The following is a 111198-nucleotide window of genomic DNA, read 5'->3' as shown; positions in this document are numbered from 1 at the left end:
TGGCGCTGTGCCTGGCGCTGGCCGGGTGCGGTCTGAGCCTGCAGCAGCTGCCGGTCGGCCGCAGCGCCGACGGCCCGTCGTACCGGGTCACGGCGGTGTTCGCGCGTGCCGACCGCATCCAGCTCGGCACCGAGGTGCGGGTGGGGCAGAAGCTGGTCGGCCGGGTGCACGACCTGGCCACCGACGGGCGCCACGCCCGCGTGGGGCTGAGCCTGTCCGACGCGGTCCCGCTGCCCGACAACGTCACCGCGGACGTGGAACTGCCGTCGGCACTGGGCAATCCGTTCATCCGGATCACGATCCCAGACGAACCGTCCCCGCGGATGCTGCGCGAGGGCGCGCTGATCCCGGAGTCGAACACCTCACTCGGCCCGGAGCTCGAGGCCGGCCTCGCGGCGCTGGGCATGGTCTTGAACGGCAGCGGCATCGACCAGCTGGAGACCATCATGACCGAACTGAACAAGGCGTTCGACGGCCGCGGCGAGCAGGTCCGCACCCTGCTCGACCGGCTGAACCGGACCCTCGGGGTGGCCTCGGCGCACCAGAACGACCTCAATCGCGCCCTCGACTCGGCGAACGCGGTGGCAGCACAGCTCGCCGGGCAGCAGCAGGTGCTCGAGAAGGGGCTGGACGTGGCGGCGCCGACCGTCGACCTGCTGGTCCGCCAGCGCGACAAGATCACCGCCCTCGTCGATTCGACGAGCACGCTGGTCACCCATGCGGGACAGATTCTCTCGGCGACGAAGTCTCAGCTCGGCCCGGAGCTGCAGCAGCTGTCCGAGGTCCTCGCGGCCATCCGTGGCTTCAACGAATCGGTCACGCCGGCGCTGACCGGCATGAACAGTTTCATCGCGTCGTTCGGCCGCGCGATCCGCGGCGACTACCTGACCTTCGACGGCGCGCTCGACGTGCCCGGCTCGATCGCCAAGCTGCTCACCGGTGGGCGGTCGCCGCAGATCGTCGTGCCCGCGGACCTGAGCGGCCTGCTCGCGGGGGCGGCGCGATGAGGCGCGCGGTCGTGATCCAGTTGGTGCTGTTCGTGGTCGTCGGCGCGGCCGCGGTGACGTTCGGCATCCGCTACGTGATCGGACCGCAGAGCCTCGGCGGCGCCATCGAGGTCAGCGCGCGCATGTCCGACGCCTTCGGTCTGAGCCCGGGCACCGCGGTCACCTACCGCGGCGTCGGCGTCGGGAAGGTCACCGCGGTCGACGTCGGCGACGACGGTCGTGGTGTGGTGGTCCGGATCTCGCTCGATCCGGGCACCGAGATCCCGATGGGCTCGACCGCGGCGGTGACCAACGCCAGCGCGCTGGGCATCCAGTCGCTCGACATCACCCCGACCACGGACCGGGGGCCGTTCCTGGCCGACGGCGGCACGCTCACGGTGCCCGCGGACAAACAGCCCGAGCAGCTCGACCAGCTGCTCGGCACCATGTCCCGGCTGGTCGGCAGCATCGATCCCAACACGATCACCGAGCTGTCCGACACCATGGGCACCGCGCTGACGGGGACCGGGCCACAGTTGCGCGAGCTCATCGCGGATGCCGACCGGCTCTCCCAGGTGCTGCAGGAGCACGCGCCGGCGCTGGCGTCGATGGTCGACGCCGGACTGCCGCTGCTCGACACCCTCGCCGCCCACGCCGACGGCTTCCCCGGCTCGGCGGCCGCGGTGCGCAACGTCGCCGACCAGCTGGTCGCGAGCGAACCCTCGCTGATCTACCTGACCGACCACTCCCCGTCGGCGATGGCGAAGACCCAGCAGCTGCTGGACAGCACCCACGGCGACTTCGGGTCGCTGCTGACGAACATGGTCACGGTCGGGCAGATCGTCTCCGACCGCACCCCGGCGCTGGCGGCCGGGCTGGTGTCGATCCCCGACGCGCTCGGCAAGCTCGGTTCTGTCGTGCACGGCGGCCGGGCCGACTTCACGCTGGTCGGCACGCAGGGCCCGCTCTGCTACTACGACACCCCGCGGCGGTCCGTCGGCGACGTCAGCCCCCGCAACCCGAACCTGGCGCTGTACTGCCCGCCGGGCAAGGACCTCGAGCAGCGCGGGTCGCGGGTCGCGCCGCGGCCGAACGACCTCGGGCTGCAGAACGCGACCGAACCGGGGCGGGTGACCGGCCCGCCGATGGTGGACGACCCGATCCTGGTCCCGACCGGGCAGCAGGCCGTCGACTACTGGAAACAGCTCCTGCAAGGAATAGGGCACTAGGAGGGATCCGGCATTGAGCACCACCGCCACGACCGACACGGTCACAACCGGCACAGAGGCAACCGGCAGCGAAAGCGCCGGTGACACAACAGGGCCGAACGCCACTGCGCCCGAGACGACGGCCGACGCGAGCCGTCAGCACGAGGGCCGGCTGCGTCGGATCCTGCGTGCCGCCCGCCGGCCGCGGGTGTTCGTCCCCGCGGTGCTGATCGTGGCGCTCGCCGCGACGACCGGGTGGTTCGGCTACCGGTACGCGCAGGAGCGCCACCTCGACGATCTGCGGGCGAGCGCGCTGACCGGCGCGCAGCAGTACACGGTCGACCTGGCGACCTACGACTACCGACACGTCGACGACAACCCGAAGAAGGTGCTGTCGGAGTCGACCCCGCAGTTCGGCGAAAAGTACAAGGACGTCGCGGCGAAGCTGGCGGATCTGCTGCGCAACGGGCAGGGCACGTCCACCGGCAAGGTGGACTACGCGGGGGTCACGAGCGTCGACGACCACCGTGCGGTCGTGGTGGTGTTCCTGGACCAGCAGATCAAGAACGTGGTCGCCCCGCAGGGCCGGACCGACGCCAGCCGCATGGTCGTCACGCTGGTCCGTGACGGCGGACGGTGGCTGCTCGACGGCGCGGAGCCGAAGTGAGCGTGACGGGCGACGGCGGGGGACCGCTCGAACCCAGCGGACGCATCCGCCGGCTCACCCAGGCGGCGCTCAACGCCGACCAGACGATCGGGCGCATCGACGGCGTCGCCGGTGACCTGTCGCTGTCATTGGAGGAGTTCAACCGGGTGCTGGCCCGCTTCGACGAGACCATCGACCGGTTCGGCGGGCTCCTCGACGGGCTGGCCGCCTCGATCGGGACCATCGACACGGTCGTGGGCGCGCTGGCCCGCACCCAGCGCAACGTCGACGCCCTGTTGTCGGGCGCCGAACGGGTGGTCGGCACCGCCGACTGGCTGCTGTCACCGCTGACGGCGTTGCGCCGGGGGTGGTCTCAGACTCAGTCGTCGATCGGTGGGACTCGAGAAAGCCCGGACGGAGCACCAGAAGGAGACGGTCGAGGATGAACGGCCCCACACAACCCTGTGACGCCGACCCGGGCCGGGTGCTGCGTCGGGGCATGAGCATGTTCGGGCTGTTCGGCGGCGGGGCGAACGTCATCATGCAACTGTCGCGGCCCGGAGTCGGCTACGGCGTGGTCGAGAGTCGGGTCGACAGCGGGAACCTGTATCTGCACCCGGTCAAGCGCACCCGCACCACCTTGACCTATCTCGCGGTGGCGCTGCTGGGCACCGACGGGGAGCGGCAGGCGTTCCGCCGGGCCATGGGGCCGGGGCACGCGCAGGTGCGCTCCACGCCGGACAGTCCGGTGCAGTACAACGCCTTCGACGTCGACCTGCAGACGTGGGTGGCGGCCTGCCTGTACCGCGGATTCGAGGACGTCTACCGGCTGACGCAGGGCCCGCTCGGTGAGCACGAGGACGGGTTCTATCAGGCAGGCGCGGTGCTGGGCACCACCCTGCAGATGCCCCGCGACGCGTGGCCGGCCGACCGGGCGGCGTTCGAGCGATATTGGACGCGGTCGCTCGAGCAGGCGCAGATCGACGACACCGTACGCGACTACCTCGTCGGCATCGCGACGGTGACGTTCCTGCCACGGCCGCTGCAGCTGCTGGCGGGGCCGGTCAACAAGTTCTTCACGACGGGCTTTCTGCCGGAGCACTTCCGGGAGCAGATGCGCCTGCCCTGGGGGCCGCGGCGCCAGGGCCTGTTCGACCTGTTCTGGCGGGTCGCCGGCCCGGTCGACCGGCTCAGTCCAGCGGTGGTGCGGGAGTTGCCGTTCCGGGTGGCGATGTGGGATCTGCGGCGGCGCATTCGCAAGGGCCGTCCGCTCGTCTGAGGGGCGCCCGTCCGGCATCGTTGATCCGACACCCGAAACGGTTGGCGCCCAGCCGGATCGGCTCCGTCGTCATCGCGCGGGAGTGACCCAGGTGGTGATCCGGGCGCGCGCCACCTCGGTGCCGGCGGCGTCGACGATGCCGATCGGCACCACCAGTTCGGTGCCCTCGGTGATCGCGGCGAAGTCGGGGACCGTGTCGAGCACCGCGGTCGCGCGCAGTCCGGTGGTCGCCTTGGCCATGTACTCGACGCTCATGCCCTTGGGGATCCAGCGGTGCGTGGTCGGCACGGTGGCCTCGCAGAGCATCCCCATGGCGACCTCGGCGAGATTGCAGGCAGCGATGGCGTGGAAGGTGCCCAGGTGGTTGTGCACGCCCCACCACTTCGGGGCGGTCACCTCGCAGCGGCCCGGTTCGAGCACCCGCACGTGCGGTATGACGGTGCCGAAGTAGGGCACGCGCACGCACATGCCCAGAGAGAACAGCGCCGAGCCGAGACGGTTGTCCGGCAGCCGCAGCCACCCCCGGTAGGTCGGCGAGGCGGTGGCGGGCATGAATCCTCCTGGGCGGGTCCGGCGGACGGGCGGGTCGGCGGCGGAAACGGCGACGGCCGTCACCTTACTCCAAAGTAAGGTGACGGCCGTCGTGCTGACGAACCAGGTCAGCGACCGTTGATCAGGTTCATGAACGTCCCGTTGATCTGGCCTGAGTTGGGGCTGGCGACGGTACCGCCGATCGCTGCGCCCGGAACGGCGCCGGGCAGGCAGCCCAGGGAGCCGATGAACAGGCAGCCGAGCAGCCCGCCGACGACCGCGCCCACGCCGCCGCCGTGCTCGACGCCCCACATCCACTGCCCGATCAGGGTGTTGAAGGTGTCGGTCCCGGCCGCCTTGACCAGCCCGTTGCCGGCCGGAAGGTGGCCGACCGGTGCGGACGCCGGCGTGGCCTGGACCGTCAGCGAGCGGCCGTCGCGGCTGATCGAGGCGACGATCGGTGCGGCGGTACCGGCGACCGTCAGCGGAATCGACTCGACGGTGGCGCCGCGCGCATCGACGACGTCGATCGAACGGGCGGCCTTGTTCGCGGCGAACGAGCCGTCGGCCAGCGTCGCGGTCACCGAGTGTGCGGCCATGTCGGTGCTCACCGAGACCGGTGCGGCCGTCGGTGCCGGCGCGGCATTCGCGGTCGCGCCACCCACGGCCACGGCCGATGCGGTCAGCGCGGCGAGCGTGACGCTGCGGCCCAGGTGCTTGAACGAGACGGGCATTTCTATCCCCTCGATAGTCGTAAGTCCCCAGGCCGTTGGTGCACCAGGGGAGCGTCACGCCGATCGGAAGCACATGGCGTGCGCCGCCGAACACTATGGCGGTTCGGGGACATTCGCGGCAAACGCCACACGCCGCCGCGACCTGTGGGTCCGTTCACTCCGGCCCGATGTGCGTTCGCGTCGGCGAGGCGAACTGTGGTAGCCAGGTAAGGCCCGACCGATCGCCGTGTGCGCCGGCCGGGCCGGAACGAGCGGCGCCGCCACCACGGATCGAACGCGAGACCCGCGCCCCCAGGCGGCGCCAACCGGTCACCCAGCGGTGACCGGTGGCCGTTCCCCCGGTGACGGTCGCCGAACGACCGCCCGCCGGTCGGGCATCTCCGGATGCCGCTGGGGGAGCACGTCCGGGAGGGCACGATCGTGACCACACCGAACCACAACGGCGCGACTGTGCGGTTGCGCCGTGCGCCGGCCCGCGCGCTGGCCGTCCTGCTCGCGACCGCGGCCTTCCCCCTGGTCGGAGCAGGCGTCGCCGCCGCCGCCGACCTGGGGCAGACCGACGCGATCGCGGGGTCGACCTCGACACAGGTGGGGCCGTCGCTGGTGGTGGGCTGCGCGGGACAGTACGAGTCCCGGCCGTATGCCGTCCGATTGCACTGCGACGACGCATCCAGCACGATCTCCGCGATCGACTGGACGGACTGGACACAGGACAAGGCCAAGGGTGTCGGAACCCTGGACAACGCCCGGGTCGAGATCGTGCTCGATCTCTCCGAGTCGGTGCCGGGGCAGCCCTATCGGGTCTTCAGCCGCGCGTTGCTCTCCGGCGCGCAGGGGGTCCAGTCGGTCCAGTTGTGACCGTGCCGGCGTCGATGATCGGGCGACATCGAGGGCTCGATCGAGGACGCGGAAGTCCGATTTGGCCAGCAAGGACACTTCGGGCATACTGTTGGGGTTGCCTTGACCGGCGACGCGGTACTCGATCGGCGACACTCGGTGTCGACAAGCTGGAGTGCCGCATCGCCATGTGATCGATGTTTTCGCATTCTGGAGAGCATTTTCGCAGGTCGAGCAGACGCACCAGGAACCACCAGTGCTCGTATGAGCGCATCCGGTTCGCGTTCTGCGGCGCGAAATACCCTGATTCAGGGGATATTTCTGCGCCGGAGAATGAGTGGGAGGGCGACACGCCCGACCGCGTGGACCGGTGGACCATGACAGATGAACAGCGGCAGCGGACCGAGCTCGGACTCGAGGCGGGTCGATGCGTTCAACTGTCCGATGGCGGAGGCGAGGGCCACCGCCGGGCCACATGGTCCAGCCCGGCCGCCGAGACGACTCGGTGGCGATGGTTCGCCGAGGACCGGGCAGATGAACGACATGGCGCCGACAAGGCGTCATGACCGCGGCAAGGAAAAGGACAGTAAGCGTGGCGGGACAGAAGATCCGCATCAGGCTCAAGGCCTACGACCACGAGGCGATCGACGCGTCAGCGCGCAAGATCGTCGAGACGGTGACCCGCACGGGTGCCCGCGTCGTCGGCCCGGTGCCGTTGCCGACCGAAAAGAACGTGTACTGCGTCATCCGCTCGCCGCACAAGTACAAGGACTCGCGCGAGCACTTCGAGATGCGGACCCACAAGCGACTCATCGACATCCTCGACCCGACGCCGAAGACCGTCGACGCGCTCATGCGCATCGACCTGCCGGCGAGCGTCGACGTCAACATTCAGTGAGCCCGGCGAGAGCTTGAGAGACGCAGCGGAGATACGTAAATGACTAACACCGAGATCAAGGGAATCCTGGGCAGCAAGCTCGGCATGACCCAGGTCTTCGACGAGAACAACCGGGTCGTCCCGGTCACCGTCGTCAAGGCCGGGCCGTGCGTCGTCACCCAGGTCCGTACCGAGGAGCGCGACGGTTACAACGCCGTCCAGATCGCCTTCGGCGCCATCGACCCGCGCAAGGTCAACAAGCCGGTCGCCGGCCACTTCGCCAAGGCGGGGGTGACCCCGCGCCGTCACATCGTCGAGCTGCGGGTCGCCGACACCAGCGCCTACGAGGTCGGCCAGGAGCTCACCGCCGAGCTGTTCGAGGACGGCGGCTACGTCGACGTCACCGGTACCAGCAAGGGCAAGGGCTTCGCCGGCACCATGAAGCGCCACGGCTTCGCCGGCCAGGGCGCCAGCCACGGCGCGCAGGCCGTCCACCGTCGTCCGGGTTCGATCGGCGGCTGCGCCACCCCGGGCCGCGTGTTCAAGGGCATGCGCATGGCCGGTCGCATGGGTAGCGACCGCGTCACCACGCAGAACCTCAGCATCCACAAGGTGGACGCGGAGAACGGTCTGCTGTTGATCAAGGGTGCGATCCCGGGCCGCAAGGGCGGCGTCGTGATCGTCAAGACCGCAGTGAAGGGTGGTGTCTCCGCATGACCGAGACGACCAAGCTGACCCTCGACGTGCGCACCGCCGACGGCGGTACCAACGGCACCGTCGACCTGCCCGCCGAGATCTTCGACGTCACCGCGAACATCGCGCTGATGCACCAGGTCGTCGTCGCGCAGCTCGCCGCCGCTCGTCAGGGCACGCACGCCACCAAGACCCGCGGCGAGGTCCGCGGCGGTGGCAGGAAGCCGTACCGGCAGAAGGGCACCGGCCGCGCCCGCCAGGGTTCGACCCGCGCTCCGCAGTTCGCCGGTGGTGGCACGGTGCACGGCCCGCAGCCGCGCGACTACAGCCAGCGCACCCCGAAGAAGATGAAGGCCGCCGCACTGCGCGGTGCCCTGTCGGACCGCGCCCGCAGTGAGCGCATCCACGTGATCACCGAACTGGTCGAGGGGCAGACCCCGTCCACCAAGGGCGCCAAGGCGTTCCTCGGTCAGATCAGCGAGCGCAAGAAGCTCCTGCTGGTCGTCGGCCGCGAGGACATCGCCGCGTGGAAGAGCGTGCAGAACCTCGAGGGCGTGCACCCGATCGCCCCGGATCAGCTCAACACCTACGACGTGCTGGACAGCGATGACGTCGTGTTCACCGTCGAGGCGCTGAACACCTTCGTCGCCGGCCCTGCCGCCCGGAAGGAGGCCACGGCATGACCATCGCGGAGATCAAGTCCGATCCGCGCGACATCATCCTCGCGCCGGTCATCTCGGAGAAGTCCTACGGGCTCATCGAGCAGAACGTGTACACCTTCGTGGTGCACCCGGACTCGAACAAGACGCAGATCAAGATCGCTGTGGAGCAGATCTTCGGCGTGACCGTGAGCAGTGTGAACACCGCCAACCGTCAGGGCAAGCGTAAGCGGACCCGTGCCGGTTACGGCCAGCGCAAGAGCACCAAGCGCGCGATCGTGACCCTCACCGCCGACAGCAAGCCCATCGAGATCTTCGGAGGTCCGGTCGGCTGAGCCGCGGCTCACCACCGGAACTCGTAGAAGGTAAGGACGAGAAGACTCATGGCAATCCGTAAGTACAAGCCGACTACCCCGGGCCGTCGTGGCGCGAGCGTCTCGGACTTCGCCGAGATCACCCGCTCGACCCCGGAGAAGTCGCTGATCCGCCCGCTGCACGGTCGTGGTGGACGTAACGCGCACGGTCGCATCACCACCCGCCACAAGGGTGGCGGTCACAAGCGCGCGTACCGTCTGATCGACTTCCGTCGTAACGACAAGGACGGCGTGCCGGCGAAGGTCGCTCACATCGAGTACGACCCCAACCGCACCGCACGTATCGCACTGCTGCACTACCGGGATGGCGAGAAGCGCTACATCATCGCGCCGAAGGGCCTCGTGCAGGGCGCCCTCGTGGAGTCAGGCGCGACCGCCGACATCAAGCCCGGCAACAACCTGCCGCTGCGCAACATCCCGACCGGTACCACCGTTCACGCGGTGGAGCTGCGTCCGGGCGGCGGCGCCAAGATGGCCCGCTCGGCCGGTGCCAGCATCCAGCTGCTGGGCAAGGAGGGCGCATACGCGACCCTGCGTATGCCCTCCGGTGAGATCCGTCGCGTCGACGTGCGCTGCCGCGCCACCGTCGGCGAGGTCGGCAACGCCGAGCAGTCGAACATCAACTGGGGCAAGGCCGGCCGCATGCGTTGGAAGGGCAAGCGCCCGACCGTCCGTGGTGTGGTCATGAACCCGGTCGACCACCCGCATGGTGGTGGTGAGGGCAAGACCTCGGGTGGCCGCCACCCGGTGAGCCCCTGGGGCCAGCCTGAGGGCCGGACCCGCAAGCCCAACAAGGCCAGCGACAAGCTGATCGTCCGCCGCCGTCGTACCGGCAAGAAGCGCTAGGGAGGAGTTAGACAATGCCACGTAGCCTCAAGAAGGGCCCGTTCGTCGACGACCACCTCCTCGCGAAGGTGGACGTTCAGAACGAGAAGGGCACCAAGCAGGTCATCAAGACCTGGTCCCGCCGTTCCACGATCATCCCTGACTTCATCGGCCACACCTTCGCCGTCCACGACGGCCGCAAGCACGTGCCGGTGTTCGTCTCGGACTCGATGGTCGGGCACAAGCTCGGCGAGTTCGCGCCGACCCGCACGTTCAAGGGTCACATCAAGGACGACCGGAAGAGCAAGCGTCGATGAGTACTGAAACCGTGAACCCCACTGCTCGGGCCACCGCGAAGTTCGTTCGCGTGACCCCGATGAAGGCTCGCCGTGTCGTGGACCTGGTCCGCGGCCGCAGTGTCGAGGACGCGCTGAACATCCTGCGGTTCGCCCCGCAGGCTGCCAGCGAGCCGGTCGCCAAGGTGGTGGCCAGCGCCGCCGCCAACGCCGAGAACAACCTCGACCTGGACCCGGGCACGCTGGTCGTCTCGAAGGCGTACGTCGACGAGGGACCGACGCTCAAGCGTTTCCAGCCGCGTGCCCAGGGCCGCGCGTTCCGGATCCGCAAGCGCACCAGCCACATCACGATCGAGGTCGAGTCCGTTCCCACGCAGGGCACCGGACGCGGCCGCCGGAAGGGAAGGGCCTAGCAGTGGGTCAGAAAATCAACCCGCACGGCTTCCGTCTCGGCATCACGACCGACTGGAAGTCCCGCTGGTACGCCGACAAGCAGTACGCGGAGTACGTCAAGGAAGACGTCGCCATCCGTAAGCTCCTCGCCACGGGCATGGAGCGGGCCGGCATCGCGAAGGTCGAGATCGAGCGCACCCGTGATCGGGTCCGTGTCGACATCCACACCGCGCGTCCGGGCATCGTCATCGGCCGCCGCGGCGCCGAGGCCGATCGCATCCGCGCCGCCCTCGAGAAGCTGACCGGCAAGCAGGTCCAGCTGAACATCCTCGAGGTCAAGAACCCCGAGGCCGAGGCCCAGCTGGTCGCGCAGGGCGTGGCCGAGCAGCTCTCGAACCGTGTCGCGTTCCGGCGTGCCATGCGCAAGGCCATCCAGTCGGCCATGCGTCAGCCGCAGGTCAAGGGCATCCGGGTGCAGTGCTCGGGTCGTCTCGGCGGCGCCGAGATGTCCCGCTCGGAGTTCTACCGCGAGGGTCGGGTTCCGCTGCACACGCTGCGTGCGGACATCGACTACGGCCTGTACGAGGCCAAGACCACCTTCGGTCGCATCGGCGTGAAGGTCTGGATCTACAAGGGTGACGTCGTCGGCGGACGCCGCGAGATCGCCGAGTCGGCCGCTCCGGAGCGTCCGCGTCGTGAGCGGTCCGGCCGCCCGCGTCGCTCGGGTGCGTCCGGCACGACCGCCACCAGCACCGAGGCCGGCCGCGCGGCCACCGCGACGGCGGAGGCTCCGGCCGCCGCTCCGACGCAGCAGAACCAGGAGGGCTGACGATGTTGATCCCACGGCGGGTCAAGCACCGCAAGCAGCACCACCCCAGCCGCACGGGTAATGCCAAGGGCGGCACCCAGGTGTCGTTCGGTGAGTACGGCATCCAGGCTCTCGAGCCTGCCTACATCACCAACCGGCAGATCGAGTCCGCTCGTATCGCCATGACCCGGCACATCAAGCGTGGCGGCAAGATCTGGATCAACATCTTCCCGGATCGCCCGCTCACCAAGAAGCCCGCCGAGACCCGCATGGGTTCCGGTAAGGGTTCGCCGGAGTGGTGGATCGCGAACGTCAAGCCCGGCCGGGTGATGTTCGAGATGAGTTACCCGAACGAGGAGATCGCCCGCGAGGCCCTGCGTCGCGCGATGCACAAGCTCCCGTGCAAGTGCCGGATCGTGACGAGGGAGGGGCAGTTCTGATGGCTAACGGAACGCAGGCCTCCGAGCTCCGTGAGCTCACCGAGGAAGAATTGATCACCCGGCTGCGCGAGTCGAAGGAAGAGCTGTTCAACCTTCGCTTCCAGATGGCCACCGGTCAGCTGGACAACAACCGCCGGCTGCGCACGGTCCGTCACGACATCGCACGGATCTACACCGTGATGCGCGAGCGCGAGCTCGGCCTGGCGGTCGGCCCGGATGCGGGTGACGCGGCATGAGTGAGAACCAGAAGGACAACGCAGTGACTGAAGAGCGTGGGACCCGCAAGGTCCGCATCGGCTACGTCGTCTCCGACAAGATGGAGAAGACGATCGTGGTCGAGCTGGAGGACCGGGTCAAGCACCCGCTCTACGGCAAGATCATCCGCCGTACCACCAAGGTGAAGGCACACGACGAGAACGGCATCGCCGGCGTGGGCGACCGCGTGCAGTTGATGGAGACCCGTCCGCTGTCCGCCACCAAGCGCTGGCGGCTGGTCGAGGTGCTCGAGAAGGCCAAGTAAGCGGCCGTAGCACCCGGTTTCTTCAGATGAGGCGGCCCGTCCCCGATGGGGGCGGGCCGCCTTTCTGCGCTTCGCGCCCCGTACGGCTTCAGTCGCGGGCGAACGCGGCCGAGAGTTCGCGTTGCAGATCCCGGTACGGCGTGCCGGTGACATCCACGGTCACCTGCGCGATGGTGCCGCCGCGGAAGGCGAATGGGCCGGGGTACGACGAGGTGACGGGCGCCCGACTGTCGCGGCCGACTCGCACACCCTCGCCGACGCCGTTGAACACCAGCGGCTGGACCCGCATCCCGTCGAGGCGGCCGACGGTGATGTCGTCGACGTACAGTTCGACGTCACCGACCGGCGTGCGTCCGTCTGCTGCCGTGCCGGTGCGTTCGAAGCGCACGCCGAGCAGGTGCCGCCCCGTCGGCACTGCCGAAACGGCCGCGACGGGCTGTTCCTGCTCGCCGAGGAAGTTGTAGACGTAACTCAGCCGGCCCTCGCGCAGGAACAGCGAGTGACCACCGAAACGCCCGCCATGTGCGAAGAGTGCCCCCTCTGCCGCGGGATCGGTCACCTCGACCTCGGCGAGCACGGCGAACGATCGGCCGAGGATCTCCAATGCGGCACCGGGCCCGACCTCCGCGCCGTCGGCGTAGTAGACGCGCCGCGGGCGGCCGCCGCCGAGCACCGGGCGGGTGCGTTCCGGGACGTTCAACAATCCGAGGTCGACCAGTGGGAACCCGTCGTAGGCGTGGGCCTGTTCGAACCACAGCGCGCGCATCTGTTCGAGTCGGTCCGGTTCGGCGGCGGCGAGGTCGTGCACCTGGCTCCGGTCGGCCTCGATGTGGAACAACTCCCAGCGGTCGTGGTCGAAGCCACCCCAGTTCGAGGGGGCGGCCGCGTGCACGGTGTCGGCGAACCAGCCGTCGTGCCAGATCCCGCGGGTGCCGAGCATCGAATAGAACTGGGTGTGCTTGCCGGTGGGTGCACTCGGCTCCGCCAGGGCGGAGAGGAAACTGACGCCTTCGATCGGGTGTTGCGGCACCCCGCGCACGGTGTCGGGCGGGTTGATGCCGAGGCAGTCGAGGACCGTCGGCAGGACGTCGCTGACGTGCACGTACCGGTCGAGCACTGTGCCTCGGGCGGCGATCCCGGCGGGCCACGAGATCACGCACGGATCGGCGATGCCGCCCTCGTGGGAGGCGTAACGCTTGAACAGCTTGTACGGGGTGTTGAACGCCATCGCCCAGCCGACGCTGTAGTGGTTGTACGCGCGGGTGCTGCCCAGGTCGTCGAGGTGGGCCATCGACTCGTCGATCGCGTCCAGGTAGCCGTTGAAGAACTTCATCTCGTTGCCGGTGCCGTTCGGCCCGCCCTCGCCGCTGGCGCCGTTGTCCGAGAGCAACACGATCAGCGTGTTGTCGAGCTGCGCGGTCTGCTCCAGGTGGTCGAGCACCCTGCCGATCTGCGCGTCCGTGTAGGACTGGAATCCGGCGAACACCTCAGCCTGCCGGCAGAACAGCCGTTTCTCGTCGTCCGAGAGCGACTCCCAGGGACGGACCGTGTCCAGCAGCGGCCACGGTGCGCCGTCGGCGCTGGTCTCGCCCAGGTACGGGTTCATCGGCGACAGTTCGGTGTCGGCGGGGACGATCCCGAGTCGTTTCTGGTTGGTCAGCACGACTTCGCGGTAGCGCTCGTAGCCCATGTCGAAGCGGCCGCGGTAGCGTTCGGACCATTCCTCGGCGACGTGGTGCGGCGCGTGCCCGCATCCGGGGCACAGGTAGAGCATCCAGGGCTTGTCCGGCGCGATGACCTGGGCGTCCCGGATGAATTCGACGGATTTGTCCGCGAGGTCCTTCGACAGGTGATAGCCGTCCTCGGGGCCGGCCGGCGGATCGACTGGGTGGTTGTCGTAGACCAGGTTCGGGTACCACTGGTCGGTCTCGCCGCCGAGGAAGCCGTAGAACCTCTCGAATCCACGCCCCAGTGGCCAGTTGGTCTTTCGCGCGGCGAGGTTCTCCTCTTCGAGCGGGGTCAGATGCCATTTGCCCACCGCATATGTGTTCCAGCCGCGTTCGACGAGGATCTCGGAGAGCAGCGCGTTCTCGGCGGGGATCCGGCCGGAGCAGTTGGGGAAGCCGTCGGTGAACTCCTCGATGGTCGCCATCCCGACCGACGTCGGGTTGCAACCGGTGAGCAGCGAGGCGCGCGTCGGCGAACACAGCGCGGTGGTGTGGAACTGGCTCAGCCGGACGCCCCGGTCGGCGATGCGGCGCAGATTCGGCATCTCGACGAGTCCGCCGAACAGGTCCCAGGTGCCGATTCCGGTGTCGTCCCAGACCAGGAACAGGACGTTGGGCGCCCCGGACGGTGCACGCGGTTCGGCATACGGCGCCCAGTCCGGCTCCGAATCCCGGACGTCGAGAGCGATCTTGCCGTGGAACTCCGTCGCCATGGCCCCTCCCGGGGAACGGATCCTGCTGCCCGGCCGCGTCCGGAGACCAGACCGGGGCGGGTGCTCACAATCGACCGACTCGACTTCGCATTCTTCGCCGACTGTGTGGCAAGGTCAACAGTGCGATGCCGACCTCCTCCGGCGCCCGTCGCGCTCGCGAGGATTCGCCTCCTGCCTGCGACGATTTGGCTTCGGCGGACCTTTTCCCTACACTTGGGCGGTTGCCTGTGGTAAGCGTGCGCCCGGACACGGTCGCCGCATGTGCCGGCGCTCTCTGGCAACAGACCGCGCGTATCGGGTCGGTAATCCGCTACGTACGACAATCCAGGTCTAGGAGAGATCAGTGATCCAGCAGGAGTCGCGACTGCGCGTCGCCGACAACACGGGTGCCAAGGAGATTCTCTGCATCCGCGTTCTCGGCGGTTCGTCGCGTCGCTATGCCGGGATCGGCGACATCATCGTTGCGACGGTGAAGGACGCCATCCCGGGTGGAAACGTCAAGCGCGGCGACGTGGTCAAGGCCGTCGTCGTCCGCACCTCGAAGGAGCGCCGTCGTCCGGACGGTTCGTACATCCGCTTCGACGAGAACGCGGCCGTGCTCATCAAGCCGGACAACGATCCGCGTGGCACCCGCATCTTCGGCCCCGTCGGCCGCGAGCTGCGCGACAAGAAGTTCATGAAGATCGTCTCGCTCGCCCCGGAGGTGCTGTGATGAAGGTGCACAAGGGCGACACCGTGCTCGTCATCTCGGGCAAGGACAAGGGCGCCAAGGGCAAGGTCATCCAGGCCTACCCGCAGGCGAACCGGGTCCTCGTCGAGGGCGTGAACCGGATCAAGAAGCACACAGCGGTCTCCGCCAACGAGCGTGGCGCGCAGAGCGGCGGGATCGTGACCCAGGAGGCCCCGATCCACGTCTCGAACGTGATGGTGGTCGACTCCGACGGCAAGCCCGCCCGCGTGGGTTACCGCACGGACGACGAGACGGGCAAGCGCGTTCGCATTTCCCGTAAGAACGGGAAGGACATCTGACATGACCTCCACCGAGAACAAGGTGCAGCCCCGGCTCAAGGCGCGCTACCGCGCCGAGATCAAGGACGCGCTGAACGAAGAGTTCAAGTACGCCAACGTCATGCAGATCCCCGGCGTGGTCAAGGTCGTCGTCAACATGGGTGTCGGCGACGCCGCCCGCGATGCGAAGCTGATCAACGGTGCCGTCCGCGACCTGTCGCTGATCACCGGCCAGAAGCCCGAGATCCGCAAGGCCCGCAAGTCGATCGCGCAGTTCAAGCTGCGTGAGGGCATGCCGATCGGTGCGCGCGTGACGCTGCGCGGCGACCGCATGTGGGAGTTCCTCGACCGGCTCGTGTCGATCGCGCTGCCCCGTATCCGCGACTTCCGCGGCCTGTCGCCGAAGCAGTTCGACGGCAACGGCAACTACACCTTCGGCCTCAACGAGCAGTCGATGTTCCACGAGATCGACGTCGACTCGATCGACCGCCCGCGTGGCATGGACATCACTGTGGTGACCACCGCGACCAACAACGAAGAGGGCCGTGCACTGCTCAAGCACCTCGGCTTCCCGTTCAAGGAGAACTGAGATGGCCAAGAAGGCGCTGGTCAACAAGGCCAACAAGAAGCCCAAGTTCGCAGTGCGCGGCTACACGCGCTGCCAGAAGTGCGGGCGTCCGCACTCGGTGTTCCGCAAGTTCGGACTCTGCCGTGTGTGCCTGCGCGAGATGGCGCACGCCGGCGAGCTGCCGGGCGTGCACAAGAGCTCCTGGTGAGCTGACAAGAACTGCGAAAGGCGCGGATCCCGTTCGGGGTCCGCGCCTTTCGCGTCGTTGCGACTGCTGTCTTCTCTTGAAGGGGAATAGCGGGACTCGTGCGGACCGATGTTGCACACATGCACGCGACGGCGACGCGGGTGTCGGTTCTTGCCGACGAACTCTGGGATGACGTCGAGTCTTTGCGCCGCGAGGCCGAGGCCGTCATGACGATGGATTGGACCGGCGAGGCCTCCGATTCGCATGCGGCGCTGTGGCAGGAGTGGGTGGAATCAGCCCGGGCAGTCATCGGTGCACTCTCCGGCGACGCAACACTCATTCACCGTGCCGCAGACCAGTACGACGCCGCAGAGGTCACGTCCGCGAGTGCCATTTCAAAACTGAACATGGATTAGCTGATGGCGCGGTACGGCGAACACAGACCAGATCCTGGCGCTGGTGGACAAGGCAAGGCTGATCGGGCAGCGTATCGAGGACAGCGTCGCCGAGGTGGAACGAGAGGTAGCCGGGCTGCACGTCCGTTGGGACGGTGAAGGGGCCGAGGCGCATCAGGAGAAGCACGACATCTGGTGCCGCGAGATCAGGGAGATGCAAGCGGCGCTGTCGGGGCTGGAGTTCGCCGTTCGGCTGGCGCGGGAGCGCTACATCGCCACGGTTCAGCACAACATGCGGATGTGGCCGTGACCGCGCCGATCGTGATGGACTCGGATGCGTTGTCTGATGCGGCGAAGCTGTACGAAGCGGCCCGCAGCGGCGCAGAGGGCGTGGTCAACGCACTCGGTGACTCCCTCGATTCGAACTGGGGGTGCGCCGGCACGGACAGCGCCGGTCGGAAGTGGTCGGAGGGCTACGATCCGGCGGCGTTCGAAGCGGTTGCTGCGGGTGCAGGCATCGTCGATGCACTCGGCAAATTGCACGATCTGCTGGCGTTCACGGCCGTCAACCACAGCAATACCGAGAAGGCGAACAAGAACCCGCCCGAAGCCGCCGATGCGAACCCTTCGCAGCTACCCGAGTACAGCGCGCCGGCATTCAAAGGTGCGTTCGGTGGCGACTCCGATCCTCCGTTCGGATGGGGCTTGGTCAGCGGCTGGTTGCAGGGGCACACCTGGCCGAACGGGAACCCTGACAAACTCAGGGCTCTCGGCACCGCTTGGAACACGGCGGCGAACGGCTTGCGCGAGGCGAGTTCCGCGACTGGCGGGGCGTGGAGCACGTTGGGCGATCTGGAGTCCGGCGAGGTGCCTCGGGCGCTTGCCCAGATGTATTCGGTGAGTGTCGCGGCCGAGGAGATCGCCTCGCAATTCTCGCGCCTCGCCTACGCATGCGATTGTTGGGCGCAGGCAATCGAAGATGCACACCGTAAGATCCTCGCGATCTTGGCGGGTGTTCTCGGGGTCGGACTGATCGCAGCGGGCGTGGCGGGCTTCTTTCCCGCGGGGACCGGGGCTGCGTTGGTCGCCGGCAGCGCAGGAAGTTCGGCCGCGGCATCGGTGGGCGGAGTTCTCGTCGTCTTGGATGGAGCCGCTGTGGTCCAGGTCGGTGCCGTGGCGGCAGCTGGTGTCGCGATCGGCGGAGCGGTGACGCAGATCCAACCGCTGCTGGAGGGGAATCCGACGGGCTTCGCGATGGACAACACTGGTGGGGACTCCGTGTCGCCGCCGGACGCGCTATGGCAGAGGGAGTTTGGACAACTGCCAGACGGGAGGAGCCCACGTGTGCGCGAGGCTCCGAGCGAGGAGGAGATGCGAGGTCTGTTTGATCGCTGGACCACAGGTGCCCAGAAGTTGCCTGCGCGCGGCGACAAGGTCCCAGAGGTGAACAGACTGGACGATGGGACTGTCGTTCAGTGGCGAACAAGCTCCAGATCTGGCGGCCAGACCATCGATATTTATCCAGAAGGAGCGAAGCCGTTGAAGGTGCATTTGCCATGAGCCGTTTAGAGACGATCGTCCGAAGCGTCCTTGACGAGGGTGTTGATGACTGGGTTCCAATCGATAGCTTGATCTGGGAAGCGCGGGAGGCCGCTGGCGACTCAGACTTTCGTGTCCTGGTTGCCGATGCGCTCAGGCTGATGTTTGCGGAAGGATTGGTCGTTGCCGGTCACGTCGGCGGGCCTGAGGGTTTCTTGTCGGAAGGCAGTTCGGACGGGACCTTGGCGCAGGTCATTGCTGACTGCGCCTCGATGAATTGGAACCCGCAGGGAGGCGGATATTGGCTTGCCAACACGGACAAGGGTGATCGATACGTTGCGGACGACGTGTAGGGACGGGCCATGAGCTATCTCGACGACTGGAATGCGGAACAGCGTGACATTGCTGCGCAATGGCGACAACGGCACAGGTCCTTGCAGCTGGCGCTCGACGGCATCCGTGTCCGCGGTAGTTCGCCGAACGGCGAACTCGGGGTGGTGGTCGACGCCCGTGGCGCGGTCACGGACATCCGCTTGTCTCCCCAGGCGCTGCGACTGGGTGACGACCGATGGGGCCGGCTCATGCTGCAGACCATTCAACGAGCGCAGGCGGACGCGGCGCGCCAGGCCGAGGTGGCTGCGAAGCCGTTCACCGACGATCCGGCTTTCCGGGAATCGATCGCGGTCCTTCGTGACCTGGTCGAGTGACCACACGCCGAACGGGCCGTGGTGACCGCGAACGCCGCGTGGCATCCCGCACGACCGCCCGTTGGACGACGTGTGCCGGGGTGGCCGGCCCCGATTTGGCTCTAGCTGGGCGTTTGCCTACACTAGAGCGGTTGCCTTGGGTCCACTGTGCCCGGTGACATGCACTCAGACCGGTCGGCGACTGCCGGCCGGGCCGCTCGATTGTTGTAGGCCCACGACCGTTCGCCCCCTGGGGGACCGTCCTGTATGGGAACCGCAGCGAGAAAGGTGTCGAGGTCTACCCATGACCATGACCGACCCCATCGCAGACATGCTCACGCGTCTGCGAAACGCCAATTCGGCGTACCACGACCAGGTCGTGATGCCGCACTCGAAGATCAAGTCGAACATCGCCGAGATCCTCAAGCGCGAGGGCTACATCGCGGACTACCGCGCGGAGGACGCCGCTGTCGGCCAGTCCCTCGTGATCGACCTGAAGTACGGCCCCAGCCGTGAACGCAGCATCGCCGGCGTGCGCCGGGTTTCCAAGCCCGGTCTGCGCGTCTACGCGAAGTCCACCAACCTGCCCAAGGTCCTGGGCGGCCTCGGCGTGGCGATCATCTCCACGTCTTCCGGCCTGCTCACCGATCGTCAGGCGGCCAAGCAGGGAGTGGGCGGGGAAGTCCTCGCCTACGTCTGGTAAGGGGCGTTCGAGATGTCACGTATTGGAAAGATTCCGGTCACCGTCCCCTCGGGCGTTGACGTGAACATCGACGGCCGGCAGGTCACGGTGAAGGGCCCCAAGGGCACCCTCGCGCTGACCGTGTCGGAGCCGATTTCGGTTGCCAAGGGCGAGAGCGGGGCCATCGAGGTCACCCGCCCGAACGACGAGCGTCGCAGCCGTTCGCTGCACGGTCTGTCGCGCACCCTGGTGCAGAACATGATCACCGGTGTCACCGCCGGCTACACGACCAAGATGGAGATCCACGGCGTCGGTTACCGCGTCGCGCTCAAGGGCCAGGATCTCGAGTTTGCGCTCGGCTACAGCCACCCGGTGCCGATCGAGGCCCCGGAGGGCATCACCTTCGCAGTCGAGTCGCCCACCAAGTTCTCGATCACGGGTATCGACAAGCAGAAGGTCGGCCAGATCGCGGCCAACATTCGTCGTCTGCGCAAGTCCGACCCGTACAAGGGCAAGGGCATTCGCTACGAGGGCGAGCAGGTCCGTCGCAAGGTCGGAAAGACGGGTAAGTGAGATGAGCCAGACCGAGAACCAGAAGGCCAAGCGGATCCCGCTCGGCAAGGACGTGTCCACCGCACGGCGCCTCTCTCGCGCCCGCCGGCACTTCCGTCTCCGCAAGAAGCTCTCCGGCACGCCGGAGCGTCCCCGCCTGGTGGTCAACCGCTCCTCGCGGCACATCCACGTGCAGTTGGTGGACGACCTGGCCGGCAAGACGCTGGCCGCGGCCTCGACCATCGAGGCCGATGTGCGTGCGCTCGACGGCGACAAGAAGGCCCGCAGCGCGAAGGTCGGCGAGCTGATCGCGGCCCGCGCGAAGGCTGCCGGTGTCGAGGCCGTCGTGTTCGACCGGGGTGGCAACGACTACCACGGCCGGATCGCCGCGCTCGCGGACGCCGCTCGCGAAGGCGGGTTGAAGTTCTGATGTTGCATGTTACGAATGGAAGGAATGCCTGATGCCGGGACGTCAAAGGCGTGACGGCGGAAGCGGACCCGCCGGAGCCAACGGACCTTCGAACGAGGGTGGCCGCGGCGATCGTCGCGACCGCCGGGACGACCGCCGCGGCGGTCGTGACGCGGAGAAGTCGAACCACATCGAGCGCGTGGTTGCCATCAACCGCGTCTCCAAGGTCGTCAAGGGCGGCCGTCGGTTCAGCTTCACCGCCCTGGTGATCGTCGGCGACGGGAACGGTCTCGTCGGCGTCGGTTACGGCAAGGCCAAGGAAGTTCCCGCGGCCATCCAGAAGGGTGTCGAGGAGGCTCGCAAGGGTTTCTTCCGCGTCCCGCTGATCGGCCACACCATCACCCACCCGGTTCAGGGTGAGGCGGCTGCCGGCGTGGTGCTGCTGCGCCCGGCCAGCCCCGGTACCGGAGTCATCGCCGGTGGTGCGGTGCGTGCCGTGCTCGAGTGCGCGGGTATCCACGACATCCTGTCCAAGTCGCTCGGCAGCGACAACGCGATCAACGTGGTGCACGCCACCGTGGCGGCCCTCAAGGGCCTGCAGCGTCCGGAAGAGGTGGCTGCCCGTCGCGGTCTGCCGATCGAGGACGTCGCTCCGGCCGCCATGCTCCGGGCGCGTGCCGGACAGGGGGCGTGATCATGGCGCAGCTGAAGATCACCCAGGTCAAGAGCACCATCGGTAGTAAGCAGAACCAGCGGGAGAGCATGCGCACCCTCGGGCTGCGGAAGATCCGCCAGTCCGTCGTCCGTGAGGACAACGCGCAGAACCGCGGGCTGATCAACGTGGTGCGCCACCTCGTGACAGTTGAGGAGGTCTAACCATGACCATCAAGTTGCACCACCTGCGTCCGGCCCCGGGTGCCAAGACCGACAAGACCCGTGTGGGTCGCGGTGAGGGCTCCAAGGGCAAGACCGCGGGTCGCGGTACCAAGGGCACCAAGGCCCGCAAGAACGTTCCGGCCGCCTTCGAGGGCGGGCAGATGCCGATCCACATGCGGCTGCCCAAGCTCAAGGGCTTCAAGAACGCCTTCCGGACCGAGTACCAGGTCATCAACGTCGGCGACATCGCCCGGCTGTTCCCCGAGGGTGGACAGGTCGGCGTCGCAGAACTGGTGGCCGCCGGTGCGGTTCGCAAGAACGAACTCGTCAAGGTGCTCGGCGACGGCGAACTGACCGTCAAGGTCGACGTGACCGTGAACAAGTTCTCCGGGTCGGCCAAGGAGAAGATCGCTGCTGCGGGCGGGACCGCCACGGAGCTGTGATCGAGCCTGCCGGCTGAACATTCGGTGGCCGCGGACGGAACCTCAACGGTTCGGTCCGCGGCCATCGGTGTATCAGGGACGGTCGATCACCGCGCCGCCACCTGCGACTTTCTGTGCCGGAGCTGGGCTGCACGCCCGCTGATCGGCTGTGAAATCGCATGGCCGCGACCGCCTCGGCGCCGTCCACTGTTAGAGTTTCAGAGTTGTCCGCTCGAGCGCGGCTTGTCGTCGCGCGCCTCCAGGAGGATCGTTGCTTTCCGCCTTCGGATCGGCCTTCAGGACACCGGACCTGCGGCGAAAGATCCTCTTCACGCTCGGGATCATGGTGCTCTACCGGCTCGGCGCCACGCTGCCGTCGCCGGGCGTCGACTATGCCAACGTCAAGTACTGCGCCGATCAGGCGCTCGGGGGTAGCGCCGGCGGTGTCTACTCGCTGATCAACCTGTTCTCGGGTGGCGCGCTCCTGCAGCTGTCGGTGTTCGCGATCGGCATCATGCCGTACATCACGGCGAGCATCATCGTCCAGCTGCTGACGGTGGTCATCCCGAAGTTCGAGGAGCTGCAAAAAGAGGGTCAGACGGGTCAGAACAAGATGACCCAGTACACCCGGTATCTCACGATCGCGCTGGCGGTCCTGCAGGCGACCGGGTTCGTGGCGCTGGCCGCACGCGGCCAGCTGCTGCAGGGCTGTGACCGGCAGATCCTCGCGGACAAGTCGATCTGGGGACTGGCCGTCATCGTCCTCGTGATGACCGCGGGCGCGACGCTGGTCATGTGGTTCGGCGAGCTGATCACCGAGCGCGGTGTCGGCAACGGCATGTCGCTGCTGATCTTCATGGGCATCGCGGCGCGCATCCCCGCCGAGGGCAAGGGCATCCTGGACTCGCGCGGCGGCCTGGTGTTCACGTTCGTCTGCGTAGCGGCATTGCTGATCGTCATCGGCGTGGTGTTCGTCGAGCAGGGCCAGCGTCGGATTCCCGTGCAGTACGCGAAGCGGATGGTCGGGCGCCGGATGTACGGCGGGTCGTCTACCTACATCCCGTTGAAGGTCAACCAGGCGGGCGTCATCCCGGTCATCTTCGCGACGTCGCTGCTGTATCTGCCGATGCTGATCTCGCAGTTGACGGCGAACAGCGGCAACGGTGACCACTGGTGGACGCGGATCATCAACCAGTACCTGGCCAACCCGGGCAACTGGGTCTACATCCTGATCTACTTCGCCTTGATCATCTTCTTCACGTACTTCTACGTCGCGATCACGTTCAACACCGAGGAACGTGCCGACGAGATGAAGAAGTACGGCGGCTTCATCCCGGGCATCCGTCCCGGCCGGCCCACAGCCGACTACCTCAACTTCGTCCTGAGCAGGATCACGCTGCCCGGCTCGATCTACCTCGGTGTGATCGCCGTGCTGCCGAACCTGTTCCTGGACATCGGCAGCTCCGGCGGCGCGCAGAACCTGCCGTTCGGCGGTACCGCGGTGCTGATTATGGTGGGCGTGGGCCTCGATACGGTCAAGCAGATCGAGAGCCAGTTGCTGCAGCGAAACTACGAAGGGTTCCTCCGGTGAGAGTTGTACTGCTAGGTCCGCCCGGTGCCGGCAAAGGCACGCAGGCGGCCATCCTGTCCGAGAAGCTGGGCGTGCCCCACATTTCGACGGGTGACCTGTTTCGCGCCAACATCGGCCAGGGCACCCCGCTCGGCGTCGAGGCGAAGCGTTACCTGGACGCCGGCGAACTGGTTCCGAGTGAGCTGACCAACCGGATGGTGAAGTCGCGCGTGTCGGAACCGGACGCGGCGAACGGCTTCCTGCTCGACGGGTTCCCCCGCACGGTCGACCAGGCCGAGGCGCTCGAGGGCATCCTCGGCGAGCTCAACGCCGGCCTCGACGCGGTGCTCGAGTTCCAGATCGCCGAGGACGTCGTCGTCGAGCGGATGCTGGCCCGTGGCCGCGAGGACGACAAGGAAGACGTCATCCGCAACCGCCTGCGGGTCTACCGCGAGGAGACCGCTCCGCTGCTGACGCACTACAAGAAGATCCTGGTCACCGTCGACGCGGTCGGCGAGGTCGACGAGATCAACGCCCGCGCGATGGCCGCGCTGGGCAAATAGCGGTACCGGTCGAGACGGCGGGATTGGCATAGTGGGTTTGCGTAAACGCAAGGTGGTGCCCTTCCGTACCGCCGGCGAGCTGGACGCGATGGCCGCGGCCGGCGCGGTGGTCGGTGCCGCGCTGGTCGCGGTGCGTAAGGCCGCCGTGCCGGGCGTGAGCACGCTCGAGTTGGATCGTATCGCCGAGCAGACCATCCGCGACGCCGGTGCCGTGCCGTCCTTCCTGGGCTATCACGGGTTCACCGGGTCGATCTGCGCCTCGGTCAACGATCGGGTGGTGCACGGGATCCCCGCGGCCGGTGAGCTCCTGGCCGCCGGTGACCTGGTGTCGATCGACTGCGGCGCCATTCTCGACGGCTGGCACGGTGATTCGGCGTGGACCTTCGGGGTCGGCGAGATCACCGAGGCCGAGCAGCAGCTCAGTGAGGCGACCGAGCTGTCGATGTGGGCGGGGATCGAGGCGATGGTGGACGGCAACCGCCTCACCGATGTCTCGTATGCGATCGAGCAGGGCACCCGGGCCGCCGAGGCGGAGCACGGTCGCGCCTACGGCATCGTCGACGGCTATGGCGGTCACGGGATCGGCCGTGAGATGCACATGGACCCGTTCCTCGCCAACGAGGGAGCGCCGGGCAAGGGTCCGTACCTGACGATCGGGTCGGTGCTCGCCATCGAGCCGATGCTCACCCTCGGCACCACCGATACCCGCGTGCTCGACGACGACTGGACGGTGGTCACCACCGACGGTTCGAAGGCTGCGCACTGGGAGCACACCGTCGCGGTGACCGCCGACGGTCCGCGGGTGTTGACGCCCCGCCCCGCCGGCGAATTCTGACCCCGACGGGCGGGCGTCGCCGCGGTGTCGTCCGACCGACGGTCAGTTCTCCAGCAGAATCGTGACCGGTCCGTCGTTGACCAGCGTCACCTGCATGTGTGCGCCGAAGCGGCCGGTGGTCACCGTCGCGCCGAGCGCGCGCAGTTGCGCGCAGAAGCGGTCGAACAGCGGCTCGGCGACGGGACCGGGTGCCGCGGCGGACCAGGAAGGTCTGCGCCCCTTGGCGGTATCCGCGTAGAGCGTGAACTGGCTGACGGCCAGGACGGGCGCATCGAGGTCCGCGGCGGACCGTTCGCCGTCGAGGATCCGCAGCGTCCAGACCTTCTTCGCCAGGGCTTCGGCCTGCTCGGGGGTGTCGGTGTAGGTGACCCCGACCAGTAGCAGCAGTCCCTGACGGTCGCCGGGTTCGATCGCCGCGACGATCTCCTCGCCGACCTGCACCGATGCCGAGCTCACGCGTTGCACCACCACTCGCATCCGTTCGATGCTGCCAGCCGGTCCGCCGACAGGCCACCCGGGGCGGGGAATCCTCGGTGGCGGGTTCGGGTTGACCCATCCATGACCAAGATCACGATGAAGTCCGTGGGCGTGTGGCGTCCGTATCCGTTGGTGACGGTGGAGGAGGCGCGGGCGCTCGATCGCCTCGGGGTCGGCACGCTCTGGCTCGGCGGATCTCCGCCCGCGGATCTGGCCGTGGTGGACGGTCTGCTCGCCGCGACCACGCATCTGCAGGTGGCCACCGGCATCGTCAACATCTGGACGGCCCCCGCCGACGAGGTCGCGCGGTCGTTCCACCGGATCGAGGCCGCGTACCCGGGGCGGTTCCTGCTCGGGATCGGCGCCGGGCATCCCGAGGCGCAGGCCGAGTACCGCAGCCCGTACCGCGCACTCGAGGAGTACCTCGACCGGTTGGACGAGGCCGGGGTGCCGGCCGGCCGCCGAGTCCTCGCCGCGCTCGGACCGCGTGTGCTGCGGCTGTCGGCGCGCCGCAGCGCCGGCGCGCATCCCTACCTCACCACTCCCGAGCACACGGGGCTCGCCCGCGAGATCCTGGGTGCGGAACCCCTGCTGGCGCCGGAGCAGAAGGTGGTGCTCGACACCGACGCGCAGCGGGCGCGTGACATCGGCCGTGCAGCGGTCGCGAACCCCTATCTGCAACTGCGCAACTACGTGGAGAATCTCAAGCGGCTCGGCTTCGCGGAGGAGGACCTCGCCGACGGCGGGACCGATGCGGTCGTCGACGCGCTGGTCGCACACGGTGACGCCGCCGCGGTGGTCGGGCGGATCGAAGCGCACCTTGCGGCCGGCGCGGATCAGGTGGCGGTGCAGCTGCTGCCGGCCGACGCCGATCCGGTGCCGACGATGACGGCCCTGGCGGCCGCGGTCGAGAACGCGTGAACGGATCCGCGCGAGCGGACCGCCGGAGCTGATCGAGACCGGCGACAGGGGTGTGTGGGCGCAGTGTATGCTGGTCAATCGGTGCGTGCTGCGTGCCGGTAGACGTGCGTCCACCGGTGCGGAGTTTTGCGCCAGTATTCGGTACACGAGCGTAGGCGTCGACTCTTGTGGGTCAACCGATCCAGGATCGGCGCCGGGATCGCGGAGGATATGGCCAAGAAAGACGGAGCCATCGAGGTCGAGGGGCGGGTTGTCGAGCCCTTGCCCAATGCGATGTTTCGCATTGAGCTGGAGAACGGCCACAAGGTTCTCGCCCACATCAGTGGGAAGATGCGGCAGCACTACATCCGCATCCTGCCAGAGGACCGAGTGGTCGTGGAGCTCTCGCCCTACGACCTCTCGCGTGGTCGGATCGTCTACCGCTACAAGTGAAGATTTCCCTGGCTGGTCAGCCAGGGAGCAGCATGCCCGCTCGTCCGAGCGGGCAGAACTCAGGAGATCAGACGCAGTGAAGGTTCAGCCGAGCGTCAAGAAGATCTGCGAGAAGTGCAAGGTGATCCGCCGCAACGGTCGGGTCATGGTGATCTGCGAGAACCTGCGTCACAAGCAGCGTCAGGGCTAGATCGCCGCCACGGCCGGCTTCCGCCGCGCCGAGCACCCTCGTGATCGGCTTGCCCGACGCGACACGCAAGAAGTGGACCTCCCAGCACCAGCCGCCCGACTCGCGGGCGGTGCACCCCCGGACCGGAGGCCGGGGCCCGTCGGCCACTCGATGAGAGTGGGGGCGGGGCGGACTGGGAGCAGACCTCCGAACTCGAAAAGGAATGCCACATGGCACGTCTCATGGGTGTTGATCTCCCGCGCGAGAAGCGCATGGAGATCGCACTGACCTACATCTACGGCATCGGCCGTACCCGCTCCAAGGAGATCCTCGACGCGACCGGGGTCAGCCCGGACCTGCGCAGCAAGGATCTCGGGGACGACGATCTCACCAAGCTCCGCGACTACATCGAGGCCTCCGAGCTGAAGGTGGAGGGCGATCTGCGCCGCGAGGTGCAGGCCGACATCCGTCGCAAGATCGAAATCGGCTGCTACCAGGGTCTGCGGCACCGCCGTGGCCTGCCCGTGCGTGGCCAGCGCACCAAGACCAACGCGCGCACCCGCAAGGGCCCCAAGCGCACCATCGCCGGCAAGAAGAAGGCCAGGTAAGCAATGCCCCCCAAGTCACGCGGAACCGGCCCGAAGAAGGGCACCCGTCGCAGGGACAAGAAGAACATCCCGCACGGCGCCGCACACATCAAGAGCACCTTCAACAACACGATCGTGTCGATCACCGATCCCCAGGGCAACGTCATCTCCTGGGCGTCCTCGGGCCACGTCGGGTTCAAGGGCTCGCGCAAGTCGACCCCGTTCGCCGCTCAGCTGGCCGCCGAGAACGCTGCCCGCAAGGCGCAGGAGCACGGCGTCAAGAAGGTCGACGTGTTCGTCAAGGGCCCGGGCTCCGGTCGTGAGACCGCGATCCGCTCCCTGCAGGCGGCCGGGCTCGAAGTCGGCACGATCAACGATGTCACCCCGCAGCCGCACAATGGTTGCCGTCCGCCCAAGCGGCGTCGCGTCTAACGGGAAAGGAAGGTAAAGAAACATGGCTCGCTATACCGGTCCCATCACCCGTAAGTCGCGTCGTCTGCGCGTCGACCTCGTCGGAGGCGACCAGGCCTTCGAGCGTCGCCCCTACCCGCCGGGCCAGCACGGCCGCGCGCGGATCAAGGAGAGCGAATACCTCCTGCAGCTGCAGGAGAAGCAGAAGGCCCGCTACACGTACGGCATCCTCGAGAAGCAGTTCCGCCGTTACTACCAGGAGGCCGCCGGCCGCCCCGGTAAGACCGGTGAGGTCCTGCTGACGATCCTCGAGTCGCGTCTGGACAACGTCGTCTACCGTGCCGGCCTCGCGCGCACCCGCCGTCAGGCCCGCCAGCTGGTCAGCCACGGGCACTTCCTGGTCAACAACCAGAAGGTGAACATCCCCAGCTTCCGCGTCTCCCAGTACGACATCATCGATGTCAAGGAGAAGTCGCTGCCGACGCTGCCGTTCCAGGTCGCCCGTGAGACCCAGGGCGACCGCCCGATCCCGGGCTGGCTGCAGGTCGTGGGCCAGCGGATGCGGGTGCTCGTGCACCAGCTTCCCGAGCGCGCCCAGATCGAGGTCCCGCTGCAGGAACAGCTCATCGTCGAGTTCTACTCGAAGTAATGCCTGCGGCTCGGGTGTCTCCGTCGACCACGGAGGCACCCGGGCGTTCAGGCGCCACCAGGGGCGTCAAATAGCGGACGCCCGTACAGGAGGACAAGCACATGCTGATTTCTCAGCGTCCGACCCTGACCGAAGAGGTCATCGCGGACAACCGCTCGAAGTTCGTCATCGAGCCGCTCGAGCCTGGCTTCGGGTACACCCTCGGCAACTCGCTTCGCCGCACACTGCTGTCGTCGATTCCCGGCGCGGCGGTGACCAGCATCCGCATCGACGGCGTGCTGCACGAGTTCACCACCGTCCCCGGGGTGAAGGAAGACGTCACCGACATCATCCTGAACCTCAAGGGCCTCGTGGTCAGCTCGGAAGAGGACGAGCCGGTCACCATGTACGTGCGCAAGCAGGGCCCGGGGGCCGTCACCGGTGGTGACATCGTGCCGCCGGCCGGTGTGAGCGTGCACAACCCGGATCTGCACATCGCGACCCTGAACGACAAGGGCAAGCTGGAGATCGAGCTCGTCGTAGAGCGCGGTCGCGGCTATGTCCCCGCCGTGCAGAACAAGGCCACCGGTGCCGAGATCGGCCGTATCCCGGTCGACTCGATCTACTCGCCGGTGCTCAAGGTGACGTACAAGGTGGAGGCCACCCGCGTCGAGCAGCGCACGGACTTCGACCGTCTGATCCTCGACGTGGAGACCAAGAACTCCATCAGCGCACGGGACGCGCTCGCCTCGGCGGGCAAGACCCTGGTTGAGCTCTTCGGCCTGGCCCAGGAGCTGAACGTCGAAGCAGAAGGCATCGAGATCGGACCCTCGCCCGCCGAGGCCGACCACATCGCCGCCTTCGGACTGCCGATCGAGGACCTGGACCTGACGGTCCGGTCGTACAACTGCCTCAAGCGCGAGGGAGTGCACACGGTCGGGGAGCTCGTCGCCCGCACCGAGTCCGATCTGCTCGACATCCGCAACTTCGGCCAGAAGTCCATCGACGAGGTCAAGGTCAAGCTGAACACGCTCGGCCTGGCGCTCAAGGACAGCCCGCCCGGGTTCGACCCCTCCACCGTCGCCGGTTATGACGCCGCGACGGGCACGTGGAGCGACGAGTCCGACTCCTCGGACGGCGGCGACGCCGACCAGGACTACGCGGAAACCGAACAGCTGTAATCCGCACGGGGCCCGACCCCGTGGACCCAGAACCTGGAGAAGACAATGCCCAAGCCCACCAAGGGTGCTCGCCTCGGCGGGTCGGCCTCGCACCAGAAGGCGATTCTGGCCAACCTGGCCACCTCGCTCTTCGAGCACGGCCGGATCACGACGACGGAGGCCAAGGCCAAGCGCCTGCGTCCGTACGCCGAGAAGCTGGTGACGCACGCCAAGGCCGGAACCCTCGCGCACCGTCGTGAGGTCATGAAGGTCATCCGCGACAAGGATGTCGTGCACACCCTGTTCGCCGAGATCGGTCCGCACTTCGCGGAGCGCAACGGCGGCTACACCCGCATCATCAAGACCGTCCCCCGCAAGGGTGACAACGCTCCGATGGCGATCATCGAGCTGGTGCGGGAGCAGACCGTGACCTCCGAGGCCGACCGCGCCCGTCGCGTCGCCGCCTCGCAGTCGGCGGAGAACCCGGTCGCGGCCGTCGAGGCCGAGGCCACCGAGGCCGAGGTCGAGAACGCGGACGACGTCGTCGACGCAGTCGAGGACACGAACGCCACCGCGGCCGACGCCGAGGAAGCCAAGAAGGACTAGTCCTCCTTGGCAGCCGAGCAGTTCCAGTCGAGCGAGCCCGTCGTCCGTGAGGACGGCGGGCTCGCTCGCTTGCGTCTGGACATCGCCTACGACGGCACCGACTTCTCCGGCTGGGCCAAACAGCCCGGCCGCCGCACGGTCTGCGGGGTGCTCGAGGAGGCCCTGAGCACGATCCTGCGTGTTCCCGCCCATCTGACCGTTGCCGGCCGGACCGATGCCGGCGTGCACGCCTCCGGTCAGGTCGCCCACCTGGACCTTCCCGTGGAGGCTGTGCCCACCGAGCCCGGCCGGCTGGTGCGCAGGCTGTCCCGCTTCCTGCCCACCGATGTGCGGATCAAGCACGTCACCACGGCGCATCCCGATTTCGACGCCCGTTTCTCCGCGATCCGGCGGCACTACGCCTACCGGATCGCGACCGCGCCGTACGGCGCCGACCCGGTCCGCGCCCGCGACACCGTCGCCTGGCCGCAGCGGCTCGACGTCGATGCCATGCGCGCCGCGTCGGCGAGCCTGCTGGGCCTGCACGACTTCGCCGCCTTCTGTCGCCGTCGTGACGGTGCGACGACCGTCCGCGAACTGCAACGCTTCGATTGGGAGCGGACCGAGACCGACACGCTGACCGCACATGTGAGTGCGGATGCCTTTTGCTGGTCGATGGTGCGCAGCCTGGTCGGCGCCATGCTGGCGGTCGGCGAGGGACGGCGCACGCCCGAGTGGGCGAGCCGACTGCTGGACGAGCGGGTCCGCTCCAGCGCGGTCACCGTCGCACCCGCGCACGGGCTGAGCCTGGCCGGCGTCGACTATCCGGCCGACGAGGATCTGGCCGCGCGGAACCGGCGGACGATGGACGTGCGGGCGGCGATCGAGCCGGGAAGCGACGGCTGTTGCTAGGGGAGCCGCACGGGGGCACCGGCGGCGAGGACAGTGGCGAGGGGGACGGCATGACGACAGTCGTCGTCGACCTGACGGTCGCCGCGATCGGCGCGCGGTGCGACGCGCGCACCTACCGGGGCCCGGCCGCCGTCTACGTCGACACCTGGGATCCGGTTCCCGGCGGCATCCGATACGGCGACGACGCGGTCGCGGCGGCGGGGCGTCGGCCGCGTCGTGTCGAGCCCTACCCCCTGGCCTGGATCGACGACGCCGCGCTGGTGCTCGCGGGCCGACTGGTCGCCGTGGACGACCTGGTGACCGGGCTGCTCCGCGACGGAGTGGGCCGCGTGTGCCCGAGTGGCGCCGACCTGTTGGTGCTCACGGTGCCGTCGCACTGGGGGTCGCGCCGTCGGGCGCGGCTGCGTTCGTGCGCCGAGGGCGTGGCGCCACGCCTCGTGCTGGTGGAGACGGCGGTCGCGGTGTGGGCGGGGTCCGGCCCGGGTGGCGACCGTGCCGTCGTCCTGGAATCCGGACCGCTGGGATCTGCGACCACCCTGGTCGCGGGCGGGCGCGTACGCGGTTGCGCGCTCGACGCGGAGTTGCTGCCGCAGGACCTGGACCGGCCCGACGGTGCGGCGCGGGCGGCGGATCTGGTCGGCGCGGTCGTCGAGGGTGACTGGGCGGTCTCGGAGGTCCTGGTCGCCGGTACTGCGCCAGAGAGCCTGCAGTTCGAATGGGCGCTTCGCGAGCGCGGACTCACCGGGGTGGTGGATGTCGCCGCGCCGGACGCCGCGCTGCGCGGAGCCGAGCGGGTCGGACCCGACGTGGCGCAGGTCGAGGCGGGCGCGGAGGCGGCGGCGAATCGAGCCGGTGTCGTCGACCCGGCGGTGGAGCGGGCCCGGGTGGACGTCCGTCCCGGCCCACCGCCCGCGGAGGCCGACGCGGACGGCCCGCCGGCCCCTCGGCGGGCGTCGGGTCGCAAACTGGCGGCGCTCGCGGCCGCGCTCCTGGTGATCGCAGTGGCCGGGGCCTGGCTGATATGGCCTCGGTCGAACGACGCCGTCACGGCGGAACCTGCTGTCACGGAGGTGCCGACCGCGACCGCGCAGACGCCGATCCGCGGCTCCAGTGCGGTTCCGCTGCCGAGCACAGTCCAGGGATCGTCCGCCGCGCGTCCGTCGCCGTCGCCGTCGACGTCGACGCCGCAGGCGCGGACCGTGACGGACCATCGGGTGAGTCTGCAGGTCCCGAAGTCCTGGTGGGAGACCGATCGGGAGGCGGTCGGGCGGGGATCTCGCGTGCGGGTGGAGGGCCCCGACGGTTCCCGGCTGATGCTCGTCCAGAACCCGGTGGCCTACGGGGCGGGCCAGGACGAGGTCGCCGCCCAGTTGCGCCGCACCATCGCCGATCGCGGGCCGACGAGCTTCGACGGCTTCGATCCCTACGCGGAATACGCGGGGCGGGACGTCATCGCGTACCGCGAGCACACCGCGTCCGGTTCGACGGTGCACTGGCGTGTGCTCGTCCTCGACGGGCTGCAGATCAGTGTGGGTTGTGAGCCCTCCGAGATGCACCCGGACCGCGTCGCCGATGTCTGTGACCAGGCGATTCGCACGCTGCACGTCAATCCCGCCTGACCCGGCGCGGGCCGGGTGCCGGCCGCCCGGAAAAAATCTGGAACTCGTGGGAACCGAACCGGTGTGGACCCGCGTCCAAGTAGTTGTCGGGAAGGAACGGGGAACCTTCCCGCGGGGGACGGAGAGGCGCGGGCCCCGCGATGTGGGCAGTGCAGCGTCGGGGACCGCATTGCCCGGTGAGGGGACACCGTGGGCCGCGCCTTTCCGCAGGGGCCGCGCGGGCATCGGAGGGGAGGGCTCCGGTGCCCGCGCATTCTCTGTTTCCGAGGCGGGCACTGTTTCGGAGTGATCCGATCCCGGGGCGCCGGGCCGGCCGGGGCCAGGGTGGTCGGCGATCGGTGGACGGACCGCCCGACGGGCATCCGCCCAGGTGGTGCCGCCCTCGGCGAGACGCGTCGTTTTGACTGGCGGCCACGCCACCCGGTACCGTTGAGCGCTGGTGTGCGGAACACCGGTCGGTCTGCGCCGGTCGATGTGAGCAGGGTCCCGGGTCTCCACTGGCCGCCGGGGATGGCCCTTCCGTCGCGCCGGGCCGGCAGTTGGACGAACAGACGAGGAAGAACTGTGCCTACGTACAGCCCCAAGGCGGGTGACGTCACCCACAGCTGGTACGTCATCGACGCCACCGATGTGGTGCTCGGCCGCCTCGCCGTGCAGGCAGCGAACCTGCTGCGCGGCAAGCACAAGCCCACCTATGCCCCCAACGTGGACGGCGGCGACTTCGTCGTCATCGTCAACGCCGAGAAGGTTGCGATCAGCGGCAACAAGCGCGATGGCAAGCTCCTGTACTCGCACTCCGGACACCCGGGCGGCCTCAAGTCCCGCACCGTCGGTGAGGAGCTGGAGAAGAACCCCGCGCGTCTGGTCGAGAAGGCCGTGACCGGGATGATCCCGCACAACAAGCTCGGGCGCGCCATCAGCGGCAAGCTGAAGGTCTACGCCGGCCCCAACCACCCCCACGCCGCGCAGCAGCCGGTTCCGTTCGAGATCAAGCAGGTGGCCCAGTGACGGAGCAGAACGTGACCAACGCCGACGACAACGTCGAGGTCGTCGAGGAGACCTTCGAGGTCGTCGAGGAGTACACCCCCGCCGCGGCCCCCTCCGCCCCGATCGTGGTCGACCGTCCGATCCAGACCGTCGGTCGCCGCAAGGAGGCCGTCGTGCGCGTGCGCCTGACCTCCGGCACCGGCCAGTTCACGCTGAACGGGCGCACCCTCGAGGACTACTTCCCGAACAAGGTGCACCAGCAGCTGATCAAGGCTCCGCTGGTGACCGTCGAGCGCACCGAGTCCTTCGACATCCATGCGCGTCTCGTCGGCGGCGGCCCCTCGGGCCAGGCCGGCGCGCTGCGTCTGGGCATCGCGCGGGCGCTGATCGAGGTCAGCCCCGAGGACCGTCCGGCCCTCAAGCGTGCGGGCTTCCTGACCCGCGATGCGCGCGCGGTCGAGCGCAAGAAGTACGGTCTGAAGAAGGCCCGCAAGGCATCTCAGTACTCCAAGCGCTGATGTGCCGCCGCCGGTCCCGCCCTGGGCGCGGACCGCGGCACCGTGTTCACCCGTGAGCGGGCGTCCAGCACCACCGGACGCCCGCTCCGGCGTTTTCCGGATCCGACCCCTGGCGACCGATGTTCGCCACGACCGACGAAAGGCCACGCTTCATGGCACGACTGTTCGGCACCGATGGTGTTCGCGGCGAAGCGAATTCGGTGCTCACCGCGGAACTGGCACTGGTGATCGCGGAGGCGGCGGCGACCGTCCTCGCCGGACCGGTCGCCGCGAGGGAGTCGAAGCCGGTCGCGGTCGTCGGCCGTGACCCCCGGGCCAGCGGCGAGATGCTCGAGGCCGCGGTGACCGCCGGGCTGACCGCCTGCGGGGTCGACGTGCTGCGGTTGGGTGTGCTGCCGACGCCCGCCGTCGCCCATCTCACCGGCGTCTACGATGCGGCGCTGGGCGTGATGATCTCGGCCTCGCACAATGCCATGCCGGACAACGGGATCAAGATCTTCGGCCCCGGCGGACACAAGCTCGACGACGGCGTCGAGGACCAGATCGAGGCCTTGCTGGGTCGCGAGGTCGCCGAGGCGCGCCGCGCCGAGCGTCCGGTCGGGGCTGGCATCGGCCGGGTCCGGGACGCCGACGACGCACTGGAGCGGTACCTGGCACACCTGTCCGGCGTCACGGATCAGCGGCTGGACGGGTTGACCGTCGTCGTCGACTGCGCCCACGGTGCTGCGCACCTGGCGGCCCCGCGGGCCTACCGCGCGGCCGGTGCGACGGTGATCGCGATCCACGACCGGCCCGACGGACTGAACATCAACCTCGAATGCGGGTCGACTCACCTGGAGAGCCTGCGCGCGGCGGTCGTCGAGCACGGTGCGGACCTGGGACTCGCGCACGACGGCGACGCCGACCGCTGCCTGGCCATCGACGCGGACGGCCGGGTCGTCGACGGTGACGCGATCATGACGGTGCTGGCGCTGGGCATGCGGGACTCGGGCGAACTGGCGGAGAACACGCTGGTCGCCACGGTCATGAGCAACCTGGGGCTGCACATCGCGATGCGCGAGGCGGGGATCGCGGTGCGCACCACCGCGGTCGGCGACCGCTACGTCCTCGAGGAACTGCGCTCCGGGGCCTTCAGCCTGGGCGGTGAGCAGTCCGGACACGTCGTGCTGCCCAGCTACGGCACCACCGGCGACGGCACGCTGACCGGGCTGCGGCTGATGGCGCGGATGGCCCAGACCGGGCAGTCGCTCGCGGACCTCGCCGGGGCGATGCGCACCCTGCCGCAGGTGCTCGTCAACGTGCCGGTCCGCGACAAGGCGGAGGTCGCGCGGTCGCAGCGTGTGCTCGACGCGGTCGCCGCGGCCGAGTCCGAACTGGGCGAGAGCGGACGGGTCCTGTTGCGGCCGTCCGGAACCGAGCAGCTCATCCGGGTGATGGTCGAGGCGGCCGAGCCCGAACTGGCACAGCGGCTGGCGAGTGAACTGGCCGGGTTGGTCGAGTCCGTCTAGCGTCCGGTGCGTTAGGCTGCGCGGGCCGGGTCCAGGGGGAGTTTCCGGCGACGATCTCCGGCGCACGACGTGGCCGGCGCAGTTCAGGGGGATGCCGCATGCGGATCGATCCACAGCTCATGGCCGAGGTGCGCGGCCGACTGTCCGCGTCCGCCGATGCCCTCGTGCACGGCGGCGCGGCGCTGTCCGCGCCGAGTTTCGGCGGTCCGCAGGCGGGCCGTGACCACCGGGCACAGGGCGAGGCGGTCCGGGCCGGACTCTGCCGCCTGGCGGACAGCCTCGACTCCTGGGCAGAGGCCACCCGGGCAGCTGCCGATGCCCTGGCCCGCACCTGCGCCGCGTTCGAGGCGGCCGAGGACACCAACCGTGTGAACCTGGCGGGCCGGTGATGTCCGCACCGCAGTGGTGGGATCCACGCACTCTGCTCGACGACCCGGACGTTGCCTCCCCGGTCAGGTCACAGCTGGCCACGGCGGCGGTGCTCGGGGCTGACCCGGGCGAGCGTGACGACTGGCGCGAGGCGGCCGAGCGGGCCGGGGTGCCGATCGGTTCGACGGGCCTGGGAGGGGTCGACCCGGCCCAGGAGTACCACGAAGCGCTGGCCGCGGCACGATCCGCCGCCGAGTCGGCGCAGGCCCGCGCCGCCTTGGCGCACGCGTCCGGGATGACGGTCGACGCGATGCTCGACGCCGGAGCCGTCGGACTGCGCTTCTTCGAGCAGTTCCTGCCGCTCGCGGCGGCCCTGGCGCCGATCGGTGTCGGTTATCCGGACGTGCGCCGACGATTCGACGAACAACGCGGATTGGACGTCGCCGCACTCGGATCGGATGCCGAGCGGGTCCGGGCTCAGGCGCGGGCTGCCGCGGAGCAACTGGATGTGCAACGGGCACAGTCGGCCCGACTGCTCGAGGAGCAATGGGGTGTGGCGGTCGATGCGGCCGGGGCCCTGCTGCGCGACCACCTCGACCGGGCCGCATGCGACCTGGCCCACCTGCGGCGATGCGCGGATGCCCTGGACGCCGCCGCCCACACGCTGTGGAGTGTGGTCCGGGACAAGGCGGAGATGACGGCAGGCCTCGGCAGCGGCGAGATCGGCGGCCGCACCGTCGCCCAGATCACGCTCATGGTCGAGTCGGTCTGCGGCGTAGGCGCACCCGATCACGCCGCGGCCGCTGCGGTGACGGGCTGGCAACCGGCGGTCCCGGGGGTGTCCGCCGCGGCACCGGTGGCCGCGGTGCGCGCGGCCTGCGAACGGTGGCTGCGCGAGGTGTTCGTGCCGTCGGTGCAGTCGCGCTGCCGCGCCTTCACGGCCTTGTGCGACCAGGCCGACGCCGCGGTCAGCGAGACCTTCCGCGTGCTGACCGCCCTGCTCGACGAGACCGACATCGGCCCCTATCCGCGGCCGGGCAGTGACGAGGGCACCCACGGAGGGGACGTTGCGGGACCGCCCACGATGAGGGCACCTTCTCCGCTGGAGACGGCGACGGTGGCCGGTGCGGGCGCGTCCGGATATCCGGTCCGTGAACCCGGCCCACCGGCGGCGCCCGCAGCCGAAGCACCTGCCGCGGCACGCGCCGTCGCGGAGCCCACACAGGGCGCGCTCGGCCAGTTCGGACAGTCGCAGCAGGTCCTCGCCGACTGGCGGGCGGCGGCGCCGAACGCGCTCCCCGGATCGGTTTCGGCCGGAGTGGCGGGTGTCCCGGGCCTGTCGGCGCTGGTCGGGGACTTCGGTGGCCAGGTCGTGCGGGTCGTCACCGAGGTCGGGGAGGCGCTGCACGAGGTGGGGGACGCGCTGCACGGGGCGTTCCCCGAACCGGCACCGCCGGCGCCGCCGGCGGTGCCGGTGGTGATGGGGGATTTCACGGTGGCACTCGAGTTGTCGCCTGCGGCGATGTCGTTGGAGGTGACCGGTCCGGACGGGCAACCGCACGGCTACGCGGTGACGATCGGGCCCGACGGGGTCCCGCAGCTGACCGAGATGGAGCCCGGCGAACCCGACCGACCTTCGGGCGGCTCCCACGATCCGGCGCCTACGACGTCGGATCCGGTCGCCGGTGCCGAGACGGCCGGCGGCACCGAGGCGGCGGGCGGTACGGAGACGACCGCTGACACAGAGGTGACCGGCGATACCGTGACGCCTCCGCCGGACGAGTCGGCAGTGATCACCCCGGACACGGCCGCGCCGCAGACGGATCCGAGCGCGTCACCGACGGCGTCCTCCGACGCACCGCCAGACGGGGGAGCGCCGCACGAGGGCCCGCTCGACATGGTGGACCGGCCGGCAGCCGACCCGGCCGACGAGCCCCTGCCAGTCGGACAGCCCACGCCTGTGAATCTCGAACCGGAAGAGCCCGCGGCGCCGACGCCGGTCACGGCCCCGTCGGTACCCGACGACACCGGCGCCCGGCTCGCCGAGTCCTGGGAGTGAACGTGATGGACCCCGACGCCGTGCACGCCGACTTCGACCGCATCCGCCGCGACCACCGCGCGGCCGTCGACCGACTGCTGGGGCAGCTCGCCGAGGAGGACCGGGCGCGTGAGATGGCCGGCGACCCCGACCCCGGCGTGCCGGACGTGGATCGTTTCGTGCCGGAGCCCTGCTCGGACGACGAACCGCTCCGGGGGCGTCGTTGGTTGCGCAACAGCTGGTGAGGAGGGCCGGGCCGTGCGTCAGCGGCCGAGCAACTCTGCGAGCTGATCTCCTGGCTCGATCGTGGCGGTGTCCAGATCGACGGGGTGGGTCTTCGGAAGCACGACGTCCGGATCGGCGAACGGGGCGTAGTCCTTGTCGTCGGTCAGGTGGTACAGCAGGAACCCGGTCAGCAGCACCCGCGCCAGGCGCTGTGTACCGCGGTCGGTGCCGGGTAGCCCGACGTATTTCAGCGCGCGCCGGCCCTCGACCAGACCGCCCTCGTCGGACTTGGCGAGCGTGCGCAGCAGGGCAGGCTTGCCGTCGACCGCGCCGCCCCACGCCGAGGCCAATGCCACCGCGTCGGAGTCGAGCGCGGTCAGCGACGACGGCGACGCGAGGATCAGCGCCGGCGTCGACAGTGACGCGGCGACCGTCGAGGCGCGGGGAGTGGTCGGGGCCGGGAACATGGGGACGACTGCGGAGACGGGGCGGCGGGCGGCGGTGAGGACCGCGGCCCCCGCACCCATCCCGTGGCCGGCGAGCGCGAGCCGGTCCGGGTGCACGCTGATCTCGCCGGGACCGAGCCGGACACCGGTGCAGATGTCGAGGGTGGTGGACAGATCGGAGGCCAACGCCAGGTGTGACGGGACCGGCCCGCACTGCGTGGCCGGGGCCGCAGCGACGATGCCCCACGATGCCAGGTGCGCGAGGGTCTGCAGGTAGCCGACGGGCCGGGTCATCCAGCCGTGGCCGAACGCGACCGCCGGCAGGCCCAGACCCTCCTGCGGGGTGCACACGATGCCGGGTAGACCCGCGAACGCCAGGTCGCCGCGCAGCACCCTGTGTGGACCGCGTCGGGACAACCGGCTGACCAGAGTGCTGAGTTTGGGCGCCACGGGTTGACCGTATCGGATCGGCGTCACCGAGATGAGGAGTGGGCCGATCCAACCAGTACCCTGATGAACCATGTGCGGAATCGTGGGGTACGTGGGCCATCGGCCGGCGCTCGATGTCGTTGTCGAGGCGCTGCGCCGGATGGAATACCGCGGCTACGACTCGGCCGGCGTCGCGGTTCTCGACGGTCGCGGCGGGCTGGCGGTCGAACGCAAGGCGGGCCGCCTGGCGAACCTGGAGGCCGAGCTCGACGACGCCGGCCGGGACCACTTCGCGGGCTCCACCGGGATCGGGCACACCCGTTGGGCAACCCACGGGCGCCCGACCGACCGCAACGCACACCCGCACCGCGACGCCACCGGCAAGATCGCCGTGGTGCACAACGGCATCATCGAGAACTTCGCGCCGCTGCGGCACGAGCTCGAGGCCGAGCACGTCGACCTGCGCAGCGACACCGACAGCGAGGTCGCGGTGCACCTGGTGGCCCGCGCCTACGCGGACGGCCCGACCGCCGGCGACTTCGTCGGCAGTGCGCTGGCGGTGCTGCGCCGGCTCGAGGGCGCGTTCACGTTGGTGTTCACCCACGCCGACCACCCGGGCACGATCGTCGCCGCGCGTCGGTCGACGCCGCTGGTCGTCGGTGTCGGCGAGGGCGAGATGTTCGTCGGATCGGACGTGGCCGCGTTCATCGAGCACACCCGCGAGGCGGTCGAACTCGGCCAGGACCAGGTCGTGGTCATCACCGCCGACGGCTACACGGTCACCAACTTCGACGGCAACGATGACGTCCCCACCCGTCCCTTCACCATCGACTGGGACCTCGAGGCCGCCGAGAAGGGCGGCCACGACTACTTCATGCTCAAGGAGATCGAAGAGCAGCCGCAGGCAGTCGCCGACACGCTGCTCGGACACTTCGCGAACGGCCGCATCGTGCTGGACGAGCAGCGCCTGTCGGATCAGGAACTGCGCGACGTCGACAAGGTCTTCGTGGTGGCGTGCGGCACCGCGTACCACTCGGGGCTGGTCGCCAAGTACGCCATCGAGCACTGGACCCGGTTGCCCGTCGAGGTGGAGCTGGCCAGCGAATTCCGCTACCGCGACCCGGTGCTGGACCGCTCCACGCTGGTCGTCGCGATCTCGCAGTCCGGCGAGACCGCAGACACGCTCGAGGCGGTCCGGCACGCCAAGGACCAGAAGGCTCGTGTGCTGGCGGTGTGCAACACCAACGGTGCGCAGATCCCGCGCGAGGCGGACGCGGTCCTCTACACGCGGGCCGGGCCGGAGATCGGCGTCGCCTCCACCAAGTGCTTCCTCGCCCAGGTGACCGCGAACTACCTGGTCGGGCTGGCGCTGGCGCAGGCGCGCGGCACCAAGTACCCGGACGAGGTGGCCCGCGAGTACCTCGAGCTGGAGGCGATGCCCCAGCTGGTCGCGCGGGTGCTCGAGACGGTCGAGCCGGTGCGGGCGCTGGCGCGGGAACTCGCCGCGTCCCCGGCGGTGCTGTTCCTCGGTCGCCACGTCGGCTACCCGGTGGCGCTCGAGGGCGCGCTCAAGCTCAAGGAGCTGGCCTACATGCACGCCGAGGGCTTCGCGGCGGGCGAGCTCAAGCACGGGCCGATCGCGCTGATCGAGGACGGGCTGCCGGTGATCGTGGTGATGCCGTCGCCGAAGGGGCGCGCGGTGCTGCACTCGAAGATGCTCAGCAACATCCGGGAGATCCAGGCGCGCGGCGCCCGGACCGTCGTGATCGCCGAGGAGGGCGACGAGGCGGTGCGCCCGTTCGCGAACCATCTCATCGAGATCCCGGCGTCGCCGACGCTCCTGCAGCCGTTGCTGGCGACGGTGCCGCTGCAGGTGTTCGCGGCGGAGGTCGCGCAGACCCGCGGATACGACGTCGACAAGCCGAGGAACCTGGCAAAGTCGGTCACGGTCGAATAGCCCCCGTGCGTGAGTTGCGGGCCGGGACCCCGCAACTCACGCACAGGCAGGGGAGGACGCATGCGCAGCTACCACGGTGTCGCGAAGGTGCGGGCCGCCGAGGCGCCGCTGCTGGCCGCGCTACCCGAGGGTGCGCTGATGCGGCGGGCCGCGTATGGACTGGCCCGAGTGTGTGCCGACGAGCTGCGCGCACGTACGGGTGGAGTCGCCGGACGGTCGGTGGCGCTGATCGTCGGCTCCGGCGACAACGGCGGCGACGCCCTGTGGGCCGGTGCGCTGCTCCGGCGGCGCGGCGTCGCGGTGACCGCGGTGCTGCTCGATCCCGCCCGCACCCATGCCGCAGGACTGCGCGCGCTGCGCGGTGCCGGCGGCCGGATCGGACCGCTGCCCGCGGACCCGGATCTGGTCGTCGACGCCATCGTGGGCATCGGCGGGCGCGGACCGCTGCGCCCGGCCGCGGCGCAGGTGGTCGCCCAGGTGCGGGCGCCGGTCGTCGCGGTCGACCTGCCCAGCGGGGTGGACCCCGACACGGGTGCGGTCGACGGGCCGGCAGTGCAGGCGGCGGTCACGGTGGCGTTCGGTGCCCGCAAACCGGTGCACATCCTCGCGGCGGCCCGGTGCGGCCGCGTCGAGTACGTGCCGATCGGGCTGGATCTGCCCGCGCCCGACCTGAGCGCACTCGATGACGCCGATGTCGGCGACCGGTGGCCGGTGCCCGGGGCGCGGGACGACAAGTACAGCCAGGGCGTCACCGGCGTCGTGGCAGGTTCGGCGACCTATCCGGGTGCGGCGGTGCTGTCCGTCGGCGGTGCGGTGGTCGCGACCGCCGGGATGGTGCGCTACGCCGGTACCGCCTGCGATCAGGTGCTGGCGCGCTGGCCCGAGGTGATCGCCACCGACGATCCTGCGGCGGCGGGGCGGGTGCAGGCCTGGGTGGTCGGCCCCGGCATGGGTACCGACGACGCCGCGCTCGGGACCCTGATGCGGGTGCTCGCGACCGAACTGCCGGTGCTGGTGGACGCCGACGGCCTGACGCTGCTTTCCGAACACCTCGACCTGATCGCCGACCGCCCTGCTCCGACGCTGCTGACCCCGCACGCCGGCGAATTCGCGCGGTTGGCGGGTGCCGGCCCCGGACCGGACCGGGTCGGCGCGGCGGCCGGGTTCGCGCGCGAGCACGCGGTGACCGTGCTGCTCAAGGGCCGGGCGACAGTGATCGCCGACCCGGACGGCGCGGTCCTGGTCAACGAGGCCGGCGGCTCGTGGGAGGCGACGGCCGGCTCCGGCGACGTTCTGGCGGGGATGGCGGGTTCGCTGCTCGCCGCCGGACTGGCGCCGGGCCGTGCGGCCGCGATGGCCGCGCACGTGCACTCGCGCGCGGCGGCCATGGCCGCGCACGCCGGAGGCTCGGGCGGCGGTGACGGGAAGGCGGCACCCACCTCGTCCTCGGAGTTGCTCGGCTGGGTGCGGCCGGCGATCCGCGACGTCCGGTCCGCGAGTGTTCGCCCGGGTGTGGCCGAACCGTGACCGCCGGGGTGACCCTCGTCATTCGTGCGACCGACACCGGGTGGCAGGATCAGAGGTCATGACCTCTGCCGATTCCCAGGCGTCCGCGACCATCGATCTCGGGGCCCTCGCCCACAACGTCCAGGTGCTGCGTGAGCATGCCGGGGACACCGCCGTCATGGCCGTGGTCAAGGCCGACGGCTACGGCCACGGCGCGGTGCAGGTGGCGCAGACGGTGCTGACGGCGGGCGCGCGGGAACTCGGCGTCACGACGTTGACGGAGGCGCTGCAACTTCGGGCGGCGGGGATCACCGCGCCGATCCTGAGCTGGCTGCACACGCCGGACGCCGACTTCGCCGCGGCGATCGGCGCGGACGTGGAGATCGGGATCTCGTCGATGCCGACGCTGGCCGCGGTGGTCGAGGCCGCGCAGCAGGCCGGACGGCGTGCGGCGGTGACGGTGAAGGTCGACACGGGACTCAACCGCAACGGCGTGACCGCCGACGAGTGGCCCGCCCTGCGCACCGCGCTGACGGTCGCCGAACGTGAGGGCACCGTCCGGGTGCGCGGGATGTTCACCCACTTCGCGCACGCCGACGAGCCGAACCACCCGTTCATCGACGTGCAGGCCCGGCGTTTCCGGGAGGCGGTGGACTCGGCCCGGTCCGCGGGGCTCGACATCGAGGTGACACACGCGGCCAACTCGGCGGCGACGCTGACCCGCCCGGATCTGCGATTCGACATGGTGCGGCCCGGCATCGCACTGTACGGGCTCTCGCCGATGCCCGAGCTCGGCGACTTCGGGCTGCGCCCGGTGATGACGCTGACCGCGCGGGTGGTCAAGGTCAAGAAGGTCGCCGCCGGCGAGGGCGTCTCCTACGGGCACACCTGGACCGCCCCCCGGGACACCACCGTGTGCGTGCTGCCGGTCGGCTACGCGGACGGGGTGTTCCGGTCGCTGAGCAACCGCTTCGAGGTGCTGGTCGGGGGTCGGCGCTGCCCGTCCGTCGGCCGGGTGTGCATGGACCAACTCGTCGTCGACCTCGGACCGGATGCGGACGTGCGCGAGGGGGACACCGCCGTCCTGTTCGGCGACGGCGCGACGGGCGCCCCGGTCGCCCAGGACTGGGCGTCGACGCTCGACACCATCCACTACGAGATCGTCACCGCCGTCCGGGGCCGGGTGCAGCGGCGTTACCTGCCGTGGCAACCGGGCGTGACCGTGGAGGTCGATCGTGCCGGCGTCGCCTAGCTCGCGGGCCTGGGGACTGGCGGGTCTGTCGGCCGCGGCCGCCGGGGCGGTGGGTACGGCGGTGGGATTGACCCGGGCTCGTGAGGCGCGGGTGACCGATCGGTACGCGGACGAGCGTTTCGACCTGCTGCGCAGCGATCGCGGGTCGGTGGTGGCAGCGGACGACGGCGTGCCGTTGTCGGTGCGCGAGGTCGGTCCGCGTGACGCCCCACTCACCGTCGTGTTCGTCCACGGATTCTGTAACCGGATGGCCGCCTGGCACTTTCAGCGTATTGCGCTGGAACGGACCTGGGGCGACCGGATCCGGATGGTCTTCTACGACCACCGCGGTCACGGGCAGTCCGGTCCCGCGCCGAGCGAGACCTGCACGATCGCGCAACTGGCGCGCGACCTCGACGCGGTGCTGCGTGCGATGGTCCCGACCGGACCGGTAGTGCTTGTCGGGCACTCGATGGGCGGGATGACGGTGCTGTCGTACGCCGGACAGCACCCCGAGACGAGCGGGCCGCGGGTGGTCGGGTTCGGGTTGATCTCGACCGCGGCCGGCGGGCTGTCGGAGGTCGGGTTGGGCCGCAGCCTCGAGTCGCCGGCGATCGACGCCTTCCGTGCGGTCTCGCGGCGGGTGCCCGGGATGGTGCAGGGTGGACGCGGCGCGACCCGCAGACTGATCGCGCCGCTGCTGCGCGCGGCCTCCTACGGCGACCGCAAGGTGAGCCGCTCGGTGGTGCGGTTCACCGACGAGATGATCAACGACACCCCGCTGAGCACGCTCGTCGACTTCCTGCAGGCCCTCGAGGACCACGACGAATCGGCGGCGCTGCCGGCGATGACCGACGTCCCGGCGCTGGTGCTCTGCGGCGACGGCGACATACTGACCCCGTTCCGAAATTCGGTGAGCCTGGCCGAGCAACTGCCGTTGGCCGAGCTGCTGCGGGTGCCCGGCGCCGGGCACATGGTGCAGCTCGAGCAGCCAGAGGTGGTGTCCGAGGCGATCGACCGCCTGGTCACCCGTGCCGTCGAGGCCATGTCGACCGAACCCGCGATGAAGGAGAGAGCCACCGGTGTTCTCAGAGCAATTGCCGACCGCCGACGCCACGGAGAACTTTGGCCGGCACTTGGCGGGCGAACTCGCCGCAGGTGACCTGGTCGTGCTCGACGGTCCCCTGGGCGCAGGCAAGACCGTGCTGGCGCGGGGCATCGCGGCCGGCCTCGGGGTGCAGGGCATGGTCACCTCGCCGACGTTCATCATCGCCCGTGAGCACCGCCCCGGCGCCCGTCTCGACGGGGGAGCGCCGGTGCCGATGGTGCACGTGGACGCCTACCGGCTCGGTGGGGGCGCGCAGGCGCTCGACGAGCTCGACGCGCTCGACCTCGACACCGACCTGACCGACGCGGTCGTCGTCGTCGAGTGGGGTGAGGGACTGGTCGAGCGGATCGCCGAGCGTTACCTGCTGGTGCGACTGCGCCGCGAACCCGAGACCGACGTGCGCACGGCGCAGTGGGAGTGGGTGCAGCGGGCACAGGGGCGCGATCACTGAGCCCACGGCGGCGCGATCCGGTCGCCGCCGGCCTGCATGGACGCCGTCATGCCGATGAGAGAGGTGACCCAGGCGCCGGCCGGTTCGGGCGTGGAGTTGGTGACACGCAGGACCGCGCCCGCCGGGACAATAGCGCAGTCGCCGGCCTCCGCGGTGAACCGCTCGTCGTCGATCTCGATGTCGAGGACGCCGCTGAGGACGTACAGCACCTCTTCCTTCGCCATCGTGTGGGCCTGTCCCGGGGTGTCGGGGGCGAAGTCGGCGCGCCACGCGGCAAGCGTCCGGGCTCCGGTCGCCCCGGCGGCGAACGAGGTGAAGGTGACCCCGTGCATCTCGAATGCGCGGGCTTTTTCGTCGGTCAGGTGAGCCATGAATCCTCCTCAATAGACAACCCGGTTGACTATATACGGTCAACCTGGTTGTCGGAGCTGTTCTAGGCTGGATTCATGGAGCCGGCCGACGACGTTGCGATTCCCTTCCTGTTGATGGGCGCGTTCAGGGCACTGGTCGACGCCGTCCATGAGCAATTGGCGCGGGACGGGTTCCCGGGCGTCCGTGCTCATCACGGCTTTGCCCTGCAGGCGATCGGGGCCGGTTGCACGAGTGTGGAACTCGGCGACCGGCTGGCGGTGTCCAAGCAGGCGGCCGCGAAGACCGTGAAGTTCCTGGAAGCCATGGGCCTGGTCGAGCGCCGGACCAATGCCGACGATCGGCGTGAGCGCATCGTGGTCGTCACCGGCCGAGGGCGGACGCTTCTCGACCTGTCGGCGACCGCCTTCCGGCGGGAGGTGTCGGGTTGGCGGTCGAAGGTGGGGGATGGGCATGTCGACGCCACCGTGGCCACGCTGGCCGCCGTCGGCAGCGGTGGCCGGAGTCCGACGGCCCTGTCGGACTGGTCCTGACGCCCGGCAGGGTGTGGGCACTCAGCGCAGCCGGTCGCGCCGCGCGATGGTGCTGCTCAGCCCGGTCGCGGCCGCGCGCACGGCGGCGACCTGCGTCTCGGGTCGGAACCGTCCGACCGGACCGGTGACGCTCACCGCGGCGACCGGCTCGTCCTCGGCGCCGAACACCGGGGCGGCCACGCACACCAGCCCCAGCGCCGACTCCTCGTGCTCGAAGGCCACTCCTTCCTCCTTCACCCGCTCGAGCTGACGACGCAGCAGTCCGGGTGCCACCACCGTGTGCGGGGTGCGCCGCACCAGCGGGGCCGACAGCACTTCCGCGCGTAGCGCCGGGTCGGCGTGCGCGAGCAGCACCTTGCCGATGGCGGTGCAGTGCAGCGGCATCCGCCCCCCGGTGCGTGACGGGGCCTTCGCCTGCCGGTGTCCGCCGATCTTCGCGACGTAGACCACGTCGTGGCCGTCGCGCACCCCCAGGTGCACGGTCTCGTGGGTGCGCTCGTAGAGGTCCTGCAGGAAGGGCATGGCCATCTCGAGCAGGCTGCGCTCGAGCGAGGCGCGCATCCCCAGCTCGAACAGGCCGCTGCTGAGCCGGTAGCCGCCCTCGACGCGGTCGAGCAGCCTGTTCGCGGCGAGGTCCTGGGCCAGCCGGTGTGCGGTCGCCTTGTGCAGTCCGGTGCGGCGGACGATCTCGGCGAGCGGGAGCGTCTGGTCGTCGGCGCGGAAGGCCCGCAAGATCGTCACCGCCTTGCCGAGCACGGTGTCGAGATCGGCGGCGGAGGTCATCTTCCCAGCGTATCGCTCAGTGAGACGGAGCCCTGGTGTGAACGCTGTCCGACCAGGACAGTGGGCATCATGACGACGAACCTCACCACGGTGAGCGAGGACGCGATCACCGCCGCGGCGGAGCGCCTCGCGACCGCCGCCGCGACGAGCACGCCCTGTGCCCCGATCCGTGACCTGATCGGCGCCGACGACCTGGTCGCCGCGTACGCCGTGCAGCAGCGCTTCAACGAGTTGCGGGTGGGCGCCGGCGCGACCGTGGTCGGCCGCAAGATCGGCCTCACCTCGAAGGCGGTGCAGGAGCAGCTGGGCGTCGACCAGCCCGACCTCGGGGTACTGTTCGACGACATGGCCTTCGCCGACGGCGAGGACGTCCCGATGTCCCGGCTGATCCAGCCGAAGATCGAGGGCGAGGTCGGGTTCGTGCTCGGCGCCGACCTCGCCGACGGCCCGCTCGACGCGGCGCAGGTCCGCGACGCGATCGAGTACGCGGTCGTCGCCCTGGAGATCTGCGACAGCCGGATCCGGGACTGGGACATCCGCTTCGGCGACACCGTCGCCGACAACGCGTCGTCCGGCGTGTACGTCCTCGGCACCGAGCGCCGCACCCTCGACGAGGTCGTGCCCGCCGAGGTCACCATGTCGATGACCGTCAACGGCCAGGAGGTGTCCTCCGGCAACGGGGCCGCCTGCCTGGGAGATCCGATCGAGGCCGTCGTGTGGCTCGCCCGCAACGCGCGCGACCTCGGCCAGCCGCTGAGGGCCGGTCAGGTCATCCTGTCCGGTGCCCTCGGACCGATGGCGCCGGTGTCCGCCGGCGACGTCGTCACCGTCACAGTGTCCGGACTCGGTGCCGTGACCACCCGTTTCACGGAAGGAGAGAACGCATGAGCAAGACCAAGGTCGCGATCATCGGATCGGGCAACATCGGCACCGATCTGATGATCAAGGTGATGAACCACTCACAGCACCTGGAGATGGGTGCCATGGTCGGCATCGATCCCGCCTCGGACGGACTGGCCCGCGCCGCGGCGCTCGGCGTGCCGACCACCGCGGAGGGCGTCGAGGGCCTGGTGAAGCTGCCGAACTTCGACGAGATCGAGATCGTCTTCGACGCCACCTCGGCGAAGGCGCACGTCGTCAACAACGACCGGTTGCAGCCGTTCGGCAAGCGCATGATCGACCTGACCCCGGCGGCGATCGGCCCGTTCGTGGTCCCCGCCGTCAACGGTGACGACCACATCGGTGCGCCGAACGTGAACATGGTGACCTGCGGTGGCCAGGCGACGATCCCGATGGTCGCGGCCGTGTCCCGCGTCGTGCCCGTCGCCTACGCCGAGATCGTCGCGTCCATCGCGTCGAAGTCGGCCGGCCCGGGCACCCGCGCCAACATCGACGAGTTCACCGAGACCACCTCGAGTGCGATCGTGTCCGTCGGCGGTGCCGAGCGCGGCAAGGCGATCATCATCCTGAACCCGGCCGAGCCGCCGCTGATCATGCGCGACACCGTCTACTGCCTGGTCAACGCATCGGACCCGGCCACCCACGACGAGATCCGTCAGTCCATCGAGAAGATGGCCGGTGACGTCTCCGCCTACGTGCCCGGCTACCGCCTCAAGCAGCAGGTGCAGATCACCGAGATCGCCGCCGATCAGCCGGTCGAGACGCTGCTCGCCGGCGGCGACCGTCCGACGCACCAGGTGTCGGTCTTCCTCGAGGTCGAGGGCGCTGGGCACTACCTGCCCACCTACGCCGGCAACCTCGACATCATGACCTCCGCGGGTATGCAGATCGCGGAGCGCATCGCACAGCAGAAGGAAACCGCCCGATGAGCAACCACAAGATCTTCGTCCAGGACGTCACCCTGCGTGACGGTATGCACGCGGTGCGTCACCGCATCACCCCGGCCGACGTCAAGCGCATCGTCAAGGCACTCGACGCCGCGGGCGTCGACGCGATCGAGGTCGCGCACGGCGACGGTCTGGCCGGCGGTTCGGTCAACTACGGCCCGGGCTCGAACACCGACTGGGAGTGGATCGAGGCGGCCGCCGAGGCCATCGACAACGCCCGCCTGACCACCCTGCTGCTGCCGGGTGTCGGCACGGTCGAGGAGCTCAAGAAGGCCTGGGACCTGGGTGTGCGCTCGGTCCGCATCGCCACCCACTGCACCGAGGCCGACGTCTCCGCGCAGCACATCGAGGCCGCCCGCGAGATCGGGATGGACGTCTCCGGCTTCCTCATGCTCAACCACATGGCCGAGCCGGCCGTGCTGGCCGAGCAGGCCAAGCTGATGGAGTCCTACGGCGCGCACTGCGTCTACATCACCGACTCCGGCGGTCGCCTGACCATGAAGGGCATCGAGGCCCGTGTGAAGGCCTACCGGGATGCGCTCAAGCCGGAGACCGAGATCGGCATCCACGCGCACGAGAACCTCTCGCTGTCGGTCGCCAACTCGGTGGTCGCGGTGGAGAACGGCGTGTACCGCGTCGACGCCTCCCTCGCCGGTCACGGTGCGGGCGCGGGCAACTGCCCGCTCGAGGCCTTCGTGGCCGTGGCGAACCTCGAGGGCTTCGAGCACCGCTGCGACCTCAACGCGCTCGAGGACGCGGCCGACGATATCGTCCGTCCGCTGCAGGACCGTCCGGTGCGCGTGGACCGCGAGACCCTGACCCTGGGCTACGCGGGCGTGTACTCGTCCTTCCTGCGTCACGCCGAGACCGCCGCGGCGCGGTACGACGTGGACGTGCGCGAGATCCTCCTGGAGTGCGGCAAGCGCAAGCTCGTCGGCGGTCAGGAGGACATGATCGTCGACATCGCGCTGAACCTCGTCGCCGAGCGCGAGAGCGTGAACGCGTAAGTACGCCAACGTAAGCCACTTCGGGCGCTGTGACCGTCACGGTCACAGCGCCCGAAGTGGTTTCAAGGCCTTGTGCGTTTCACGAGCCGAGGCGTTGCGCGTGCCGCCATGCCTGGGCGGCGAGCCGCTGTGCCTGGGCGCCGAACGACTCGGGGGAGCGGTCGCTCTCGCCCATCGCCCCGCGCAGGGTGCGGGTGTAGACGCCCTCGACGATGCAGGCGATCTTCCACCAGTTGAAGGCGATGTAGAAGTCGATGTCGGGCACGGTCTCCGGCGCTGCGGCGGCGAGGTACTGCTCGACCAGGTCGTTGCGCGTCGGGAATCCCGGGACGGCGGTGGGCGGGTTCTCCAGGGCCCACACATCGTCGTCGGGCTGTGCCCAGTAGACGAGCAGCTGGCCGAGGTCTGCGAGCGGGTCGCCGACGGTGGTCAGTTCCCAGTCGAGGATGCCGGCGACCGTGTCGTCGGGGCGGAACATGCAGTTGTCGAGCCGGAAGTCGCCGTGCACGATCCGTGCGGGACCCTGCGTCGGGATCCTCTCGACCAGGCGGTCGTGGGTGCGGCCGATGTCGTCGAGGACGCGGACGCGGTCCTGCGCCCAGTTGGCCGACCAGCGGTGCAGCTGCCGGGCGAGGTAGTCGTCGCGGTCGGCGAGTTCGCCCCAGCCGGCCTCTCGCGGATCGACCGCGTGCAGTCCGGAGAGCGTGCGCACCAGTGCGGTCGCGACGGCGGGCCGGCGGTCGGCGGGCAGGGTGTCGGTGACGGTTTCGGGGTCGCGCAGGATGACGCCGTCGAGGTGTTCCATCACGAAGAACGGTGCGCCCGTGACGGAGTCGTCGTCGCACGTGCCGACAACCAGCGGCGCCGGCACCGGTGTGCCGCGCAGGCGGCCCAGCACCGTGGCCTCGCGCAGGACATCGTGGGCGCGCGAGTGCGCCATGCCGAGCGGCGGGCGGCGCAGCACCCACCGGGTGCCGTCGGCGTCGGTGGCCAGGTAGGTCAGGTTCGAGCGGCCGCCGGCGATGCGGGTGAACTGCACCGGCCCGACGGCGCCGCCGACGTGCTCGATGAACCAGTCGGAGACCGCGTCGACGCGGATTCCGCTGTCGGTGGCACTCGTCATCTCAAACCTTTCTCGTCAGCGCCGCGACTGGACGCCTTCCAGGAACACGGACACGACAGAGTCGGCGAGCTGATCGATGCCGAAGTCGGCGGTGGGGGTGAACCACCGCAGCGACAGCCAGACGGCGTCACGGATGAGCCCGTACAGCAACTCTGCCGGTAGGTCGGAGCGGAACGCGCCGTCGGCGATGCCCTTCTCGATGACCGTCATCCAGGCCTCTTTGGTGGACTTCGCCGCGGCACGGATCTTGCGGTGCGAAGGCAGCTTGCGCAGATAGGTCCCGTTGTTCTGGTAGATCTCCGACGCGTGCGGGTGCGACTGGCTCACCCGGAACGAGGCCTTGACCAGCTCGTCGAGCCGGGTCCGCGGGTCGTTCGTCGACTCGAGGATCGCCTCGTACTCGTGGGTGAGGTCGTCGAGATACCGCGAGACGATCACGTCGGCGATGGCGTCCTTGGACGGGAAGTAGTGGTACAGGCTGCCGGAGAGCACGCCCACCGCATCCGCGATGTCGCGGACTTTCGTACCGGCGATGCCCTTCGTGGCGAAGAGTTCCGCGGCCTGCTCCGTGATCAGAGTGTGGCGCTCGGACCACTCCATGACTACCTCCGTGCTGGTGGGTTCCCGGTGAATCTGCTCCGGTCGAGCACAACGCTACATTACGCATCAAACATTTGCTACGTTGGCCTGGGGTGCCGGAACCGTCCGTCGGAAGGCGCTCGTTTCCTTAACTGTGACAGGAGGATTCGTGGGAAGTCAGATCTCTCATCCGTCCGAGGACCCGAACCTGAGCGTATGTCTCGCGGCGACGGCGGCCTGGCCGCTGGCCGACTCGCTGGTCATGCTCGACCGGATGGGCTGCGCACGTTTCGGGGTGCTGGCCGCGACCATGGAGCGGCAGGGCTGGGAGTCGTCGATCGCGACGATCCGGGGCAGCGGCCTGCGGCCGGAGTTCATCGCCGGCGGCTGCCGCGCCATGCACGACGGCGACGGTTGGGGCCGTGTCCTCGGCTCCCTCGAGCGGGCGGTCGACGCGGCCGCCGAGATCGGTGCGCCGACGGTGGGATTCACCTCCGGCGGCTCCGGCGCCCTGTCATGGGAAGCCGCGGCGGACCGGGCGGTCGGGCGATTCGCCCCGCTCGTCGACCACGCGCGCGCCGCGGGCGTGGGGTTGGCGTTGGAGAACACGATGTCGATCCGCTCCGCGATGAGCTTCACCCACTCCGTCGCCGACACCGCGGAGTTGGCCCGCCGTCTCGGGGTCGGGTTGATGGTCGACCTCTACTCGGCGTTCCAGGAGCGCGACCTGATGCGGACGGTCGCCGACAACCTCGACTCGGTCCTGCTGGTGCAGATCGGTGACCATCGCACCTCGGCGACGTCGGTGCCGAACCGGTGGGTCCCGGGCGACGGGGAGATCCCGCTCGAACGACTGGTTCGCGAGGTCCGCGAGCTGGGCTACCGGGGTACGGTCGACCTGGAACTGCTCGGTCCGGCGATCGACGAGGAGGGCGCCGAGCGGGCGCTCGGGCGCGGGTGGGAATGGATGCGCGCGCACGTGCCGTGATCGGTGCCGCCGGCGCGGTTCGTTCCCTGCCGCTGATTTCGTCAGCGCGGTTCGATCACCGCGCGGTCGCCCAGTTCGGCGCGCACATTGATGACCCGGCCGGCGAGCGACCACCGATCGCCGCTGCGAATCCATGCGTCGTCATAGTGGCCCAGGCATTCGTAGGTTCGGCCGGTGTTCGCGCCGCTGCCCACGTGAAAGGCGCGGAAGTAGGACCGGCTGGTGGCGCGGTCGCCGTCGAGTCGCACCTGCACGTTGCCCATCAGGTGCTGCGTCGCGCCGCACACGTCGAGGTGGGCGCGGACGATCGTCACCACCTCGTCGATGCCGGCGACCCCGTAGCCCTGCACGTCCTCCTGCATTGCCGCGCGGATCCCGGCCCAGTCCTTCGTGTCCAGCATGGTCTGGAACGTGTAGAGAGCGTCGACGACCGCGTGGCGGTCGGCGAGCAGGTCCGGGTCGCCCGGTCGGGTCGAGCGGAACGTGGTGGCGCCGGCGGGCGTCGTCATGGTGTCGGGTCCTTCCGTAGGGGAGTGCGTGATCGGGGCGAGGTGTTCGGTTGCCAGGTTTCTGCGAGGCGACTGCCCCGGCCAGCGGATCTCCCGGCTGCCGGGACAGCGGGGTTCGTCCTGGCACCCAACCGGGTTCGGTTGCCCCGCGACTTAAATCAAACGTTTGCTACCACCCTGGGCAATCAATCAAACGTTTGCTACGGTGGTGCCACGCGCCGATGCCGGAGCCGACGGGCCGGGCGTCGGGCGGAATGCCACAGGCGATCGTGCGTCATCACGATGCGATCGCGACAAGCAGCAAATGTTTGATACGCAGATGGATCACCGGGGGTGGGTCCGGAAGCTCGACAGCACGAAAGGGAGATGACTCACCATGTCGGACAAGACAATGTCGGAAGCCGACGTCATCGGCCGGCTCAGATCCGGGATGACGATCGGCATCGGCGGATGGGGTTCGCGACGCAAGCCGATGTCGCTGATCCGGGAGATTCTGCGCTCGGATCTGAAGGACCTGACGATCGTGTCCTACGGCGGCGCCGACGTCGGCCTGCTGTGCGCCGCGGGCAAGGTCAAGAAGGTGATCTTCGGGTTCGTGTCGCTGGACTCGATCCCGCTGGACCCGCACTTCCGGGCCGCCCGCCAGTCGGGGAGCATCGAGGTCGAGGAGTACGACGAGGGCATGCTCCAGTGGGGGCTGTACGCCGCAGGAATCCGGTTGCCGTACCTGCCGACCCGCGCCGGCCTCGGCTCGGACGTCATGACCGTCAACCCCGGACTGCGCACCGTCACCGACCCGTACGGTGACGAGACGCTCGTCGCGATGCCGGCGATCCGGCTCGACGCCGCACTGGTGCACATGAACCGCGCCGACATGCACGGCAACGCCCAGTATCTCGGCCCGGACCTGTACTTCGACGACCTGTTCTGCCTCGCCGCCGACAACGCGTACGTGTCGTGCGAGAAGATCGTGCCCACCGCGGAACTCACCGCGAACGCCCACCCGTCGACGGTCCGCATCCCGCGCCTGCTGGTCTCCGGTGTGGTGGAGTCCTCCGGCGGCGCGCACTTCACCTCGTGCGTCCCAGATTACGACCGCGACGAGGCGTTCCAGCGCGACTACGTCGCCGCCGCAAAGGATCCGGACCGATGGAAGCAGTTCGCGGCCCACTACCTCTCCGGTACGGAGGGCGACTACCAGCGGGCCGTCGAAGCCTCGCGAGAGGCGGTGTCGGCATGAGCGCCACCACCGAGGTCACCAGGGCCGAGATCTGCGCCGTCGCCTGCGCCGAGGCGTATCGCGACAACGGTGAGGTCATCGCCAGCGCGTTCGGCACCATCCCGGCGATCGGGGTCCGGCTGGCCCGGCACACGTTCTCGCCCGACCTCGTCATCTCGGACGGGGAGGCCACCGCGATGCGCGGCACCTGGGCGGTCGGCGGACCGGCCGAGGGCGACGTCGAGGCCTGGCTGCCGTTCAACCAGATCTTCACACTGGTGTGGAACGGCAAGCGGCACATCATGATGATCCCCACGCAGCTCGACCTGTACGGCAACTGCAACATCTCCGCGATCGGCGACCACGCCCGGCCGAAGGTGCAGCTGCTGGGCGTGCGCGGCGCGCCGGGCAACACCGTCTACCACCCGACGAGCTACTGGGTGCCCAAGCACAGCACCCGCGTGTTCGTCCCCAAGGTCGACATGGTCTCCGGCGTCGGCAACGACAATGCCCGCAAGGCCGGCCCGGCAGCGACCCGGCACCACGAACTGCGCAGGGTCGTCACCGATCTCGCGGTGCTCGACTTCACCCCCGACACCGGGCGGCTGCGGCTGGTGTCGGCGCATCCGGGGGTGAGCGTCGACGACGTCGTCGCCGCCACCGGATTCGAGTTGGTGATCCCGTCCGATGTCCCGCAGACGCGGATGCCGCCGGCGGAGGAGCTCGAACTGATCCGCACTGTGATCGATCCCCGTAATCTGCGCGACAAGGAGGTCCAGGGATGACGACCGTGACCGGTAAGAGTGCCGCCCACCCGGCCCTGAACACCCGGCTGTGCAAGCTGTTCGGGGTCAAGTACCCGATCGTCCAGACCGGCATGGGCTACGTCTCCGACGCGAAGCTCACCGCGGCGACCGCCGCGGCCGGTGGGCTCGGCATCATCGCCGGCGGGATGCTGTCCTACGAGGAACTCGCCGAGGCGATCGCCTACGTCAAGGACCACACCGACGCGCCGTTCGGCGTGAACGTGCGCGCCAACCAGGAGGACGTCGGCAAGCGGATCGACCTGCTGATCCGGTCCGGGGTGAAGGTGGCGTCGTTCGCGCTGGCCCCCAAGCGGGACCTGATCGCGAAGCTCAAGGATGCGGGCCTGGTGGTGGTGCCCTCGATCGGCGCGCGCCGGCACGCGGAGAAGGTCGCCGAATGGGGCGTCGACGCGGTCGTCGTGCAGGGCGGGGAGGGCGGCGGCCACACCGGTGCGGTCCCCACCAGCCTGCTGCTCCCGCAGGTCGTCGACGCCGTCGACATCCCGGTGATCGCGGCCGGCGGCTACTTCGACGGCCGCGGGCTGGTCTCGGCCCTCGCCTACGGCGCGGACGGCATCGCGATGGGCACCCGGTTCATGCTGACCAGCGATTCGCCGGTGGCGCAACGGGTCAAGGACGTCTACCTGTCGAAGTCGGTGAACGACACGGTCGTCACGCTCGAGATCGACGGTATCCCGCAGCGAGTGCTCCGCGCCGGCACCATCGACCAACTCGAGTCCACCCGCGGGCCGCAGCGCATGCTCCGCGCCCTGCGCAATGCCGTTGCCTTCCAGAAGCTCTCGGGTACCTCGTGGAAGAACATGATCAGCGAGGGACTCGAGATGAAGAAGAGCCACGAGCTGGGCTGGCGTCAGGTGGTCATGGCCGCGAACGCGCCGATGCTGTACCGCTCGGCGCTCGTCGACGGCAACGCCGAGGTCGGCGTGATGGCCACCGGCCAGGTGGTCGGCCTGATCGACGACGTCCCCAGCTGCGCCGAGCTGATCGACCGCATCGTCCACGAGGCCGAGCTGACGCTGGCGCGTCTCGGCGCCGTCGACACCCGGTAGCAGAGCTCCGAACAATCACTTCTCAGGAGGGAAACCCATGAACCAGTTGAAGGATCGCGTGATCGTGGTGACCGGCTCCGGTCGCGGAATCGGACGTGAGCACGCCCTGCTCGCCGCCGCCGAGGGGGCCAAGGTGGTCGTCAACGACAGCGGCACCGGCCCGGACGGCAAGGGTCTGGACCCGACGTTCGCCGCGTTGGTCGCCGACGAGATCACCGCCGCGGGCGGCAGCGCCGTCGCCGTCAGCGCCGACGTCACCACCATCGCCGGTGCCCAGAAGTTGCTCGACGCCGCGCTGGAGAACTTCGGCGCCGTGCACGGCCTGGTCAACAACGCCGGGATCCTGCGCGACCGCATGTTCGTCAACATGAGCGAGGACGAGTGGGACGACGTCATCACCGGGCAGTTGCGCGCGACGTTCGCGCCATGCCGCGTGTTCGGTGCGCACTGGCGTGACCGTTCGAAGGCCGGCGACGAGGTCAAGGCGTCGATCGTGAACGTGTCGAGCACGTCCGGGCTGCTCGGCGCGGTCGGGCAGAGCAATTACGGCGCCGCCAAGGCGGGGATCGCGTCGCTGACGGTGATCCTCTCGCAGGAACTGGAGCGTTACGGGGTGCGGGCCAACGCGATCACCCCGGTCGCCCGCACCCGGATGACCGAGAACGTGCCCGGTATCAAGGACATGGTCGCCGAGCCGGCCGACCCGGAGGCGTTCGACGTCTACCACCCCGGGAACGTCTCGCCGGTGGTCGCCTACCTGCTCACCGAGCAGTGCCCGGCGAACGGCTCGGTGTTCTACGCCAAGGGCGGCGAGATCCGGCAGTTCCTCGGCTGGCAGTACGGCAAGACCATCGACAAGGGTGCCCGCTGGACCGTCGACGAACTGGTGCAGGAGATGAGCGGTCTCGTCTGAGCCCGCCCGTCGTACCCACATCTCTGGAGAATCTCATGGCAAACGCAGACGCGATCGGGGTCGAGGGTGCGCCCTACGTCCTCGACGTCGAACGGGGCAAGATCCGCGAGTTCGCACGGGCTACCGGATCGTCGAACCCCGATCACCTCGAGCGTGACGATGCGGTGTCGCCGCCGACGTTCCTGACCACCACATTGCACTGGCAGACGCCCGAGGGAAACCCCTGGAAGGCAGTCGAACTCGATCAGAAGCGCGGATTGCACGCCGAGCAGCAGTACGAGTTCTTCGGGCCGCCGCCGAAAGCCGGCACACGGCTGACGTGCACCTCCCGGATCGCCGACGTGTACACCAAGCAGGGCCGGCGTGGCGGCGAGATGACCTTCGCGGTCATGACCACCGATTTCCACGACGAGACCGGGACCCTGGTCGCCCGGGCGACCATGACCGGCGTCGAGACCGCCCGCCCCGCCACGGAGGAAGCATGACGAAAGTGATGCCCGTCTCGGCCCTTTCATCCGCTCCTCGCTGCGCGGCGATGCTCCGAAAGGACCTGGACTCATGACAACTCTCACGGTTCCCGAACCCCGCACGATCGGACCGGTGACCCGGACCGACTTCGTGCGTTACCAGGGCGCCTCGGGCGACATGAACCCCATCCACCACGATCAGACGTTCGCGGAGGCGGCCGGCTACAAGAGCCCGTTCTCGGTCGGCATGTATCAGGCGGGGCTGCTGGCGACCTACGCCACCGACTGGCTCGGCGCGGAGAACGTGCGGTCCTTCCGGGTGCGCTTCCTCGAGCAGGTGTGGCCCGACGACGTGCTCACCTGCTCGGCGACGGTGTTGCGGGAATACGAGGACGACGGCGTCGGCAAGGTCGACCTCGAACTCGACTGCGCCCGCCGGAGCGGCGGACTCGCCGTCAAGGCGTGGGCGACGTTCGTGACGGGAGACGCGGCGTGAAGGCCCAGCTGTGCGAGCTGCTCGGCGAACCGGATGTGCTGCGCTACACCGACATCGACGATCCGTCTCCCGGTCCGGGTGAGGTGCTCGTCGAGGTGCGCGCGGCCGGCGTCAACTTCCCCGACGGGCTCGTCGTGTCGGGGAACTATCAAACCAAGCCCGCGTTGCCGTTCGTCCCGGGATCCGAGGCGGCGGGCATCATCCGGGCGGTCGGCGCGGACGTGACGGGCGTCGAGGTGGGGTCGCGGGTGCTCGCGTTCTGTGGCATGGGCGGCTACGCCGAGCTGGTGACCGTGCCCGCCACCATGGTGTTCCCGATCCCTGACTCGATGCCGTACGTCGACGCCGCGGGATTCGCTGTGACGTACGGGACCTCGTACCACGGACTGGTCGACCGAGCGGAACTCGCGGCGGGGGAGACCCTGCTGGTGCTCGGCGCTTCGGGTGGTGTCGGGTTGACCGCTGTCGAGATCGGAAAAGCCCTGGGGGCCAGGGTCATCGCCGCGGCATCGAGCGTCGACAAGCTGGCGTTGTGCCGCGACCACGGCGCCGACGAGCTGATCGACTACGCCGACGAGGACCTGAAGACGCGGCTGAAGGAGGTGCGCGGCGGCGTCGATGTGGTGTACGACCCGGTCGGCGGCGAGCACGCGCAGGCGGCGGTACGCGCGTTGGCCTGGGGCGGGAGATATCTCACCGTCGGCTACGCGTCGGGGGACATCCCCAAGGTGGGCATGAACCGGCTGCTGGTGGTGGCGGGGTCGCTGCACGGTGTGCTGTGGGGCGCGTGGGCCCGGCGCAACCCCGAGCGCAACGCCGCGAACATGCGGCAACTGTTCGACTGGTACGCCCGCGGCGCGCTGCGACCCCACGTCAGCGAGACCTATCCGCTGGCCGACGCACCCGCCGCACTGGACGTGGTCATGGGCCGGCGCGCCCGCGGCAAGGTCATTCTGACAAGTGAGAGGAACTAGCGGTGGATCTGTCGCCGAGCCCGGAAGCCCGGGACATCATCGAGCGCCTCGAGACCTTCCTGGACGAGCACGTGTACCCGGCCGAGCCGGTGTATGCCGAGCAACTCGAGGCCTCCGGTCCGCGCAGCCACGTGCTGCCGCCGGTCGTCGAGGAACTCAAGGCCGAGGCGCGCCGCCAGGGCATGTGGAATCTGTTCCTGCCGGCGCTGTCCGGGCTCACGCACCTCGACTATGCGCACATCGCCGAGGTGACCGGACGCTCGCCGTACATCGCGCCCGAGGCGCTGAACTGTTCGGCGCCGTCGACCGGCAACATGGAGATCCTGCACATGTTCGGCACCGACGAGCAGAAGCAGCGCTGGCTCGAGCCCCTGCTCGACGGCAGGATTCGCTCAGGCTTTTCCATGACCGAGCCCGATGTCGCGTCGTCCGACGCCCGCAACATCTCCACCTCGATCGTCCGCGACGGCGACGAGTACGTGATCAACGGACGCAAGTGGTGGACCACGGGTGCCGCGGACCCGCGCTGCGAGATCCTCATCGTGATGGGCAAGACCGATCCCGACGCGGAGCCGCACCGGCAGCAGTCGATGATCCTCGTTCCCGTCGCCACCTCGGGCGTCGAGATCGTCCGGTCGCTGCCGATCTTCGGCTACCACGACCAGCAGGGCCACGCCGAGATCCAGTTCACGGATGTCCGGGTGCCGGTGGCCAACATGCTCGCCGGCGAGGGCGAGGGCTTCGCGATCGCCCAGGCGCGGCTCGGTCCCGGCCGGATCCACCACGCCATGCGCTGCATCGGCATGGCCGAACGCGGCCTCGAGATGATGGTGCGCCGGACCATGTCCCGCCACGCGTTCGGCGGAGTCTTGTCGGACCAGGGCGTGATCCGCACCTGGATCGCCGAGTCCCGCATGGAGATCGAGCAGGCGCGGCTGCTGGTGCTCAAGACCGCCTGGATGATCGACCGGGTCGGCGCGAAGGGTGCGCAGATCGAGATCGCCGCGGTGAAGGTCATCGGGCCGCGCGTCGCCAGGTCGGTGCTCAACCGTGCGATCCAATGCCACGGCGGCGGCGGGGTCACCGACGACTTCCCGATCGCCCGGATGTGGGCGAGCGCGCGGATCCTCGGCATCGCCGACGGGCCCGACGAGGTGCACATCCGCAGCGTCGCCCGGCACGAACTGCGCAAGTACCGGTAGGCGAGAAGCGCTGCCCCGCATTCCGAACAGATTGGAGTGACCATGCCACCGAACAGCAACCCGACCGGACTTCCCACGGTCTTCACGCCGGGCACGATCGGGCCGGTGACGTTGCGCAACAGGATCATCAAGTCGGCCACCTTCGAGGGCCGCACACCGAACGACCTCGTCACCGACGAGTTGATCGCCTTCCACGAGGAGGTCGCCGCCGGTGGGGCGGGGATGACCACCGTCGCCTACTGCGCCGTGGCGCCGGAGGGGCGCACCCAGGGCGGGCAGCTGTGGATGCGCCGGGAGGCGGTGCCGGGGCTGCGCAGGCTCACCGACGCGGTGCACCGCCACGGCGCTGCGGCGCAGGCCCAACTGGGTCACGCGGGCATTGTCGCGAACTCCACGAGCACCGGTCGGCCGGCGCTGGGGCCCGGTCGACGGTTCAACCCGATGACGTTCCGGTTCACCAAGGCGGCGACCCGGGCGGACATCGACCGGATCACCGCCGCGCACGGCGACGCGGCGGTGATCGCGGCCGAGTCCGGATTCGACTCCGTGGAGATCCACCTGGCGCACAACTACTTCGCGAGCTCGTTCCTGTCGCCGGTGCTCAACCACCGCAGGGACGAGTACAACGGGTCGCTGGAGAACCGCGCCAAGGTGGCGTTGGGGTTGCTCCGCGCGGTGCGGGACCGGGTGGGGGACCGCATCGCGGTGACCGCCAAGATGAGCATGGACGACGGTGTGCCCGGCGGGTTCTGGACCGACGAGGCGATGGTGCTGGCCGAGTGGATCGACCGGGAGGGCCTGGTGGATGCGCTCGAACTGACCGTGGGCAGCTCACCGCTGAACCCGATGTACCTCTTCCGGGGCGATGCGCCCGTACGCGAGATGGCCGACCTGATGCCGCCGGTGCGCAAGCTGGGGATCCGGCTGATCGGCAAGTACCAGATCAAGTCGTACCCCTATGAGCCGCTCTTCATGCTCGAGCAGGCGGCGCAGATCAAGGCGGTCGTCAGGAACACCAAGCTCACGCTGCTCGGCGGCATCACCGACCTCGACACCATGACCACCGCGATGGACGCGGGCTTCGACTTCGTCGCCATGGGCCGGGCGCTGCTGCGCGAACCGGGCCTGCCGCACAGGATTCAGGCCGACGCGACCGCCAAGGCGCTGTGCATCCACTGCAACAAGTGCATGCCCACGAACTTCTTCAACACCCGCTGTGTGCTGCGTCCGGACACAGTGGGCCTGCTGCCGAGTCCGGCTGGCGCCTGACATACGCGGGACGGGCCGGGCTCCGGTGCCACATCGGTGGTGCCGGAGCCCGGCCCGTTCGTCGGTGGGATCGCGCCGGGTCAGGCCGCGTCCGGCGCCAGCGCACCGGCGAGCAGCCGTGATCGCCGACCCGCGAGCCTCTCGAACGACTCCGGGTGGGTGATGATCCAGAAGTCCTTGCGGTCGACGCCGTCGAAGAAGATGCCGGCCGCCTGGTCGGGGGTCATCCCCTTCTCGCGGAGTTCGCTGCGCCAGTATTCGACGGCGTCACCGGTGTTCTCGTCCGGGGCCAGATCCTCGAAGATCCGGGTGGACACCTGCGCCGGCACGAAGGCGGAGACCGTGATCTGCGGGAAGGCCCCGGCGCACTCGAGGTACAGGCACTCGGTCATCGCCTGCGCGCCGTGTTTCGAGACGGCGTAGGCACCCATCCCCGGGGTGGTGCCGATGCCGCCCACGGACGTCGTGTTGACCACGTGCGAGGGGCGCGGGTCGGCGCCCATCCGCGGCACGAACGCGCGGATCGCGTGGAAGACGCCGTCGATGTTGACCGAGGTGAGCCGGTCCCATTCCTGCGGCGCGATCTCCCACAGGTTCCCGAGCGACTCGACGCCGGCGTTGTTGGCGAGCAGCGAGACCTGACCGAAGCGCTCGTAGGCCGCGTCGGCCAGCGCCTCCACCGAGGCGGGGTCGGTCACGTCGGTGGGGACGGCGATCACGTCGTGTCCGGCATCGGTGAGTTCCCGGGCGATCGCGTCGATGCGGTCGGCGGCGACATCCGCCAGCGCCACACCCATCCCGCGGGCGGCGGCGCGGCGGGCGATGGCCTCACCGATCCCGCTGCCCGCGCCGGTGACCACCGCGACCCCGCTGCCCACTTGTTCGCTGACCATGTTGCTCACCTTTCCTACGCACATCGAATCCTGTTGCTACAGAGGAGGTTAGATCGGGATGAAATTTCGGCCACCGAATCTCCCGGCACGCGGGACAGAGGGTTCCGGCGGCTCCGTCGAGCTGGATACCGTCGACCGACGAGCGAGGAGAACGACCATGACACGTGTGGCAGGCAAAGTTGCGCTGGTGACCGGTGCGGGAGCGGGCATGGGCCTGAGTTTCGCGACCAGGCTCGCCGCCGAGGGTGCCGACATCATCGCCGTCGACATCGACGAGAACGGGCTGTCCGAGGTGGCCGAGCGCGTTCGAGCGCGGGGGCGAGAGGTCGTCCCGGTGCGTGCGGACGTACGGGAGCTCGCGGAGCTCGAGGCCGCGGTGGAGGCGGGCGTGGCGCGGTTCGGCGGACTTGATGTCGTCGTCGCCAACGCCGGCGTCTGCGAGAACCCGGGACCGGCGTGGACCATCGACGAGCAGGTGTGGGACCGGTCGATCGGTGTCAACCTGACCGGGACCTGGCACACCGTGAAGGCCGCGGCGTCGGCCCTGCGGGCACGTGGAGGCGGCTCGGTCGTGCTGGTCAGCTCGACCGCCGGCATCAAGTCCGTCGCCGGAGCCGCGCAGTACAGCGCGGCGAAGCACGGCATCGTCGGTCTGGCCCGCACCCTGGCGAACGAGCTGGGAGCGCAGTCGATCCGGGTCAACGCGGTGCTGCCCGGCGCGGTGAACACCGCGATGACGAACAACCCGACGACGTTCGCGCGGCTGCGCCCGGACCTCGAGCACCCCACCGCAGCGGACGTCGCGCCGGTCCTGTCCGCGCGGCACCTGCTGCCGATGCCGTGGGTCGAACCGGAGGACGTCGCGAACGCGGTGGTCTTCCTGGCCTCGGACGAATCCCGGTGCATGACCGGCCAGCAACTGGTCGTGGACGCCGGACTGACACAGAAGGTGGCGTGATGGGCACGCGGTTGGACGGCAAGGTCGCCTTGATCACCGGCGGTGCGCGGGGGATCGGACGGGCCCAGGCGGTGCGTTTCGCGCAGGAGGGCGCCGACCTGATCGTCGTGGACCGTTGCGCGGCGGTCGAGCACTCCACCACACCGGGGGCGTCGCCCGCCGACCTTGCCGAGACGGTCCGCCAGGTCGAGGCACTGGGTCGGCGGATCGTCCCGTTCGAGGCGGACGTGCGCGACCAGGCCGCACTCGATGCCGCGGTGCAGGCCGGGGTCGCCGAGCTCGGTGGTCTCGACATCGTCTGCGGCACAGCGGGCATCAGCTCCTCGGGTCCTGCAGTGGACCTGGCCGAGGACACCTGGCAGACGATGCTCGACGTCAACCTCACCGGCGTGTGGAAGACCTGCAAGGCGGCCATCCCGCACCTGATCGAGACGGGCCGGGGCGGATCGATCGTCCTGATCAGCTCCATCGCGGGACTGCGCGGCCTGGTGAGCGTCGGCCACTATGCCGCGGCCAAGACCGGCGTGGTCGGGCTGATGCGTGCACTGGCCCAGGAGCTGGCGCAGTCGAGCATCCGGGTCAACACCGTGCACCCCGCGAACACCCGGACCACGATGATCCAGAACGAGGGGACCATGCGCTCGTTCTGCCCCGGCGTGGACCACCCGACGCAGGAACAGTTCGAGGCCGGAACGGCGTCCATGCACCTGCTGCCCGTCCCGATGCTCGATCCGGTCGACATCGCCAACGCCTGCTTGTTCCTCGCGTCGGACGAGGCCCGGTACATCACCGGCGTCACGCTGCCGGTGGACGCCGGCCACTGCCTGAAGTAGCGCATCCACCATCGAAGGGAACAGCAGATGACCACTGCGGGAAACGAATTCGCCGGCCGGGTGGCGTTGGTGACGGGGGCCGCCCGCGGCCAGGGGCGTACACACGCCCTCGCCTTCGCCGAGCGGGGTGCGGATCTGGTGATCTGCGATCGGTGTTCGGACGCGCCCGGTGTCGGCTACCCGCTGGGCACCGAGGAAGACCTCGCCGAGACCGCCCGGCTGATCCGGGCACTGGGCCGCAAGGTGATCGCCGTGACGGCGGATACCGCGGACCGGCCGGCGCTGGAGGCCCTGGTGGCGCGGGCGGAGGCCGAACTCGGCGGCGTCGACGTCGCCGTCGCCAACGCCGGGGTGTCCGCGATGTCCCTGATCACCGATCACGACCAGGCGGTGTGGGACGACGTTGTCGACACGAACCTGAAGGGCGTGTTCAACACCATCGCCGCCTGCGCGCCCGGGATGGCGCGGCGCGGGTACGGGCGCATCGTCACCGTCTCGTCGATGCTCGGCCGGACCGCGGTGCCGGGGCAGGCTGCGTACTGCGCGGCCAAGTGGGGCGTGATCGGGATGTCCAAGTCCGCGGCGAGCGAGCTCGCGCCGCAGGGGGTGACGGTGAACGTCGTGGCCCCCGGCAACATCGACACCCCCATGGTCCGCAACGACAACCTCTACCGGGTTGTCCGCCCGGACCTGGACGAGCCCACCTGGGACGACGTCGCGCCCGTGCTCCAGCAGAACCACGCCGTGCCGATCGCCGTGCTCGACCCGTTCGACGTGACGCGGGCCGTGCTGTTCCTCGCCGACGAGGCGAGCACGTACATCACCGGCATCGTCGTCCCGGTCGACGCGGGTGCGGCGTCGCGCACATCCGCCTAGGACGGGGGGTAGCCTCGACGGTGCTGTCGGGTACGGCACACCGACCCTGTCGCCGGAAGGCCGAAGGGGAGTGACACCTGTGGTCGCGGACGATGTTCTCGGCAAGGTCCGAGCTGTGCTGCCGGCGCTCGCCGAGGCGGCCGAGGCGACCGAACGCGACCGCCGCATCGGTGACGCGGCGATCGGGTCCCTGACCGACGCGGGCCTGTTCCGGATGATGCTGCCCGCGCGATTCTCCGGGCTCGAATCGACTCCGCTGGAGCTGTTCACGGCGATCCGTGCGGTCTCCTCGGCCTGCGCGTCGACGGGGTGGGTCGCCTCGACGCTGTGCCTGGCGACCTGGCAGGTCGCGCTGTTCGACACCCGGGCGCAGGAAGAGGTGTGGGACGGGCACCCGGACAGTCTCGTCGCGGCCGCGTATCAACCGGCCGGCCGGCTCCGGCCCGACGGCGACCGGTTCCGCCTCACCGGACGGTGGCGCTATGTGTCGGGCTGTGAGCACAGCGCATGGCTGTTCGTGGGGGCGTTGGTGCTGGACGAGGCGGGCGATTCGGTCGAGCACGCGCTGGTCCTGGTGCCCCGTGCCGATGTGACGGTGCACCGGGGGCCGGACTGTGTGGGCCTGCGCGCCGCGGCGAACACGGAGATCATGATCGAGGACGCGGCGGTGCCGTCGCATCGGGTGTACGGGGCGCAGCAGCGGGCCCTGCGCGAGAACCGGAAGTACGAGCGCGCACTGCGACCGCTGTACCGGCACCTCGTCACGCCCATGTACACGGTCGCGCTGACCGTCCCGTTGATCGGCGCGGCCGAGGGCGCCCTGCGCCACTTCACCGGGTCGGGCAGCGCGGGACGGGTCGGCGTGCGGATGCTCGAGAACGAGGCGGTGCACATCGCGATCGCCAGGGCCGCATACGAGATCGACACCGCGGCCGCGCAGATCGACGGCGATCTGGCCGAGATGCACGCCCTCGTGGTCGCGGCGAAGCCCATGCCGGTGGAGCTGAGCGCGCGCGTTCGGCGCGACCAGGTGCTCGCCACCGAGCGGGTGGCCGCGGCGGTGGACCGCCTGCTGCGCGCCGGCGGAAGACCGTGTCTCGCATCGGACAATCCGGTCCAACGCGCCTGGCGGGACATCCATGTGGGCGCCGCGCACCGTGTCAACGAGGCCGAGGACGTGCTGGCCATCGCCGGGCGGGCCGCACTCGGCGTCGGCGCCGCCGACGAGCCCATCTTCGTGTAGCGCGCCATGACGACTCCACGGCACGAACCGGACGGGCACCCGACCCAGCGGGCGTCGATGCTCGAACGGATGACGGACATCATCGGGCTGTTCGAGGGCGCCGAGACCCGGTTGCAGACCGGGGAGATCGCCGCGGCCGCCGGGCTTCCGAGGTCGACGACGCACCGCATCATCGACGAGCTGCTCCAGCTCGGCTGGCTGGTGCGCACCGCCGGCGGGTACGGGCTCGGCCCGCGGATGCTGATCGCGACGCGGCCGGAGAGTCGCCTGCGTCTGCGGGCCGCGGCCGCTCCGCTGCTGCAGGTGCTGCACGAGGAGACGGGGGTCGTCGCGCACCTCGCGATCCCGGATGGAACCGATGTGGTCATCGTCGACAAGATCGGCGGGCGCGTCGCGAACACGGTCCCGACCTGGGTCGGTGGGCGGCTGCCGATCCACGCGACCGCGCTGGGCAAGTCGATCCTGGCGTGGTACACGCCCGAGGACGTCGACGACCTGCTGCCGGTCACGTTGGAGAAACGCACGCCCAACACCATCTCCACCCGGGTGGGTCTGCACCGCGAACTCCATGAGATCCGTCGACGCGACGGGCTGGCCTTCGGCGATGAGGAGGCCGGTGCCGGGGTCTGCTGTGCCGCAGTGTCGTTCGAGTGCCCGGACGGCACGCACGCGGCGATCGCGGTGTCGGCGCGGGCGGCGCGGCATCATCTCGAACGGGTCGGGCCGCTGGTGCGGGAATCGGCCCGGCGGATCAGTGCGCGGCTGTCCGATGAAGGCTCCCCTGCGTCGGGGTGGACGGCCGACGACCCGGCGCGACCCGGTGAGGACACGATGATGATCCGGCTGCTGAGCACCATCGACGGTGACGACTGGGTCTGACCGTCGTCGGCCCGTGGCCCGTTCACGGCGGCGATTTTCTCATTCCGTGAGATGCCAGCGGGCCGATATCCGCCTCGATCGAGTGTCCGGTGCGCTCCCTCGGGTCACTGTCTCGATGGGTGAGAAGTGGAGACGCACGTCTCATTCAGGTGGACGTAGTGTTGCGCATCACATGGGAGGGGTGAGTCAGTCCGCCTTCGAATCTGATGGCGGAGAAACACTATCTGCACAAAGGCTTTCGTGTACGACATGACTGTTGAACTGATAGACGAATGCGCTGTTGCCCCGACCTCTGTCCTCGACCGGGTGTCGGTGATCCTCGGGGCCTTCCACGGCCGCGGCAGGCTCACGCTCGTCCAGGTGACCGCCAGGACCGGGCTTCCTCGCTCCACCGCGCACCGACTGCTCGACCAGCTGGTGCGGATGGGGTGGATCAACCGCTCGGGCGGGTCCTACGAACTCGGGTTCCGGCTGTTCGAACTCGGCGCGGTCGCCACGCACAGCAACAGGATCCACGCCTGCGCGGAGCCCACGTTGCACGAGCTCTACCGCGCGACCGGGTTCGTCGTGCATCTCGGGATCCTCGACGGCGGCGACGTCGTCTATCTCGACAAGATCGGCGGCCACCTGGCCCGGTCGGTTCCCACCCGGGTCGGAGGTCGTCGACCCGCCTCGACCTCCCCGATGGGGCGGGTGCTGACCGCATTCGCGAACCCCGAGTTGCGGGCGCGGGCCGTCGCGGATCCCGGGACTCAACGGGTACTCGACACCGGGGTGGCCTACGACGGCGGCGAACACCTCCCCGGGTTCAGCTGCATCGCCGCGCCGATCGGGCCGGCCGGAGGACCGGCGATCGCCGCCGTGTCGGTCAGCGGTCCGTCGAGCCGGCTCAAGTGCGACCACCGCCACTCGACTCCGGTGCGGATCGCCGCGGCGGCCATCTGGAAGTCGATTCAGGCGACGCAGGCGCGACGACCGGTCGGCGAGCTTGCGCAGGCCGGTGCCGCGGTGGTCCCGTTCCCCGGTTCGCGCAGGTAGCAGACGATTCCGGGATTCCCAGCCAGACCACATGATCTGCGTCGTCGGACGCAGGTGAACAGGAGCATGACATGAGCACGAATTCGGCCGGACGCGTCGCGATCGTCACGGGTGCCGGTAGCGGCATCGGCAGGGCCAGCGCGCTGCGCTTCGCCCGCGACGGCATCACGGTGGTGGTCAACGACATCCACCCCGACACGGCGCAGCGGACCGCGGAGATGATCGCGGACGCCGGCGGCAGCGCCGTCGCGATCGCCGGCGACGTCACCTCGCCGGCGGACGTGTCCGGACTCGTCGACGCGGCGTTGGACCGATTCGGCCGCCTCGACATCCTCTTCAACAACGCCGGTGGTCAGCAGCCGAAGCCGACCGGCCAGATCTCACCGCCGGAATTCGCCGCCATCGTGGAACTCAACCTGCACTCGATGTTCTACGGCGTCGCCGCCGCGCTGCCCGTGATGCTGGAACAGCGTGCGGGGGTGATCCTTTCGACGACTTCGGGGGCGGGTCTGGGTGCGGTACCGGGTCTGGCAGCGTACGGCGCCGCGAAGGCCGGGATGATCAGCCTCACGCGCAGCATCGCGGTGGAATACGGTCCGTACGGGATCCGCGCCAACGTGATCTCGCCCGGATCCATGGACACCGTCGGGCTGCGCCGGTGGGTCGACACCTTGCCGGGCGGGGTCGACGCCTACGCCGCGCAGATCCCCTCCGGCCGGCTCGGCACGGCGGAGGACATCGCGGACGTCGCGGCCTTCCTGGTGAGCGACCAGGCGGCGTACGTCAACGGCGCCCTCGTCCCCGTCGACGGCGCCACCCACGCGAAACTCGCCATCCCGGTGACCTGAACGCTACCGCATTTCCGATCCGATCACGGTGTGCCGCAATGTCTCCGTGCATCGCGGCACACCGTTGGGCTCGGCGGGACACCGCGCGGTAGTTCACTCGCGGGTGGCGGCCGCCCGGCCCGCCCGGCGTCCGAAGAACGTTCCCGGGCCCAGCGACGTGCCGCTGATGTACCCGCCGCCGTGCAGACCCGACGACGCCCGCCCTGCCGCGTACAGGCCGGGGAGGACCGCGCCGTCCAGGTCGTACACCCGCCCGTCGACGTCGGTCACCAGGCCGCCGAGCGTGAACACCGCGGCCCCGTCTCCACCGGTCACACCGCCCTCCGGCGCGGCCATGCCCAGGCGTACGTCGATGGCCGCGAACGGGGACTGCAGCGGCCGCAGCCACCGTGCAGACTTGTGGAACCACGGGTCCTCGCCGTTGCCCGCGTGCCGGTTGTACTCGGCCACCGTGTGCTGCAGCGAGTTCTCCGGCAGGCCCATCTGCTTCTCGAGATCGGCGACCGTCTCGGCGGCGTACGTGGGCAGCAGGCCCCAGCGTTCGTCCTCCGGAACCTGTTCGTAGGCCTGCTCGTCGAGCACCACCCACACCCGCATGTCCTGCCGGAACAACGCCTCGATGCCCACCAACCCCGGGTAGACGTCCTCGTTGATGAACCGCTGCCCGTACCCGTTGACGACCATCCCGCGGGCCATGAACCCGGGGATGGTCTGGATCCCCACCTGACCGGTGGACATCCGGCGCACCGCGGCCCGCGCCGCCTGCGCCATGACGATGCCCAGACCGTCGTCTCCGCCGTTCGAGACCTTGCCCTTGCCCAGCAGCTCGGGGGCATGCTGCTCGAGCATGGCGTCGTTGTCGACGAAACCGCCGGTGGTCAGCACCACCCCGAGCCTGGCCCGGTATGCGTGATCCGTGCCGAAGCGGCGGGCGATCACCCCACACACCCGGCCGGTGTCGTCCACCACCAGGCGCAGCGCGCGGGTGTCGGTGTGCACCTCGGTGGAGGTCTCGGTCGTCACCGACGAGGTGAGCTCGTCCATGAGCACCTTGCCGCCGAATCCGTCCGACTGCACCCGATGCCCGCGAGCGGCAGGCGCGGCCAATTCGTTGTACGGCCAGGCCGATTCGCCCATCCACATCAGTCCGTCATCGGTGGGCGGAACCCAGGTGGGGTTGTCCCACAGCGAACCCTTGAACGGCACGCCCCGGGCCACCAGCCAGTCGTAGTGCGCGGTGCTCTGCTCGCTGTAGAGGCGGATCTTCTCCTCGTCCGCATTCGGACCCAAAGCGTGGATGAGATAGGTCGCCATGTCCTCGGCGGTGTCGGTGAAACCGCATGCCGACTGGATCGGTGTGCCGCCGCCCAGGTAGATCTCGCCGCCGGACAGGGCGGAGGATCCGCCGGGTCCGGAGGCCCGTTCCAGGATGGTCACCTGCGCGCCGGCGGCGCTCGCCTCGAGGGCGGCGGCGGCTCCCGCGCACCCGTAGCCGACGACGAGGACGTCGGTCTCGTGATCGAAGGCGGCGACATCGGCGGCCGCGACCGGGTGAACGCTGTGCTTGAACTGCGATGTATGGCTCGTCATGAGGGAACCTTGAAACGTCGGTTCCGACGAAGTGAAGCCGTCGTCCCGCGGGGTGGGATTGTCTGCGGGGCAATATGGTTCGAATCGCTTCGGTGTGCACGACGTTCGGGCCGATCGCGGCAGGTGTCCCGGTGCATGAGACACCGGATGTCCCGGATCTGCGGGCCTGCATAGTGTGCCGTCCACACGTGTTGCCCGTCACAGTCAGGGCTGATGAGCCCGCCGTGATCGCAACGGCGAACGAACCTCGCTCGTCGGTGATCGGCTCCGTCTCAATCCCTTTCGTGGTCCGAGCCCCGATGTCCTCTCGTGGCCGGAACGGATCCGCGCCACGACCCGCCCCAGTAACTCTCCAGCACTCATCCACCGGAGTTGATTGCCATGGCCGAACACCTGCCGCCGCCCTTGTCTCGGAAGCCCGCGGATGCCGAATCGCGGTCGAAGGCGCGCTCGATCCTGATCATCGCGGTGGTCGCGTTGATGACCGAGATCGTCGCGTTCGAGTTCACCCTCGTCGCGCCCGGGCTGCCCGAGATGGCCGCCGCGTTCAGAACCCAGCAGATCGCGCTGGTGATGACCACGCCGTTGCTTGTCGCCGGCGTCACCGTCCCGATCGTCGGCAAGATCGCCGATGTCTACGGCAAGAAGAAGGTGCTGCTCGCCACCGGTGCCGCGTTCCTGCTCGGCACCGTCTTGTGCGCCATCGCGTCGGCCTTCCCGCTGTTTCTCGTCGGCCGGGGCCTCCAGGGGCTCGGACTGGTCTCTCCCGTCATCTGTTACGGACTGGTGCGCGACCTGATCCCCGCGAAGTGGGTGCCGCTCGGCATCGGTGGTATCGGGGTCGGCATCGGCGCCTCGTCGCTGATCGGCCCGCTGCTCGGTGGCTGGATGATCGACCACCACGGATACCGCGGTGCGCTGTGGGTACTGTTCGTCTACTCCGTGGTCATCGTCGCGGCCATCGCGATCTGCGTCCCGGAGACGACCGTCCGGATCGCCCACCGGATCGACTATTTCGGCGCCGCGCTGCTCGGCATCGGTGCCACCGCGTTGATCGCCGGTGGGATCCGCCCGGACCTGCGGGCGTTGGCCTTCCCGCTCGGGATCGTGCTGCTGGTCGCCTTCGTCCTCGTCGAACGCCGGATCGCCCAGCCGCTGATCTCGATGAGCCTGCTCGCCCGTCCCGGCGTGTGGATGACCCTGCTTCTCGGCGCCGCCTACGGTGTCTACAACGGTGCGAACGCGGCGCTGCTGCCGCAGTATCTACGGCTCCCGGCGATCCCGGGCGACCCCGACTCCGGGCTGGGCATGACCGCGACCCAGTATTCGCTATACTACGGGTTGTCGTCCGGCGTGGTGGCCGCCGCCTGCGGGATCCTCGGCGGATGGGCGGCACGCCGGTTCGCGCCGCGCACCGTGGGACTGGTCGCCATGGTGGCCGCAGTGATCGCCGGCCTGCTCATCGGTCTCGACCTCATCGGATCCTTCGGCATGGTGATCGTCTACGGTGTCGCCTTCGGCGTGGGCAACGGCCTGTACTACGTGAGCACGACCAACCTGCTCATCGAGGCGGTGCCGGCCAACACCCAGGCCGTGAGCAGTTCGATGAAGTTCACCGCCGAACAGGTGGTCGGTGCGCTCTCCAGCGCCTACCTGGGCGTGCTCATCGGCAGCTACGTCCTGATGGTCAATCCGAAGACCGGGCAGCCGATTCCGTCCGCCCAGGGCTTCCGGTACGCGTATCTCATCTGTGCCGTGGCCGCTGCGATCGGCGTCGTCGTCCTGCTGCTGATGCGCCACGGACGCACGCCGGCCACCGGCGGCGTCGTCTCCGGCCAGGGCGACGAGGACCCGCGCCCCGAGACCGCGGCCGTGTGCTGACAACCGACCTATGAGAGGAAGGCTGGGCTGATGTCCACAGTCCCGTTCGACTTGTCGCTTTCGGTGCGCAATCGGCCGATCACGGTCGAGGATTATCGCAAAAGGGCTCGCCGTGCGCTGCCCACAATGGTGTGGGCGTTCGTCGACGGCGGCGCCGAGGACGAAATCACGCTGCGCGCCAACAGGAGTGCCTTCGATCGCTGGCGACTGCGGAGCCGGGTTCTCACCGGACACGCGGGCGCCGGCCTGTCGACGAAGGTGGGCGGTGTCGACCTCTCCCTGCCTGTGTTCCTGTCGCCCACCGGAATGACGGGCCTGACCCACTGGACGGGGGAGCGCGGTGCGGCCCGGGCGGCCGAACGGGCGGGAACGCGGGCGGTGATCTCGACCGCCTCCAGTTACACCGTCGAGGAGATCGCGGAGGCGACAGCGGAGGATCACTTCTTCCAGCTCTATCCGTGGACCAGCGCGACGACCGGGGAACCGCTGTCGAAGAAGTTCATCGGCCGCGCCCGGCAGGCCGGCTACCGCGCACTGTTCGTCACCGTCGACGTGCCCGTCGCCGGTAATCGGGAGCGGGAACGTAAGTACGGCATGGGAATACCGCCCAGGATGACGCCGCTGCGTGTCCTCGACGGCGCGCGCCGGGCCCGGTGGTCCTACCACTTCCTGACGAAGCAACGGATCTCCTCGCGGATGCTGGTCGACGAGCGCGGCGCCGCCGCTGCGGTCCGCTCGGCGAAGGCACAGGAGAGTCTGATGCGGCCGGATCTGCGGTGGGACGACCTGGCCCGGATCCGCGACTGGTGGCAGGGTCCGCTGTACATCAAGGGAATCCTCGACCCGGACGACGCCGAAGCGGCAATGAAACTCGGAGCCGACGGCGTCCTGGTGTCGAATCACGGTGGGCGCCAACTCGACGGTGCTCGGGCCACCCTCGAGGCCCTGCCCGCGGTGGTGGACCGGATCGCAGGCCGGATACCCGTGTACCTCGACGGCGGGGTTCGGCGCGGAAGTGACGTCGTCAAGGCGCTGGCGCTGGGCGCCACTGCCGTGGGGGTCGGTCGGCCGTACCTTTACGGCCTGGCTGCCCGCGGCGAGGACGGCGTAGCTCACGTACTCGAAATCTTCCGGGAGGAGATCGAGCGCACACTCACCCTGATGGGCGTCGCGAGTGTTGCGGAACTCGACCGCACCCACGTGTACCAGGCGCCTCCGACCTAGACCGCGCCGACCGTCATGAGCGCCGCTGAACCAACCACAGCCCTTCCACCACATGGAGAATCACATGACACTCGACATTGCTGTGACAACCGATTCCGACGACGAGATCCGGAGCATCGAGGCCGCGGCGGCGCCCACCCGTTTTGCCCGCGGCTGGCACTGCCTCGGAATCGCCGACTCGTTCCGGGACGGCACACCGCACTCGGTCCACGCATTCGGTACCAAACTGGTCGTGTTCGCCGACAGCAGCGGCGACCTGAAGGTCCTCGACGCGTACTGCCGGCACATGGGCGGAGATCTCAGCCAGGGGTCGATCAAGGGTGACTCGGTGGCCTGCCCGTTCCACGACTGGCGCTGGGGTGGCGACGGCCGCTGCACCGGCATCCCCTACGCGCGTCGCATCCCGCTGCGGGCCCGCACCCGAGGCTGGCGGACGCTGGAGCGCAACGGTCAGCTGTTCGTCTGGCACGACCCGCAGGGCAACACTCCGCCGGCGGAGGTCACCATCCCCGAGATCGAGGGACTCGAGGCCGGCGAGTGGACGCAGTGGACCTGGAACGCCCTCACCGTCACCGGATCTCACTGTCGGGAGATCATCGACAACAACGTCGACATGGCGCACTTCTTCTACATCCACAAGTCGTTCCCGCGGTTTTTCAAGAACGTCTTCGAGGGCCACATCTCCGCCCAGTACATGGAATCCACCCCCCGGGAGGATGTCATGTCCCCGTCGTCGCACGGCGATCCGAATTCGCACCTGCGCTCGGAGGCTGCGTACTACGGCCCGTCCTACATGATCGACAGGCTGTGGATCGAAGCCAACGGAGCAACGGTGGAGACCGTTCTGGTCAACAGTCACTACCCCGTCGACAACAATTCCTTCGTCCTCCAGTACGGGGCGATCGTCAAGAAGCTGCCGGGTATGAGCGAGGCCGAATCCGCAGCGATGGCAGAGAAGTTCGTCGAGGGCGTGGAGTCGGGCTTTCTTCAGGACGTCGAGATCTGGAAGAACAAGGCCCCGATCGACAACCCGCTGCTGTGCGAGGAGGACGGTCCGGTCTATCAGCTGCGCCGCTGGTATGAGCAGTTCTATGTCGATGTCGAGGACGTCGCCGAGGACATGACCCGCCGTTTCGAGTTCGAGATCGACACCACACGGGCGGTGGCCAGTTGGGAACGTGAGGTCGCGGCGAACCTCGCCAAGCGCGATGACGCCGAACGCGTCCTCTGACGGGACCGAAGGGACGAAAAGGCATGTGGGCACACGTACTGACCGCACCCGAGCGATTCGAACGTCTCGAGGTGCCGACCCTGCAGCCGGGCGACCTCGCCGATGGCCAACTGCTGCTGCGTACGCTCGCGGGCGGGATCTGTGGCAGTGATCTGCCGCTCTTCCGTGGCCGGCGATCATGGCTCTGGCAGGCCGAGCGCGGTGGTGACGTTTCTCAGGAAGAACCTGACCCTGGTATCCGGGGTGACCAGGGATCGTGGCCGAGCGTTGATCAGTGCGGGGGCGTACCTCGCGGCGCACCGCGATCTCGAGAGCACGTACGTCACCGACCTGTTCTCGATGGACAACGTGCAGGAAGCGTTCGCCGTAGCGGCAGCCCCGGCGCGTGGCCGGGTCAAGGTCGCGGTCACCACCTGACCTAACCGCCGGTCGCCGGACGGTAGTGAACAATCGAGAAGAAGGTACGCGAAATGAAACTGGGTGCGGCGATCGCCGAAATCCTCAAGGCCGAGGGGATTGACATCATCTCCGGCTATCCGCTCAACTACGTCTTCGAATACGCGGCCGATGTCGGGATCCGGCCCGTGATCACCCGCGCGGAACGCACGGCGGGGCACATCGCGGACGCCATCTCACGGGTCAGCAGTGGGGAGCGGATCGGGGTCTACGCGACGCAGCACGGGCCGGGGATCGAGAACGGCATGGGCGCCGTCGCCCAGGCCTTCGGGGAATCCGTGCCAATTCTCGTGCTCCCCATGGGCTATCGCCGCGACGAGGCCCACGTGTCGCCGAACTTCAACTCCACGATCAGCCTGCGCACCATCGCGAAGTCGGTGGAACCACTCAACGATCCGAATCAGGTCGTGGCGGTGTTCCGCCGGGCGTTCAGCCGGCTGCGGAACGGTCGTGGCGGGCCTGTGGTGGTGGAGATCCCGCGGGACATGTGGTTCGAGGACGTGACGGAGCCGCTGGACTACCGGCCGGTGGTGGCGACGCGGTCCGGCCCCGACCCGATCGACGTCCGCCGAGCCGCGGACATGCTGGTCCGGGCGGAACGGCCGGTGATCTACGCGGGGCAGGGTGTGCACTACGCGAAGGCGTGGCCGCAACTGAAGCGGCTCGCGGAGACGCTCGCGATCCCGGTCACCACCAGCCTCGAGGGCAAGAGCGCGTTTCCCGAGGATCATCCGCTGTCACTCGGCTCGGGTGGCCGGGCGATGCCGCGTACGGTCCACCATTTCCTGGAACGTTCCGATGTGATCTTCGGGGTCGGTTGCAGTTTCACGCCCACGGACTTCGGCGTGGCGATGCCGAAGGGCAAGAAAGTCATCCATGCAACGCTGGACCCGGCACACTTGGACAATGGGGTGCCGGCCGATGTTGCGCTCATCGGCGATGCGGCGCTGACGCTCGGCGCGCTGCAGGAGGCGGTCGATGGTCTGGTCGACGAGGTTCGCGACCACGCCCCGGTGGCGGCGGAGATCCGGTCCGTACACGAGGAGTGGCTGGCCGAATGGATGCCGCTACTCACGTCGGACGAGACACCGATCTCGGCCTATCGTGTGATCTGGGAACTGATGCAGGCGGCCGATCCGGCCCGGACGATCATCACCCATGACGCCGGGTCGCCGCGGGACCAGCTCTCGCCGTTCTGGAAGTGCACCGAGCCGCTGACGTACCTGGGCTGGGGTAAGACGACCCAGCTCGGCTACGGGCTCGGGCTGGTGATGGGCGCCAAGCTCGCCCACCCGGACAAGCTGTGCGTCAACCTGTGGGGGGACGCGGCGATCGGATTCACCGGGCTCGAACTGGAAACATGTGTGCGAGAGCGGATCCCGGTGCTGTCGATTCTCTTCAACAATTCGTACATGGCCATGGAGACCAATGCGATGGGGCTCTCGCAGCGCAAGTTCGGCACGATGAACATCTCGGGTGACTACACCGCCATGGCACGTTCGCTCGGTGCCTACGCCGAGCGGGTCACCGACCCGTCAGAGGTGGCCGCGGCGCTCCGTCGGGGTATCGGGCAGACGGAGGCCGGCAACCCGGTGCTCCTCGAGTTCATCACATCCAGGGAACTACGCATCTCCACACACGGCGCCGACACCTACATGTCCCCGGTACCGGACAACTTCCCCAAGCCCGTCGAACGGAACCGTTGATGCCGCAGCCGCTCCGGGCCGACGTGTCGGCCGACCTCGGGACCTCGCTCTCGGACCGCTCACGGAGCAAGCCCGGGTGAGTCTGGGCGCTGCCGGCGAACGCGTGCAGGACTGGCCGGCACGCCGGGCCATTGACCCGGACCGGCGGCGTTGTCACTGCGCTGGTCCAACTCACTCAGGTGCGGGGGCCTCTTCAGGTGCTTTCGTGGCCGCTTGGGCAGCGTGTCGCTTGCCGCCTGTGGCGGCCAGGGCGAGTACCGCGAGCATTGCGCAGGTGAAGATCACCAGTGCCATCGGCAAGGCTCCGGCCGCTGTGCCCGTGATCACGAGCGGGGACACGACCGCGCCGACGGAGAACTGCAGCGCGCCCAGCACGGCCGATCCGGTGCCGCTGCGGTCGCGAACCTGGTCGAGCGCGAGCGCGGCCGCGTTGCCGAAGACGAAACCCGTCGCGCCGGCGAGCACGAACATGATCACGAGCAGCGGCCGGCGTCCTGCAGGATCGATGACGACGACAACGACCATCACCGCCGCGACGGTGCTCACCGCGGCGATGCCCCAGGTGAGCAGGGCACGTGGTCGGTACCTGCCGACCAGTCGCGAGTTGACGGCATTGGCGCACGTGAGCCCGACCGCGTTGCAGGTGAAGATCACCGAGAATGCCGTGGGGGAGAACCCCATGACCTCCTGAACGACGAAGGGCGAGGCAGAAATGTATCCGAAGATCACGCCATAGGTGAGTGCGAACGCCGCCGCGTAGCCGCGATACCGCCGGACCGAGACCACCGCGACGATGTTGCGTGCGCACTCCCGGACGCTGACCGGGTGACGCCGGCCGGCCGGCAACGTCTCGGGAACATGCCGCCACACCACGGCCAGCAACACCACGGACAGGCCCGTGAGGACGACGAACACACCGCGCCACCCTGCCGGCCCCGCGATGGCCCCGCCGAACAGTGGCGCGACGATCGGCGCGACTCCGACAATGACCGTCAACAGGCTGAAGGTGCGCGCCGCCTGCGGCCCGGTGACCCGATCGGCAACCACCGCCCGGGCGATCACCATGCCGACACCACTGCCCAGCCCCTGCACCAGTCGCGCAACGGTCAGCACCGCACCGCTCGGGGCGAGGGCGCAGATCGCCGCCGCGCCGACGAGAAGTACGAGACCGACGCGCAGGGGCCGCCTGCGGCCGAGACCATCCGAGAGCGGACCGACCGCCAACTGTCCCAGCGCCAGGCCCACCATGAACGCGGTGAGCGTGAGTTGCACCGCCGAAGCTGACACGCCGAGGTCGTCACCGACCTGCGGCAGCGCCGGCAGATACATGTCGGTGGCCAGTGGCCCGATCGCCGACAATGCACCCAGCATCCACAGCATTGACACGGGCAGAGATCGCGCCGAGGCGCTCGGTCCCGGTGGGTGGGCATCGTGTGAAACGGATGCAGACGACATTTCCGCGAGTGTGCCGTCCCGGTCGTGGCCGACACAGTGGAAGTTCCACCCGACGGGAGGTCCATCGGGCGCGGAAGAATTTTGTCCCGGCGCGCGGGACAGGGACTCGCCGCTGCGTCGCACCGCGGGTGACAGTGGGAGGCGTCGTCCCCCTGGAACCGGGAGCCTCGCGAACCTGACGATCACCCGGTTGCCATTTCCCGCCGCCATCGAAGTGACACTGCTGTCGTCCGCATGTGCTTCGAAAGCCGCTGCGGGGAAACGACTCCGATTCGCGTCAATACGATGCTCACATCGAATCGAGGCCTTGAATCAAATGTTTGCTACATGTTAGCTTGCTCTCATTGAACTGGTAGCAAATGTTTGATCAAAGGCCGAAATGCTTCGCGGCGTTTGCAAGAGTCCGCCGCGGTGAAGGAGACAACACGATGACGACATCGAGTGTGGCGACCACTCGTCTGGAACGGGGCAGGCCGGCCTCGGTCGGCGAGCTGAGGAACCGCGCGGACTGGCTGCGGCTCGAAGTGATCGACATGATCGACGGGGCCGGTCTGGGGCACTACTCCAGCACGTTCTCGTGCGCCGAGATCCTCGCCGTTCTGTACTACCGCGCCATGCGGCTGGACCCGGCGCGGCCGGACTGGGCCGACCGCGACCGGTTCCTGCTCGGCAAGGGGCATGCGGCGGTGGGTCTGTGGCCGATCCTCGCCGATCTCGGCTACTTCGACCGTGCGGAACTGGACCGCTTCGGCTACCTGGGCAGCAATCTCGGCGACCACCCCGACATGCGCAAGGCGGCCGGCGTCGACTTCAGTTCCGGCTCGCTCGGGCACAACCTGTCCGTCGGGGTCGGCATGGCGATGGCGGCCCGGCTGCACGGCTCGGACCACCGCACCTTCGTGCTCACCGGGGACGGCGAGATCCACGAGGGGCAGGTGTGGGAGGCGGCGATGGCGGCGAGTCACTACCGGCTCGGCAACCTCGTGGCCATCGTCGACGCCAACGGCTACATCGGCAGCGGCCCGACCTCCGAGCTGATGGGCATCGAGCCGCTCGCGGACCGGTTCGCGGCATTCGGCTGGCGCGTCGTCGAACTCGACGGACACGACGTCGCCGCGCTGGTGCAGACCCTCGACGGGCTGCCGGCGCCGGACGACGACCGCCCGGTGTGCATCGTCGCCCGAACCCAGAAGGGCAGGGGCGTCTCGATCATGGAGCAGGCGCCGCGCGCCTGGCACGTCGGCTGCCTGACGCCCGAACAACGCGAGGCGGCCGTCGCCGAGGTCACCACCCGGATGCAGAGGGAAACCGCATGAGCGCCACCACGAACCGGTCCAACGCGATGGAGGACGTCTTCTCCGACGAGGGGCAGGCCTCCTCGCTCAACATGATCGGCCGGGCGCTCGCCGACCTCGCCGACCGCCACCCCGACGTGGTGGTGCTCTCGGCGGACCTGGGTTCGGCGCTGTCCGACCTCAAGCAGCGGCACCCGAGCCGGTACATCGAACTGGGCATCGCGGAGACCAACACGATCTCGGTGGCGGCGGGGATGGCGGCCTCGGGTTTTCGTCCGTACGTCCTCGCGTTCGCGCCGTTCGGAATGATCAAGTGCGCCGAGCAGATCCGCACCGACCTGGCCGCCACGATGATGCCGGTGACACTGGTGACCCGGCTCTCCGGTCTCGCCATGGGCTACTTCGGGGCGAGCCATCACGCGGTGGAGGACCTGGCGATCGCGCGGGCGATCACCAACCTGACGGTGATGGCGCCGGCCGACAACGCGGCGACCGTGGCCCTGCTCGAGCAGAGCCACGACGAACCGGGGCCGGTCTTGCTGCGGGTCAGCGAGGCCACTCGGCCGGTGTATCCGGCCGCCCCGATCCTGCAGCGGGGGCGGTTCGGCCGGGTGCGGGACGGCCGGGACCTGACGATCATCGGCACCGGGGCGGGTGTGGGGTGCGCGGTGGCGGCCGCGGGCGTCCTCGAAGACAACGGCATCCACGCGGCAGTGCTGGACGCCGCGTACCTCAAGCCGCTCGACGACGACGCGATCCTGGCGGCGGCCCGCGCCACGGGCGCGATCCTGACCGTGGAAGAGCACAACGTCGTCGGTGGCCTGGGCTCGGCGGTCGCCGAGGTCCTCGGGCGTCATCGCGTCGCGATCCCATTCGCGTCGGTCGCGCTTCCCGACGAGGACCTCGAGGTCGGCGTCCCCGCAGATCTGTTGTCCCACTACGGCATCACCCCCGAGGGCGTCGCCCGCGAGGCGCTGTCCCTGCTGTCGCGTTGAGCTGGATCCGGGAACCTCACTGTCAGGAGATCACATGAACAAGAGCTGGTTCGGTCTCGTCGCCGCGTGCGCGACCTCTGCCGTCGTCCTCTCGGCATGCGCGGGCACCTCGAACGCGACAGACGATGCGTCCGGCCCGTACCGGGTGCTGATCACCGCCGGGCTCGGCGGTCAGGGCACGCTCGCGGCAAACGCGCAGACCTCCGTCCTCGCGGCGAAGGCCGGCGCACAGCTGATCAACGAATCCGACGGCATCGGCGGGCGCAAGGTGGAGCTGACCGTCGTCGACGACGGCGGCGACCCCACGACCGCGGTGACCAAACTGCGCGAGGCGATCTCGTCGAACCACAAGCCGGACCTCTACCTGGACTCCGGGCCGTCGGCGATCACGACGGCGGTGCTGCCGGTGCTGGGACAGGCCAAGATCCTCTCGTTCAACATCAGCCCCACCTCCGACTCGTCGAACCCGAAGAAGTTCCCGCTGAACTTCGACATCGTGCCCACCACCGCGGAGGAGGCGGACTCGATCGCCGACTACGCGAAGGGCAAGGGATACACGCAGACCGGTGTCCTGCACGGCAACACGAGCTTCGGCGTGAATTTCGGCGCCGCGGCCGAGAAGTCGCTCGAGCAGGCCGGGATCACGGTGTCCGGCAACGAGTCCTACGACACCACCGCGCTGGACATGACCGCGCAGCTGCAGGCGTTGAAGAACTCCGGGGCGAAGGCGCTGGTGGTCGACGCCTACGGCGCGCCGCTCGGCTACATCCTGCAGAACCTGCAACGCCTGGACTGGAACGTCCCGCTGATCGGCGACCCGGCGGTGTCGGGCACCAACCTGATCGCCACCGCGCCGCCCACCGGTGTGCTCGGCACCCCGCAGGTGGCGAACCTGGTCACCCAGGTGTATCGGAGCACCGTCTACGACGCGCACGATGCGGCGGTCAACAAGATGGTCGACACCATGGCCTCGCTCGGCCACATCCCCACCTCGCTGATCCAGGCGCCGAACTTCGATGCCTTCCAGTTGGTGGCCGCGGCCGCGAAACAGGCCGGCACCACCACGGATCCGAAGAAGCTGGCGACCGCGCTCGAGTCCGGTGAGACACTCGCGAACGTGACGACCGCCTATCTTCCCCGGTACCGCTACAGCGCCACCGACCACGCGCCGACTCTCGGAACGGACGTGTTCGAGTTCGTCGCCCCCACGGCGCTGGTGAACGGGCAGTTCGGCAACCCCGCCGCGGGCACGGTGCAGCATTGACCGTGGTGCAACATCGAAGGGCGCAGTAGCGCCGGAGGATCGTGAGTCTTGAAGACAGTTTCCGAGCAGCCGGATTCGGAATTGCTCACCGCCGGAAGGCGCAGCAGGACCGCCGTGATCACGGCGGTCCTGTGCCTGACCGGTACCGTCGTTTCGCTGCTGCAGACGATGGTGGTTCCGCTGATCCCGGAGTTCCCGGCGATCTTCGGGGTCAGTCAGGACGACGGTTCCTGGCTGATCACCATCACCCTGCTGACCGGGGCGGTCGGCACGCCCATCATCTCGCGGCTGGCGGACATGTTCGGCAAGCGCCGGATGCTGCTGATCTCCCTCACGACGATGATCGTGGGTTCGCTGGTCGCGGTGCTCGGCGGCAACTTCACCGCGGCGCTGATCGGGCGCGGCCTGCAGGGCCTGTCCGTGGCGCTGGTTCCCGTCGGCATCTCCATCCTGCGTGACGAACTGCCGAGGGCGAAGGTGGCGGCGGCGACGGCGCTGATGAGCGCCACGCTCGGCATCGGCAGCGCGTTGGGGCTGCCGCTGTCGGGCTTCCTCGACATGCACTTTGGCTGGCAGAGCGCCTTCTGGGTGCCCGCCGCCGTCGGCATCGTCATGTTCGCGGCGGTGGTGCTGATCGTCCCCGAATCGCCCGTCCGCACGCCCAGCCGGTTCGACTATTTCGGCGCGCTGCTGCTGTCCGGTGCGCTGAGCGTGCTGCTGACGGGAATCACCAAGGGCGGCGCCTGGGGCTGGACCAGCGGCCCGACGCTGCTGCTGTTCCTGGCGAGTGCGCTGCTCTTCGCGGTGTGGATACCGTACGAGCTCCGGGTCGACTGCCCGCTGGTGGATCTGCGGACCTCCGCGCGTCGACCGGTGCTGCTGACCAACATCGCATCGGCGTTCGTCGGATTCGCGATGTACGCGAACATGCTGCTGACCACGCAGCAGTTGCAGATGCCGCTGATCGCCGGGCACGGCTTCGGGATGACGGTGTTCGCGGCCGGCGTCGCGATGGTCCCCTCGGGACTGGCGATGGTGCTCTTCTCGCCCCTGTCGGCGGCGATCACCACGCGGTTCGGACCGCGGGTCACCCTGATCACCGGCGCGTTGGTGATGGCGGGCGCCTACGTCGCACGGGTGCTCCTCACCGGTTCGGTCGGGTGGATCATCGCCGGTGCCGCGTTGGTGAGCATCGGGACCGCGATCACCTACGCCTCCATGCCGATGCTCATCATGCGCTCGGTGCCGGTCACCGAGACCGCCGCTGCCAACGGCCTGAACTCGTTGCTGCGGTCCGTCGGCACCTCCACGTCGAGTGCGTTCGTCGCCGCTGTGCTCACCACCATGACGATCGGGCACGGCCCGGTGGCGCAGTTGCCGTCGCTCGGCGCCTTCGAAGCCGTGTACTGGACGGCAGCGCTGGTGAGCGTGCTCGCGGCCGGTGTGGCGCTGTGCATTCCGCGCAAGGCCGCCCGCGCGGAACCGGGTGCGGTCGACCCGTAGCGATCGGCTCGATCCGGTCGATCGGCCCGTCGCCGGCTGGTAACTTGCGCAGACAGAGCAGGTAGCAGACGTTAGATCGGCTGAGAAGCGTTGCGGCGACGCAGCCGACCGCCGCGACCGAGGAGACGCGATGACGGACCACATGCCACTGACCCACCGGACCGTGCGGGTCGGCGAGATCGACATGCACATCGCCGAGCAGGGGAGCGGTGATCCGGTGGTGCTCTGCCACGGGTTCCCGGGTCTCTGGTACAGCTGGCGTCACCAGCTGCGGGCGTTGTCGGCGGCCGGCTATCGGGTGATCGCCCCCGACATGCGCGGCTACGGCCGCACCGATGCTCCGTCGGACCCGAGCGGGTACGACCGCCGGCACACCGTCGACGACATGGTCGGCCTGCTCGACGCGCTCGGCCTCGAGCAGGCGGTGTTCGCCGGCCACGACTTCGGTGCGCAACTCGTGTGGGATCTGCCGAACTGGGCGCCCGGACGGGTCCGGGGGTTGATGCAGCTGAGCGTGCCGCGGACGCCGCGCGCGCCGATCCGTCCGACGATCGGCTTCCGGCACCTCGCAGCACAGCATTTCGTGCACCTGCACTACTTCCAGGAGTACGGTCCGGCGGATCGGGAGCTCGGTGCGAACCCGAAGGAGTTCCTGGCGAAGATCTTCCACGCGCTCAGCGGGGCCAACCGCTACCTCGACTGCTGGGACTTCCCCTCGGAGGGCAACGGCTATCTCGACGTGCTCCCGGATCCGCCCGCGCTGCCGTGGCCCTGGCTGGACGAGAACGAATTCGGTTACTACGTCGAGGAGTTCACCCGGACCGGGTTCACCGGCGGGCTCAACTGGTACCGGGCCGACGACCTCGTCTGGGAACAGGACGAGCACCTGCACGACCTGCCGATCACCGTCCCGACCGTGTTCATCGCCGGCTCCCAGGATCCGGTGCTGGAGATGATGGGCGACAAGCCGTTCGAGACGATGACCGCGATGGTGCCAGGACTGCGTTCCACCCACGTGGTCCCCGGTGCCGGGCACTTCGTTCAGATGGAGGCGGCAGACGAGGTCAACCGCTTCATGCTGGACTTCCTGGCTGGGCTCGACTGAGCCGCGGAATCAGCGGGGTTCCGGAGCAGGCGCGGGCTTCGGCGCGGTCACCGCGGCGGTGGTCGCCGCCGCGGCGGGCGTCGACGCGACGGGTGCCGTCCCGGGCGTGTGCAGCTGAGCGGCCATCCACGGCAGGGCGGCGGGGAACGCCGCCGAGGCGAACTGCCAGGTGTGCCCGCCCGGGGCGGTGTGCACCGAGCAGCTGATCGCGTCCTTCGTCGCCGCCGCACAGAGCTTTTCGGCGGCGCCCGACTCGTCGGTGTCCCGGGTGTTGTCCTGGCCGCCGAACCCGTTCGGGGCCGAGTTCTGTTGCGTCGGGCGGTGGAATCCGCTGAAGTTCTTGCCCTTGGCGCCCTTCCACATTCCGGGGCGGTTGGGTGTGCCGGTGTCCTCGAACCAGCCCGACACCCCGGTGTACCTGCCGTGTGCCTGCATCACGGTGGTCGGGTCGAACTTCGCCCACTGCGCGGGGTTTCCTCCGTAGAGCCGGTCGATCGTCTGCGCCTTGGTACCCGCGGTCGGACCGAGATCGCCGGCGATGTCCTCGAAGCTGCTGAACAGGTCGGGGTGCATCACGGTCAGGTCCACGGCGCAGGTGCCGCCCATCGACCACCCGACGATGCCCCAGTTCGCCGCCGCGGACGACGCGCCGAAGTGCGAGATGACATACGGCCGCACATCTTCGGTGAGGTGCCCCGCGGAGTTTCCGCGCGGCCCGTCGACGCATTCGGTGTCGTTGTTGAAGCTGCCGCCGGCGTCGACGAACACCAGGATCGGGGCCTGGCCGCCGTGGGACTGCGCATACCCGTCGATCACCGGGATCACGTTGCCGCTGCGCATCCAGTCCGCGGGGGTGTTGAACTCGCCGGCGATCATCATGATCACCGGCAGCTTCGGCGGGGTCTTGCCCGCGAACCAGGCCGGCGGCAAATAGACGTACTCGGTGCGGTGATTGAACCCGCTTGCCGTGTCCGGGATGTCGACCGACACGACCTTGCCGGTCGACATGGTGGTCCCGCGCAGTCCGGGCAGCGCGGAGGCGTCGACCTGATCGGGCAGTGGACCGGCGGTGACCGCGCCCCAGGCCGCCTGCACGGTGGGGTAGTAGCCGACCCACTGGTTGAGCACGAGCAGCACGCTGGCCAGGCTGAGCGGGATCGCCAGCACCGACAACCCGCGCCGCCACCACCGGGTACCGCGCCAGCCGAGCGCGGCTACCGCGACGGCGGCGGCGGCCACGCCGGTCCACACCCACAGTGCGGCGGGCGCGGGATCCGAGGCCAGCCCCTGCGAATCCATGTACCAGCGGGCGAGGAGGGCGCCGAGCACGCCGATCACCACGCTGACCGGAACCCAGACCACGCGCCATCGGCCGGTGCGCCAACCGACGACCGCGATCAACGCGACGACGGTGACGATCTCGATCGTCAGTGGCAGCCAGCCGCCGAGCAGCGAGACGCCGGTGTGGTACCCGCCGGGGTGAAAGGCCGCCTGCGCCGCGCCGGGTGCGCCGGGCCCATGGACGGGTGCAGGAGTGGGCGGGGGCGGTGTCGTGGTCATCGGATCAGCCCTCGTAGTGCGACATGTCGTAGACGGTGGCGGACCCGACGGTGACCGGCTTGAAGTGCGCGGCAACCCAGTTCGTGATGTCGGTGTGCCCGCCGAACCCGCTCATCCAGCCGCCGGCGGCGGGGCCCTGGTGCGCGGGTGCGGCCTGGGCGTCGGCAGGCTTGCCGTGGCCGGTCGGGCGATGGGCCGGGGTGGCCTGGGCCGGGTGGCCGGCGGCGTCGTCCGCGGGCTTCCCTGCGGTCGGCAGACCCCGGTTCTCGACGACATAGTAGGTCACCTGGTGGTTCTTCACGTAGTCGATGAACTGTCCCAGCGTCGGGGTCGGGTCGTCCATGAACCCGCCGATCGCCATCACCGCGGTGTTGCTGGACAGCTCCAGCGCCGCCGCCGGCGAGGACCGGTCGATCGCCGCGGACCACTTCGTGTGGGTGGCCGCGAGCATCGCGTCGAGTCTCGGGTTGCTCTCCGAACCGCCGAAGAACTTCGCGAACGCGGCGAACTGGTCGCCGTCCTTGCGGGCCGGCCCGACGGTCGGGCTGCCGCCGGTGTGGGACACCGGCACGGTGGCGAAGGTGTAGGCGGCGCTGCCGCCGAGGATCCCGACCACACCGAGCGCCAGGAACACGGCCGAGAACCGCCGGACGGCGGCGATGGAACCCAAGGCCAGACCGACCGCGGCGATCACCGTCACCGCCAGCAGCACCCACCGGAGCCACGGCAACCAGCTCGAATTGCGCTGCAGCAGCACGAATCCCCAGACTCCACCGGCCAGCACCAGCGCGGCCAGGCCGAACCTGCCCAGCCGGCGGTCCCGGATCGACCACATCTCGTGCACACCCAGACCGACGAGCCCGGCGATGGCCGGTGCGATGGCCAGCGTGTAGTACGCGTGGAACATGCCGTTCATGTAGCTGAAGACGATCCCGTCGACGATCAGCCACAGGCCGAACACCAGCGCGGCGCCGCGGACCAGATCGGTGCGCGGGCGACGGCCCCGCGAGACCAGCACCAGCACGAACGCCAGCAGCGCGACCGGCAGCAGCCAGGAGATCTCGAAGCCGAGTTCGCCACCGAACAGTCGGGTCAGTCCGACCGATCCCGCGCCGAAGCCGCCGTGACCGCCGTGGTGCGGCAGCGTCAGCCCGTCGGGCAGCTTCAGGTCGGCCGGGGGCTTGAAGTGCGGCATAGCGTGTCCGCCGCCGTGATTCCGGCCGAGGATTCGCGCCAGTCCGTTGTAGCCGAGGACGAGGTTCATGAAGTTGTTGTCGGTGGATCCGGCGAGGTAGGGGCGGGTGTCGGCGGGCCAGATCAGGGTGATCAGGATGTACCAGCCGGAGGCGGCGGTGAGGGCGGCGGCGGCGCCGAGGAGGTGTAGGAGGCGTTTGCCGAGTGTGGTGGGGGCGACGATGAGGTAGGCGAGGCCGAGGGCGGGCAGGACCATGAGGCCTTCGAGCATTTTGGCGAGGAAGGCGAGGCCGAGGGCGACGCCGGCGAGGGCGATCCATTTCGCGGAGGCTTTGGGTAGGGCGCGGAGGGTGGCGTAGACGGCGGCGGTCATGGCCAGGACCATGACGGCGTCGGGGTTGTTGAACCGGAACATCAGGGCGGCGACGGGGGTCAGGGCGAGGGCGGTGCCGGCGAGCAGTCCGGCGCCGCGTCCGGCGATGCGGGTGATGGCGCCGTAGAGGAGGGCGACGGCGGCGACGGCCATGAGTGCTTGGGGGATGAGCATGCTGGCGGAGGAGAAGCCGAAGATCTGGCCGGAGAGGCCCATGACCCATTGGGACAGGGGTGGTTTGTCGACGGTGATGAAGTTGCCGGTGTCGAGGGAGCCGAACAGGAGGGCTTCCCAGTTGGTGGAGCCGGCTTGGGCGGCGGCGGCGTAGAACTGGTTGCCCATGCCGTTGACGGTGATGTTCCACAGGTAGGTGACGGCGGTGCCGGCGAGGAGCAGGACCAGGCCGGCTCGTTCCCACCCACGCCGCGACAGGCCCAGGCGGCGCGGCGGGGCCGAGGCAGGCTCTGTTGGCGCGGCCGACGGGGGAGTGGCCGGGGCGGCATCACTGGTCACAGTCACCAGCCCACTATCGGCGCGGGTGCTGTGGCGGGCCTGGGCGAAACCTGGCAATGCGCTGGGGTACCGGAATCGGCAGCATCTTCACAGCCCGCTCTCACCCGGAGGACGGCGGAAGCGCGTTCACTGTCGTCCGGGTGCCGAGCCACGGTGCCTGCGGCGACCGCCCCTCACCCGGCCGCGGTGCCAGCCGCCCCGAGAAGGACAGGACGAGAACCGTGAACGCTGCCGTCATTCAGGACGTCATCCAACTGCTCAGCGATCTGGCCGCCGGTGCGGGGAACAACGCGAACACCGGCACCAACGACACCACCCCGAGCGGGACCGGTACGGGCACCGGCATCCTCAGCCTGCTCAGCGGCCTCAGCTCCTAGCCCGCACCGGAACCGTGGCGTGCGACCGTTCCGGATCGCATGTCACGGTTCGGCTGCGCCTGCCTCGTCCGCGTCGACAGTTGGATTACCGTGGGAGCGCCGCCGTGAAAGGACGAATCGCATGAATGCAGCCCTGGCCGGTACCGGCTTCACCGCCCTGCGTGTCGTGGCGCGCGGTCAGCACGCGCAGTGGCGGCACACCCACGTCCAACCGGGAATCGGACCGATGCTGCACCTGGTCATGCACATGCTCATGGCCGGGCTGACCTGGCACGCGGTCGAGCACGTCACCCGCAGTGGTCATTGGGTCGCCGGATTCGTCGTCCTCGCGTTGGCCGTGGTCGCGGTGGCGGCATTCGTGTTGCGACGTAACCGGATCCTCTGACCCGGGGTTGGGGCTGCGCGGCCCGGGCGGCGGCTCGGCCCGGCTGTAGAGATCGCGTCGGCCCGTGGCCCGGGGGATGGGTGTGGCCGCGTGGCAAAACTTGCAGGTTTTCGCAGACCTCCGAGTCTGTGAACTCTGGGCCGCGGCCGAGCACCCTCCCCTGAACCGGCATCAGCGTCGAGCGCGGGGACGGCCATCCGCACCCGCAGGAAGCTGGTCACCGGGGCTTTTCCCGCGTCCGGGTACTCTGGTCAACCGTGCTTGTGCTTGCCATCGACACCTCGACCCCCGCCGTCACTGCCGGAGTGGTTCGACTGTCCCGGCACTCTGCCGACACGCTCGCGACCCGCGTGACGCACAACGCCCGCGCGCACGCCGAGGTGCTCACTCCCCAGGTGCTCGAGGCGCTGGCCGAATGCGGTCACGCCCTCGACGATCTGGACGCGGTCGTCGTCGGGGTCGGACCCGGCCCCTACACGGGGCTGCGGGTGGGCATGGCCACCGCCGCCGCATTCGCCGACGCCCTGGGCATTCCCGTGCACGGTGTGTGCAGCCTCGACGCGATCGCGGCAGAAGCCCACGCCGAAGGCGATGTCCCCGGCAACCTGCTGGTCGTGACCGATGCCCGTCGCCGCGAGGTCTACTGGGCGCGTTACGAGGGCGGGCGACGCGTGGCCGGTCCCGCAGTGCTGGCTCCCGCCGAACTCCCGGCGTCGCCGTCGGTCGCGGTCGCGGGTTCCGCCGCGCACGCGGAGCTGTTCGACCTTCCCCCGGTCCCGGTGCACAGCCCGACCCCGGCGGGCCTGGTGTCGGTCGCCGCCGAGTCGCTGCTCGCCGGGGCCGTTCCCGCGCCGCTGATGCCGCTGTACCTGCGGCGTCCCGACGCCGTCGAACCGAAGCCGCGCGCGGTCCGGGCCGCGCAGTCGCCCGCGACGCAGGCGGGCGCGGGGTCCGGCTCGTGACGGTCACGCTCGACGGCCTCACCGAGGCGGACGCGCCGCGCTGCGCGGAACTCGAGCGCATCCTGTTCCCCGGCGACGGGCCCTGGCCGGCGTCGGCGTTCGTCTCCGAGCTGAGGGCGCGGCACAACCATTACGTCGCGGCCCGGGCCGACGGAGTACTGGTCGGTTACGCGGGGCTCGCGGGGCTCGGTTCGGCGCGCGACCCGGAGAACGAGGTGCACACCATCGGCGTGGACCCGGCCCAGCAGGGCCGGGGCATCGGACGGCTGCTGCTCGACGACCTGCTCGCCGCCGCCGACGCCCGGGGCGGTCCGGTGTGGCTGGAGGTGCGCACCGACAACGAGGCGGCCATCGGGCTCTACCGCAGCGCGGGCTTCGAGCTGATGGGGCTGCGCAAGCGCTACTACCGGCCGAGCGGCGCGGACGCATACACGATGAAGCGGCCGCCCACGGGGTCGGAACAGAGCGGACGAGATCTTGCCGGCGAGGAGGCCTGACGATGATCGTGATGGGGATCGAGAGCTCGTGTGACGAGACAGGGGTGGGCATCGTCGAACTGCGGCCCGACGGTACCGTCACGCTGCTGGCGGACGAGGTCGCCTCGAGCGTCGACCAGCACGTCCGCTTCGGCGGTGTGGTTCCGGAGATCGCGTCGCGGGCGCACCTGGAGGCCATCGTTCCGACGATGCGCCGGGCGCTGGCCACGGCGGGGATCGCCAAGCCCGACGTCGTCGCCGCCACGATCGGTCCCGGGCTGGCGGGTGCACTGCTGGTCGGTTCGGCCGCGGCCAAGGCCTACGCCGCGGCCTGGGGCGTGCCGTTCTACGGCATCAACCACCTGGGCTCGCACGTCGCCGTCGACGCACTCGAGCACGGACCGTTGCCGGCGAGCGTGGCGCTGCTGATCTCGGGCGGGCACACCCAGTTGCTGCACATCCGCAGCCTCGGCGAGCCGATCGAGGAACTCGGCACGACCGTCGACGACGCCGCCGGCGAGGCCTACGACAAGGTGGCCCGGCTGCTCGGCCTGGGTTACCCGGGTGGGCCGGTCCTCGACAAGCTGGCCCGCACCGGGGACCCGCGCGCGATCGCGTTCCCGCGGGGGATGACCGGCCCGCGCGACGCCCGGCACGCCTTCTCCTTCTCCGGACTCAAGACCGCCGTCGCGCGGTACGTGGAGAAGTGTGAGCGCACCGGCGAGCCGGTGCCCACCGCCGACGTCGCGGCGAGTTTCCAGGAGGCCGTCGCCGACGCGTTGACGATGAAGGCCGTGCGGGCCTGCACCGACGTCGGCGTGTCGACGCTGCTGCTCGGCGGCGGTGTCGCGGCGAACTCGCGGGTGCGCGAGCTTGCGGAGGAGCGCTGCGCGGCCGCCGGTGTCGAACTGCGCGTGCCCAGCCGACGGTTGTGCACCGACAACGGTGCGATGGTCGCCTCGCTCGGGGCGCATCTGGTGGCGGCCGGTGCGCAGCCGTCGCCGCTCACGGTGGCCACCGACCCCGGACTGTCGGTCACCGTCAGCCAGCCGTGAACAAGGGTTGAGTGCTGGCACTCGCCTGTATAGAGTGCTAGTCGGCACTGAGTCAGTCTCGGCACCCGCGACGACGGGGCTGGTCGAAGGGCCGCACACCTGATCGACCAAACCTGTTCCGGGAATCAGACCCGGGACTGAACCACTGAAAGTGGAGGGCTCATCGTGGCGAGCGTGAACATCAAGCCGCTCGAGGACAAGATCCTCGTCCAGGCCAACGAGGCCGAGACGACGACCGCCTCCGGCCTGGTCATCCCCGACACGGCGAAGGAGAAGCCCCAGGAGGGCACCGTCGTCGCCGTCGGACCCGGCCGCTGGGACGAGGACGGCGAGAAGCGCATCCCGCTCGACGTCAAGGAAGGCGACGTCGTCATCTACAGCAAGTACGGCGGCACCGAGATCAAGTACCAGGGCGAGGAGTACCTGATCCTCTCGGCGCGCGACGTGCTGGCCGTCGTCGGCAAGTAAGAAGTCGGCAAGCAAGACACTGGCCGTGAACCGCCCCGGTGAACCGTCGCTGCGACGGGCCCGGGGCGGCACGCGTTTCGGGCGCCACCACAGCCGCGGACCGGCCTGCGCCGCTCCGACGCCGGCAGCCCCGCGTGGCACGAGATAGAGGAGAACATGGCAAAGCAGATTGAGTTCAACGAGGACGCCCGACGGGCGCTCGAGCGCGGTGTGGACCAGCTCGCGGACGCGGTCAAGGTCACCCTCGGCCCGCGCGGGCGGCACGTGGTGCTGGCGAAGGCGTTCGGCGGCCCGACGGTCACCAACGACGGCGTGTCGATCGCCCGGGAGATCGAGCTCGAGGATCCGTTCGAGAACCTCGGCGCCCAGCTCGTCAAGAGCGTCGCCACCAAGACCAACGACGTCGCCGGCGACGGCACCACCACCGCGACGGTGTTGGCGCAGGCGCTGGTGCGTGCCGGGCTGCGCAACGTCGCTGCCGGCGCCAACCCGATCACGCTGGGCAACGGCATCGCCAAGGCCGCCGAACAGGTCGAGCAGGCTCTGCGCGCAGCGGCCACCCCGGTCGCGGGCAAGCAGGCCATCGCCCAGGTCGCGACCGTGTCCTCGCGCGACGAGGAGATCGGTGAGATGGTCGGCGAGGCGATGACGGTCGTCGGCGTCGACGGTGTGGTCACCGTCGAGGAGTCCTCCGGACTGCACACCGAGCTGCAGGTCACCGAGGGCGTGCAATTCGACAAGGGCTTCCTCTCGCCCTACTTCGTCACCGATCTCGACGAGCAGAAGGCGATCCTCGAGGACGCCTACGTGCTGCTGTACCGGGAGAAGATCAGCTCGCTGCCCGACTTCCTCCCGCTGCTCGAGAAGGTCGCCGAGTCCGGCAAGCCGCTGCTGATCATCGCGGAGGACGTCGACGGCGAGGCGCTGTCGACGCTGGTCGTCAACGCCATCCGCAAGACGATCAAGGCCGTCGCGGTCAAGGCGCCGTTCTTCGGCGACCGCCGCAAGGCGTTCCTCGACGATCTCGCCGTCGTCACCGCCGGTGAGGTGATCACCTCCGACGCAGGGCTCACGCTGTCCGGTGCCGAGCTCACCCAGCTGGGACGCGCGCGCCGGGTCGTGGTCAGCAAGGACGAGACCACGATCGTCGAGGGTGCCGGATCCACCGCGGACATCGAGGTGCGGGTCGCGCAGCTCAAGGCCGAGATCGAGCGGTCCGACTCCGACTGGGACCGGGAGAAGCTGCACGAGCGGCTGGCCAAGCTGGCCGGCGGCGTCGCGGTGATCAAGGTCGGCGCCGCCACCGAGACCGAGCTCAAGGAGCGCAAGCACCGCGTCGAGGATGCGGTCGCAGCGGCGAAGGCCGCGGTCGAGGAGGGCATCGTGCCCGGCGGCGGCTCCGCGCTGGTCCACGCCGCGAAGGCGCTTGCCGAGCTGGAGCAGAGCCTGTCCGGCGACGAGGCGACGGGCGTCGCGGCGTTGCGCACGGCGGTCACCGCCCCGCTGTACTGGATCGCGGCCAATGCCGGCCTGGACGGATCCGTGGTGATCAACAAGGTCACCGAGCTGCCGGAGGGCAGCGGGTTCAACGCGGCCACGCTCACCTACGGCGACCTGCTGGCCGACGGCATCGTCGACCCGGTCAAGGTCACCCGTTCCGCGGTGGTCAACGCCGCATCGGTCGCGCGCATGGTGCTGACCACCGAGAGCGCTGTGACGGAGAAGCCGGCCGAGGACGACGCGGCAGACGCGCACCAGGGTCACAACCACTGACGGTTGAGCCGGACCTGACCGGAAGGGGCGGTGCGGGAGGGGATCGCTCTCCCGCACCGCCCTTCCGTTTGCGCCTCGTCGAGACCGGTCGCCGGGTGCTTCAGGCCACGCGGTCGCGCTGCAATTGTGCGGCGACACGCCGGCCGGCGCCGGACCGCACCGCGGCCTCACGCTCGGATTCGCTCATCCCACCCCAGATGCCGTACGGCTCGGCGACGCGCAACGCGTGCTCGCGGCACTGGCTCAGCACCGGGCAGGTCTCGCACAGCTTCTTGGCGTTCGACTCCCGTGCGGCGCGTGCCCGCCCGCGCTCGCCGTCCGGGTGGAAGAACACCGCAGAGTCCACACCGCGGCAGCGCCCCTGCATCTGCCAGTCCCAGCGGTCCGACAAAGGGCCGGGAAGAATGTGCGGTCGACTCATGAATAAACACTCCTGACGTTGTGTAGGCGTGCCTTCCCCCTGCGGATCTCGCCGGGAAGGCGCGGAACCGAGATCAACCCTATGCAGAAATGAGAATTCGAGTCAATGCTCTACGGGGCTTAATTCGCCGGGGTCACGATCGCCGCGGTATATGCGCATTTACCGAGACCGCATGGCACGTAAATAGCATTGCCGCAGGTCGTGTTTGTTGAAGATTGCGCGTACTTCTTGCGCAAGCATCTTCGCCGGGATCTGTATACCCCCGATCGGGGGTGATTGATCACGCCGACTCTTCCATTTGTGGCGAGGCGGTGAACGAAGTGGAAACAGTCGGAGTCGTGATTTCTCTGCCGGGCCGAGAAGTTTGCAACGCGAAATCCTTGCCCAATGCAATGCTTGAATGGGGCACAAAATTTCATCAACCGGCGATGTCGAATTCCGCATATCGGGAAGCACGGGTTGAGCTGGCGGCCTTCGACTTCAACAGGGCGGCGTCACCGGTGAGTGGGGTTCGGCCCTAGTGTCGCGGTGTGCGGGAGAGCTCAGTGTGTGCAGGTGTGCAGACGGACGCGATGCTGCTGCGGGCGGCGTTCGGGGACGGCGGCGAGTGCCAGAGGGAGCGTCACTGCCTGTTGCCGGAGCCGACCGGACCGCAGCAGCGCTGGCACCGGGCGGTCGTTCACGGCGGGCGGGGGGAGTACGCGCGGGCCCGGGCCGACCTCGACGAGTTGGCTCGCGATCCGCGCGCCGGCCTGTGGCGTTCGTTCGCGGCCAGCACGCGGGCCTCGCTGCTGCGGCAACTGGGCGGGCACCGGGCCGCCGCGCCGCTCGACGGTCGCGCACTGGCGCTGACCGCGACGGGGATGCCGGAAGACCCTTCATCGGTGACCGCGGCGCGATGCGACGCGCTCACCGGTCTTGCCGCTGATGCGCTGGGCTGTGGCCGGTTCGATCTCGCCCGACGGCTGCTCGATCGCGTCGCGGCCGAACTGGACGGCGTCGATCTGGAGGTGGTGGAAACGGAGTCTGCCGAACCGGAGAGATCGGAACCGGGCACGGTCGATCCGGGAGAGGCCGGGGATCCGCTGTGGCGGCCGCGGCTGCGGCTGCACTGGGTGTCGGCGGAGACCGCGATGGCCTCGGGTCGCCCGGGCCCCGCGCTGGAGCACGCCGAGCGCGGCGTCGACCGTGCCGCGCGGTGCCCGTCGACGCGGCACCGGATCAAGTCCGACCTGATCCTCGCGGCGGCGCTGTGCGCGGCCGGACGGGGTGAGGAATCCGCGGAGTTGGCCGAGCGGGTGGCGGACGACTGCGCCCGGACCGGCCTTGTCCCGTTGCGGTGGGCGGCTGCGATGTTGCTCACAGCCGTGCGGCCGACCGGGGGATTCGATCGGGTCCGCGACGACTGCGCCCGCGCGATCGCGCGGGGTGGCGGAGTGCTCGGCTGACCGCGACAGAGCTGTGATCGCGCCGATCCCAGGGTTGGACGCCCCACTCGGTAGGGTTGGCGTGTTCTACCTCCGGTGGGATCGCGCTCGGTTGCCCACGCCGGACGCGCCGCGTAACGCCAGGACATGACATCGCGATGACACTCACGGGTGACGAGTTGAACCTCGCCGTCGCTGCGGCTGCGCAGGGCGACAGGATGGCTCTTTCCCGCATTCTCGAGATGGTTCGTCCCGTGATCGTGCGTTACTGCAGGGCGCGGGTCGGGTCGGCGGAGCGTGGGCAGCTCTCCGCCGACGATGTGGCACAGGAGGTTTGTCTGGCGGTCATGACGGCCCTGCCGCGGTATCGCGATCAGGGACGACCGTTCATGGCGTTCGTTTACGGAATCGCAGCGCACAAAGTGGCCGATGCGCACCGCGGCGCGGCGCGTAACAAAGCCGAACCGACGGCGGATGTACCGGATGAGATATCGACAGACGGTGGGCCGGAGCAACAGGCGCTCGATTCCGAGGCGAGACGACGGGTGGATGCGTTACTGGACACCCTGCCGGACAAGCAGCGCGAGATCCTGGTGCTGCGACTGATCGTGGGACTGTCCGCGGAAGAGACCGCCGAGGCGGTCGGAAGTACGGCGGGTGCTGTGCGTGTGGCGCAGCACCGGGCACTGTCGAAACTGAAGAAGACGTTGGTGAAGGCGGGTGAACGAGATGTCTGATCGGAACGGCCGAGACAAGGGCCGTCGACGCGGCGGCGATGATGCCGATGCGCGGCGCCCCGGCCCCACCGGCGATCGTGACGACGACGTCACCGCAGCCGTGCCGCCCGCGTCCGCGAGCGAGCCGTCCGACCTGGCGGAGATGATCCGGGACAGTGAGCTCATCGATGCGCTGTCCGGTTCCGGGGCGGTGGCGACCGAGTCGGCCGAGGAGTTCGAGGTCGCGACGCTGATCAGTCAGTGGCGCGAAGAGATCCTCAGCCCTCCGATGCCCGCGGGCCCGGACCTCGACGCGATCGAGGCCGCGGTGCTCACCGAGATCCGCACGACCCGGCTGGCGGATCGCCGGAGCCCGCGCAGGCTGACCTCCGTGGTCGCGGCCGCGGCCTCGGTGACCGCTCTGCTCGGCGGGCTGACCGTGCTTGCGCACCAGTCGAAGCCCGGCGACACGCTGTGGGGCGTGAACGAAACGCTGTTCGGCGATCAAGCCCGCCAGGTCGCGGCGGTCACCGACATCCAGTCCGACCTGGACAAGGCGGCGAAGCTGATCTCCACCGGCGATGTTCCGCAGGGCCTGGCGCTGCTGAACAACGCCAGTACCAGGATGACCGACGTCAACAAGGGCTCGACCTACGACGACCTGAACCGCCGGCGCGCGCAACTCTGGTCGCAGGCGACCGGCAAGCCCGCCGCTGCGGCGCCGCTCCCCGGTGTCACGGTGCCGACGGCGGTCCCGGCGCCCGTGCTGCCCACGGCCATACCGACCATTCCGAAGATCCCGCTCCCGACGGGGATCCCCGGCATCCCGGGTCTGCCCGGCCTGCTCACGCCGCCGACGGAGGTTCCGTCGCCACTGGTGGTGCCGGTCGTCCCGACGCACGTGCCGACGGCGCCGGAGTTGCCGACGTTGCAGCTGCCGAGCGTGCCGGTGCCCACAGTGCCCACGGAACCTCCGGTCACCGTTCCCACGCTCCCGGCACTGCCGACCGTCGTGCCGACGCAGCCGGCGAAGCCGACCGTGTCACTGCCGCCCGTCCCGACGATCGTGCCGGAGCCGCCGATCACCGTGAAGCCGCCGGCGAGCATCACCATCCCGGCGCCCAAGGTGGAGCCCGTGCCCGCCCCGACCGGCGGCTAGCGACGAGACCGAACACAGCAGGACCCTCGCCACATGGCGAGGGTCCTGCTGTGTTGTGAGGCCTTGTTCGGTGTGCGGCCGGAGCGGCGTCCGTCAGCTCTCGTATCCGTCGCTGTACAGCGAGGCGTCGTGGATCGTCGCGTCCGCGTATCCGCGGCAGTAGTCCCAGGTCACGTACGCGTCGGGGACCGGGTCGTAGGCGGGCTCGTGGGGCCGGACCGTGCCGTCGACCAGCAGTTGCAACAGGTTCGCGCGCAGCATGTCCCAGTCGTGGTAATGGTCCTGCTGGCAGTCCTCGCAGTTGACGACCAGGCCGCGGATCCCGCGGTGGCTCAAGAGTGCCTCGTAGACGGCGAGATCGGCGAGATCCTCCTCGACCGCGAGGCGTTCGTGCGGGTCCAGCGGCTGACCGGGATCGAGGGCGTCGAGGGCCTCCGCGGGGTCATTGGGGTCGCCGGCGAAGGGATCCGGCGGCAGACCCGGAGGCAGTTGATCGCGCACACGCCTACCGTACGCAGGTGTGGGTGGTCCGCGCTACCGCAATGCCGATGAACGCCCGCCGGAAGAACCTACCGTCCCACATCACATGCCGCGCCCGTCCACCGGCTCGGCGCAGCCGATACCATGGTCGTACTCGGCGTACCAGGTGATCGAACCGAGATCTCGATTCTCTCCCTCGTGCGTCGTCTCGTTACCCCCGTGGCTCGGCCCCGGGACCCCGGTACCGAGGTCAGCAGGTTCCGCAGCGCAAAGAAGGAAGGCCGCACACGCATGACTACACCGGCAGGGCTGGTCCGTACCGGCGGCGATGATCCCAACAAGGTCGCCATGCTCGGGCTGACCTTCGACGATGTGCTGCTGCTCCCCGCGGCGTCGAACATCGTCCCCGGTCAGGTCGACACGTCCAGCCAGCTCACCCGCGACATCCGTCTGCGGGTGCCGCTGGTCAGCTCGGCGATGGACACCGTCACCGAGGCGCGGATGGCCATCGCGATGGCCCGCGCGGGCGGCATGGGCGTGTTGCACCGCAACCTCTCGACCGAGGCCCAGGCCGGTCAGGTCGAGACGGTCAAGCGGTCCGAGGCGGGCATGGTCACGGACCCGGTCACCTGCAGCCCGACCGACACCCTCGCCGAGGTCGACGCGACGTGCGCCCGGTTCCGGATCTCCGGGCTGCCGGTCACCGACGCGCAGGGCCAGCTGGTGGGCATCATCACCAACCGGGACATGCGCTTCGAGGTCGACATGAGCCGGCCCGTCGCCGAGGTCATGACCAAGGCGCCGCTGATCACCGCCCGTGAGGGTGTCACCGCCGAGGCCGCTCTGGGCCTGTTGCGCCGTCACAAGATCGAGAAGCTGCCGATCGTCGACGGCCAGGGCAAGCTCACCGGGCTGATCACCGTCAAGGACTTCGTCAAGACCGAGCAGCACCCCGATGCGACCAAGGACGACGACGGCCGGCTGCTGGTCGGGGCCGCGGTCGGCGTCGGCGATGACGCCTGGTCGCGCGCCATGACCCTCACCGATGCCGGCGTCGACGTGCTCGTGGTCGACAGCGCGCACGGACACTCCGACGGCGTGCTCGGCATGATCTCCAAGCTCAAGGGCGAGATCGGCGACCGCGTGCAGATCATCGGCGGCAACGTGGCGACCCGTTCGGGCGCGCTGGCGCTGATCGAGGCCGGCGTCGACGCGGTCAAGGTCGGGGTCGGCCCCGGCTCGATCTGCACGACCCGCGTGGTCGCCGGCGTCGGCGCCCCGCAGATCACCGCGATCCTCGAGGCTGTCGCCGCCTGCAAGCCGCACGGCGTGCCGGTCGTGGCGGACGGCGGGCTGCAGTTCTCCGGCGACGTGGCCAAGGCCCTCGCCGCGGGCGCGTCGACAGCGATGCTCGGTTCGCTGCTCGCGGGTACCGCCGAGTCGCCCGGCGAGCTGATCCTGGTCGGCGGCAAGCAGTACAAGAGCTACCGCGGCATGGGCTCGCTCGGGGCCATGCAGAGCCGTGGACAAGGCAAGTCGTACTCGAAGGACCGCTACTTCCAGGACGACGTGTTGTCCGAGGAGAAGCTGGTCCCGGAGGGCATCGAGGGCCGGGTGCCGTTCCGCGGACCGCTCTCGCAGGTGATCCACCAGCTCACCGGCGGACTGCGCGCCTCGATGGGCTACACCGGGTCGGCCACGATCGAGCACCTGCAGCAGGCGCAGTTCGTGCAGATCACGGCCGCCGGGCTCAAGGAGAGCCACCCGCACGACATCACCATGACGGTCGAGGCGCCCAACTACTACGCGCGCTGAGTTCCGGTCCCCGCGCCGCGAACGCGGTGGCGGGGACCTGCTCTGCCAGGCCGTATTCCGCACCATCCACAGAGAAAGGGACGCGCGTGCGCGACCTCGTTGAGATCGGCATGGGCCGTTCGGCCCGTCGGACCTACCAGTTGGCGGACATCGACATCGTCCCCTCGCGACGCACCAGGTCGTCGAAGGAGGTCTCGACCGCCTGGCAGCTCGACGCCTACCGATTCGACCTGCCGCTGCTCGCGCACCCGACCGATGCGCTGGTCTCGCCGGCGTTCGCGATCGAGCTGGGCAAGCGCGGTGGCCTCGGCGTGCTCAACGGCGAGGGGCTGTGGGGCCGGCACGAGGACGTCGAGGACAAGATCGCGCAGGTCGTGGAGTTGGCCGAGTCGGATGTCGACCCGTCGGCCGCGATCCGTCTGCTGCAGCAACTGCACGCCGCGCCGCTGCGGCCGGAACTGCTGGCCGCCGCGGTTGCCCAGGTCCGCGACGCCGGAGTGACCACGGCGGTGCGGGTCAGCCCGCAGAACGCCCGCACACTCACCCCGGAGCTGGTCAAGGCCGGCATCGACCTGCTGGTGGTGCACGGCACGATCATCTCCGCCGAGCACGTCGCCCGGGACGGGGAGCCGCTGAACCTCAAGACCTTCATCGCCGAACTCGACGTGCCGGTGGTCGCCGGCGGAGTGAGCGATCACCGCACCGCGCTGCACCTGATGCGCACCGGCGCGGCCGGCGTGATCGTCGGCTACGGCTCGGCCGAGGGCGTCACGACCAGCGGTGAGGTGCTCGGCATCGGGGTGCCGATGGCCACCGCCATCGCCGATGCGGCCGCCGCGCGTCGCGACTACCTCGACGAGACCGGCGGCCGCTACGTGCACGTGATCGCCGACGGCGACATCCACACGTCCGGTGACCTGGCCAAGGCGATCGCCTGCGGTGCCGATGCCGCGGTGCTCGGCACGCCGCTGGCCGCCGCCGCCGAGGCGCCCGGCAAGGGCTGGTACTGGCCGTCGGTGGCGGCGCACCCGTCGGTGCCCCGCGGTTCGCTGCTGCCGGTCGCCTTCGGGGACCGCCCGAGCCTGGACGCCGTGCTCGCCGGGCCGTCCGACGACCCGTTCGGTTCGCTGAACCTCGTCGGCGGGCTGCGCCGGTCGATGGCCAAGTCCGGCTACTCCGACCTCAAGGAGTTCCAGAAGGTGGGCCTGAGCGTTCAGGGCTGAGGGTTCGGGGGCGGGCCCGGGTCCGGCCGTTCACGGGAAGTCCGCAGTATCTGATACCGATGGTTCCAGTTAAGCTACCCTTGTGAGGTAAGGCACGTCCGGCGGTTCACACTGGTCGGGAATGCTCGTGTAGCTCGACCGGTGGAGGTCTCCGTGGGTGGTCAGATGTCGGACTTCGACGTGCTCGTCGTCGGCTCGGGATTCGGTGGCAGCGTCACCGCGCTGCGGCTGACCGAGAAGGGGTACCGGGTCGGCGTCCTCGAGGCCGGCCGCAGGTTCGCCGACGACGAGTTCGCGAAGACCAGCTGGGATCTGCGGCGCTTCCTGTGGGCGCCGAAGCTGGGCTGCTACGGGATCCAGCGGGTGCACCTGCTGCGTGACTGCCTGATCCTGGCCGGCGCGGGCGTCGGCGGCGGCTCGCTGAACTACGCGAACACGCTCTACAAGCCGCCGGCCTCGTTCTTCGACGATCCGCAGTGGCGCGACATCACCGACTGGGACGACGAGCTGACCCCGTACTACGAGCAGGGCCGGCGCATGCTGGGTGTGGTCCGCAACCCGCACATGACCCCCGCCGACGAGGTCATCAAGTCGGTCGCCGACGACATGGGCGTCGGCGACACGTTCATCCAGACCCCGGTCGGGGTGTTCTTCGGCGAGCCGGGCGAGACCGTCACCGATCCGTACTTCGGCGGGGTCGGTCCGGACCGCACCGGCTGCATCGAGTGCGGCGAGTGCATGACCGGCTGCCGCCACGGCGCCAAGAACACGCTGATCAAGAACTACCTGGGGCTGGCGGAGAAGGCCGGCGCCCGGATCATCCCGCTGACCACGGTCACCGGCCTGACCGAGCGCGGCGACGGATCGTGGGCGGTCGAGACCGAGCGGACCGGCGCGCTGGTCCGCAAGCAGCCCCGGACCTACACCGCGCAGCACGTGGTGATGGCCGCGGGCACCTGGGGTACACAGAACCTGATGCACCGGATGAAGGACGGCGGCCGACTGCCGCGGCTGTCGGACCGGGTAGGCGTGCTCACCCGCACCAACTCGGAATCGATCGTCGGTGCGGGCAAGTACAAGGTCGACCCGGCCATGGACCTGACCCGCGGTGTGGCCATCACGTCGTCGTTCCACCCGACCGCCGACACCCACATCGAGCCGGTGCGCTACGGCAAGGGCTCGAACGCGATGGGGCTGCTGCAGACGCTGATGACCGACGGCGGCGGACGCTGGCCGCGCTGGCTCAAGTTCCTCGCGCTGGTGGTGAGGAACCCGTACAAGATGCTGCGCATGATGACGGTCAAGGACTGGAGCGAGCGCACGATCATCGCGCTGGTCATGCAGAACCTGGACAACTCGATCACCACGTTCACCAAGCGGGGGGTGCGCGGTCGGCACCTGTCGAGCAGGCAGGGCCACGGCGAGCCCAACCCGACCTGGATCCCCGTCGGCAACGAGGCCACCAGGCGGATCGCCGACAAGATCGACGGAGTCGCCGGCGGCACCTGGGGTGAGATCTTCAATATCCCGTTGACCGCGCACTTCCTCGGCGGCTGCACCATCGGCGCGGACGCCGACCACGGCGTGATCGACCCGTATCACCGCGTCTACGGCTATCCGACGCTGAGCGTGGTCGACGGCTCGTCGGTGTCGGCGAACCTCGGCGTGAACCCGTCGCTGACGATCACCGCGCAGGCCGAGCGGGCCGCGTCGCTGTGGCCGAACAAGGGCGAGCAGGACCTGCGGCCCGCGCAGGGGGAGGGCTACCGGCGGATCAAGCCGGTGGCGCCGAACTCGCCGGTGGTGCCCGAGGGGGCTCCCGGCGCGCTGCGGCTGCCGATCGTGGAGATCCGGTCGGGCGGATCCGATTCCGGCAAGTCGGATTCGGGCGCTGCCTGACCGGCGCGGTACCGGCCGGGCGGCCCCCGTAGACTGGTGCGGTGCCACAGACCTCCCCGCCCACCTCCGTCCGACCGGTCCTCGTCGTCGACTTCGGTGCCCAGTACGCGCAGCTCATCGCCCGCCGGGTCCGCGAGGCCAAGGTGTACTCGGAGGTGATCCCGCACACCGCGACGGTGGACGAGATCGCCGCCCGCAAGCCCCTGGCCGTGGTGCTCTCCGGCGGACCGTCGAGCGTGTACGCGGACGACGCGCCGCAGCTCGACAAGGCCCTGTTCGATCTGGGGATCCCCGTCTTCGGCATCTGCTACGGCTTCCAGGCCATGGCGCAGGCGCTGGGCGGCACGGTCGCACATACCGGCACCCGCGAGTACGGGCGTACTCAGCTGACCGTCACCGGCGGCACCCTGCACGACGGGCTGCCCGAGACCCAGCCGGTGTGGATGAGCCACGGCGACGCGGTCACCGACGCCCCCGCAGGCTTCGAGGTCACGGGCTCCTCCGACGGCGCTCCCGTCGCGGCCTTCGAGTGCCGCGACCGCAAGCTCGCCGGCGTCCAGTACCACCCGGAGGTGCTGCACTCGCCGCACGGCCAGGAGGTGCTCACCCGGTTCCTGCGCGACATCGCCGGCCTCGAGCCGACCTGGACCGCCTCGAACATCGCGGACCAGCTCGTCGAGCAGGTGCGCACGCAGGTCGGTGACGGCCGGGCCATCTGCGGCCTGTCCGGCGGCGTCGACTCGGCCGTCGCGGCCGCGTTGGTCCAACGGGCCATCGGCGACCAGCTGACCTGTGTGTTCGTCGATCACGGCCTGCTGCGCGCGGGCGAGCGCGAGCAGGTCGAGAAGGACTTCGTCGCCGCGACCGGCGCGCGGCTGGTCACGGTGGACGCGAAGGCGACGTTCCTCGGCGAGCTCGACGGGGTCTCGGATCCGGAGACCAAGCGCAAGATCATCGGCCGCGAGTTCATCCGCTCGTTCGAGGGTGCCGTCTCGGACGTGCTGGGTGAGAACGCCGCCCAGGGCGGCACCGTCGAGTTCCTGGTACAGGGCACGCTCTATCCCGACGTGGTCGAGTCCGGCGGCGGCACCGGCACGGCGAACATCAAGAGCCACCACAACGTCGGCGGGCTGCCCGAGGACCTGCAGTTCAAGCTGGTCGAGCCGCTGCGCCTGCTGTTCAAGGACGAGGTCCGCGCGGTCGGGCGCGAACTGGGACTGCCCGAGGAGATCGTCGCGCGCCAGCCGTTCCCGGGCCCGGGTCTGGCGATCCGCATCGTCGGTTCGGTCACCGAGGACCGGCTGGCCACGCTGCGTCAGGCCGACGCGATCGCCCGCGAGGAACTGACCATCGCGGGGCTGGACAACCAGATCTGGCAGTGTCCGGTGGTGCTGCTGGCAGACGTCCGCAGCGTCGGTGTGCAGGGCGACGGGCGGACCTACGGCCACCCGATCGTGCTGCGACCGGTCTCCAGCGAGGACGCGATGACCGCGGACTGGACGCGGCTGCCGTACGACGTGCTCGAGCGCATCTCGACCCGGATCACCAACGAGGTCGCCGATGTGAACCGTGTCGTGCTGGACGTGACGAGCAAGCCGCCGGGCACCATCGAGTGGGAGTGAGCCCGGCTCCCCGGAGGCTTTCGTGATCGACCGACCGCCGCACACCGAATCGGTGTGCGGCGGTTCGTGTTCGGGCCAGGGTCGGGCGCCGTCACTTCCGGCGTGCCCGCCGGGTCCGCTGGAACGGTGCCGCGAGTAGGACGGCACCGACGGCCACCGCGATCACGACGAACATCCAGCGGAAGCCGAAACCCGTGAACACGTCGAGCGATACGGGACCGAGCAGTGCCCAGGCGCTGATCAACAGCGCTCCGAGGCCGGCCGTCAGCAGCGGCAGCGACGGACCGCGCCGCCGGGCCGGGTCCGTTTCCCGGCCGTTCTCACCCCGGCCGTTCTCACCCCGGCCGTTCTCACCCCGGCCGTTCTCACCCACGGTGTTCTCACCCACGGCGCACCTCCACATTTCCGATCCGGGTCTTCGCGTGCACGGTCAGGACCGGCCCCTTGGTGTCGGCGCCGGGGTTCAGGCCCTCCGGCAGGCAATGGCTGTCGCCGATGTCGCCGGTGCAGGTGTTGCGCACGTTCATCGATGCGGGCACCAGCACCTCGACGTCGCCGACCTCCGCGCTCGCGTCGACGGTCGCGTCCCCGCTCAGGTGCAGGTGCCGCAGGTCGAGGGTCAGCGTTCCCGCGGCGACGTGATAGCTCGGCCGCAGATCCGCGGCGGTCAGCGGAACGTAGGTGCGGTCCCCGATGCCGCCGGAGGTGTCGATCGGGCCGACGAGAGAGGCGAGGATGACGAACCCGGCCAGCGGAGCGGCGACGATCAGCAACCCGTACCCGGTTCGCAGGAAGGCGCCCGCGACCAGTCCGGCGCCGATCACCGCCAACCCGACCGCGGCGATGCGCGCGGGGGTGAACCAATCGGCACCGGCGGTCGAGGCAAGGGCGGTCAGGGCGGCCGCGACCAGCAACGCCAACCCGATCACGACGGTGGTCAACAGCGAGCGCCGACGGGCGGGCCGGGCCGGGACCGTGGTGGTCTGCGGGGACGGTTCGGGCAGGTCCCACGCGAACGGGGCCATGCCGAGCGGGTCCCATGCCGGCGGAGTGCGTGGCGTGTCGCCGGTCGAGACGGTCGACGATGCGGACGGCGGGTTCGGCGGTGTGGTCGGCCGCTGCTGCGGCGCAACGGGTTCACCGGAATCATCGGAGGCAGGTGCCGGCGAATCGGGCAGCGAAGGATCGGACAGCGCGGGATCGGACACCGTGACGTCGTCGGGCACGTCGGTGGGAACGGGGCCGCGGGCCGGGTACCCGGGCGGCGCGTATCCGGCGGCGAACGGGTCGGGACGAGGACCGTATCCGGGGGGTGCATACCCCGCCCCGAACGGGTCCACCGCCGGCATCGGCGCCGCGTCGGACGGGAGCTCCGGCGGTGCCGGGCGGCGTTGGTAGAGCAGCCACAGGCCGCCGAGCATCAGTGTGAAGCTGATCAGCCCGGCCCCGCCGGCGCCCGCCCCGATCGGCGTCAACGTGCTGATCGCGATCGCCAGCACCACGATCAGGATCGCCGCGCGCTTCGGCGACATCGTGCTCACGCCCCGTCCCAGCAGCGACTCCGCCGGGGATACCCGGTCGTCCGGGGTGCCCAGCACCACCCAGCAGGCGAGATAGAGCACGATCCCGGCGCCGCCGAAGATCGTGGACACCACGAAGGCGACCCGCACCAGCAGCGGGTCCACGTCGTAGCGCCGGCCGATGCCGGCCGCGACGCCCGCGATCCTGCCCTGGCGCGGCAGCCGTGCCGGGCGGGTGCGCCACAGGTCCTGGAGCTGGTCGACGACACTGGCGTTGGTCATGGATCCCATCCTGCGGAGGACCGGTGCGGCGGGCCATCGGGAAACACCCTGATCTTTCCCCGATCCCGCGGGCCGGATCAGGGTTCGACCCCGATGCCCCGCGTCGGCGCGCGTGCCAGGATCGAGGCGTGCACCCTCTGCCCGCAGAACCGCGCCCCGTGCCGAGCCCGCGACCGCTGGTCCGGCGCTCCGGCGGCAGGGTGCTCGGCGGTGTCGCCGGCGGCCTCGCGGACCATCTCGGTGTCGACGCCTTCAAGGTCCGGGTCGCGTTCATGCTCCTCTCGGCGCTGGCCGGGGCGGGGATCTGCGCCTACGGGCTGCTGTGGATCCTGACCAAGCCGGGCGGGGACACTGCGCCGGCGCCGGCGGCCGAACGACGCCGCGCCCTGGGCCTGCTCGCGCTCGGGATCGGGTTCGCCATCGCCTCCAGCTGGCTGTTCAGCGGCACCGCCGCGTCGGTGATCGTGCCGGTGATCGTGGTGGCCGCGGGTGCCGCACTGGTCTGGCGCGAGTTCGACGCGAACGGTCCGCGTTCGCTGATCGGGATGCCGCGGAACCCGACGGTGCTCACCTGGGCGCGCGTGGTCGGCGGGGTCAGCCTGGTGGTGCTGGGGCTGGGCGTGGTGGTGCTCGCACGGGTCGACCTGGCGTCGCTGCGTTCGTCGCTGCTGGCCGTGGTGGTCACGCTGATCGGCGTGGGGTTGCTGACGGTGCCGATCTGGTTGCGCACCATGCGAGTGCTCGGCGAGGAACGGGCCGCGCGGATCCGCAACGAGGAGCGCGAGGAGATCGCCTCGCATCTGCACGATTCCGTGCTGCAGACACTGGCGCTGATCCAGAAGCAGGCGGATCGACCGCAGGAGGTGGCGCGCCTGGCGCGCAGCCAGGAGCGGGAACTGCGTAAGTGGCTGTTCGGCGGCGGCGAGACCGCTCATGCCGGGCTGGCCGAGGCGTTGCGGATGATCTCCGGTGAGGTCGAGGACCAGTACGGTGTCGCGATCGCGCCGGTGACGGTGGGGGACTTGGCGTTCGAGCCCGGACGACCGCAGCCGGAGGTCGTCGCGGTGGTCGGGGCCGCGCGCGAGGCGCTGGTCAACGCGGCCAAGCACTCCGGTGTGTCCAAGGTGGACCTGTACGCCGAGGTGGAATCGGACCGGGTCAGCGTCTTCGTCCGCGACCGCGGCCGCGGTTTCGACCCCGAGACGGTCGACGAGGACCGGCAGGGCCTGGCGAGGTCGATCCGTGGACGGGTCGAGCGACGCGGCGGCAAGGTGCAGGTGCGGTCGTCCCCGGGCAAGGGCACCGAGGTGCGCATCGTGATGCCGCTGGCCGCTCCCGACACCCCGGCCGAGGGCGGCCGGGCACAATCGACCGTGCAGCCGAACGGCGTGCGCCGGCCAGAGGAGAATCCACAGTGACCCGATCGTTCCGCGTCTTCCGCGTCTTCCTCGTCGACGACCATGCCGTGTTCCGGTCGGGAGTACGGGCCGAACTCTCCGGCGAAGCGGACATCGCGGTGGTCGGGGAGGCCGGCACGGTGACGGAGGCGATCGCCGGGATCAAGGCGTCGAGCCCCGATGTGGTCCTGCTGGACGTGCACATGCCGGACGGCGGTGGACTGTCGGTGCTGCGTGGCATCGACCCGCGCACGAACGGCGGCGGCCCGGTGTGCCTGGCGCTGAGCGTGTCCGACGCGGCCGAGGACGTGATCGCGCTGATCCGGGCCGGGGCGCGGGGCTACGTGACCAAGACGATCTCCGGGCCGGAACTCGCGGGCGCGGTGCGCCGGGTGGCCGGTGGGGATGCGGTGTTCAGTCCACGGCTCGCGGGATTCGTGCTCGATTCGTTCACCGGACGTTCGAACATTCTTGAGCCGCAATTGGATCCGGAACTGGACTCGCTCACGCCGCGCGAGTTGGAGGTGCTGCGCCTGTTGGCCCGCGGCTACACCTATCGGGAAATTGCCGAAGATCTGGTCATCTCGATCAAAACCGTTGAGACACACGCGTCGAATGTGCTGCGAAAGACGCAGCAGTCCAATCGAAATGCGCTCACCCGCTGGGCCCATCGCCGGCAGATAGACTGACCGCGGGCGGGCCTCGGCGGGGCGCCGCCGCGTTTGTGCCGATGGTGTGCGTCGGTGCGCACGCAGTCTGGCGAAAGGTGCTGTGGCGGAAACTTACCGGCGAGTATTACCGGCCGGTATAACTGATTGGTACTACCGGCCGGTAATTTGCGGAAGGTAAAGGTAACCGGCAGTTACTAATTGGTAACCACGGGCGATGTCTAATTCGGCCCCGCTTTCGGTTAATGTTCGCCCTATGAAGCGGCTTTCGAGCGTAGACGCGGCGTTCTGGTATTCGGAGACCGCCGGATGGCACATGCACGTGGGGGCATTGACGATCTGCGACCCGAGCGATGCTCCGGATTTCAGTTTCGATCGGGTGCGCGCGCTCATCGTCGAGCGGTTGCCGCAGATGCCTCAGCTCCGGTGGCGTGTCGAGGGCGGTCCGATCGGGCTCGATCGGCCGTGGTTCGTCGAGGACGACGAACTCGACCCCGACTTCCACATCCGACGCATCGGTGTGCCCGCACCCGGCGGCCGCAAGGAACTCGACGAGCTCATCGGCCGGCTGATGTCCTACAAGCTGGACCGTTCGCGTCCGCTGTGGGAACTGTGGGTGATCGAGGGCGTCGAGGGCGGTCGGGTCGCCACGCTGACCAAGATGCACCACGCGATCATCGACGGGGTCTCCGGCGCCGGGCTCGGCGAGATCCTGCTGGACATCACCCCGGAGCCGCGGCCCGCGTCGACCGAGCTGGTGGGCTCACTGGTCGGCTCCGAGATGCCGGGCCTGCCGCAGCGGCTGATCGGCATGGCGGTCAACGTGGCGGTCAAGACACCGTTCCGCATTGCGCGCGTGCTCGAGCAGACGGTGCGCCAGCAGGTGGCGGCGATCGGGCTGACGAACAAGCCGCCGCGGTACTTCGAGGCGCCGCACACCCGGTTCAACGATGTGATCTCCCCGCACCGGCGGATCAGCGGTTCCCGGGTCGAGCTCGCCCGCGTCAAGGCCGTCAAGGAGGCCTACGGCGTCAAGCTCAACGATGTGGTGCTCGCGCTGGTGGCGGGTGCGGCCCGGACCTACCTCGAGCAGCGCGGCGAGCTGCCGGACAAGCCGCTGATCGTGCAGATCCCGGTGTCCACCCGCACCGAGAGCAACAACGGCGAGGTCGGCAACCAGGTCACCACGATGACGGTCTCGATGGCGACGGACATCGAGGATGCCGCCGAGCGGATCAAGAAGATCCACGAGAACACCACGGGTGCCAAGGAGATGGCCAAGGCGCTGTCGGCGCACCAGATCATGGGGCTCACCGAGACCACGCCGCCGGGTCTGCTGCAACTGGCCGCCCGCGCCTACACCGCCACCGGGCTGTCGAAGAGCCTGGCCCCTATCAACCTGGTGGTGTCCAACGTGCCGGGTCCGTCGTTCCCGCTGTACATGGCGGGGGCGAAGGTCGAGTCGTTCATCCCGATCGGCCCGCCGGTTCTGGGTATCGCGTTGAACATCTCGTGCTTCTCCTACCTCGAGCACGTCGACTTCGGGTTCGTGACCACCCCCGAGGTGGCGATGGACATCGACGAGATGGCCGACGCGATCGAGGCCGCGCTGGTGGAGCTGGAGAAGGCTGTCGGTATCGCGTAGTCGCCGGAAGCGGTTCCGGGACCTACCTGCGGGTCCCGGAACCCGCAGGCCCCGGAAGCTCCGGGCTCGGGTCAGACCATGATCACGATCATCACCACGATGATGATCAGCGCGACCGCCAGGACCGCGGCCGGGACGAGCTTGTCCCGGGGGATCTCGGAGATCAAGGGGATGCGCTCCCAGGGTGAGGCGGCCTTGCGGGGCGGGACGGGCGCGGTGGTGCGCCACAGCGGCAGCGGCTCGCCGGAGCCCTGCGGTCGCGGCACCCGGTCCAGGGGGACGCTCTGCGGCGCGGGCGGCAACCCGCCGACGGTGCCACCCGGAACGCCGGCGCGACGTCCGCCGGCGGAGGCGCGCCGGACCCACACCGGGATCCGTCCGTCCGAGGCCCGCAGCGGCGAGTTGAGAACGTACTCCAGACTCCCGCCGGCGCCCGGGATGGTGGCGGCCAGGGCCCCGCGGGCGACGGTCATCGTGGGACGCCTCTTCGGGTCCGGTTCGAGCATGCGAAGCAGGACGTCGGTGAGCGGCCCGGTGTGCTGCGGGGGGACGATCTCGCCGCGAGCAGCCTTGTCCATCATGGACTCTGCGTCGTCGTCGATGCCGAACGGCGGCTGGCCCTCCAGCGCGGCGTAGAGCGCGGCGCCGAGCGAGAAGACCTCGCTGGCCTCGCTCGGGTCGTAACCGCGGGCCACCTCGGGGGCGATGTAGGCGGGGGTTCCGGTGATCATCGTGTCGTCGCCCGCGACGAATTCGCCGTTGGCTCGGGAGATGCCGAAGTCGCTGATCTTCACCGTCCCGGCGAGCTTGCCGCGGTCGGCGATCAGGATGTTGCCCGGCTTGATGTCG

General features: G+C 69.5%; 124 protein-coding genes (2 of these 124 only partly in view). 104 read left to right on the top strand and 20 right to left on the bottom strand.

Annotated features, from left to right (window positions below; genetic code table 11):
• The 5 genes in view from G4X40_RS02640 to G4X40_RS02620 are tightly spaced (at most 13 nt apart) and all read left to right on the top strand, a layout consistent with a single transcriptional unit that may run on beyond the window.
• Positions 1-1007, top strand: partial view of an MCE family protein gene (locus G4X40_RS02640; protein ID WP_277829986.1) — the 3' portion only. 55 nt of this gene lie to the left of the window's left edge; 1007 of the gene's 1062 nt are visible here — the last part of the coding sequence; the start codon falls outside the window, past its left edge; its stop codon occupies positions 1005-1007.
• A complete protein-coding gene (locus tag G4X40_RS02635; protein WP_277829985.1) occupies positions 1004-2215 on the top strand; it encodes an MlaD family protein in 1212 nt (403 codons plus the stop codon). The genes G4X40_RS02640 and G4X40_RS02635 overlap by 4 nt, the downstream gene beginning before the upstream one ends.
• A 13-nt stretch (positions 2216-2228) precedes the next feature.
• On the top strand, positions 2229-2861 hold the full coding sequence (locus G4X40_RS02630; RefSeq protein WP_277829984.1) for a hypothetical protein: 633 nt from the start codon (positions 2229-2231) through the stop codon (positions 2859-2861).
• On the top strand, positions 2858-3286 hold the full coding sequence (locus tag G4X40_RS02625; RefSeq protein WP_277829982.1) for a hypothetical protein: 429 nt from the start codon (positions 2858-2860) through the stop codon (positions 3284-3286). The genes G4X40_RS02630 and G4X40_RS02625 overlap by 4 nt, the downstream gene beginning before the upstream one ends.
• Positions 3283-4119 carry an oxygenase MpaB family protein gene (locus G4X40_RS02620; RefSeq protein ID WP_408642097.1) on the top strand — a complete coding sequence of 279 codons (837 nt, stop codon included), beginning with the start codon at positions 3283-3285 and terminating at the stop codon, positions 4117-4119. Before G4X40_RS02625 ends, G4X40_RS02620 begins: the two co-directional genes overlap by 4 nt.
• A 69-nt stretch (positions 4120-4188) precedes the next feature.
• Here the strand turns inward: G4X40_RS02620 and G4X40_RS02615 are convergent, their stop codons facing one another.
• Entirely contained in the window at positions 4189-4671 is a 483-nt protein-coding gene (locus tag G4X40_RS02615) for a hotdog fold domain-containing protein (protein ID WP_277829981.1), read from the bottom strand.
• Between the two features lie 107 nt (positions 4672-4778).
• Positions 4779-5384: a hypothetical protein gene (locus G4X40_RS02610; protein WP_277829980.1), complete on the bottom strand. Its 606-nt coding sequence runs from the start codon at positions 5382-5384 to the stop codon at positions 4779-4781.
• A 420-nt stretch (positions 5385-5804) separates the two neighbouring features.
• On the opposite strand from G4X40_RS02610, the gene G4X40_RS02605 reads away from it, so the two are divergent.
• The 12 genes from G4X40_RS02605 (at position 5805) to rpsQ (ending at position 12106) form a co-directional block, all read left to right on the top strand.
• On the top strand, positions 5805-6242 hold the full coding sequence (locus G4X40_RS02605; protein WP_277829979.1) for a hypothetical protein: 438 nt from the start codon (positions 5805-5807) through the stop codon (positions 6240-6242).
• Between the two features lie 571 nt (positions 6243-6813).
• Entirely contained in the window at positions 6814-7119 is a 306-nt protein-coding gene (gene rpsJ, locus G4X40_RS02600) for a 30S ribosomal protein S10 (protein WP_003938093.1), read from the top strand.
• A 39-nt stretch (positions 7120-7158) separates the two neighbouring features.
• Positions 7159-7815, top strand: a complete 657-nt coding sequence (gene rplC, locus G4X40_RS02595) for a 50S ribosomal protein L3 (protein ID WP_277829978.1) — start codon at positions 7159-7161, stop codon at positions 7813-7815.
• Positions 7812-8474, top strand: a complete 663-nt coding sequence (rplD, locus tag G4X40_RS02590; protein ID WP_277829977.1) for a 50S ribosomal protein L4 — start codon at positions 7812-7814, stop codon at positions 8472-8474. Before rplC ends, rplD begins: the two co-directional genes overlap by 4 nt.
• The gene (gene rplW, locus G4X40_RS02585; protein WP_277829976.1) at positions 8471-8785 is read left to right on the top strand and encodes a 50S ribosomal protein L23; all 315 of its coding nucleotides are present in this window, start codon (positions 8471-8473) and stop codon (positions 8783-8785) included. Before rplD ends, rplW begins: the two co-directional genes overlap by 4 nt.
• Positions 8786-8833: 48 nt before the next feature.
• The gene (gene rplB / locus G4X40_RS02580) at positions 8834-9670 is read left to right on the top strand and encodes a 50S ribosomal protein L2 (RefSeq protein WP_277829975.1); all 837 of its coding nucleotides are present in this window, start codon (positions 8834-8836) and stop codon (positions 9668-9670) included.
• A gap of 14 nt (positions 9671-9684) precedes the next feature.
• Positions 9685-9966, top strand: coding sequence for a 30S ribosomal protein S19 (gene rpsS, locus G4X40_RS02575; RefSeq protein WP_005518370.1), 282 nt, complete (start codon positions 9685-9687; stop codon positions 9964-9966).
• Positions 9963-10358, top strand: coding sequence for a 50S ribosomal protein L22 (rplV, locus tag G4X40_RS02570; RefSeq protein ID WP_277829972.1), 396 nt, complete (start codon positions 9963-9965; stop codon positions 10356-10358). The genes rpsS and rplV overlap by 4 nt, the downstream gene beginning before the upstream one ends.
• Positions 10359-10360: 2 nt before the next feature.
• On the top strand, positions 10361-11167 hold the full coding sequence (gene rpsC / locus G4X40_RS02565) for a 30S ribosomal protein S3 (protein WP_277829970.1): 807 nt from the start codon (positions 10361-10363) through the stop codon (positions 11165-11167).
• A gap of 2 nt (positions 11168-11169) precedes the next feature.
• Positions 11170-11586, top strand: a complete 417-nt coding sequence (rplP, locus tag G4X40_RS02560) for a 50S ribosomal protein L16 (protein ID WP_277829969.1) — start codon at positions 11170-11172, stop codon at positions 11584-11586.
• Entirely contained in the window at positions 11586-11822 is a 237-nt protein-coding gene (gene rpmC, locus G4X40_RS02555; protein WP_277829968.1) for a 50S ribosomal protein L29, read from the top strand. Before rplP ends, rpmC begins: the two co-directional genes overlap by 1 nt.
• Positions 11819-12106 (top strand): 30S ribosomal protein S17, encoded by a 288-nt coding sequence (gene rpsQ / locus G4X40_RS02550; RefSeq protein ID WP_277829967.1) that lies wholly within the window; start codon positions 11819-11821, stop codon positions 12104-12106. The genes rpmC and rpsQ overlap by 4 nt, the downstream gene beginning before the upstream one ends.
• An 88-nt stretch (positions 12107-12194) precedes the next feature.
• Here rpsQ and G4X40_RS02545 read toward each other — a convergent pair whose 3' ends face one another.
• The gene (locus G4X40_RS02545; RefSeq protein ID WP_277829965.1) at positions 12195-14546 is read right to left on the bottom strand and encodes an arylsulfatase; all 2352 of its coding nucleotides are present in this window, start codon (positions 14544-14546) and stop codon (positions 12195-12197) included.
• A 343-nt stretch (positions 14547-14889) separates the two neighbouring features.
• Here G4X40_RS02545 and rplN point away from each other — a divergent pair, with 343 nt between their 5' ends.
• The 18 genes from rplN (at position 14890) to map (ending at position 24838) form a co-directional block, all read left to right on the top strand.
• On the top strand, positions 14890-15258 hold the full coding sequence (gene rplN / locus G4X40_RS02540) for a 50S ribosomal protein L14 (protein WP_277829963.1): 369 nt from the start codon (positions 14890-14892) through the stop codon (positions 15256-15258).
• Positions 15258-15575 carry a 50S ribosomal protein L24 gene (gene rplX / locus G4X40_RS02535; protein ID WP_277829961.1) on the top strand — a complete coding sequence of 106 codons (318 nt, stop codon included), beginning with the start codon at positions 15258-15260 and terminating at the stop codon, positions 15573-15575. Before rplN ends, rplX begins: the two co-directional genes overlap by 1 nt.
• Position 15576: 1 nt before the next feature.
• Complete coding sequence (gene rplE / locus G4X40_RS02530; protein WP_277829960.1) at positions 15577-16143, top strand: 50S ribosomal protein L5; 567 nt, start codon at positions 15577-15579, stop codon at positions 16141-16143.
• Between the two features lies 1 nt (position 16144).
• Positions 16145-16330 carry a type Z 30S ribosomal protein S14 gene (locus tag G4X40_RS02525; protein WP_277829959.1) on the top strand — a complete coding sequence of 62 codons (186 nt, stop codon included), beginning with the start codon at positions 16145-16147 and terminating at the stop codon, positions 16328-16330.
• A 98-nt stretch (positions 16331-16428) separates the two neighbouring features.
• Complete coding sequence (locus G4X40_RS02520) at positions 16429-16725, top strand: WXG100 family type VII secretion target (RefSeq protein ID WP_277829958.1); 297 nt, start codon at positions 16429-16431, stop codon at positions 16723-16725.
• A gap of 31 nt (positions 16726-16756) precedes the next feature.
• Positions 16757-17014: a WXG100 family type VII secretion target gene (locus G4X40_RS02515; protein WP_277831228.1), complete on the top strand. Its 258-nt coding sequence runs from the start codon at positions 16757-16759 to the stop codon at positions 17012-17014.
• Complete coding sequence (locus tag G4X40_RS02510) at positions 17011-18264, top strand: WXG100-like domain-containing protein (protein ID WP_277829957.1); 1254 nt, start codon at positions 17011-17013, stop codon at positions 18262-18264. Before G4X40_RS02515 ends, G4X40_RS02510 begins: the two co-directional genes overlap by 4 nt.
• A complete protein-coding gene (locus G4X40_RS02505; protein ID WP_277829955.1) occupies positions 18261-18596 on the top strand; it encodes a hypothetical protein in 336 nt (111 codons plus the stop codon). The genes G4X40_RS02510 and G4X40_RS02505 overlap by 4 nt, the downstream gene beginning before the upstream one ends.
• 9 nt (positions 18597-18605) lie before the next feature.
• On the top strand, positions 18606-18950 hold the full coding sequence (locus G4X40_RS02500; RefSeq protein WP_277829954.1) for a YbaB/EbfC family nucleoid-associated protein: 345 nt from the start codon (positions 18606-18608) through the stop codon (positions 18948-18950).
• A gap of 283 nt (positions 18951-19233) precedes the next feature.
• A complete protein-coding gene (gene rpsH / locus G4X40_RS02495; RefSeq protein ID WP_277829952.1) occupies positions 19234-19632 on the top strand; it encodes a 30S ribosomal protein S8 in 399 nt (132 codons plus the stop codon).
• Positions 19633-19644: 12 nt separating this feature from the next.
• On the top strand, positions 19645-20184 hold the full coding sequence (rplF, locus tag G4X40_RS02490) for a 50S ribosomal protein L6 (RefSeq protein WP_277829950.1): 540 nt from the start codon (positions 19645-19647) through the stop codon (positions 20182-20184).
• Between the two features lies 1 nt (position 20185).
• Positions 20186-20593 (top strand): 50S ribosomal protein L18, encoded by a 408-nt coding sequence (gene rplR, locus G4X40_RS02485; protein WP_277829948.1) that lies wholly within the window; start codon positions 20186-20188, stop codon positions 20591-20593.
• Positions 20594-20624: 31 nt separating this feature from the next.
• Positions 20625-21266 (top strand): 30S ribosomal protein S5, encoded by a 642-nt coding sequence (rpsE, locus tag G4X40_RS02480; RefSeq protein WP_277829946.1) that lies wholly within the window; start codon positions 20625-20627, stop codon positions 21264-21266.
• 2 nt (positions 21267-21268) lie between these two features.
• Complete coding sequence (gene rpmD, locus G4X40_RS02475; RefSeq protein WP_277829944.1) at positions 21269-21448, top strand: 50S ribosomal protein L30; 180 nt, start codon at positions 21269-21271, stop codon at positions 21446-21448.
• 2 nt (positions 21449-21450) lie between these two features.
• Entirely contained in the window at positions 21451-21891 is a 441-nt protein-coding gene (gene rplO, locus G4X40_RS02470) for a 50S ribosomal protein L15 (RefSeq protein WP_277829942.1), read from the top strand.
• A 250-nt stretch (positions 21892-22141) separates the two neighbouring features.
• Positions 22142-23461 (top strand): preprotein translocase subunit SecY, encoded by a 1320-nt coding sequence (secY, locus tag G4X40_RS02465; RefSeq protein ID WP_277829941.1) that lies wholly within the window; start codon positions 22142-22144, stop codon positions 23459-23461.
• Positions 23458-24003, top strand: a complete 546-nt coding sequence (locus G4X40_RS02460; RefSeq protein WP_277829939.1) for an adenylate kinase — start codon at positions 23458-23460, stop codon at positions 24001-24003. Before secY ends, G4X40_RS02460 begins: the two co-directional genes overlap by 4 nt.
• A gap of 28 nt (positions 24004-24031) precedes the next feature.
• Complete coding sequence (gene map / locus G4X40_RS02455) at positions 24032-24838, top strand: type I methionyl aminopeptidase (RefSeq protein WP_408642128.1); 807 nt, start codon at positions 24032-24034, stop codon at positions 24836-24838.
• A gap of 42 nt (positions 24839-24880) precedes the next feature.
• On the opposite strand, the gene dtd is transcribed toward map, so the two are convergent.
• Positions 24881-25315: a D-aminoacyl-tRNA deacylase gene (gene dtd / locus G4X40_RS02450; RefSeq protein ID WP_277829936.1), complete on the bottom strand. Its 435-nt coding sequence runs from the start codon at positions 25313-25315 to the stop codon at positions 24881-24883.
• An 81-nt stretch (positions 25316-25396) separates the two neighbouring features.
• Between dtd and G4X40_RS02445 the strand changes: the two genes are divergently transcribed.
• The 16 genes from G4X40_RS02445 (at position 25397) to G4X40_RS02370 (ending at position 38404) form a co-directional block, all read left to right on the top strand.
• Positions 25397-26236 (top strand): LLM class F420-dependent oxidoreductase, encoded by an 840-nt coding sequence (locus tag G4X40_RS02445; protein WP_408642096.1) that lies wholly within the window; start codon positions 25397-25399, stop codon positions 26234-26236.
• 210 nt (positions 26237-26446) lie between these two features.
• Entirely contained in the window at positions 26447-26668 is a 222-nt protein-coding gene (gene infA / locus G4X40_RS02440) for a translation initiation factor IF-1 (RefSeq protein WP_003418601.1), read from the top strand.
• 76 nt (positions 26669-26744) lie between these two features.
• A complete protein-coding gene (gene rpmJ / locus G4X40_RS02435; RefSeq protein WP_003938068.1) occupies positions 26745-26858 on the top strand; it encodes a 50S ribosomal protein L36 in 114 nt (37 codons plus the stop codon).
• Between the two features lie 209 nt (positions 26859-27067).
• A complete protein-coding gene (rpsM, locus tag G4X40_RS02430; RefSeq protein WP_277829929.1) occupies positions 27068-27445 on the top strand; it encodes a 30S ribosomal protein S13 in 378 nt (125 codons plus the stop codon).
• 3 nt (positions 27446-27448) lie between these two features.
• Positions 27449-27856 (top strand): 30S ribosomal protein S11, encoded by a 408-nt coding sequence (gene rpsK, locus G4X40_RS02425; protein WP_277829927.1) that lies wholly within the window; start codon positions 27449-27451, stop codon positions 27854-27856.
• 22 nt (positions 27857-27878) lie between these two features.
• Complete coding sequence (gene rpsD / locus G4X40_RS02420; protein ID WP_277829926.1) at positions 27879-28484, top strand: 30S ribosomal protein S4; 606 nt, start codon at positions 27879-27881, stop codon at positions 28482-28484.
• A 101-nt stretch (positions 28485-28585) separates the two neighbouring features.
• Positions 28586-29644: a DNA-directed RNA polymerase subunit alpha gene (locus G4X40_RS02415; protein WP_277829925.1), complete on the top strand. Its 1059-nt coding sequence runs from the start codon at positions 28586-28588 to the stop codon at positions 29642-29644.
• A gap of 45 nt (positions 29645-29689) precedes the next feature.
• The gene (rplQ, locus tag G4X40_RS02410; RefSeq protein ID WP_277829923.1) at positions 29690-30229 is read left to right on the top strand and encodes a 50S ribosomal protein L17; all 540 of its coding nucleotides are present in this window, start codon (positions 29690-29692) and stop codon (positions 30227-30229) included.
• A gap of 69 nt (positions 30230-30298) precedes the next feature.
• Positions 30299-31120 carry a tRNA pseudouridine(38-40) synthase TruA gene (gene truA / locus G4X40_RS02405; RefSeq protein WP_277831226.1) on the top strand — a complete coding sequence of 274 codons (822 nt, stop codon included), beginning with the start codon at positions 30299-30301 and terminating at the stop codon, positions 31118-31120.
• Between the two features lie 50 nt (positions 31121-31170).
• Positions 31171-32739 (top strand): type VII secretion-associated protein, encoded by a 1569-nt coding sequence (locus tag G4X40_RS02400; RefSeq protein WP_277829922.1) that lies wholly within the window; start codon positions 31171-31173, stop codon positions 32737-32739.
• Positions 32740-33303: 564 nt separating this feature from the next.
• Positions 33304-33747 carry a 50S ribosomal protein L13 gene (gene rplM, locus G4X40_RS02395; RefSeq protein ID WP_277829921.1) on the top strand — a complete coding sequence of 148 codons (444 nt, stop codon included), beginning with the start codon at positions 33304-33306 and terminating at the stop codon, positions 33745-33747.
• Positions 33744-34244 carry a 30S ribosomal protein S9 gene (rpsI, locus tag G4X40_RS02390; RefSeq protein WP_277829919.1) on the top strand — a complete coding sequence of 167 codons (501 nt, stop codon included), beginning with the start codon at positions 33744-33746 and terminating at the stop codon, positions 34242-34244. Before rplM ends, rpsI begins: the two co-directional genes overlap by 4 nt.
• Before the next feature lie 152 nt (positions 34245-34396).
• Entirely contained in the window at positions 34397-35752 is a 1356-nt protein-coding gene (gene glmM, locus G4X40_RS02385) for a phosphoglucosamine mutase (RefSeq protein WP_277829918.1), read from the top strand.
• A gap of 98 nt (positions 35753-35850) precedes the next feature.
• Positions 35851-36141 carry a hypothetical protein gene (locus G4X40_RS02380; protein WP_277829916.1) on the top strand — a complete coding sequence of 97 codons (291 nt, stop codon included), beginning with the start codon at positions 35851-35853 and terminating at the stop codon, positions 36139-36141.
• Complete coding sequence (locus G4X40_RS02375) at positions 36141-38180, top strand: hypothetical protein (protein ID WP_277829915.1); 2040 nt, start codon at positions 36141-36143, stop codon at positions 38178-38180. Before G4X40_RS02380 ends, G4X40_RS02375 begins: the two co-directional genes overlap by 1 nt.
• Before the next feature lie 2 nt (positions 38181-38182).
• Positions 38183-38404: a hypothetical protein gene (locus tag G4X40_RS02370; RefSeq protein ID WP_277829913.1), complete on the top strand. Its 222-nt coding sequence runs from the start codon at positions 38183-38185 to the stop codon at positions 38402-38404.
• Positions 38405-38422: 18 nt separating this feature from the next.
• On the opposite strand, the gene G4X40_RS02365 is transcribed toward G4X40_RS02370, so the two are convergent.
• Entirely contained in the window at positions 38423-39280 is an 858-nt protein-coding gene (locus G4X40_RS02365; protein ID WP_277829912.1) for a hypothetical protein, read from the bottom strand.
• Positions 39281-39350: 70 nt separating this feature from the next.
• Between G4X40_RS02365 and glmS the strand changes: the two genes are divergently transcribed.
• Genes glmS through tsaE form a run of 5 tightly spaced genes read left to right on the top strand, consistent with a single transcriptional unit; the run spans position 39351 to position 45512 of the window.
• Complete coding sequence (glmS, locus tag G4X40_RS02360; RefSeq protein ID WP_277829911.1) at positions 39351-41216, top strand: glutamine--fructose-6-phosphate transaminase (isomerizing); 1866 nt, start codon at positions 39351-39353, stop codon at positions 41214-41216.
• Between the two features lie 60 nt (positions 41217-41276).
• On the top strand, positions 41277-42743 hold the full coding sequence (locus G4X40_RS02355; protein ID WP_277829910.1) for an NAD(P)H-hydrate epimerase: 1467 nt from the start codon (positions 41277-41279) through the stop codon (positions 42741-42743).
• 58 nt (positions 42744-42801) lie between these two features.
• Complete coding sequence (alr, locus tag G4X40_RS02350; protein WP_277829909.1) at positions 42802-43974, top strand: alanine racemase; 1173 nt, start codon at positions 42802-42804, stop codon at positions 43972-43974.
• Positions 43958-45115 carry an alpha/beta fold hydrolase gene (locus G4X40_RS02345; RefSeq protein ID WP_277829907.1) on the top strand — a complete coding sequence of 386 codons (1158 nt, stop codon included), beginning with the start codon at positions 43958-43960 and terminating at the stop codon, positions 45113-45115. The genes alr and G4X40_RS02345 overlap by 17 nt, the downstream gene beginning before the upstream one ends.
• Positions 45036-45512 (top strand): tRNA (adenosine(37)-N6)-threonylcarbamoyltransferase complex ATPase subunit type 1 TsaE, encoded by a 477-nt coding sequence (tsaE, locus tag G4X40_RS02340; RefSeq protein ID WP_277829905.1) that lies wholly within the window; start codon positions 45036-45038, stop codon positions 45510-45512. The genes G4X40_RS02345 and tsaE overlap by 80 nt, the downstream gene beginning before the upstream one ends.
• Here the strand turns inward: tsaE and G4X40_RS02335 are convergent.
• Positions 45506-45883 (bottom strand): cupin domain-containing protein, encoded by a 378-nt coding sequence (locus G4X40_RS02335; protein WP_277829904.1) that lies wholly within the window; start codon positions 45881-45883, stop codon positions 45506-45508. The two genes, tsaE and G4X40_RS02335, sit on opposite strands and share 7 nt — an antisense overlap.
• Positions 45884-45958: 75 nt before the next feature.
• Here G4X40_RS02335 and G4X40_RS02330 point away from each other — a divergent pair, with 75 nt between their 5' ends.
• Positions 45959-46414, top strand: a complete 456-nt coding sequence (locus tag G4X40_RS02330; RefSeq protein WP_277829902.1) for a MarR family winged helix-turn-helix transcriptional regulator — start codon at positions 45959-45961, stop codon at positions 46412-46414.
• Between the two features lie 21 nt (positions 46415-46435).
• Here the strand turns inward: G4X40_RS02330 and G4X40_RS02325 are convergent, their stop codons facing one another.
• Complete coding sequence (locus G4X40_RS02325; RefSeq protein ID WP_277829900.1) at positions 46436-47197, bottom strand: IclR family transcriptional regulator; 762 nt, start codon at positions 47195-47197, stop codon at positions 46436-46438.
• A 69-nt stretch (positions 47198-47266) separates the two neighbouring features.
• On the opposite strand from G4X40_RS02325, the gene G4X40_RS02320 reads away from it, so the two are divergent.
• From G4X40_RS02320 to dmpG, 3 genes are read left to right on the top strand one after another with little or no spacing between them, the layout of a single operon-like run.
• A complete protein-coding gene (locus G4X40_RS02320) occupies positions 47267-48085 on the top strand; it encodes a 2-keto-4-pentenoate hydratase (protein ID WP_277829899.1) in 819 nt (272 codons plus the stop codon).
• The gene (locus G4X40_RS02315; protein WP_277829898.1) at positions 48082-49026 is read left to right on the top strand and encodes an acetaldehyde dehydrogenase (acetylating); all 945 of its coding nucleotides are present in this window, start codon (positions 48082-48084) and stop codon (positions 49024-49026) included. Before G4X40_RS02320 ends, G4X40_RS02315 begins: the two co-directional genes overlap by 4 nt.
• Entirely contained in the window at positions 49023-50051 is a 1029-nt protein-coding gene (gene dmpG / locus G4X40_RS02310; protein WP_277829896.1) for a 4-hydroxy-2-oxovalerate aldolase, read from the top strand. Before G4X40_RS02315 ends, dmpG begins: the two co-directional genes overlap by 4 nt.
• Before the next feature lie 79 nt (positions 50052-50130).
• Here dmpG and G4X40_RS02305 read toward each other — a convergent pair whose 3' ends face one another.
• Both G4X40_RS02305 and G4X40_RS02300 read right to left on the bottom strand, forming a co-directional pair.
• The gene (locus G4X40_RS02305) at positions 50131-51174 is read right to left on the bottom strand and encodes a phosphotransferase family protein (protein ID WP_277829894.1); all 1044 of its coding nucleotides are present in this window, start codon (positions 51172-51174) and stop codon (positions 50131-50133) included.
• A gap of 15 nt (positions 51175-51189) precedes the next feature.
• Positions 51190-51774, bottom strand: a complete 585-nt coding sequence (locus G4X40_RS02300) for a TetR/AcrR family transcriptional regulator (RefSeq protein WP_277829893.1) — start codon at positions 51772-51774, stop codon at positions 51190-51192.
• Between the two features lie 148 nt (positions 51775-51922).
• On the opposite strand from G4X40_RS02300, the gene G4X40_RS02295 reads away from it, so the two are divergent.
• Complete coding sequence (locus tag G4X40_RS02295; protein WP_277829891.1) at positions 51923-52741, top strand: sugar phosphate isomerase/epimerase family protein; 819 nt, start codon at positions 51923-51925, stop codon at positions 52739-52741.
• A 41-nt stretch (positions 52742-52782) separates the two neighbouring features.
• Here G4X40_RS02295 and G4X40_RS02290 read toward each other — a convergent pair whose 3' ends face one another.
• Complete coding sequence (locus tag G4X40_RS02290) at positions 52783-53250, bottom strand: nuclear transport factor 2 family protein (RefSeq protein ID WP_277829890.1); 468 nt, start codon at positions 53248-53250, stop codon at positions 52783-52785.
• Between the two features lie 376 nt (positions 53251-53626).
• On the opposite strand from G4X40_RS02290, the gene G4X40_RS02285 reads away from it, so the two are divergent.
• The 9 genes from G4X40_RS02285 (at position 53627) to G4X40_RS02245 (ending at position 61666) form a co-directional block, all read left to right on the top strand.
• Positions 53627-54490, top strand: coding sequence for a CoA transferase subunit A (locus tag G4X40_RS02285; RefSeq protein WP_277829889.1), 864 nt, complete (start codon positions 53627-53629; stop codon positions 54488-54490).
• Positions 54487-55254, top strand: a complete 768-nt coding sequence (locus tag G4X40_RS02280) for a CoA-transferase subunit beta (RefSeq protein WP_277829888.1) — start codon at positions 54487-54489, stop codon at positions 55252-55254. Before G4X40_RS02285 ends, G4X40_RS02280 begins: the two co-directional genes overlap by 4 nt.
• Positions 55251-56345: an NAD(P)H-dependent flavin oxidoreductase gene (locus G4X40_RS02275; RefSeq protein ID WP_277829887.1), complete on the top strand. Its 1095-nt coding sequence runs from the start codon at positions 55251-55253 to the stop codon at positions 56343-56345. The genes G4X40_RS02280 and G4X40_RS02275 overlap by 4 nt, the downstream gene beginning before the upstream one ends.
• Before the next feature lie 37 nt (positions 56346-56382).
• A complete protein-coding gene (locus tag G4X40_RS02270; RefSeq protein ID WP_277829886.1) occupies positions 56383-57258 on the top strand; it encodes an SDR family NAD(P)-dependent oxidoreductase in 876 nt (291 codons plus the stop codon).
• Positions 57259-57293: 35 nt separating this feature from the next.
• Complete coding sequence (locus tag G4X40_RS02265; RefSeq protein WP_277829885.1) at positions 57294-57743, top strand: FAS1-like dehydratase domain-containing protein; 450 nt, start codon at positions 57294-57296, stop codon at positions 57741-57743.
• A 73-nt stretch (positions 57744-57816) separates the two neighbouring features.
• Positions 57817-58221, top strand: coding sequence for a MaoC/PaaZ C-terminal domain-containing protein (locus G4X40_RS02260; RefSeq protein WP_277829884.1), 405 nt, complete (start codon positions 57817-57819; stop codon positions 58219-58221).
• On the top strand, positions 58218-59195 hold the full coding sequence (locus tag G4X40_RS02255; RefSeq protein ID WP_277829883.1) for an NADPH:quinone oxidoreductase family protein: 978 nt from the start codon (positions 58218-58220) through the stop codon (positions 59193-59195). The genes G4X40_RS02260 and G4X40_RS02255 overlap by 4 nt, the downstream gene beginning before the upstream one ends.
• 2 nt (positions 59196-59197) lie before the next feature.
• A complete protein-coding gene (locus tag G4X40_RS02250; protein WP_277829881.1) occupies positions 59198-60397 on the top strand; it encodes an acyl-CoA dehydrogenase family protein in 1200 nt (399 codons plus the stop codon).
• A gap of 42 nt (positions 60398-60439) precedes the next feature.
• Positions 60440-61666, top strand: a complete 1227-nt coding sequence (locus tag G4X40_RS02245) for an NADH:flavin oxidoreductase (RefSeq protein WP_277829879.1) — start codon at positions 60440-60442, stop codon at positions 61664-61666.
• An 80-nt stretch (positions 61667-61746) separates the two neighbouring features.
• Here the strand turns inward: G4X40_RS02245 and G4X40_RS02240 are convergent, their stop codons facing one another.
• Complete coding sequence (locus G4X40_RS02240) at positions 61747-62559, bottom strand: SDR family NAD(P)-dependent oxidoreductase (RefSeq protein ID WP_277829878.1); 813 nt, start codon at positions 62557-62559, stop codon at positions 61747-61749.
• 157 nt (positions 62560-62716) lie between these two features.
• Between G4X40_RS02240 and G4X40_RS02235 the strand changes: the two genes are divergently transcribed.
• From G4X40_RS02235 to G4X40_RS02205, 7 genes are all read left to right on the top strand, one after another.
• Entirely contained in the window at positions 62717-63517 is an 801-nt protein-coding gene (locus G4X40_RS02235; RefSeq protein WP_277829877.1) for a mycofactocin-coupled SDR family oxidoreductase, read from the top strand.
• Positions 63517-64350, top strand: a complete 834-nt coding sequence (locus G4X40_RS02230) for a mycofactocin-coupled SDR family oxidoreductase (RefSeq protein ID WP_277829876.1) — start codon at positions 63517-63519, stop codon at positions 64348-64350. Before G4X40_RS02235 ends, G4X40_RS02230 begins: the two co-directional genes overlap by 1 nt.
• Before the next feature lie 27 nt (positions 64351-64377).
• A complete protein-coding gene (locus tag G4X40_RS02225) occupies positions 64378-65226 on the top strand; it encodes a mycofactocin-coupled SDR family oxidoreductase (protein WP_277829875.1) in 849 nt (282 codons plus the stop codon).
• Positions 65227-65305: 79 nt separating this feature from the next.
• Positions 65306-66469, top strand: coding sequence for an acyl-CoA dehydrogenase family protein (locus tag G4X40_RS02220; protein WP_277829873.1), 1164 nt, complete (start codon positions 65306-65308; stop codon positions 66467-66469).
• A gap of 6 nt (positions 66470-66475) precedes the next feature.
• Positions 66476-67348 (top strand): IclR family transcriptional regulator, encoded by an 873-nt coding sequence (locus G4X40_RS02215; RefSeq protein WP_277829871.1) that lies wholly within the window; start codon positions 66476-66478, stop codon positions 67346-67348.
• A 249-nt stretch (positions 67349-67597) separates the two neighbouring features.
• Positions 67598-68386: an IclR family transcriptional regulator gene (locus tag G4X40_RS02210; protein ID WP_277829869.1), complete on the top strand. Its 789-nt coding sequence runs from the start codon at positions 67598-67600 to the stop codon at positions 68384-68386.
• A gap of 71 nt (positions 68387-68457) precedes the next feature.
• Positions 68458-69234 (top strand): SDR family NAD(P)-dependent oxidoreductase, encoded by a 777-nt coding sequence (locus G4X40_RS02205; RefSeq protein ID WP_277829867.1) that lies wholly within the window; start codon positions 68458-68460, stop codon positions 69232-69234.
• Positions 69235-69327: 93 nt separating this feature from the next.
• Here G4X40_RS02205 and G4X40_RS02200 read toward each other — a convergent pair whose 3' ends face one another.
• Positions 69328-70824, bottom strand: coding sequence for an FAD-dependent oxidoreductase (locus G4X40_RS02200; protein ID WP_277829865.1), 1497 nt, complete (start codon positions 70822-70824; stop codon positions 69328-69330).
• 381 nt (positions 70825-71205) lie between these two features.
• On the opposite strand from G4X40_RS02200, the gene G4X40_RS02195 reads away from it, so the two are divergent.
• The 5 genes from G4X40_RS02195 to G4X40_RS02175 all read left to right on the top strand — a co-directional run bounded on the left by G4X40_RS02195 (position 71206) and on the right by G4X40_RS02175 (position 77322).
• Entirely contained in the window at positions 71206-72705 is a 1500-nt protein-coding gene (locus G4X40_RS02195) for an MFS transporter (RefSeq protein ID WP_277829863.1), read from the top strand.
• Between the two features lie 30 nt (positions 72706-72735).
• Complete coding sequence (locus G4X40_RS02190; protein ID WP_277829861.1) at positions 72736-73929, top strand: alpha-hydroxy acid oxidase; 1194 nt, start codon at positions 72736-72738, stop codon at positions 73927-73929.
• Positions 73930-73993: 64 nt separating this feature from the next.
• A complete protein-coding gene (locus G4X40_RS02185) occupies positions 73994-75160 on the top strand; it encodes a Rieske 2Fe-2S domain-containing protein (RefSeq protein WP_277829860.1) in 1167 nt (388 codons plus the stop codon).
• 204 nt (positions 75161-75364) lie between these two features.
• Complete coding sequence (locus G4X40_RS02180) at positions 75365-75577, top strand: MDR/zinc-dependent alcohol dehydrogenase-like family protein (protein ID WP_277829859.1); 213 nt, start codon at positions 75365-75367, stop codon at positions 75575-75577.
• 53 nt (positions 75578-75630) lie between these two features.
• Positions 75631-77322 carry a thiamine pyrophosphate-requiring protein gene (locus G4X40_RS02175; RefSeq protein WP_277829858.1) on the top strand — a complete coding sequence of 564 codons (1692 nt, stop codon included), beginning with the start codon at positions 75631-75633 and terminating at the stop codon, positions 77320-77322.
• A 171-nt stretch (positions 77323-77493) separates the two neighbouring features.
• Here G4X40_RS02175 and G4X40_RS02170 read toward each other — a convergent pair whose 3' ends face one another.
• Positions 77494-78693, bottom strand: coding sequence for a multidrug effflux MFS transporter (locus G4X40_RS02170; RefSeq protein WP_332520095.1), 1200 nt, complete (start codon positions 78691-78693; stop codon positions 77494-77496).
• A 512-nt stretch (positions 78694-79205) separates the two neighbouring features.
• On the opposite strand from G4X40_RS02170, the gene G4X40_RS02165 reads away from it, so the two are divergent.
• The 5 genes from G4X40_RS02165 (at position 79206) to G4X40_RS02145 (ending at position 84939) form a co-directional block, all read left to right on the top strand.
• Positions 79206-80093 carry a transketolase gene (locus G4X40_RS02165; RefSeq protein WP_277829857.1) on the top strand — a complete coding sequence of 296 codons (888 nt, stop codon included), beginning with the start codon at positions 79206-79208 and terminating at the stop codon, positions 80091-80093.
• The gene (locus tag G4X40_RS02160) at positions 80090-81067 is read left to right on the top strand and encodes a transketolase family protein (RefSeq protein WP_277829855.1); all 978 of its coding nucleotides are present in this window, start codon (positions 80090-80092) and stop codon (positions 81065-81067) included. Before G4X40_RS02165 ends, G4X40_RS02160 begins: the two co-directional genes overlap by 4 nt.
• 34 nt (positions 81068-81101) lie before the next feature.
• Positions 81102-82331 (top strand): ABC transporter substrate-binding protein, encoded by a 1230-nt coding sequence (locus tag G4X40_RS02155; RefSeq protein WP_277829854.1) that lies wholly within the window; start codon positions 81102-81104, stop codon positions 82329-82331.
• A 48-nt stretch (positions 82332-82379) separates the two neighbouring features.
• The gene (locus tag G4X40_RS02150) at positions 82380-83834 is read left to right on the top strand and encodes an MFS transporter (RefSeq protein ID WP_277829853.1); all 1455 of its coding nucleotides are present in this window, start codon (positions 82380-82382) and stop codon (positions 83832-83834) included.
• Between the two features lie 130 nt (positions 83835-83964).
• Positions 83965-84939: an alpha/beta fold hydrolase gene (locus G4X40_RS02145; RefSeq protein ID WP_277829852.1), complete on the top strand. Its 975-nt coding sequence runs from the start codon at positions 83965-83967 to the stop codon at positions 84937-84939.
• A 9-nt stretch (positions 84940-84948) separates the two neighbouring features.
• On the opposite strand, the gene G4X40_RS02140 is transcribed toward G4X40_RS02145, so the two are convergent.
• Together G4X40_RS02140 and G4X40_RS02135 are read right to left on the bottom strand one after the other, a co-directional pair.
• Positions 84949-86499: an alpha/beta hydrolase gene (locus tag G4X40_RS02140; RefSeq protein ID WP_277829851.1), complete on the bottom strand. Its 1551-nt coding sequence runs from the start codon at positions 86497-86499 to the stop codon at positions 84949-84951.
• A 4-nt stretch (positions 86500-86503) separates the two neighbouring features.
• Positions 86504-88585 carry an ArnT family glycosyltransferase gene (locus G4X40_RS02135; RefSeq protein ID WP_408642095.1) on the bottom strand — a complete coding sequence of 694 codons (2082 nt, stop codon included), beginning with the start codon at positions 88583-88585 and terminating at the stop codon, positions 86504-86506.
• Positions 88586-88800: 215 nt separating this feature from the next.
• Between G4X40_RS02135 and G4X40_RS02130 the strand changes: the two genes are divergently transcribed.
• The 7 genes from G4X40_RS02130 to groL all read left to right on the top strand — a co-directional run bounded on the left by G4X40_RS02130 (position 88801) and on the right by groL (position 94075).
• Entirely contained in the window at positions 88801-88956 is a 156-nt protein-coding gene (locus G4X40_RS02130) for a hypothetical protein (RefSeq protein WP_277829850.1), read from the top strand.
• 121 nt (positions 88957-89077) lie between these two features.
• The gene (locus tag G4X40_RS02125; RefSeq protein ID WP_277829848.1) at positions 89078-89341 is read left to right on the top strand and encodes a hypothetical protein; all 264 of its coding nucleotides are present in this window, start codon (positions 89078-89080) and stop codon (positions 89339-89341) included.
• Between the two features lie 257 nt (positions 89342-89598).
• Complete coding sequence (tsaB, locus tag G4X40_RS02120) at positions 89599-90303, top strand: tRNA (adenosine(37)-N6)-threonylcarbamoyltransferase complex dimerization subunit type 1 TsaB (RefSeq protein ID WP_277829846.1); 705 nt, start codon at positions 89599-89601, stop codon at positions 90301-90303.
• Entirely contained in the window at positions 90300-90800 is a 501-nt protein-coding gene (gene rimI, locus G4X40_RS02115) for a ribosomal protein S18-alanine N-acetyltransferase (protein ID WP_277829844.1), read from the top strand. The genes tsaB and rimI overlap by 4 nt, the downstream gene beginning before the upstream one ends.
• Positions 90801-90802: 2 nt before the next feature.
• Positions 90803-91834: a tRNA (adenosine(37)-N6)-threonylcarbamoyltransferase complex transferase subunit TsaD gene (gene tsaD / locus G4X40_RS02110; protein ID WP_277829842.1), complete on the top strand. Its 1032-nt coding sequence runs from the start codon at positions 90803-90805 to the stop codon at positions 91832-91834.
• Positions 91835-91999: 165 nt separating this feature from the next.
• Positions 92000-92302: a co-chaperone GroES gene (gene groES, locus G4X40_RS02105; protein ID WP_277829840.1), complete on the top strand. Its 303-nt coding sequence runs from the start codon at positions 92000-92002 to the stop codon at positions 92300-92302.
• A gap of 156 nt (positions 92303-92458) precedes the next feature.
• Complete coding sequence (groL, locus tag G4X40_RS02100; RefSeq protein ID WP_277829838.1) at positions 92459-94075, top strand: chaperonin GroEL; 1617 nt, start codon at positions 92459-92461, stop codon at positions 94073-94075.
• A gap of 100 nt (positions 94076-94175) precedes the next feature.
• Here the strand turns inward: groL and G4X40_RS02095 are convergent, their stop codons facing one another.
• Positions 94176-94496 carry a WhiB family transcriptional regulator gene (locus G4X40_RS02095; RefSeq protein WP_277829837.1) on the bottom strand — a complete coding sequence of 107 codons (321 nt, stop codon included), beginning with the start codon at positions 94494-94496 and terminating at the stop codon, positions 94176-94178.
• 557 nt (positions 94497-95053) lie between these two features.
• Between G4X40_RS02095 and G4X40_RS02090 the strand changes: the two genes are divergently transcribed.
• The 3 genes from G4X40_RS02090 (at position 95054) to G4X40_RS02080 (ending at position 97798) form a co-directional block, all read left to right on the top strand.
• Positions 95054-95944, top strand: coding sequence for a hypothetical protein (locus G4X40_RS02090; protein WP_277829834.1), 891 nt, complete (start codon positions 95054-95056; stop codon positions 95942-95944).
• A gap of 137 nt (positions 95945-96081) precedes the next feature.
• Positions 96082-96660, top strand: a complete 579-nt coding sequence (locus G4X40_RS02085; RefSeq protein ID WP_277829832.1) for a sigma-70 family RNA polymerase sigma factor — start codon at positions 96082-96084, stop codon at positions 96658-96660.
• Complete coding sequence (locus tag G4X40_RS02080; protein WP_277829831.1) at positions 96653-97798, top strand: anti-sigma-D factor RsdA; 1146 nt, start codon at positions 96653-96655, stop codon at positions 97796-97798. Before G4X40_RS02085 ends, G4X40_RS02080 begins: the two co-directional genes overlap by 8 nt.
• Positions 97799-97891: 93 nt before the next feature.
• Here the strand turns inward: G4X40_RS02080 and G4X40_RS02075 are convergent, their stop codons facing one another.
• A complete protein-coding gene (locus G4X40_RS02075; RefSeq protein ID WP_277829830.1) occupies positions 97892-98299 on the bottom strand; it encodes a DUF5319 domain-containing protein in 408 nt (135 codons plus the stop codon).
• 270 nt (positions 98300-98569) lie between these two features.
• Between G4X40_RS02075 and guaB the strand changes: the two genes are divergently transcribed.
• The 4 genes from guaB to guaA all read left to right on the top strand — a co-directional run bounded on the left by guaB (position 98570) and on the right by guaA (position 104837).
• Positions 98570-100093 carry an IMP dehydrogenase gene (guaB, locus tag G4X40_RS02070; protein WP_277829829.1) on the top strand — a complete coding sequence of 508 codons (1524 nt, stop codon included), beginning with the start codon at positions 98570-98572 and terminating at the stop codon, positions 100091-100093.
• Between the two features lie 86 nt (positions 100094-100179).
• Positions 100180-101316, top strand: a complete 1137-nt coding sequence (locus G4X40_RS02065) for a GuaB3 family IMP dehydrogenase-related protein (protein ID WP_277829828.1) — start codon at positions 100180-100182, stop codon at positions 101314-101316.
• Positions 101317-101481: 165 nt separating this feature from the next.
• Positions 101482-103215, top strand: a complete 1734-nt coding sequence (locus tag G4X40_RS02060) for an FAD-dependent oxidoreductase (RefSeq protein ID WP_408642127.1) — start codon at positions 101482-101484, stop codon at positions 103213-103215.
• 41 nt (positions 103216-103256) lie between these two features.
• Complete coding sequence (gene guaA / locus G4X40_RS02055; protein ID WP_277829826.1) at positions 103257-104837, top strand: glutamine-hydrolyzing GMP synthase; 1581 nt, start codon at positions 103257-103259, stop codon at positions 104835-104837.
• 91 nt (positions 104838-104928) lie between these two features.
• Here the strand turns inward: guaA and G4X40_RS02050 are convergent, their stop codons facing one another.
• Positions 104929-105225 carry a hypothetical protein gene (locus G4X40_RS02050; RefSeq protein WP_277829825.1) on the bottom strand — a complete coding sequence of 99 codons (297 nt, stop codon included), beginning with the start codon at positions 105223-105225 and terminating at the stop codon, positions 104929-104931.
• A complete protein-coding gene (locus tag G4X40_RS02045; RefSeq protein ID WP_277829823.1) occupies positions 105218-106639 on the bottom strand; it encodes a PspC domain-containing protein in 1422 nt (473 codons plus the stop codon). Before G4X40_RS02045 ends, G4X40_RS02050 begins: the two co-directional genes overlap by 8 nt.
• A gap of 128 nt (positions 106640-106767) precedes the next feature.
• Between G4X40_RS02045 and G4X40_RS02040 the strand changes: the two genes are divergently transcribed.
• The 3 genes from G4X40_RS02040 to G4X40_RS02030 all read left to right on the top strand — a co-directional run bounded on the left by G4X40_RS02040 (position 106768) and on the right by G4X40_RS02030 (position 110349).
• Positions 106768-108057, top strand: a complete 1290-nt coding sequence (locus G4X40_RS02040) for an ATP-binding protein (RefSeq protein ID WP_277829820.1) — start codon at positions 106768-106770, stop codon at positions 108055-108057.
• Positions 108054-108725: a response regulator gene (locus G4X40_RS02035; RefSeq protein ID WP_277829818.1), complete on the top strand. Its 672-nt coding sequence runs from the start codon at positions 108054-108056 to the stop codon at positions 108723-108725. Before G4X40_RS02040 ends, G4X40_RS02035 begins: the two co-directional genes overlap by 4 nt.
• 235 nt (positions 108726-108960) lie before the next feature.
• Positions 108961-110349 carry a WS/DGAT/MGAT family O-acyltransferase gene (locus tag G4X40_RS02030; protein WP_277829817.1) on the top strand — a complete coding sequence of 463 codons (1389 nt, stop codon included), beginning with the start codon at positions 108961-108963 and terminating at the stop codon, positions 110347-110349.
• A gap of 71 nt (positions 110350-110420) precedes the next feature.
• Here G4X40_RS02030 and G4X40_RS02025 read toward each other — a convergent pair whose 3' ends face one another.
• Positions 110421-111198, bottom strand: partial view of a serine/threonine-protein kinase gene (locus G4X40_RS02025; protein ID WP_277829815.1) — the 3' portion only. Its footprint extends 440 nt past the window's final position; the window shows 778 of its 1218 coding nt (coding positions 441-1218); its start codon lies beyond the right edge, outside the window; its stop codon occupies positions 110421-110423.

Origin of the sequence: Speluncibacter jeojiensis, assembly GCF_029589495.1 — a bacterium.
Lineage (GTDB): Bacteria > Actinomycetota > Actinomycetes > Mycobacteriales > Mycobacteriaceae > Speluncibacter > Speluncibacter jeojiensis.
This window is presented reverse-complemented; position numbering and strand designations above follow the sequence as displayed.

What these genes read in the sequence shown, in the direction of transcription:
- G4X40_RS02380 (WP_277829916.1), top strand. Translation starts at nt 35,851, where the DNA reads ATGCGGATCGATCCACAGCTCATGGCCGAGGTGCGCGGCCGACTGTCC.
- G4X40_RS02160 (WP_277829855.1), top strand. Translation starts at nt 80,090, where the DNA reads ATGAGCGCCACCACGAACCGGTCCAACGCGATGGAGGACGTCTTCTCC.
- tsaD (WP_277829842.1), top strand. Translation starts at nt 90,803, where the DNA reads ATGATCGTGATGGGGATCGAGAGCTCGTGTGACGAGACAGGGGTGGGC.
- G4X40_RS02265 (WP_277829885.1), top strand. Translation starts at nt 57,294, where the DNA reads ATGGCAAACGCAGACGCGATCGGGGTCGAGGGTGCGCCCTACGTCCTC.
- G4X40_RS02145 (WP_277829852.1), top strand. Translation starts at nt 83,965, where the DNA reads ATGACGGACCACATGCCACTGACCCACCGGACCGTGCGGGTCGGCGAG.
- G4X40_RS02620 (WP_408642097.1), top strand. Translation starts at nt 3,283, where the DNA reads ATGAACGGCCCCACACAACCCTGTGACGCCGACCCGGGCCGGGTGCTG.
- G4X40_RS02505 (WP_277829955.1), top strand. Translation starts at nt 18,261, where the DNA reads ATGAGCCGTTTAGAGACGATCGTCCGAAGCGTCCTTGACGAGGGTGTT.
- G4X40_RS02045 (WP_277829823.1), bottom strand. Translation starts at nt 106,639, where the DNA reads ATGACCAACGCCAGTGTCGTCGACCAGCTCCAGGACCTGTGGCGCACC.
- G4X40_RS02355 (WP_277829910.1), top strand. Translation starts at nt 41,277, where the DNA reads ATGCGCAGCTACCACGGTGTCGCGAAGGTGCGGGCCGCCGAGGCGCCG.
- rpmD (WP_277829944.1), top strand. Translation starts at nt 21,269, where the DNA reads ATGGCGCAGCTGAAGATCACCCAGGTCAAGAGCACCATCGGTAGTAAG.
- rplC (WP_277829978.1), top strand. Translation starts at nt 7,159, where the DNA reads ATGACTAACACCGAGATCAAGGGAATCCTGGGCAGCAAGCTCGGCATG.
- glmM (WP_277829918.1), top strand. Translation starts at nt 34,397, where the DNA reads ATGGCACGACTGTTCGGCACCGATGGTGTTCGCGGCGAAGCGAATTCG.
- rpmC (WP_277829968.1), top strand. Translation starts at nt 11,586, where the DNA reads ATGGCTAACGGAACGCAGGCCTCCGAGCTCCGTGAGCTCACCGAGGAA.
- G4X40_RS02215 (WP_277829871.1), top strand. Translation starts at nt 66,476, where the DNA reads ATGACGACTCCACGGCACGAACCGGACGGGCACCCGACCCAGCGGGCG.
- G4X40_RS02315 (WP_277829898.1), top strand. Translation starts at nt 48,082, where the DNA reads ATGAGCAAGACCAAGGTCGCGATCATCGGATCGGGCAACATCGGCACC.
- G4X40_RS02095 (WP_277829837.1), bottom strand. Translation starts at nt 94,496, where the DNA reads ATGAGTCGACCGCACATTCTTCCCGGCCCTTTGTCGGACCGCTGGGAC.
- G4X40_RS02305 (WP_277829894.1), bottom strand. Translation starts at nt 51,174, where the DNA reads ATGACGAGTGCCACCGACAGCGGAATCCGCGTCGACGCGGTCTCCGAC.
- G4X40_RS02140 (WP_277829851.1), bottom strand. Translation starts at nt 86,499, where the DNA reads ATGACCACGACACCGCCCCCGCCCACTCCTGCACCCGTCCATGGGCCC.
- rplE (WP_277829960.1), top strand. Translation starts at nt 15,577, where the DNA reads ATGACCTCCACCGAGAACAAGGTGCAGCCCCGGCTCAAGGCGCGCTAC.
- groL (WP_277829838.1), top strand. Translation starts at nt 92,459, where the DNA reads ATGGCAAAGCAGATTGAGTTCAACGAGGACGCCCGACGGGCGCTCGAG.
- dtd (WP_277829936.1), bottom strand. Translation starts at nt 25,315, where the DNA reads ATGCGAGTGGTGGTGCAACGCGTGAGCTCGGCATCGGTGCAGGTCGGC.
- G4X40_RS02545 (WP_277829965.1), bottom strand. Translation starts at nt 14,546, where the DNA reads ATGGCGACGGAGTTCCACGGCAAGATCGCTCTCGACGTCCGGGATTCG.
- G4X40_RS02195 (WP_277829863.1), top strand. Translation starts at nt 71,206, where the DNA reads ATGGCCGAACACCTGCCGCCGCCCTTGTCTCGGAAGCCCGCGGATGCC.
- alr (WP_277829909.1), top strand. Translation starts at nt 42,802, where the DNA reads ATGACCTCTGCCGATTCCCAGGCGTCCGCGACCATCGATCTCGGGGCC.
- G4X40_RS02275 (WP_277829887.1), top strand. Translation starts at nt 55,251, where the DNA reads ATGACGACCGTGACCGGTAAGAGTGCCGCCCACCCGGCCCTGAACACC.
- G4X40_RS02205 (WP_277829867.1), top strand. Translation starts at nt 68,458, where the DNA reads ATGAGCACGAATTCGGCCGGACGCGTCGCGATCGTCACGGGTGCCGGT.
- G4X40_RS02375 (WP_277829915.1), top strand. Translation starts at nt 36,141, where the DNA reads ATGTCCGCACCGCAGTGGTGGGATCCACGCACTCTGCTCGACGACCCG.
- G4X40_RS02085 (WP_277829832.1), top strand. Translation starts at nt 96,082, where the DNA reads ATGACACTCACGGGTGACGAGTTGAACCTCGCCGTCGCTGCGGCTGCG.
- G4X40_RS02200 (WP_277829865.1), bottom strand. Translation starts at nt 70,824, where the DNA reads ATGACGAGCCATACATCGCAGTTCAAGCACAGCGTTCACCCGGTCGCG.
- rplB (WP_277829975.1), top strand. Translation starts at nt 8,834, where the DNA reads ATGGCAATCCGTAAGTACAAGCCGACTACCCCGGGCCGTCGTGGCGCG.
- G4X40_RS02280 (WP_277829888.1), top strand. Translation starts at nt 54,487, where the DNA reads ATGAGCGCCACCACCGAGGTCACCAGGGCCGAGATCTGCGCCGTCGCC.
- G4X40_RS02165 (WP_277829857.1), top strand. Translation starts at nt 79,206, where the DNA reads ATGACGACATCGAGTGTGGCGACCACTCGTCTGGAACGGGGCAGGCCG.
- G4X40_RS02325 (WP_277829900.1), bottom strand. Translation starts at nt 47,197, where the DNA reads ATGACCTCCGCCGCCGATCTCGACACCGTGCTCGGCAAGGCGGTGACG.
- G4X40_RS02500 (WP_277829954.1), top strand. Translation starts at nt 18,606, where the DNA reads ATGAGCTATCTCGACGACTGGAATGCGGAACAGCGTGACATTGCTGCG.
- rplX (WP_277829961.1), top strand. Translation starts at nt 15,258, where the DNA reads ATGAAGGTGCACAAGGGCGACACCGTGCTCGTCATCTCGGGCAAGGAC.
- rpsE (WP_277829946.1), top strand. Translation starts at nt 20,625, where the DNA reads ATGCCGGGACGTCAAAGGCGTGACGGCGGAAGCGGACCCGCCGGAGCC.
- G4X40_RS02225 (WP_277829875.1), top strand. Translation starts at nt 64,378, where the DNA reads ATGACCACTGCGGGAAACGAATTCGCCGGCCGGGTGGCGTTGGTGACG.
- glmS (WP_277829911.1), top strand. Translation starts at nt 39,351, where the DNA reads ATGTGCGGAATCGTGGGGTACGTGGGCCATCGGCCGGCGCTCGATGTC.
- guaB (WP_277829829.1), top strand. Translation starts at nt 98,570, where the DNA reads ATGACTACACCGGCAGGGCTGGTCCGTACCGGCGGCGATGATCCCAAC.
- dmpG (WP_277829896.1), top strand. Translation starts at nt 49,023, where the DNA reads ATGAGCAACCACAAGATCTTCGTCCAGGACGTCACCCTGCGTGACGGT.
- rplR (WP_277829948.1), top strand. Translation starts at nt 20,186, where the DNA reads ATGAGCCAGACCGAGAACCAGAAGGCCAAGCGGATCCCGCTCGGCAAG.
- G4X40_RS02415 (WP_277829925.1), top strand. Translation starts at nt 28,586, where the DNA reads ATGCTGATTTCTCAGCGTCCGACCCTGACCGAAGAGGTCATCGCGGAC.
- rpsD (WP_277829926.1), top strand. Translation starts at nt 27,879, where the DNA reads ATGGCTCGCTATACCGGTCCCATCACCCGTAAGTCGCGTCGTCTGCGC.
- G4X40_RS02030 (WP_277829817.1), top strand. Translation starts at nt 108,961, where the DNA reads ATGAAGCGGCTTTCGAGCGTAGACGCGGCGTTCTGGTATTCGGAGACC.
- rplV (WP_277829972.1), top strand. Translation starts at nt 9,963, where the DNA reads ATGAGTACTGAAACCGTGAACCCCACTGCTCGGGCCACCGCGAAGTTC.
- G4X40_RS02080 (WP_277829831.1), top strand. Translation starts at nt 96,653, where the DNA reads ATGTCTGATCGGAACGGCCGAGACAAGGGCCGTCGACGCGGCGGCGAT.
- G4X40_RS02290 (WP_277829890.1), bottom strand. Translation starts at nt 53,250, where the DNA reads ATGACGACGCCCGCCGGCGCCACCACGTTCCGCTCGACCCGACCGGGC.
- G4X40_RS02610 (WP_277829980.1), bottom strand. Translation starts at nt 5,384, where the DNA reads ATGCCCGTCTCGTTCAAGCACCTGGGCCGCAGCGTCACGCTCGCCGCG.
- G4X40_RS02210 (WP_277829869.1), top strand. Translation starts at nt 67,598, where the DNA reads ATGACTGTTGAACTGATAGACGAATGCGCTGTTGCCCCGACCTCTGTC.
- G4X40_RS02185 (WP_277829860.1), top strand. Translation starts at nt 73,994, where the DNA reads ATGACACTCGACATTGCTGTGACAACCGATTCCGACGACGAGATCCGG.
- G4X40_RS02125 (WP_277829848.1), top strand. Translation starts at nt 89,078, where the DNA reads ATGAATGCAGCCCTGGCCGGTACCGGCTTCACCGCCCTGCGTGTCGTG.
- G4X40_RS02245 (WP_277829879.1), top strand. Translation starts at nt 60,440, where the DNA reads ATGCCACCGAACAGCAACCCGACCGGACTTCCCACGGTCTTCACGCCG.
- G4X40_RS02320 (WP_277829899.1), top strand. Translation starts at nt 47,267, where the DNA reads ATGACGACGAACCTCACCACGGTGAGCGAGGACGCGATCACCGCCGCG.
- G4X40_RS02400 (WP_277829922.1), top strand. Translation starts at nt 31,171, where the DNA reads ATGACGACAGTCGTCGTCGACCTGACGGTCGCCGCGATCGGCGCGCGG.
- G4X40_RS02635 (WP_277829985.1), top strand. Translation starts at nt 1,004, where the DNA reads ATGAGGCGCGCGGTCGTGATCCAGTTGGTGCTGTTCGTGGTCGTCGGC.
- rplO (WP_277829942.1), top strand. Translation starts at nt 21,451, where the DNA reads ATGACCATCAAGTTGCACCACCTGCGTCCGGCCCCGGGTGCCAAGACC.
- rplF (WP_277829950.1), top strand. Translation starts at nt 19,645, where the DNA reads ATGTCACGTATTGGAAAGATTCCGGTCACCGTCCCCTCGGGCGTTGAC.
- G4X40_RS02175 (WP_277829858.1), top strand. Translation starts at nt 75,631, where the DNA reads ATGAAACTGGGTGCGGCGATCGCCGAAATCCTCAAGGCCGAGGGGATT.
- G4X40_RS02170 (WP_332520095.1), bottom strand. Translation starts at nt 78,693, where the DNA reads ATGCTGGGTGCATTGTCGGCGATCGGGCCACTGGCCACCGACATGTAT.
- rplW (WP_277829976.1), top strand. Translation starts at nt 8,471, where the DNA reads ATGACCATCGCGGAGATCAAGTCCGATCCGCGCGACATCATCCTCGCG.
- rplQ (WP_277829923.1), top strand. Translation starts at nt 29,690, where the DNA reads ATGCCCAAGCCCACCAAGGGTGCTCGCCTCGGCGGGTCGGCCTCGCAC.
- G4X40_RS02155 (WP_277829854.1), top strand. Translation starts at nt 81,102, where the DNA reads ATGAACAAGAGCTGGTTCGGTCTCGTCGCCGCGTGCGCGACCTCTGCC.
- G4X40_RS02240 (WP_277829878.1), bottom strand. Translation starts at nt 62,559, where the DNA reads ATGGTCAGCGAACAAGTGGGCAGCGGGGTCGCGGTGGTCACCGGCGCG.
- rpsM (WP_277829929.1), top strand. Translation starts at nt 27,068, where the DNA reads ATGGCACGTCTCATGGGTGTTGATCTCCCGCGCGAGAAGCGCATGGAG.
- G4X40_RS02525 (WP_277829959.1), top strand. Translation starts at nt 16,145, where the DNA reads ATGGCCAAGAAGGCGCTGGTCAACAAGGCCAACAAGAAGCCCAAGTTC.
- G4X40_RS02300 (WP_277829893.1), bottom strand. Translation starts at nt 51,774, where the DNA reads ATGGAGTGGTCCGAGCGCCACACTCTGATCACGGAGCAGGCCGCGGAA.
- G4X40_RS02285 (WP_277829889.1), top strand. Translation starts at nt 53,627, where the DNA reads ATGTCGGACAAGACAATGTCGGAAGCCGACGTCATCGGCCGGCTCAGA.
- rplP (WP_277829969.1), top strand. Translation starts at nt 11,170, where the DNA reads ATGTTGATCCCACGGCGGGTCAAGCACCGCAAGCAGCACCACCCCAGC.
- G4X40_RS02230 (WP_277829876.1), top strand. Translation starts at nt 63,517, where the DNA reads ATGGGCACGCGGTTGGACGGCAAGGTCGCCTTGATCACCGGCGGTGCG.
- rpsK (WP_277829927.1), top strand. Translation starts at nt 27,449, where the DNA reads ATGCCCCCCAAGTCACGCGGAACCGGCCCGAAGAAGGGCACCCGTCGC.
- G4X40_RS02615 (WP_277829981.1), bottom strand. Translation starts at nt 4,671, where the DNA reads ATGCCCGCCACCGCCTCGCCGACCTACCGGGGGTGGCTGCGGCTGCCG.
- G4X40_RS02060 (WP_408642127.1), top strand. Translation starts at nt 101,482, where the DNA reads ATGTCGGACTTCGACGTGCTCGTCGTCGGCTCGGGATTCGGTGGCAGC.
- G4X40_RS02190 (WP_277829861.1), top strand. Translation starts at nt 72,736, where the DNA reads ATGTCCACAGTCCCGTTCGACTTGTCGCTTTCGGTGCGCAATCGGCCG.
- G4X40_RS02260 (WP_277829884.1), top strand. Translation starts at nt 57,817, where the DNA reads ATGACAACTCTCACGGTTCCCGAACCCCGCACGATCGGACCGGTGACC.
- rpsS (WP_005518370.1), top strand. Translation starts at nt 9,685, where the DNA reads ATGCCACGTAGCCTCAAGAAGGGCCCGTTCGTCGACGACCACCTCCTC.
- rplD (WP_277829977.1), top strand. Translation starts at nt 7,812, where the DNA reads ATGACCGAGACGACCAAGCTGACCCTCGACGTGCGCACCGCCGACGGC.
- infA (WP_003418601.1), top strand. Translation starts at nt 26,447, where the DNA reads ATGGCCAAGAAAGACGGAGCCATCGAGGTCGAGGGGCGGGTTGTCGAG.
- G4X40_RS02445 (WP_408642096.1), top strand. Translation starts at nt 25,397, where the DNA reads ATGACCAAGATCACGATGAAGTCCGTGGGCGTGTGGCGTCCGTATCCG.
- G4X40_RS02335 (WP_277829904.1), bottom strand. Translation starts at nt 45,883, where the DNA reads ATGGCTCACCTGACCGACGAAAAAGCCCGCGCATTCGAGATGCACGGG.
- rpsH (WP_277829952.1), top strand. Translation starts at nt 19,234, where the DNA reads ATGACCATGACCGACCCCATCGCAGACATGCTCACGCGTCTGCGAAAC.
- rpsQ (WP_277829967.1), top strand. Translation starts at nt 11,819, where the DNA reads ATGAGTGAGAACCAGAAGGACAACGCAGTGACTGAAGAGCGTGGGACC.
- G4X40_RS02235 (WP_277829877.1), top strand. Translation starts at nt 62,717, where the DNA reads ATGACACGTGTGGCAGGCAAAGTTGCGCTGGTGACCGGTGCGGGAGCG.
- G4X40_RS02270 (WP_277829886.1), top strand. Translation starts at nt 56,383, where the DNA reads ATGAACCAGTTGAAGGATCGCGTGATCGTGGTGACCGGCTCCGGTCGC.
- G4X40_RS02330 (WP_277829902.1), top strand. Translation starts at nt 45,959, where the DNA reads ATGGAGCCGGCCGACGACGTTGCGATTCCCTTCCTGTTGATGGGCGCG.